The sequence below is a fragment of the Ectopseudomonas guguanensis genome, from assembly GCF_900104265.1.
GTDB lineage: Bacteria > Pseudomonadota > Gammaproteobacteria > Pseudomonadales > Pseudomonadaceae > Aquipseudomonas > Aquipseudomonas guguanensis.
Map to the genome: position 1 here is coordinate 1 of NZ_FNJJ01000015.1, position 111,938 is coordinate 111,938.

Here is a 111,938-nt window from a genome sequence, read left to right on the forward strand (position 1 = left end):
CAGGTGTCTTTCAAAGGGCTCAACGTCTTCGTCAGTGGCGGTTTGTATGGAGAGAATGTCGCTATCCGCCCCACCGCCGAAGATGGTGTCTACGATGTGGTCTTCATCCGCAAAACGCTACGCCAGATAGACTTGAGGCAACGGGCAACATGATCATCAACCCGTTACCCATGTCTCCCGACAGGTGTTTACCATGTCCCCCGGCTGAACACCGTGCGCACCAGCGTCCTCTGATGCTAACGGTCAACCATCGCGGCTCGCTGTTTCCAGGTGCGCATGGCGCACCCTACCCGGCCCCGTGCCCCTACCGGCTCATGATGCCTTCACAGGCCTCGATCAACGCCGCCGCCAATTCGCGCGCGTAACCGGGCAACTGGTTGCGCGCGTGCAGCGCCACCTCCACCGGCGCTACCGGTGCGAAGCCTTCGGCCTCGCCCAGTTCACGGTGTGCAGCCGTGATCAACCGGCGCGGCAGCAGAGTCAGCCCCAGGCCGCCCTCGGCTGCGGCGCTGACGCCGGGCAGGCTGCTGCTGACATAGGCGATGCGCCAGGGTTTGCCCATGGCGTCCAGGGCATGGGTCATTTCCAGGCGATACAGGCCGTTGGGCGGGAACACCGCCAGCGGCACCGGGTTGCGCGCCAGCACCGGCCGCGCGCGGCTGTCGAGCCAGGCCAGCGGTTCGGCCCAGCTGGCCAGGCCCTTGGCGCTACCGGCGCGCTGCTTGATCAGCGCCAGGTCCAGCTCACCGGCATTGAACGCGCGCCACACGTCATGACTGAGGCCGCTGGTGATCTCCAGGCGCACGCCCGGATGGGCGTCGGCGAAATCGGCCAGATAAGGCGTCAGGCTGTTGGCGGCGAAATCGTCCGGCACGCCAAGGCGCACCTCGCCTTGCACCGCGCTCTGCCCCAGCGCCAGCATGGCTTCGTCCATCAGCGCGACGATGCGGTTGGCGTAGCCGAGCAGGCGTTCGCCCTCGGTGGTGGTCACCACGTAGCGGCCGCTGCGGTCGAGCAGCTCGGCGCCAAGCTGCTCCTCCAGGCGCCGCACCTGCTGGCTGACGGTGGACTGGGTCAGATGCAGGCTGGCCGCAGCGCGGGTAAAGCCGCCGGTCTGCACCACGGCGAGAAAACTGCGTAACAGCACCGGATCGAGCATGTCGCCACCCATCATGAAAGCCACTGGCAAACATTCTACTATTTAATTTCCGAATCCAGCTGCGAATTCCTATAGTGCAGGGGAGCCTGTTTTCCGCACGGGGACAGTTCCCTGCGCCATCCACCCGCCGAGGCACTCTCTCGATGAGCAAATCGCCCTACTACTACGCCCCGCATGGCGGCCATCCCGGTCAGGAACAACTGCTGACCGACCGCGCCATGTTCACCGAAGCCTACGCCGTGATCCCCAAGGGCGTGATGCGTGACATCGTCACCAGTCACCTGCCGTTCTGGGACAACATGCGCATGTGGGTCATCGCCCGCCCGCTGACCGGCTTTGCCGAAACCTTCTCGCAGTACATCGTCGAAGTCGGCCCGAACGGTGGCAGCAACAAGCCGGAGCTGGACCCGAGCGCCGAAGGCGTGATCTTCGTCGTCGAAGGCGAATTCAGCCTGACCCTCAACGGAACCCAGCACGCCATGCGTCCGGGCAGCTACGCCTTCATCCCGCCGCAGAGCGATTGGTCGCTGCGCAACAACGGCAGCCAGGCCGTGCGCTTCCACTGGCTGCGCAAGGCCTACCAGCCGGTCGAGGGCGTGCCCTATCCGGAAGCCTTCGTCACCAACGAGCAGGACATCGAGCCGATCGTCATGCCCGGCACCGAAGGCCGCTGGAGCACCACGCGCTTCGTCGAGATCAGCGACATGCGCCATGACATGCACGTCAACATCGTCAACTTCGAGCCGGGCGGCGTGATCCCCTTCGCCGAAACCCACGTCATGGAACACGGCCTGTACGTGCTCGAAGGCAAGGCGGTGTATCGCCTGAACCAGGACTGGGTCGAGGTCGAGGCCGGCGACTTCATGTGGCTGCGCGCGTTCTGCCCGCAAGCCTGCTACGCCGGCGGCCCGGGCCGCTTCCGCTACTTGCTGTACAAGGATGTGAACCGTCAGATGCCGCTGACCCTGGGCGGCCTGAAGCGCTGAGTGATACCCCACTCGTAGGGTGCGCCGTGCGCACCAGCAGAACCGAGGCATCGGTGCGCGCAGCGCAGCGCAGCGCACCCTACGCCGGGAGCTCGCTACCGCATCAGCCGACAAAACGAAAAGGCCACCCCGAGGGGTGGCCTTTTTGCTTCTACCGCAACCGATCAGCTGTGGCGGATCAGGTGGTCGAAGGCGCTCAGCGATGCCTTCGAACCTTCGCCCATGGCGATGACGATCTGCTTGTACGGCACGGTGGTCACGTCACCGGCAGCGAATACGCCGGGGATGTTGGTCGCGCCCTTGGCATCGACGACGATCTCGCCGAAGCGGCTGAGTTCGACGGTGCCCTCGAGCCAGTCGCTGTTGGGCAGCAGACCGATCTGCACGAAGATGCCTTCCAGCTCGACGCGATGCAGTTCCTCGGTGGTGCGATCCTTGTACACCAGGCCGTTGACCTTCTGACCGTCGCCAGTGACCTCGGTGGTCTGCGCGCTCTTGATCACGGTCACGTTGGGCAGGCTGAACAGCTTCTTCTGCAGCACGGCATCGGCGCGCAGGGTGTCGGCGAACTCCAGCAGGGTGACGTGGGCAACGAGGCCGGCCAGGTCGATGGCCGCCTCGACGCCGGAGTTACCGCCGCCGATCACCGCCACGCGCTTGCCCTTGAACAGCGGGCCGTCGCAGTGCGGGCAGAAGCACACGCCCTTGGCCTTGTATTCCTGCTCGCCGGGCACGCCCATTTCACGCCAGCGCGCGCCGGTGGAGAGGATCACGGTCTTGGCCTTGAGCGAGGCGCCGTTCTCGAACTTCACTTCGTGCAGGCCGCCTTCGCTGTTGGCCGGCACCAGGGCCGAAGCACGCTGCAGGTTCATCACGTCGACTTCGTATTCCTTGACGTGTTCTTCCAGCGCGCGCACCAGTTTCGGGCCTTCGGTCTCCTTGACCGAGATGAAGTTCTCGATGGCCATGGTGTCCAGCACCTGACCACCGAAGCGCTCGGCGGCGATCGCGGTGCGGATGCCCTTACGTGCGGCGTAGATGGCCGCCGCAGCACCGGCCGGGCCACCGCCGACCACCAGCACGTCGAAGGCTTCCTTGGCGCTCATCTTCTCGGCATCGCGGTTGGCGGCGCCGGTGTCGATCTTGGCGAGGATTTCCTTCACGTCCATGCGGCCGGAAGCGAACACCTCACCGTTCAGGTAGATGCTCGGCACGGCCATGATCTGGCGACGCTCGACTTCTTCCTGGAACAGCGCACCGTCGATGGAGACGTTGCGGATATTGGGGTTGAGCACAGCCATCAGGTTCAGCGCCTGAACCACGTCCGGGCAGTTCTGGCAGGACAGCGAGAAGTAGGTCTCGAACTCGAACCTGCCTTCGATGCTCTTGATCTGCGCGATGGTGTCGGCGTCCAGCTTGGACGGATGGCCACCGACCTGCAGCAGCGCCAGCACCAGCGAGGTGAACTCGTGGCCCATCGGGATACCGGCGAAGGTCAGGCCGATATCCGCGCCGGGGCGCACCAGCGAGAACGACGGACGGCGAGCATCGCTGCCATCGGTCTTCAGGGTGATCTTGTCGGTCAGGCCGACGATGTCTTGCAGCAGGCCCAGCAGCTCCTGAGATTTCGCGCTGTCATCGAGGGACGCGACGATCTCGAACGGCAGGGTGACCTTCTCCAGGTAGGTCTTCAACTGGGCTTTAAGATTGGCGTCCAACATGGCGGAAATTCCTCAAATACGAAAAATTCGGGCAATAAAATGCCCGGACGGATCGCGCCCGGGCATCGGGCGCCACAAGGGCCGGTAATGGCCCTGACAGCGCAGAGTGGGTCCTTTCCGACCTGAGACAGGCCGGAAAGGAAGCCGGCAGATTTAGATCTTGCCAACCAGGTCCAGCGAGGGAGCCAGAGTGGCTTCGCCTTCTTTCCACTTGGCCGGGCAAACCTGACCCGGGTTGGCGGCGGTGTACTGAGCGGCCTTCAGCTTGCGCAGGGTCTCGGACACGTCACGGGCGATCTCGTTGGAGTGGATTTCCAGGGTCTTGATCTGGCCTTCCGGGTTGATGATGAAGGTGCCGCGCAGCGCCAGGCCTTCTTCCGGAATGTGCACGCCGAAAGCGTTGGTCAGCTGGTGGGTGGGGTCGCCGATCAGCGGGAACTGAGCCTTGCCAACGGCCGGCGAAGTTTCGTGCCATACCTTGTGCGAGAAGTGGGTGTCGGTGGTCACGATGTAGACCTCGGCACCGGCCTTCTGGAACTCGGCGTAGTTATTGGCGGCGTCTTCGATTTCGGTCGGGCAGTTGAAGGTGAAGGCAGCCGGCATGAAGATCAGCACGGACCACTTACCCTTCAGGGACTGCTCGGTGACTTCGATGAACTCGCCAGCGTGGAAAGCGTTGACCTTGAACGGCTGGATCTGAGTATTGATGAGGGACATCTCTGACTCCTTCTGAGGTTTCTGTGAGGGTTGAAAAATCTACGGTCGCTATATTAGCTACCTAACGGAAAAAAGCTTATTGATTACGGCCATGATATCGATTGAATGCACCAATCGATATTCCAACCCACGCCATGCGCGGGCTGCAGCCCGGTTCAGAGCAGGCTTGGCTCGATCAGCAGCGCGAGTTTACCCGCGACCTGGTTACCAGCGAGTGTCTCGAATGCCGCCTCACTGTCTTTGATCGCAAAACTGCGCTCCAGTTGCGGCTTTAATCGTCCCTCGGCGAACAGCGGCCAGACCTGCTGCTGCAGATCGCGCAGCAGGTCCGCCTTGAACTGGTCGTCGCGATTGCGCAGGGTCGAACCGATCAGCTGGATGCGCTTGCCCAGCACCTGTGCCAGGTCGAGCCTGGCTTCGCGCCCGCCCATCAGGCCGATGTTGATCCAGCGCCCGTCACGCGCCAGCAGCTCCAGGTTCAGCGCGGCGTAATCTCCGCCAACCGGGTCGAGAATCACGTCGAATGGCCCGAAATCACGCAGAGCCTGCAGATCCTCACCACGCAGCGCGCCGCCCTGAGCGCCCAGCGCCTCGCAGTAGGCCAGTCGCTCGGGCGAACCGACGCTGACCCAGCACGGGTTGCCGAATGCCTTGCACAGCTGGATGGCCGCCGAGCCGACGCCGCTGGCGCCGGCATGCAGCAAGACTTTCTCACCGGGACGCAAAGCGCCGAGCTGGAACAGGTTGAGCAAGGCGGTGGCGTACACCTCCGGCACCACCGCCGCCTCGACCAGGCTCAGCCCCTCCGGCACCGGCAGGGCGTGGCGGGCGTCGAGCACCACCTCTTCGGCCATACCGCCACCGGCAAGCAAACAGCAAACGCGATCACCCACCTGCCAGGCGCTGCCGGCACCGACTTCGACGATCACCCCGGAGCACTCCAGGCCCAGCGCCTGGCTGGCGCCAGGAGGCGGCGGATAGAGACCGGCACGCTGCAACAGATCGGCCCGGTTGAGTCCAGCGGCCGCCACCTTCACGCGAATCTGTCCCGCGTCACAGGCCTGTGCCGGTTGCTCGAGCCACTGCGCCTGCCCCTCGACGCCTTGCAATGCCTTCATGCTGCCTCCATAGTGCAAGTGAACCGAGCCCAGCGCCGACCGCCGGGCTTTCGCCTAGCGCCAACGGAACCTGGCGCCCTCAAATACGGCCTAATATGCGTTATCACCTGCCACTACGTCGAATCAGCATGAAGCGCTCCCTTGCAAGCACCGCCCTCGCCCTCGTTCTCGGCTTCAGTGCCCTGCCGCTGGCGGCCAAGACCACCCCAGCGACCAGTTGGGACTACCTGCAGCCGGATCGCGACCAGGTGATCGCCAGCCTCAACGTAGTGGAGCTGCTGCGCCGTCATCACTACAACAAGCCGCCGCTGAACGACGAGCGCTCGATTCAGATCTACGACAACTACCTGAAGTTGCTCGATCCATCGCGCAGCTATTTCACGGCGGCCGACATCGCCGAATTCAACCAGTGGCGCACCAAGTTCGATGACCTGCTCAAGAGCGGCGACCTGGAGCCGGGCTTCACCATCTACCGCCGCCACCTGACCCGCCTGGAAGAGCGCCTGAACTTCGCGCTGGACGAACTGGACAAGGGCGTCGACAAGATCGATTTCACCATCGATGAAGAGCTGCAGGTCGACCGCGAGAAGGCGCCCTGGGCCAAGGATCGTGCCGAGCTCGACGAACTGTGGCGCAAGCGCGTCAAGGACGAAGTGCTGCGCCTGAAGATCGCCGGCAAGGAAACCAAGGACATCCAGGAACTGCTGACCAAGCGCTACAAGAACCAGCTGGCGCGCCTCAAGCAGACCCGCGGCGAAGACGTGTTCCAGGCCTACATCAACGCCTTCGCCACCACCTACGACCCGCACACCACCTACCTGTCGCCGGATAACGCGGAGAACTTCGACATCAACATGAGCCTGTCGCTGGAAGGCATCGGTGCGGTGCTGCAGAGCGACAACGAGCACGTCAAGGTGGTGCGTCTGGTACCGGCCGGCCCGGCCGAGAAGAGCAAGCAGATCGCACCGGCCGACAAGATCGTCGGCGTCGCCCAGGGCAACGATGAAATGGTCGACGTGATCGGCTGGCGCCTGGACGAAGTGGTCAAGCTGATCCGCGGTCCGAAAGGCTCCACCGTGCGCCTGGAAGTGATCCCGGCCAGCAACCCGCCCAGCGACCAGACCAGCAAGGTGGTCACCATCACCCGTGAAGCGGTCAAGCTGGAAGAGCAGGCCGCGAAGAAAAAGATCCTGGAGCTCAAGCATGACGGCCGCGACTACAAGCTCGGCGTGATCGAGCTGCCGGCCTTCTACCTCGACTTCAAGGCCTTCCGCGCCGGCGACCCCAACTACAAGAGCACCACCCGCGACGTCAAACGCCTGCTCGACGAGCTGCAGGCCGAGAAGGTCGACGGCGTGGTCATCGATCTGCGCAACAACGGCGGTGGCTCGCTGCAGGAAGCCACCGAGCTGACCAGCCTGTTCATCGAACAGGGCCCCACCGTGCTGGTGCGCAACGCCGACGGCCGCGTCGACGTACTGGCCGACGAGAACAAGGGCGTCTACTACAGCGGCCCGCTGGCCGTGCTGGTCAACCGCCTGTCCGCCTCGGCTTCGGAGATCTTCGCCGGCGCCATGCAGGATTATCACCGCGCGCTGATTCTCGGCGGCCAGACCTTCGGCAAGGGCACCGTGCAGACCATCCAGCCGCTCAACCACGGCGAGCTGAAACTGACCCTGGCCAAGTTCTACCGCGTTTCCGGGCAGAGCACCCAGCACCAGGGCGTGATCCCCGACATCCTCTATCCGGACGTGATGGACACCAAGGACATCGGCGAAAGCGCCCTGCCTGCCGCCCTGCCCTGGGACAGCATCCGCCCGGCGATCACCCCCGAGCTGGACCCGATCAAGCCGTTCCTGACCGAACTCAGGGCGCGTCATGACCAGCGCACGGCCAAGGACCCGGATTTCGTCTTCACTCGCGACCGCCTGAGCCTGGCCAAGAAGTTGATGGAGGAAAAAACCGTCAGCCTCAACGAGCAGACCCGCCGCGCCCGTCAGGCCGAGATCGAGGCCAAGCAGCTGGCCCTGGAAAACAACCGTCGCCAGGCCAAGGGCGAAGAGCCGCTCAAGGAACTGGCCAAGGAAGATGAAGATGCCCTGCCCCTGGCCGACGAGAAGAGCACCCCGGAAGAGGATGCCTACCTCGCGGAAAGTGGACGTATCCTGCTCGACTACCTGGGGCTGAATCCGTCGCTGGCGCTGCATTGAGGCGATTCAACGATCGTCATCAAATCGTCATCGAACTGTCGTGAAATGCAGGAGCCGGCCAAAAGCCGGCTCCTTCGTTTCCGGCAAATCGAGAACACCATGACCGTCACCGAGCAGTTGAGCGCACTGGGCAACATCCTCGCTCACGGCGACATCAGCAGCCTGTTCCAGCCCATCGTCTCGCTGTCCGAACAGCGCATCCTTGGCTACGAGGCCCTGACCCGAGGCCCCTCCAACAGCCCCTTGCATTCGCCCCTGACACTGTTCGCCGTGGCCCGCCACGCCGGCCGCCTGAGCGAGCTGGAAATGGCCTGCCGCAAGAGTGCCTGCAAGGCGTTCAGCGCCCTGGGCCTGCAAGGCAAGCTGTTTCTCAACGTCTCGCCCGAGTCGCTGCTCGATCCCAGCCACCAGCCGGGACGCACCCTGAAACTGCTGCAGGCCTTCGGCATCCCGCCCAGCCAGGTGGTGATCGAGCTCACCGAGCAGTCGCCCACCGAAGACTTCGCCCTGCTCGATACCGCGCTGCATCACTATCGCGCCATGGGCTTTTCCATTGCCCTGGACGATCTGGGCGCCGGCTATTCCAGCCTGCGCCTGTGGTCGGAACTGCGGCCGGATTACGTGAAGATCGACCGGCATTTCATCGACGGCATCCATCAGGACGCAGTGAAGCGCGAGTTCGTCGGCTCCATTCTGAAGATGGCCGAAGCCTCGCGCGCGCAGGTGATCGCCGAGGGCATCGAGCTGCCCGAGGAGCTGACGGTACTGGCCGAAATGGGCGTGGATCTGGTGCAGGGATACCTGCTCAGCAGACCCCAGGAAAAGCCCCCGCGCGAAGCACGCCAGTTGCTGCCTCAGATTCGGGCCAACCAGGCCAGTCTCAGCGAAGACAGCCACGATCTCGGCGACCTGCTCAACGAACAGCTGGCGGTCGACCAGCACACGCCCATCGCCGAGGTGCTGGAGATCTTTCGCGCCCAGGCCAACCTCAACTCCCTGGCGGTACTGGACGCCCAGCATCAGCCGGTCGGCATCGTCCACCGGCATTCGCTGTCCGAGGCACTGCTCAAGCCCTTCGCCACCGATCTGTTCGCGCGCAAGCCCATCAGCCGCCTGATGAGCCAGGACTTTCTCGCCGTGGAGCTGACCCAGTCCCTGCAGAAGGTCAGCCGCCTGCTCACCAGTCGCGCACGCCAGCGCATCGAGGAAGATTTCATCATCATCCAGAACGGCCGCTACCTGGGCCTGGGACGGGTGATCGACGTGCTCAGGCTGATCACCGAGCAGAAGCTGCAGCAGGCGCGGCATGCCAACCCGCTGACCCTGCTGCCGGGCAACGTGCCCATCCAGCAATGCCTGGCTCGCCTGCTGCAGCAGGGCCGCGAAGCCGCGGTCTGCTATGTCGACATCGACAGCTTCAAGCCCTTCAACGACCTGTACGGCTACGCCAAGGGCGACGAGGTGCTGTTATGTCTGGCGCAGTGCCTGAACGAGCGGGTCGATCCGGCACGCGATTTCGTCGGCCACATTGGCGGCGATGACTTCATGCTGGTGCTCGGCTCGACCGACTGGCGCGACAAGCTCGGCAAACTGATCGAGGACTTCCAGAACCAGTGCCGACGCTTCTACCGTGAAGAGCACCTGCAGGCCGGCTGTTTCATCGCCCACAATCGCCACGGCCAGCGTCAGGAATATGCACTGCTGTCCTTGTCGATCGGCGTGGTACATGTCAGATCGGCAGACTGCGCGCAGCTCGATGCCTCGCGCCTGGCCGAACTGGCCTCCGATGCCAAGCGCCAGGCCAAGGCCGTGCCTGGCTACAGCCTGCACATCCTGGACGGTTCAGCGGCCTGAGCGACCGCTCCCGTCCGCCATGGCGGCGTAGCGCTCGGCAGCCTGTGGGTCAGCTGGCAAACCCGGAGCACCCTCACGATAGAGCCGGCTCAGCCGGCCAGCCGCCAGCGGGTGGCCGGCTGCCAACGCCATTTCCCACCAGCGTACCGCCTGCGCTGCATCCGGCGCTTGCCGGCTATCGCCCTGCAGCGCCTGCACGCCCAACTGGTAAGCGGCCTTGCCATCGCCGCCATCGGCGGCCAGACGCAACAGCCTCAGCCCTTCCTCGCGCGCACCGAGACCTTGGCCGCGAAACAGCAGGATATGACCGTAGAAGCTCTGCGCAGCAGTATCGCCCAGATTGGCCATGCGTCCGTACTGCCCTTGCATCCATTGCCACAGACGCGGCTGGCGCAGTGCCGCAGGCCAATGGAACAGGCGCCGGGCCAGCCAGTAGCCCAGGCGCGCGCGCAGCTGCCACAGCCACCTAGACATCGGCGGGGTAATCGAATTCGAACACTCGCACCACCTCCGCCGCATGCCAGGATGCCGCCGCCACGCCGTCGGAAGCGCCGCTGAAGCGCCCCAGGCGCGTCACGCAATCGAAGAAGCCGGTGCGCGGTAGGCGACTGGCACCCTGACTGATGACCAGAGCGCTACGTAGCGGGCGCTCGGCGCGGGCATCCAGCGCGGCCAGGTGCTCGAGGGCGGCAGTCAGGGTCTGCATGGCCGGCGTTGGCAGGTCGAGGCGCTCGATCAGCGCCCGATAGGTAAGCAAATGGCGCTGACGGCGGGCATCGTCCAGCTCGCTCAGCAATGCCTGCCATTGCTGGCGACTGATGCGCACGCTCAAGACCAGCCCTCCAGCCCCAGTTCCCAGGCCAGCGAACGCAGGATGGCCGCATCGGGTTGACGCTCGCCGCTTTCGATCAGGGCCAGATAATGCGGGCTGATGCCGACGCTGCGGGCCAGCGTTTGCGGGCTCAGGCCCTTGGCTTCGCGTAGCGCGCGCAGCTCGCCGAGGGGGGCGCGATTGGCTGCGTCAGCCGGCGTGGGCGCAACGGCCGCGGCAGGCTGCTGACGGCCCGCGGCCTGCAGCAGGGCCTGATAATCGGCCCAGGGCAGCACCGCGTATTCCGGTTCACCGTCGCGGGCAATGATTTGCACAGTCATGAATCTCTCCGTTGGAAAGCAGGGCCGGCGATCTCGACCCCTTCCTTGCAAGCCGCCATCTTAACAGGCGTCTGCCGCGTGGGGCGTGCTCATGCGGCCAAGGTATCAAGACGTTGAGAATGCGGCGGCTTTGCGAACGGAACGACTGCCTGCATCAGGCCGGCCCGCAGTGCCATGGGAGCCCGGCGCTTCGGCCTGGAGGCAGCGACCGGGCGAGGATCAGGAATGCAGCGGATCGACCCGCTCCGCCGCCGGCAGCTGTTCGATAAGCGCCATGCGCTCGGGGTTCTGCCGCTCACGCCAGGCCCGGAAGGCCTCCAGCTCGCCATGCCAGGTGCGCATCACCCAGGCCAGCACGGCCAGGTCGTCGACCAAACCGACGCCCAGCAGCCAGTCGGGAATGGCATCGAGCGGCGTGATGAAGTACAGCAGCGCCGCCACGACCATTAGCAGGGCCTGGCTGCTGATCTGCCGGTACTCGCCCTTGAACCAGGCCAGGCTGAGCGCACGCAGCAGGTGCACGTCCTCCTTGAACGCGGCGAAGCGCTGCCCCTGCGGTGTGCGCTTGTCGCCCAGCGCACGCACCAGTTCGGGCAACCTGCCCTCACGGAGAAAACGGGCAGCCAGTGGCAGGTAACGCGTCAGTCTCCAGGGAATTTTCATGCGGCCTCCTCGGCAAGCCAGGCTCTCTACGGGCTTGCCTCGCTTATCCACCGAAGCTGTGGATAAATCTGTGCAAAGTCTTTCGACAAGCTTATCAAAGCCCCGTGGCATGGGGCCTCGGCTTAGATCGGATATTTTTTATACAGCATATAAAACCCATGAAAATCAACAAGTTGCCGATTGACATCAAGGCTGGGCAGCTGTAGCGCCAGCTTGTCGGGAATGTTTCCCAGAATGTGCATAAGCGTAACACTGCACACCCTGGCAACCTTTTTTTTGCCCCGCAAAAACGACAACGCCCCGTCAAGACGGGGCGTCGTACGCAAGTACCAGGTGTTACTCTTCGGTCGGCTCGGCGGCCTGATCCTTGATGCCGATCAGCTCCAGGTCGAACACCAGCACCGAATTGGCCGGAATCGCCGGGGACGGGCTCTGCTCGCCATAAGCCAGCTCGCTGGGGATGTACAGCTTGTACTTCTCGCCGACATGCATCAGCTGCAGACCTTCGACCCAACCCGGGATCACGCCACCGACCGGCAGGTCGATGGGGCTGCCGCGGGCGACAGAGCTGTCGAACACGCTGCCATCGGTCAGCTTGCCTTCGTAGTGAACGGTGACCACGTCGCTTTCCTTCGGCTGCGCGCCGTCGGTCTTCTTGATCACTTCGTATTGCAGGCCGGAAGCGGTGGTGACCACGCCTTCACGCTTGCCGTTCTCTTCGAGGAATTTCTTGCCGGCTTCGGCGGCTTCCTTGTTCAGCGCAGTCATGCGCTCTTCGGCACGGTTCTGCAGGAAGGAGAAGGCCTCGATCATGTCTTCATCCTTGATGCGCGGCTCCTTCTTCGCCAGCGCGTCTTCGATGCCCTGAGCGACGGCCTTGGAGTCCAGATCGTCCATGCCCTCTTCGGACAGGCTTCGACCCATGTTCAGGCCGATGCCGTAGGAGGCTTTCTGCGCCGGGCTCTTGAGTTCGACTTCGCTGGTTTGCGAATCGCAACCGGCGAGCACCAGGCCTACCAGGGCAACTGCCGCCGCCAAACGATGCTGTTTCATGCTTGTTCCTTGTAGATGCGCCCGAAGGCCGTCGTGTGAAAACGCGAGCTTAGCAGTACGCCGCGATCACTGGCTACGGCATAGGAGCCGAGCAACGCACATAAGTTCAAGCAAGCAAAGGATTTTTTCGGATTTTTCGGCGAATGCCGAAGCGTTGTCACAGGAGGGGATGAAGCGAGGAGAAGAATGGCGCAGCGGACGGGACTCGAACCCGCGACCCCCGGCGTGACAGGCCGGTATTCTAACCGACTGAACTACCGCTGCGCGTAACTGCGAGATTGGTGGGTGGTGACGGGATCGAACCGCCGACCCTCTGCTTGTAAGGCAGATGCTCTCCCGGCTGAGCTAACCACCCATTCACTCTCGAAGTGGGGCGCATTCTAGAGAGCGTTCAGGACCTTGGCAAGCCCTCTTCGCAAAAAAATTTATCGTCGCAGCAAGAACTTAGGCGACACCGGCGAATTTCCTCAACGGTTCGTTGTCAGGGTTGGCCTGAGCACGCCAGCGGAGAATAATGCGCGCTCTGTGCCGGCGGACCGATCAGCTTCGCGTTGCTCGCCCGCCACCCCATCCGTCGCTGCGCGCCGGCTTTGCCAAGATCAAAGCCCATCGATGGCGCCACCCCGCGACTTCATCATTAATGGAGAGTCACCCGCTCATGTGGTTTCGTAACCTGCTGGTCTACCGCCTCACTCAGGACATCCCCTTCGACGCCGAAGCGCTGGAGACCGCACTGGCCAGCAAACCGGCCCGTCCCTGCGCCAGCCAGGAACTGACCACCTATGGTTTCACCGCTCCCTTCGGCAAGGGCGGCGATGCGCCGCTGGTGCATGTCAGCGGCGACTTCCTGCTGATCGGCGCACGCAAGGAAGAGCGCATCCTGCCCGGCTCGGTGGTGCGTGACGCGCTGAAGGAGAAGGTCGACGAGATCGAAAACACGCAGATGCGCAAGGTGTACAAGAAGGAGCGCGACCAGATCAAGGATGAGATCGTCCAGGCCTTCCTGCCGCGCGCCTTTATCCGCAAATCCGGCACCTTCGCCGCCATCGCGCCGAAACAGGGCCTGATCCTGGTCGACAGTGCCAGCGCCAAGAAGGCCGAAGACCTGCTCTCCACCCTGCGCGAAGCCATCGGCTCGCTGCCGGTGCGCCCGCTGTCGGTGAAGATCGCACCGACCGCCACCCTCACCGACTGGCTGAAAACGCAGAAGGCCGCCGAAGGCTTCTACGTGCTCGACGAGTGCGAGCTGCGTGACACCCATGAGGACGGCGGCGTGGTGCGCTGCAAGCGCCAGGACCTGACCAGTGAGGAAATCCAGTTGCACCTGTCCACCGGCAAGCAGGTCACCCAACTGTCGCTGGCCTGGCAGGACAAGCTGTCCTTCGTGCTCGACGACAAGCTGACCATCAAGCGTCTGCGCTTCGAGGACGTGCTGCAGGAGCAGGCCGAGCAGGACGGCGGCGATGACGCCCTGGCTCAGCAGGACGCCAGCTTCATCCTGATGATGATGACCCTGGTGGAATTCCTGCCGGAGCTGTTCACCGCGCTGGGCGGCGAAGAGATTCCACAGGGTATCTGATCCGTAGGGTGGATCGGGGCGCGCAGCTGACGCTTTGTTCATCCACCATTCGGACAGGAGGTGGACAAGCTTCGCGTTGTCCACCCTACCCTTCATACCAGCGAGTAGCCCGGATGCAATCCGGGGCCATTGCACCAGCGATTCCCGGATTTCATCCGGGCTACTGGCGCCTGCTTCAGACCAGCGATTCGAGGCTCTCGGTAAAGGCACTGGCGCCCTGCTCCGCCGTGCTGAAGTTGTGACGCATGAAAGCGAACAACTCGCGCCCGCAGCCCATTGCCGGGGCCGGCCTGGCCGCCGTCTCGCGCGCGGCGAATTCGGCCTCGTCGGCAAGCAGCAGCAATTCGCCACTCCGACCATCGACACGAATCAGGTCGCCGTCGCGCACCCGCGCCAGCGGCCCGCCATCGAAGGCCTCCGGACAGACGTGAATGGCCGCCGGGATCTTGCCCGAGGCACCCGACATGCGCCCGTCGGTGACCAGCGCAACCTTGAAACCGCGATCCTGCAATACCCCCAGATAAGGCGTCATCTTGTGCAGTTCAGGCATGCCGTTGCTGCGCGGCCCCTGGAAACGCACCACGGCAACGAAATCGCGCTCCAGATTGCCGGCCTTGAACGCCTCGACCAGCTCCAGCTGATCCTCGAATACCAGCGCCGGCGCTTCAACTACCTGATGCTCAGGCGCCACCGCGGACACCTTCATCACGCCACGACCGAGATTGCCCTGCATCAGGCGCAGTCCGCCTTCTGCCGAGAACGGCTGCGCTATCGGACGCAGCACGCTTTCCTCCAGGCTCTCGGTCGGTCCATCGCGCCAGACCAGCTTGCCATCCTCGAGGAAGGGCTCGCGGGTATAACGCGACAGGCCTCGCCCAGCCACTGTATTGACCTCTTCGTGCAACAGCCCGGCTTCGAGCAACTGGCGGATCAGGAAGGCCATGCCGCCAGCGGCCTGGAAGTGGTTGATGTCGGCCTTGCCGTTGGGATAGACGTGGGCCAGGGTCGGCACCACCTCGGACAGATCGGCCATGTCCTGCCAGGTCAGCAGGATGCCGGCAGCGCGGGCAATGGCCGGCATGTGCAGGGTGTGATTGGTGGAGCCGCCGGTGGCATGCAGGGCGACGATGGAGTTGACCAGGCAGCGCTCGTCGACGATCTCGCCGATGGGCATGAAATTTCCGCTCTGCTTGGTCAGGCGGGTGACCTGCTGCGCCGCCTCGCGGGTCAGCGCCTCGCGCAGCGGCGTGCCCGGATTGATGAAGGAAGCGCCCGGCAAGTGCAGCCCCATCACCTCCATCAGCAACTGGTTGGTGTTGGCGGTGCCATAGAAGGTGCAGGTGCCCGGCCCGTGGTAGGCCGCCATTTCCGCCGCCAGCAGCTCGTCGCGGGTCGCCTTGCCCTCGGCGTAGCGCTGACGCACGTCGGCTTTTTCCTTGTTGGACAGCCCCGAGGTCATGGGACCTGCCGGCACGAACAGCGAGGGCAGATGGCCAAAGCGCAGCGCGCCCATCACCAGGCCCGGCACGATCTTGTCGCAAACGCCCAGGTACAACGCGGCGTCGAACATGTTGTGCGACAGCGCCACGGCGGTGGACATGGCGATCACCTCGCGGCTGGCGATGCCCAGCTCCATGCCCGGCTCACCCTGGGTGACGCCGTCGCACATGGCCGGCACGCCACCAGCGAACTGCCCGACCGACCCCAGTTCGCGCAGGGCCTGCTTGATCTGCTCGGGAAAGGCCTCGTAAGGCTGGTGCGCCGACAACATGTCGTTGTAGGCGGAAACGATGGCCACATTGGATGCGTCCATCAGGCGCAGGGTCTGCTTGTCGTGACCAGTGCAGCCGGCCACGCCATGCGCGAAGTTGGCACATTGCAGCTTGCCCCGCTGCGGGCCTTCACTGGCAGCCGCGCGGATCATCTCCAGGTAGCGCTGGCGCGTGGCGCGACTGCGCTCGACAAGACGTTCGGTAACTTCGACAACGCGGGGGTGCATGGGCATCTCCAGGCTAGCAACTAGCTTCTGTTTGTATTTACAACAAAATATTGCCACTCAATGAGCTTGATTTCCATAGAAATGAGAATAATCTTGTAATTAAAACAACAAATTGACGAGACCTTCACCATGACCCTACGAATCGCCATCAATGGTTTCGGCCGTATCGGCCGCAACGTGCTACGTGCACTCTATACCCAGAATTATCGCCAACACCTGCAGGTCGTGGCGATCAACGATCTGGGCGACAGCACCATCAACGCTCACCTCCTGCAATATGACAGCGTCCATGGCCATTTCCCCGAAGAAGTGAAGGTCGACGGCGAAAGCCTGTGGATCAAGGGCGATCGCATCGCCGTCAGTGCCATTCGCAACCCCGCCGAGCTGCCATGGAAAACCCATCAGGTCGATGTGGTGCTCGAATGCACCGGGTTGTTCACCGAACGTGACAAGGCCGCCGCGCATCTCACAGCCGGCGCACGCAAGGTCTTGATATCAGCGCCTGCCAAGGGCGCTGACGCTACGGTGGTGTACGGCGTCAACGAACAGGTGCTGACGCCGGACATGCAGATCATCTCCAACGCCTCCTGCACCACCAACTGCCTGGCGCCGGTGGCGCAGGTACTGCAGCGCGAGCTGGGCATCGAACAGGGGCTGATGACCACCATCCACGCCTACACCAATGACCAGAACCTGTCCGACGTGTACCACAGCGACCTGTATCGCGCGCGCTCGGCGACCCAATCGATGATCCCGACCAAGACCGGCGCCGCCGAAGCGGTGGGTCTGGTGCTGCCGGAACTGGCCGGCAAGCTCACCGGCATGGCCGTGCGCGTACCAGTGATCAACGTGTCGCTGGTCGACCTGACCGTGCAGGTCAAGCGCGAAACCACTGCAGAGGAGGTCAACGCCCTGCTCAAGGCGGCCAGCGAGCAATCCCCGGTTCTCGGTTACAACGCGCTGCCGCTTGTGTCCTGCGACTTCAACCACAACCCGCTGTCATCGATCTTCGACGCCAACCACACCAAGGTCAGCGGCAAGCTGCTCAAGGTCATGGCCTGGTATGACAACGAATGGGGCTTCTCCAACCGCATGCTGGACAACTGCCTGGTGCTGGCCCGCTTGAACTGAACAGGAGGCTCGATGAGCCGTATCAGCTTTACCCGTGCCCAGCTGCCGGCGCGCAAGCGTATCGCCCTGGTGGCGCACGATCACTGCAAGGGCTTCCTGCTCGACTGGTGCGAACGCCAACGCGACAAGCTGGCGCGCCATGAGCTGGTGGCCACCGGCACCACCGGCCTGCTTCTGAGCAAACGCCTGGAGCTGCCGGTGGAGAGCATGATCAGCGGCCCGCTGGGCGGCGACCAGCAGATTGGCGCACGCATCGCCGAACAGCGCGTGGACATGTTGGTGTTCTTCTGGGACCCGTTCGAACCGCAGCCACACGATCCCGATATCAAGGCGCTGCTGCGCGTGGCTGCGGTGTGGAACATCCCTGTGGCCTGCAACGAAAGCAGCGCCGACTACCTGCTCAGCAGCAGCCTGCTGGAACAGCAGCACGAGTATCGCATTCCGGACTACCAGGCCTATCTGGCGGCCCGCGGGTAGGGTGTCGCGAGGCCGTCTAGGCTTTGCGCCCCGCGAGATTCAGGTGCGCACGGCGCACCCTACGTGAAGCCGCTATCTTCTGCGGCATTTGACTGCTGACGGGCCACTAGAAGTCCACCTTGCCCCGCCCCGCCTTGATCGCCCCGCGCTTGCTCTTGCCGTCCAGGCGGCGCTTCTTCGAGCCCAGGGTCGGTTTGGTCGGGCGGCGTTTCTTTTCCACCTTGCCGGCGCTGCGGATCAGCTCGGCAAGACGTTCGAGAGCGTCGGCGCGGTTCTGCTCCTGGGTGCGGTACTGCTGCGCCTTGATGATCACCACACCGCCAGCCGTGATGCGGCTGTCGGCAAGCGCCAGCAGACGCTCCTTGTAGAACGGCGGCAAGGACGAGGCCTGGCTGTCGAAGCGCAGGTGCACGGCGCTGGACACCTTGTTGACGTTCTGCCCGCCCGCGCCCTGGGCACGAATGGCGGTCAGTTCGATTTCATCATCGGGCAGGTGAACGCTATTGGAGACGATCAGCATGAACAGGACTTATTGAGGCTCATGCTCATCAGGATACTCCGCCGAAGCTGTAATCTTTGCTTGAAATTTCCCCACGGCATTTGCCGGGCGCCTCGGCTAACGTAGCGGCCTGTTTTCCTTTGGAAGCACGCGATGGACTCCATAACCCAGGCGGTACTCGGCGCCAGCATTCAGGGCGCGCTGCTCGGTCGCTGGCAGGGGCGCAAGGCGCTGCTGTATGGCGCCACGCTCGCCACCCTTCCCGATCTGGACGTGATCATGGACTACGGCGATGCCGTGGCCAACATGACCTACCACCGCGGCTTCAGCCACTCCCTGTTCGTTCTCAGCGGTTTCGCCCTGCTGCTGACCTGGCTGATCAGGCGCTTTCGCCGACATCCGGGCTACTCGACCAACCGCCTGCTCCTGACGCTCTGGCTGGTGCTGATCACCCACCCGCTGCTGGATGCCTTCACCAGTTACGGCACCCAGCTGTTCTGGCCGCTGATGCCGACGCCCACGGCCTGGTCCAGCCTGTTCATCATCGACCCGCTGTACACCGTACCGCTGATCGCCGCGGTGGTGATCAGCCTGTTCACCGGGCTGCGCGAACAGAGCTGGCGCGTACCGGCCGTGGCGCTGGCGGTTTCGACGCTGTATATCGGCTTCAGCCTGGCCGGCAAGTTCATGGTCGAGCAGCGCGTGGAGCGTGAGCTGGCCCGCCAGGGCATCCAGGCCGAACAGCTGTTCATCACGCCGACACCATTCAATACCCTGCTGTGGCGCGCCATCGTGCTGGATGGCGAGGACTATCACGAAGCCCTGATCGGCTGGTTCGATGACGAGCCGCCGCAACTGCAGCGCCTGCCGCGCGGCACCCACCTGCGCGAACGGCTGGCGGACTCGCCCATGCACCAGCGCCTGGAGTGGTTCACCGGCGGCGTATTGCGCTACGACCAGGTCGGTGATCGCCTGATCGTCACCGACCTGCGCCTGGGCATGACCGGTTTTCACCCCTTCCGCTTCGACTTCGCCCAGTTGCACGATGGCCAGTGGCAGGTGCATGACCGTATCGATCGCCTGCCCTTCAGTCGCGGCGAGGCCGAACATCTGGCCCTGCTGTTCAAGCGCATCTGGCAGCCCGAACTGCAGGTGCCACTGCTGGCCTGGGCCAGCGGGTTGCAGAAGCCGATTTTGACTGAGACTCGCTCGCACTGAGAGGTTACTATCGGCGTTCTCTCCTCTGGGCAGGACGCCTGCAATGCTGTTTCGCCGTTTCGAATCCCTGATCGACGTCTTCAAACCCAGCCCCGACGTCGCCCCGCCAGCCGGCATGCTGCGCTTCTACGGCCACTACCTGAAACAGGTGTGGCCGCTGATGCTGGCCGTGCTGATCATCGGTTTCTTCGCCGCCCTGATCGAGGTGGCGCTATTCAGCTTCCTCGGCCAGCTGATCGACATGGCCCAGGCCAGCACCGATGCCAGCACCTTCTTCCACGAGCACCAGAGCGAGTTGCTGTGGATGCTGCTGGTGGCGCTGGTCGTCCGCCCCCTGGTGTTCGGCCTGCACAACCTGCTCACGCATCAGGCGGTTAATCCCGGCCTGACCAACCTGATTCGCTGGCAGAACCACCGCTACGTGCTCAAGCAGAGCCTGAGCTTCTTCCAGAACGACTTCGCCGGCCGCGTTGCCCAGCGCGTGATGCAGACCGGCCCGTCGCTGCGCGACTCGGCCATGCAGGTGATCGACGCGTTGTGGCACGTGGTGGTGTATGCCGGCAGCGCGCTGTATCTGTTCGCCGCAGCCGATCTGCGCCTGGTGGTGCCGCTAGCCTTGTGGATCGTCGGCTACAGCGCGGCGCTGTGGTACTTCGTGCCGCGCATCAAGGCACGATCGGCCGCCGCCTCCTCGGCGCGCTCGAAGGTCATGGGCCGGGTGGTGGATGGTTACAGCAACATCGCCACGCTCAAGCTGTTCGCCCACTCGCAGGAAGAGGAAAGCTACGCCCGCGAAGCCATGCAGGACCTGCTCGACAAGTTCCGCCTGCAGTCGCGCACCATCACCGCGCTGGACTTTCTCATCACCTGCCTGAACGGCGTGCTGATCGTCGGCACCGGAGCCCTGGCCCTGTGGCTGTGGAGCCAATCACTGATCACCACCGGCGCCATCGCCCTGTCCCTCGGGCTGGTGATTCGCATCAACAACATGGCCGAGTGGATCATGTGGGTGGTCAACGGCATCTTCGAGAATGTCGGCACCGTGCAGGACGGCATGCAGACCATCGTCCAGCCGCGCCAGGTCCTTGACCGCGCCGATGCCCAGCCGCTGCAGGTGACGCACGGCGCTGTGCGTTTCGAGGACATCCACTTTCACTATGGCAAGCGCGGCGGCGTGATCGCGGGCCTCAGCATCGATATTCGTCCCGGCGAGAAGATTGGCCTGGTCGGGCCATCCGGTGCCGGCAAGTCGACCCTGGTCAACCTGCTGCTGCGCCTGTATGACCTGGAGAGCGGCCGCATTCTGATCGACGATCAGGACATCGCCACGGTGACCCAGGAGAGCCTGCGCGCCAACATCGGCGTGGTGACCCAGGACACTGCCCTGCTGCACCGTTCGATCCGCGACAACCTGCGCTACGGCAAGCCGGATGCCAGCGAGCAGCAGCTCTGGGAGGCCGTACGCAAGGCGCGCGCCGACACCTTCATCCCGACCCTCGATGACAGCCAGGGCGGTCGCGGCATGGATGCCCAAGTCGGCGAGCGTGGGGTCAAGCTGTCCGGCGGCCAGCGCCAGCGCATCGCCATCGCCCGCGTGCTGCTCAAGGATGCGCCGATCCTGGTGCTGGACGAAGCCACCTCGGCGCTGGACTCGGAAGTCGAAGCAGCCATTCAGGAAAGCCTGGACAGCCTGATGGAAGGCAAGACGGTGATCGCCATTGCCCACCGCCTGTCGACCATCGCGCGGATGGATCGCCTGGTGGTGATCGACAAGGGCCAGGTCATCGAAACCGGCACCCACGCCGAACTGATCGCCCACGGCGGCCTGTACGCGCGCCTGTGGCAGCACCAGACCGGCGGTTTCGTCGGGGTGGAGTGAAAACCATGTAGGGTGCGCCGTGCGCACCGAGAGATCAGCCCTGGCCCCGCAGGCGTAATCCAGGTAACAGGAGGGCATGCGCACCCAGCCGCCAAAGGATCTGGTGCGCATGGCGCACCCTAGGGTTCCGGCTACAGATCACTCCGCCGCCGGCTTCTTGCGCTTGAGCGGCGCGCTACCGTCGGCGCTGACCAGCGCCGAGGGTTTGCCAGCCGGACGCGGGCCGGTCTTGCGCTTGGGCGCAGCGGCCTTCTTCGGGTCCTTCTTCTCGGTCTTTTTCTTCTTGCTGCCTGCGGCCTTGCCGGAAGCCTTGAGGTTCTTCGGCCCCTGGTAGACGCCCTTGAGCTCCTTGATGGTGCGCCGCTCGAAACGCTGCTTGAGGTAACGCTCGATGCTCGACATCAGGTTCCAGTCGGTGTGGCAGATCAGCGATACGGCCAGGCCTTCACCACCGGCGCGGCCGGTCCGGCCGATGCGGTGCACGTATTCGTCGCCCGAACGCGGCATGTCGAAGTTGATCACCAGATCCAGCCCTTCGACATCCAGGCCGCGCGCGGCCACGTCGGTGGCGACCAGCACGCGAACCGCACCCTGGCGCAGGCGCTCGATGGCCAGCTTGCGGTCCTTCTGATCCTTCTCGCCGTGCAGCACGAAGGCCTTGACCCCGGCCGCGACCAGCTTGCCGTAGAGGCGGTCGGCCTGCACACGGGTGTTGGTGAAGACGATGGCCTTATCGTAGGTCTCGTTGGCCAGCAGCCAGTCGACGAGCTGTTCCTTGTGATGGTTATGGTCGGCCGTGATGATCTGCTGACGGGTGCCCTCGTTCAATTGGCTGACGCTGTTGAGCATCAGGTGCTGCGGCTCCTTGAGCACCTTGGCGACCATCTCGCGCAGGCCATTGCCGCCGGTGGTGGCGGAGAACAGCAGGGTCTGGTGCGGGCCGCAGGCTTCGGCCAGGCGCTGGGCGTCCTCGGCGAAGCCCATGTCGAGCATGCGGTCGGCCTCGTCGAACACCAGCACCTCGACATCGCCCAGCGGCAGGTTGCCGGCATTGGCGTGCTCGATCAGACGCCCCGGTGTGCCGATCAGGATGTCGATCTTGCGCATCAGCGCCGCCTGCACCTTGAAGTCCTCGCCGCCAGTGACCAGCCCGGCCTTGAGGAAGGTGAACTGGGCGAAGCGCTCGACTTCCTTGAGCGTCTGCTGCGCCAGCTCGCGGGTCGGCAGCAGGATCAGCGCACGGATGCTCAGGCGCTGCCTGGAGTTGCCATCACCGAGCAGACGATTGAGCAGCGGCAGGACGAAGGCGGCGGTCTTGCCACTGCCGGTCTGGGCGATCACTCGCAGGTCCTTGCCCTGAAGCGCAGGCGGAATCGCTGCCGCCTGCACTGGCGTCGGCTCGACGAAGTTAAGCTCGGCCACGGCTTTGAGCAGGCGTTCATGCAGGGCGAATTGGGCAAACACGGGGGCACTACCTCGAAAGATCGACAAAACGGTGCATAGCCTAACGGTTTCCGGCGTCGGGGCCGAATTTCTTTGCATGAACACCGCGCGCATGCGCCGACATACGGCCGCCTGGGGGTACCATCCGGCATGGGCGAACGGGAACCGAAACGGCTCGGGCGCCATCCAAACGACATCACCGACCAGGAGTGCCGAGCCATGCTCACCAGACTGCAGACAACCCTCAGCATCGGCCTGTGCGCCGTGCTGGCCGCCTCGCCTGTGCTGGCCAACCCGCCGCCCGGCAAGGGCAAGCCGGGTCACCAGAATGATGGCGTGCAGATCGACCTGCGCGGTCCGAGCGTGGATATCGGCAAGGTGCGCATCATCCTTGGCGAGAATCGCCAGCTGATCGCCCCCACCTCCTCACTGCCACCGGGCATCGCCAAGAACCTCGCGCGCGGCAAGCCGCTGCCTCCCGGCATCGCCAAGAACTTCGACAGCCGCCTGATCTCGCGCCTGCCCCACTACGAGGGCTACGAATGGAAGCAGATCGGCCGCGACGTGGTGCTGGTCGCCATCGCCACGGGCATCGTCTACGAGATTCTGCGCAACGTGCTGGACTGAGCGCCTGCCGACAAGCGGTACGGCGCGCGACGAACTTGTCTCGGCGGCGCCACTCGAATATTCAGATGGCCCGCCGAGGTGCATGATGAATCCGTCCCTGATCTACCACGTCACGTCCAGTCTCGATGGCTACATCGCACGTCCCGATGGCCGTCTCGACTGGTTCGATTCGTTGCGTCAGGCTGACGAGGAGTACAGCTTCCAGTACTTCTACTCCGGCATCGATGCCCTGCTGATGGGCCGTGTCACCTACGAAGCGCTGCTGCAGCGTGGCGGCCCCTGGCCCTATCCCGGCAAGCCCTGCGTGGTGCTGACGCGTCTGGCCCTGCCGCGTGCGACGGACGAAATCCAGCTGACGCACTGCACGCCGGCCCAGGCGGTGGCAGCCTTGAACGAAGCCGGTTTTCAACGCATCTGGCTGGTCGGCGGCAGCCTGCTGGCCGGCAACTGCTACACCGCCGGGCTGATCGACGAGGTAGTGATCAATCTGGTGCCACACCTGCTGGGTGCCGGTGTTCCGCTCCTGGCGACCGGCATGGAGCGTAGCCTGACCCTGAGCGATCAGCGCCGTTTCAACAGTGGCACCCTGCAGCTGCACTACCAGGTGCAGAAGCAGGCCGGCGCGTCTGCGCCAATCCCCGCGCCGCGCATCAGCGCGGCTTGAGGTTCTCGCGCTGCTGCTTGTGCAGCAACCGTGCGCTGTCCCAACCGACCAGCAGCACTGCCGCCCAGATCGGCAGATAGGTCAGCCATTGTCCGGCATCGAAACGCTCGCCGAGTACCAGCAGGGCGACACCGAACAGCAGCACCGGCTCGACATAGCTGAGAATGCCGAACAACCCCAGCGGCAGCAGCCGGCTCGAGGCCATGTAGGCGGCGAACGCCAGGGTGCCGATCAGCGCCATCACCGGCACCAGCAGCCACAGCTGCGGACGATCGGCAAATGCGCCGACGGGACCGTACGCCACGATCAGCCAGATCGCCAGGGGCGCCAGCATCAGCATTTCCAGCACGAAGCCGGACAGCGCGTCCAGGCGCATCCAGCGGCGCAGCATGAAGTAAGGCGGATAACCCAGCGCGGTGACCAGCGTCAGCCAGGAGAACGCCTGGGTGCGCCAGAGCTCGTGCAACACGCCGAGCATGGCGCAGGCCACCGCCAGTTGTTGCAGCGGGCGCAGGCGCTCGCCGTAGAACAGTCGCCCGGTCAGCACCATGGCCAACGGCAGCAGGAAGTAGCCCATGGATACCTCCAGCATGTGTCCGGCCAGCGGCGCCCAGAGAAACAGCCCCCACTGTATGCCGATCAGCGCCGCTGCCAACGGGCAGGCAGCGAGCAGCAGCGGCTCGCGGCGCAGGCGAGCGAAGGTCTCGCGCAGCGAGGCGGTCTGCCGCGCCAATACCACCAGCAGCAGAACCAGCGGAAGCGACCAGAGCACGCGCTGGGCAAATACCTGCACGCCATCGAGCGGGGTCAGCCACTGCACATAGCCCGGCAGCAGGGCGAACAGCATCGAGGCGGCAATCGACAGTGCAACACCACGTCCGGACAGTTGCATCAGTGCACCTCGGCAGGGGCGCGGCGCGCGCGGCCCAGGTTGACCAGAGGCAGCGAAGCCGCGATCACCGCGCCGCCGAGGGCCAGACGCAGCAGATCGGCGTCGTGATTCCAGATCAGCAGGTTGACCAGCAGGCCGGCTGGCACCAGCGCGTTGTTCATCACCGCCAGGGTGCCGCCATCGACCAGGCTGGCACCCTTGTTCCACCAGTACAGGCCCAGGCCGGATGCCGCCACGCCGAGCCACACCAGCACGCCCCATTGCAGTGCCGTACTCGGCAGGCGCTCGCCATTGCCCAGCAGCAGGAAGGCCGGCAGGGCAATCAGCAGCGCGCCCAGGTAGAAGAAACCGAAGCGCTTGTACTGCGGCTCGTTCGAGGGGTGCTTGAGCAGCAGATGCTTGTACAGCACCTGCCCGGCGGCGAAGGTGAAGTTGGCCACCTGCAGCAGCAGGAAACCGAGCAGAAAGCCGCTGCTGATGCCGTCGTAGCGGATGATCCCGGCACCCAGCACCGCCACCAGCGCAGCCAGCAGTGCCCAGGGGTTGAACCTGCGGTTCAGCGCATCCTCGATCAACGTCACGTGCAGCGGCGTGAGGATGGTGAACAGCAACACTTCCGGCACCGTCAGCACCGAGAAGCTCAGGTAGAGGCAGACGTAGGTGATGCCGAACTGCAGCGCACCGATCAGCAGCATGCCGCGCACGAAGGCCGGGGCGTGACCGCGCCAGCGGGTCAGCGGCACGAACAGCAGACCAGCGATGACGATGCGCGTCAGCACCGCGAAATAGCTGTCGACTCGACCAGCCAGGTACTCACCGATCAGGCTGAAGGAAAAGGCCCACAGCAGGGTCACTATCAGCAGGTAACGCATCGCGCGCTCCGGGTTGGACTGGGGCCGGCACCATAGCCCAGCCACGCGGCAACGACCAGATCAGTGTCGCTGCGTCTCAAGCTCGTGTCGCAACTGATCGCCCATCAGGCTGCGCAGTTGCTCGGCCTGATCCTCATCGCTGGCGCTCTGGTCGATGATGATCTCCACGCGCCGGTTCAGGGCGCGCTGCTGCGCCGAATCGTTGGCCACTCGCGGCCGGGTATCGGCCAAACCCTTGACCTCCAGCCGCTGCGGCTCGAGCGCAGGATTGACCAGCAGCGCGTTGGCCACCGCCGAAGCGCGTGCGGCGGACAGGTCCCAGTTGGAGCGAAAGCGCGCGGTGCTGATCGGCACTTCGTCGGTATGCCCCTCGATGGTCAGGGTGCCGGGTATTTGCACCAGCAGCTCGCTCATGCCCAGCAGCATGTCCTCGAATGCCGGCGTCAGCTCGGCCGAGCCGGAGGCGAAGGAACCACGCTCCTCCACCCGCAGGATGATCCGCCGCCGTTCCTCGAGCAGTTGCAGGCGCCCCTCGCTCAACTCGCCCTCCAGCAACTGCTGCAGAGCGGCGACGTTCTCGCGCATCTGCTGATCGACCTGGGCCTCGGCACGCGCCAGCAACTCGGACTCGGCGTCGCCGCGCAGGGTGTCGAGATGCGGGTCCTGGGTGGTGGTCTGCTGGCGAATGTCCTGCACCTCGGTGGGTTCCGGCTTGCCGGGGGAGAACTTGTCGAATACCGGGCTGGTACCCAGCGGCACCTCCAGCGCCGGCACCTCGCGCTGCACACCGAAGGCCTTGGCCAGCTCGCCGGCGATCTGCTTGAAACGCTGCGCATCGATCTCGGAAAACGACAGCAGCAGGACGAAGAAGCACATCAGCAGCGACATCAGGTCGGCGAAGGTCATGACCCAGGCCGGCATCGCCCGGGCTTCCTCTTCAGGCAACTCCATGGCTCTCTCCTACCCCGATTTATCGGCCTGCAGTTCGCGTTTCGAAGGCGGCAGGTAGCTCTTGAGCATCTGCTCGATGATGCGCGGGTTGACGCCGTCCTGGATGGCCAGCAGGGCATCTATCCACAGCGCCTGCATGCGCGCCTCCTCGCTGCTGCGCAGGCTCAGCTTGTCGGCCAGCGGCAGGCAGATCATGGTCGCCATCATCGCGCCATAGAGGGTGGTCAGCAGCGCCACGGCCATGGCCGGGCCGATGGACTTGGGGTCTTCCATGTTCGACAGCATCTGCACAAGGCCCACCAGGGTGCCGATCATGCCCATGGCCGGGCCGACGTCGCCCATGGCGGAAAACACCTTGGCCCCCTCGCGGTTGCGTTCGAGGGTCAGCACCCGCTCCTTTTCCAGAAAGGCGCGAATGGTGTCCTGCCCCTGGCCGTCAATCATCAGTTGCACACCGGCCGACAGGAAGGGCGAGCTGAAGTCACGCCCCTCCAGCGCCAGCACGCCTTCCTTGCGCGCCACCTGGGCGATCTCGACCATCTCGCCGATGCAGCTTTCCACGGACGGCAGGCGGAACCGAAAGGCCCTGGCCACCACCTTGAAGGCGCCGAGAAACTGCCCGAAGCTGAACTTCACCAGCACCACGAACAGGCTGCCGACCACCACGATCAGCAGTGACGGCACGTTGAAGAACACCTCGCTGGATGCTCCGAGAACAATCGCCGCGCCGATCACCACCAAAGCACCCACCAGACCGATCAGCGTCGCCAGATCCACCGTTTTTCCCCCAAGGCCCCGCACAGGCTGTCGCGGCAGCGCCCCACGCAGCGACCGCCTACAGATTGATGACTGGACGAGTATCGGCCAGCACGGCGTTTTATGAAGACGCAGAAACAATCTAGCGCAATACGCTACGGATGCTCCGTAACCGCACGGCCGATGCGCAAGGAAAACGACGAGGCAGCGCGCCCGCACGGGGCACGCTGCATGGGGGAAGGGAATGAGGCGGCGGGTGTCAGGCCACTTCGGCCAGCTTGGCCTTGGCCTGGGCCAGGCCTTTCTCGCTGAACTCGGCGCCCATGTTCAGGCCTTCGGCGTGGATGAACTGCACGTCGTGGATACCGATGAAGGCCAGCGCCTGACGCAGGTAGGGCTCCTGATGGTCCAGGCCGCTACCGGCGTAGATGCCGCCGCGAGCGGTCAGCACGAAAGCGCGCTTGCCGGTCAGCAGGCCCTGCGGGCCGGTTTCGGTGTACTTGAAGGTCACGCCGGCGCGCAGCACGTGGTCCAGCCAGGCCTTGAGCGTGCTCGGAATGGCGAAGTTGTACATTGGCGCGGCCAGCACCAGCACGTCGGCGCCGAGCAGTTCATCGGTCAGTTGATTGGAACGGGCCAGCGCGGCTTTTTCCGCCTCGCTCTGCTGTTCGCTCGGGGTCATCCAGCCACCGAGCAGCGTGGCATCGAGGTGCGGCACCGGCTCGAGCGCCAGGTCGCGAACCTGAATCTGGTCAGCGGGGTGCGCTGCCTGCCAGTTGGCAATGAACTGCTGGGTCAGCTCGCGGGAAACCGAACCTTGCTGGCGGGCGCTGCTTTCGATTACTAGAACACGGGACATGTCTGAGACTCCATCGAGGTAGGGGAAAGTCGATGGAGCGAAGATAGAACCGCCTCAGCCGATTAAAAAGCGCAAATATCCGCTTACATATATCGACAAAGTTGATTTATCAGGTACTCACGTCTAGGCTTCGCCTACTTGAGGCCGCAGGTCAGGCTGACACGCAGGCGAATCACGCTTCGGGTGAACTTGACCGTCATGTTGCTGCTGGCGCCCGGCGCCAGCACGGTGCGCCGGGTACGCGGCGCCTCGGGGCCATTGCGGAACACCGCGCTGCACTCGGCCTCGCTCTGGCCATAGTTGTAGAGCAACAGCGCCGCCATGTTGTGGTCGATTTCCTGGGTGGTGGCCGAGACCTCGGCGCCGTTGAGCTGTTTTTCCACTTCGATGGGATAGGCATGGGCTGCCAGCGGCAGGAAGGCGAACAACAGGCAGATTGTTTTTTTCATCGGCGCTCTCCAACGTGGGAGGGCCAGTGTAACAGGCCGACTCAAGCAGGATGATGTGATGAAAGCTCCTCGCGTAACCCTGGATCAATGGCGCACGCTGCAGGCCGTGGTGGATCAGGGCGGCTTCGCCCAGGCCGCCGAGGTGCTGCACCGCTCGCAGTCCTCGGTCAGCTATACCGTGGCGCGCATGCAGGAACAACTCGGCGTACCGCTGCTGCGCATCGACGGACGCAAGGCCGTGCTGACCGAAGCCGGCGACGTGCTGCTGCGCCGCTCGCGGCAACTGGTCAAGCAGGCCAGCCAGCTGGAAGACCTGGCGCACCACATGGAGCAGGGCTGGGAAGCCGAAGTGCGCCTGGTGGTCGATGCCGCCTACCCCACCGCCAACCTCGTCCGCGCCCTGACCGCCTTCATGCCGCAGAGCCGCGGCTGCCGCGTGCGCCTGCGCGAGGAAGTGCTGTCCGGGGTCGAGGAAGTGCTGCTCGAGGGCACCGCCGATCTGGCCATCAGTGCGCTGAACATCACCGGTCATCTGGGTATCGAGCTGGGCGAAGTGGAGTTCGTCGCCGTCGCCAACCCGGAACACCCCCTGCACCGTCTGCAACGCGAGCTGAGCTTTCAGGATCTGGAAGGCCAGATGCAGGTGGTCACCCGCGACAGCGGCCGCCTGCAACCGCGTGATGCCGGCTGGCTGGGCGCGGAGCAGCGCTGGACGGTGGGCAGCCTGCCCACTGCGCGCACCTTCGTCAGCAGCGGCCTGGGCTTCGCCTGGCTGCCCCGCCACCTGATCACCCGGGAACTGCAGGAGGGCCTGCTCAAACCCCTGCCACTGGCCCAGGGCGGTGTCCGCAAGCCACGTTTCTTCCTCTACAGCAACAAGGAGCGCGTGCTCGGCCCGGCCACACAGATTCTCATCGAACTGATCAAGAACTTCGATGCGGCCCCGCTGGAGGCCGCCTTCGCCGCCCCGCAGTCGAACCACTGAGAGCCCTTCCATGCCCTACTTCGACCACGATGGCTGTCAGCTGCACTACGAGGACTATGGCCATGGCGCACCGCTGCTGCTGGTGCACGGCCTGGGTTCGAGCACGCGCGACTGGGAATACCAGATTCCCGTGCTGGCCCAGCATTACCGGGTGATCGCACTCGACGTGCGCGGCCACGGTCGCTCGGACAAGCCACACGAGGCCTACCGCATCGCCGACTTCGCCGACGACGTGGCCGCGCTGATCGAATACCTGCAACTGCCACCGGTGCATCTGGTGGGCATCTCCATGGGCGGCATGATCGGCTTTCAGCTCGGCGTCGACCACCCGGAACTACTGCGCAGCCTGACCATCGTCAACAGCGGTCCCGAGGTCAAGGCGAAAAGCCCGCGTGACTGGCTGGAAATCGCCAAGCGCTGGACGCTGTCGCGCCTGCTCAGCCTGGACACCATCGCCAAGGCGCTGGCCAAGCTGCTGTTCCCCAACCCCGAACAGGCCGAACTGCGGCGCAAGGTCGAGGAACGCTGGCCACAGAATGACAAGCGCGCCTATCTCGCCAGCCTCGATGCCATCATCGGCTGGGGCGTGCGGGAACGGCTGCAGCGCATCACCTGTCCTACCCTGGTGATCAGCGCCGACCGCGACTACACGCCCGATGAACGCAAGCGCGAATACGTGGCAGAAATGCCCAACGCGCGCCTGCTGGTGATCGAAAATTCGCGCCACGCCACACCACTGGATCAACCCGAACGCTTTAATAGCGCCCTGCTCGCCTTCCTCGGCGAGACTGCCAACAAGGAAAACTGACCATCATGCTCAAGCAACTCGTTCTCGCCACCGGCGCCCTGCTGCTGTCGTCCAGCCTGCTGGCCGCGGAAAACCCCAAGGTGCTGCTGACCACCAGCCTGGGTGAAATCGAAGTCGAACTAGCGGCCGACAAGGCGCCGGTCAGCACGCAGAACTTCCTCAAGTACGTCGACAGCGGCTTCTACAACGGCACCCAGTTCCACCGCGTGATCCCGGGCTTCATGGTCCAGGGCGGCGGCTTCGATGCCGACATGCGCCAGAAGGACACCGACGCGCCGATCAAGAACGAGGCCGACAATGGCCTGCACAACGTGCGCGGCACCCTGGCCATGGCCCGTACCCAGGTACGCGACTCGGCCACCAGCCAGTTCTTCATCAACCACAAGGACAACGCCTTCCTCGACCACGGCTCGCGCGACTTCGGCTACGCCGTGTTCGGCAAGGTGACCCGCGGCATGGAGGTGGTCGACAAGATCGCCCAGGTCCCTACCGGCAACCGCGGCATGCACCAGAACGTACCGCGCGAGCCGGTGCTGATCATCGACGCCAAGCGTCTGTAAGACACTGATGTAGCCCGGATGAAATCCGGGGATTGCAACACACCCACCCCGGATTGCATCCGGGCTACGGTGCGTGAATTGCCTGAAACGACAAAGCCGCCCATTGGGCGGCTTTGTCGTTTAACGCAGCGCTTATTTCTCGACGAAGGCGCGCTCGATCAGGTAATCCCCCGGTTCGCGCATGCGCGGGGAAATCTTCAGGCCGAAGCTGTCGAGCACTTCGCTGGTTTCGTCGAGCATGCTCGGGCTGCCGCAGATCATGGCGCGGTCGTCCTGCGGGTTGATCGGCGGCAGGCCGATGTCGGCGAACAGCTTGCCGCTGCGCATCAGGTCGGTCAGGCGGCCCTGATTCTCGAACGGTTCGCGGGTCACGGTCGGGTAGTAGATCAGCTTCTCCTTCAGCGCATCGCCGAAGAATTCGTTGCGCGGCAGGTGCTCGGTGATGAACTCGCGGTAGGCGACCTCGTTCACGTAGCGCACGCCGTGGACCAGGATCACCTTCTCGAAGCGCTCGTAGGTTTCCGGGTCCTGGATCACGCTCATGAACGGCGCCAGGCCGGTACCGGTGGAGAGCAGGTACAGGTGCTTGCCGGGGTTGAGGTCATCGAGCACCAGGGTGCCGGTGGGCTTCTTGCTGATGATGATCTCGTCGCCTTCCTTGAGGTGCTGCAGCTGCGAGGTCAACGGGCCGTCCGGCACTTTGATGCTGAAGAACTCCAGATGCTCCTCCCAGTTCGGGCTGGCGATGGAGTAGGCACGCATCAGCGGACGGCCATTTTCCTGCTGCAGGCCGATCATCACGAACTGGCCATTCTCGAAGCGCAGCCCCGGATCACGGGTGCACTTGAAGCTGAACAGCGTATCGTTCCAGTGGTGGACGCTGAGCACGCGCTCGACGTTCATATTGCTCATGATGATTTCCTCGAAGAACTGCAGCGCCAAGGGCGCGATTGCGCGGCATTTTATTCGCGGCAACAATATCTGTTAAGTGGATTATCAAGATATAGGTTATCGGTTATATCGATATGCGATTTACCCTCAGACAACTTCAGGTATTCGTCGCCGTGGCGCAGCATGAGAGCGTCTCGCGCGCCGCGCAATCGCTCGCATTGTCGCAGTCGGCCACCAGTACCTCGCTGACCGAACTGGAGCGCCAATCCGATTGCCAGCTGTTCGATCGCGCCGGCAAGCGCCTGGCGCTCAACGCGCTGGGCCGCCAGCTGCTGCCCGAGGCAGTGGCGCTGCTCGACCAGGCGCGCGAGATCGAACGCCTGCTGGGCGGCAAGAGCGGTTATGGCTCGCTGAACGTCGGCGCCACCCTGACCGTGGGCAACTACCTGGCCACCCTGCTGATCGGCAGCTTCATGCAGCAGCACCCCGAATGCCGGGTGAAGCTGCAGGTGCACAACACCGCCCATGTGGTGCAACAGATCGCGCATTACGAGCTGGACCTGGGCTTGATCGAAGGCGACTGCCAGCACCCGGATATCGAGGTGCAGCCCTGGGTCGAGGATGAACTGGTGGTGTTCTGCGCGCCGCAGCATCCGCTGGCCAGGCGCGGCAGCGCCAGCCTGGAAGAGCTGACGCACGAAGCCTGGATCCTGCGCGAACAGGGCTCGGGCACCCGCCTGACCTTCGATCAGGCCATGCGTCATCACCCGCGCAACCTCAATATTCGTCTGGAGCTGGAGCACACCGAGGCGATCAAACGCGCCGTGGAATCCGGCCTGGGCATCGGCTGCATCTCACGCCTGGCGCTGCGCGACGCCTTTCGCCGCGGCAGCCTGATGCCGGTGGAAACCCCGCAGCTGGACCTGCGTCGGCAGTTCTACTTCATCTGGCACAGGCAGAAGTACCAGACGGCAGCGATGCGCGAGTTTCTCGAGCAGTGTCGCGCGCTGACCGCCGGGGTCAGCCGCAGCGACCAGATCGTCCTGCCGTCGATCGTCTGAGCGGCTTGGCCGAACAGAATGTCTGCCCAGACCGGCGCACAGCAGGTCGCAGATAGGTTCACTGCGCGGGGATCGACTCCATCTGCTGCAACAGCAACGCCGCCTGGGTACGGGTACGCACCCCCAGCTTGCGGAAAATCGCCGTCACATGCGCCTTGACCGTCGCCTCGGAGACGCTCAGCTCGTAGGCGATCTGCTTGTTCAGCAGGCCTTCGCAAACCATGGTCAGCACGCGGAACTGCTGCGGCGTCAGGCTGGCGAGGCCGGCACCGGCAGCCTTGGCCTCGTCGGACACCGGCACGCCTTCCTCGGCCAGCGGCGGCCACCAGGTATCGCCGTCGAGCACCTGACGCACGGCTTGCTGGATGGTTTCCAGGGGGCTGGACTTGGGAATGAAACCGCTGGCGCCGAACTCGCGCGAGCGGTTGACCACGGACGCCTCCTCCTGGGCGGAGATCATCACCACGGGAATCTGCGGATACTGCCCGCGCAGCAGCACCAGGCCGGAAAAACCGTAGGCCCCCGGCATGTTCAGGTCGAGCAGAACCAGGTCCCAGTCACTCTTGGCGGCCAGATGGCCCTCCAGCTCGGCGATGCTGGCGGCCTCGACCAGGCGCACCTCAGGCCCCAGCCCCAGGGTCAGCGCCTGCTGCAGTGCACTGCGAAACAATGGGTGATCGTCGGCAATCAGGATTTCGTAGGCGGCCATCGGCAGATCCTGTTCTTGTTATGAGTGGCACTGAGTATGGCAGTGCTTTGGCCTGCCGACCCGCTCAAGCCTGCGCATTCAAGCGATGCAGGCTCCCCACTCGGACCGACGGCGGGGCTCAGCATGCCGAGCTGTGACGGGGTGGTCAAGCTTCGCGCTTTGCGGCAGCATGCGCTGCTTTTCCCGCCGAGATACTTCCATGCGAAGCCAAGCCCTGCGCGCCGACCTGTTGATGCTGATTACCGCGATGATCTGGGGCAGCGCCTTCGTCGCCCAGCGCCTGGGCATGGACAGCATCGGCCCCTTCCTTTACACCGGCCTGCGCTTCGCCCTCGCCTGCCTGGCGCTGCTGCCGGTGCTGGCTTTACTGCAACGTCGCCAGCAGCGTCCTGCCGCACCGTTGAACCGCAACCTGCTGGCCGGCGGCGTGGTCATGGGTCTGGCACTGTCGCTGGGGATCAATCTGCAGCAGGTCGGCCTGCTGTTCACCACGGTGACCAACTCCGGCTTCATCACCGGGCTGTACGTGATCGTGGTGCCGATTCTCGGCCTGCTGATCGGCCAGCGCAGCAGCGCCGGCATCTGGCTGGGCGCCAGCCTGGCGGTGATCGGCATGTTCCTGCTCAGCGTCGGCGAAGGCTTTACCGTGGCCTCGGGCGACTGGCTGCAACTGGCCGGCGCCTTCGTCTGGGGTATTCACGTGTTGCTGGTGGGGTTCTTCGCCAGCCGTCACGACCCGCTGCGCCTGGCCTTCATCCAGTTCGCCACCTGCGCGGTGATCAGCCTGCTGCTGGCAGGCATTTTCGAAACCGCGACGCTGGATGGCATTCTCCAGGCCGCACCGGCCATTCTCTACGGCGGCCTGTTCGGCGTAGCGGTCGGCTTCACCCTGCAGGTGGTGGCGCAGCAGCACGCCATCGCCTCGCACGCTGCAATCATCCTCTCGCTGGAGGCGGTATTCGCCGCCATCGCTGGCGCCCTGCTGCTGGGCGAAGTGCTGGCGCTGCGCGGTTACCTGGGCTGCGCGCTGATGTTCGGCGGCATGCTGCTGGCTCAGTTGTGGCCCAAGCCCTTGCCAGGCCAGCTCAGCGGTACGATTGCAAACGCTGATGCAGGGCGTCGTTGAGATCCAGCGGCAGACGCCGCTTGGCAGCCAGGTAGTGCTGGCTGAACGCGTCGAGATAATCGTCCAGCGCCTCACCGGCGCGCAGGTCGCCCGCCAGTTCCAGGCACATGGCAGCCACTTCGGCGGTGCACAGGTGCTCGCCACGGGTGGAGCGACGCAGGCGATAGCGTGACAGCTGCGCAGGCGTCAGGCTGAGCACCGGCAGCGCGTCCAGATAGGGGCTCTTGCGAAACATCTTGCGCGCCTCGGTCCAGGTCGCATCGAGCAGCACGAACAGCGGCCGCTTGCCGGGCGCGAGCCGCACCTCCTCCACCACGCGCTGCGGCGCCACATATTCGCCGGGAAAGACCAGATAGGGCTGCCACTGCGAGTCGGCCAGCAGCGCCAGCAGCGCCGGGTCGACCGCAGTGCGTGTCCAGCCGAAGGCGTGGGTTTCAGGCACCACGTCGGCGATCAGCCAGCCGGTGTTGCTCGGCTTCAACGCCTCGATGTCATGCATCACCAGGCACATGCCGGCATTGGCCTGGACCTGTGGGCGCCAGGCGCACAGGCAATGCGTCGGCTGCACGCGGCAGTGAGGGCAGCGCTCGGCGCGCGAGCCACGGGCGATGAAGGGTTTGACGCTGCGCGCCAGGCGTTCTGCGCGCAGGCGGGCGACGGCATGTGGGGCTGGATGGGTCATGGCGGGAGCAACTGCGAACGGGGGCGGGATTCTACCACCCCGTTCGCCACTCAGCGGCTCAGAAGCTGTGGTTCAACGCCAGGCCGATGAAGTGGATGTGGGTGTTGTACTCGCCGGTGTAGTTGCCGCCGTTGCCGGTGCAGCGCACGCCGCTGTCCTGGTACAGACCGCCGGCGCCCGGCACCCAGCCGGCCGGCGAGCAGCCGTCCTGGTAGTCCATCTTGCCGCTGGAGAACTGCACGTAGCTGTAGGCGAAGTCCAGCGAGGTATCGCGGGTCACCCTGTAGTTGGCGCCGAACGACAACCAGTAGCGATCGGCATCGGGAAACGCCGGATGACGCAACTGGGTCGAATTGACGGGCGACTTGTCGTACGCCACCCCGGTGCGCAACAGAAGATCGTCGCTGTACTGGTAGTTCATGCCCAGGGAGATCTTGTAGGTATCCTTCCAGTCCTGCTTGACGCTCAGGTCGCCCTCGGTGACGCCGTTGAAATAGGGATAGCCTGCCACCTGGTCGATACCGATACGCACCTCGTCGAGCCGCGAGTGGCGGGTGAAGGTCAGATCCGCCATCAACGCCACCTTGTCGTTGAACTGGTGGAAGGCATTGAAGGACAGCATCTCCGGGGTGTCGATGGCGGTCCTGGCCTTGGAGTTGGGGTGCAGGCGGGTGGCGGCGAACTCGCCGGGATTGTCCCAGTTGCCTTCGTCGAACAGTTCGCGCAGGGCATCGGCCGGAGGTACGTAGATACCGAGGATGGGAATGGTGAAACCGCCCTCGAGCGAGGTATCCGGGGAAGGAACGCCGCCTTGCACACCGGCGAAACTCCATTTGGTTTCCCCTTCCAGGGTATGGCGAATGTTGGAGCGATAGGCCACGCCGAAGCGTGTCGACTCGGTCGGCTCCCACATGTAGCCGATGTTCCAGCCGAAGCCCCAGTCGTCACCCTCGACCCGGAAGTAGCCGTCACCCTCAACGTTGTCGGCGAAATTGCCCGCGACGCAGTCGACGAAGCCGTCTCTATCGGCGACGCCGCGGCAGGAGGTGATTTCCTCCGGCACCGGTACCCCGGCGATGATCCCGACTATAGGCCCCAGGATGGGACTCGCCGCATTGCGGGTACTCTCGTAGTTCGCATCGACGAACTGCCCGGCCAGTTGCCGCGAAGCCCCTTTGACGTCCGCCGCCCCACGCTGCACCGACTTGATGTACTGCGCCGACACACCGAAGCCGATGCTGTGGTGCTCGTTGAAGCGGTAGGAAATGCTCGGGTTGAAGGTCACCGTCTCCAGGCTGGCCGACTGGATGCCGTAGCGCCCGGCCCAGTCCTCCTTGTAGTCGAGCTTGGCGCCGAAGGGGGTGAAGATGCCCAGGCCGACCGTGACCCGCTCGTTGATCTCGTGCGAAAGATAGAAATTGGGCGCAGCGGCGGCATCGGGCAGGAAATCGCCGGCATCCCCCGAGACGGGGTTGCCGAACACGTCACGGCTGCCCTTGTCCTGATAATCGCCGTCCGGCAGCAGAATGGTCAGGCCAGAGGTGAGCTGGGTGCCCTTGAGCCGGGCCAGCCCGGCGGGGTTGTAGAAGATGGTCGAGGCATCGGCCGCCTCGGCACCGTTGGCATGCGCCGTACCCTGCGCCGCCACCGATTGCGAACCAAAGTGATAACCGGATGCCTGCACCTGCGCGACGGGCAAAACCAGTAAACTGCCGACCATCACACGCGATGGCCAGCGCCGAGAGAGGATTGTCATTGTTATTCTCCTGCACGCTGCTTGAACGCCGTGCAGTCTTTCCAACACCCGCGACAGACTTCAGGCAGGTCTGTGCTGGCAACGTCCGACTGCAGCGGCTCAACTCTGTGACGTGCAGGTTTGGCCGACGATCCCCGGCCTTTGGTCGTGGTGACCGAGGGCGGCCAGAGGCCAGCATGTCCCCATCGGTAACACCTTGTTTCAAGCAGGCAAAAGGCCATTGCCGCGAACATTCTTCCCGAGGCCCGGTCCAACCCTCGTCCACGCTTTCAGGAGTCATACCCCATGCTGCGTCACATCCTTCCCGCTCTCGCGCTCAGCCTGATGCTTCCCACTGCCCAGGCAGCTTCGCTGAAGGAGATGGAGCTGACCCGCACGCTGGAGCAGGTCGCCCGGCAAAGCAGCGAGGGCACGCCGCGGGCGATCAACGAGGACATTCTCGATCAGGGCTATACCGTGGAAGGACACACGCTGATCAACCATCTCAGCGTGCGTGAAGCGCATGCCGCGCAGATGCGCGGTAACCCCGATACGGTGCGCAGCCAGCTGGCAGCCAGCGTCTGCCGCAACCCGGGCTATCGCAGCCTGCTGGCGCAGGGCGCGCAGCTGCGCTATCAGTTCAGCGAGTACCGCAGCAACCGCCCGGTCACCGTCGAAGTATTCGACAAGAGCGACTGCGGCCTCTGAAGCAGGCGAAAACTCAGCCTCTTCCCGCTCGCCGCTGCGCCTCATCGGCGCGCAGTTCGGCGAGCAACGCCTCCATGTAGCGTGAGCGCCTCCCGCCGCTCTCCAGCCGGCGCAGGCACTCGTCCTCGATACTCGAGTGGTTGGTACGCGCAGCCTGTTGCAGCATACGGTACAGATCCGTGTTTATCTCCAGCGTCAACCTGGGCATACCTGCCCCTCCCTTCCCGTTGCTCCACTTGGCGGGCTCAACGCAGACAGCGAGGGTACCCCCTGCCTGCCAGAGCCGCGCGTTCCTCGGCGCTCAACCAGCCATCGGGCGATACGCCCAGCACTTCGGCCACGCCTTGCAGCACATGCGCCCAACTGCAGCCATTGGCGAGCAGCATGCCGGCCTCGTCGAAGGTGCCACCGCGGTTGCGGTAGCCCAACGCCCGACAGCTGGCGACATCGCCCAGCAGCGGCCAAAGATGGCCCATGGCGACCTCCGGGCGCATGTGCGTCAGCAGCACGCGCCGGCGGCACGCCGCCGGGAACAGCGCTTCACGCTGCTCGGCGCTGGCCACACTGGCAGCCTCCCAGGCATCGCGCGGCGCCCGAAAACGCCCCGGTTCCTGCAAGTAAATCAGACGCCAGGCCACGCCCTGCTCGCTCAGACGAACGGCGGCGCGGCGCATCTCGCTGAGCTGATAGCTGCCACTGGCGATCAGCAGCACGGGCTCGCCATCGCCACCTTCAGCGACCTGCAGGGCACCGTCACGCGCCAGCTGCTGTGCCTGTTCGACCGTGAAGAAACAGGGTCGTTCACGCTTGGCAGCCACCAGGCAGGCCAGCCGACCACGCGTCTGGTAGATCTCCGGTAGCAGGGCCAGCAGCGAATTGTGGTCGGCGGGCAGCAACACGCGCATGACGTCGTGCATCTCGCCCAGCAGCGCCTCGCAGAAGGTGGTGTCCTGGTGCGATTGCTGGTTCTTGCCGTTCTCCCAGGTGTGCGAGGTGGCCACCAGCGGCCAGCCCAACCAGCCGGCCGGACGCCCTGCCTCCTTCTGCTGGCGGGCGAAGATCAGACTCTGACGAACGGCGCCGAGCATCTTCACGCAGAAGGCTTCGTAGCTGGCCACCAGATTGAGCCCACCCTGGTTGGCCAGACAGGCGGATACCACCGCCTCCTCGTTGAGCGCGGTGATCACCGCGCCGTGCACCGACTCCAGCTCGCTCTCCGGCTGGCTGACGCGATGCCTGAGCGCCGCCAGTACGCCACCCAGGCGGTTGCTGGCCAATTCGTCCGGGTTGCCCACCCGCGGCCGCAGTTGCGGGTTGGCGCGCACCAGGTCGACGAAATAGCGATCCAGGGCGCTCATCGGCGAGCAGGCATGATCGTGAAACTGCAGCGGCGGCTGCACGGGCTGCGGCGGCTGACGCAAGGCCAGCGGGTTGTCCCGCTCCAGCGCGCGCCCCTTGCGGCTGGCGAACAGATTGCAGGCAGCGGACAACTTCTGCGGCTCCACCCACAAGGCCGCCGCATGCTGGTTGAACAGCTCGCGCGCCTGCTCGTCGCGCGCCGGGCTGGCCGGCAGCGGCAGGTTGTGCGCGGCGTTGCTGCCGGCGCCGAAAAAGCCATAGCCCTTGCTGGTTTCGGCGATGCCGTAGGGCATCGGCAAGGGATAGGCAAGCACCTTGTCGCTCAGTTCGCCGACACGGTGCGCCAGGCGTTGCTCCATCTCCCAAAGGGCGCAGACGAAGGCCGCCGGGTCGCGCCCATCGAAACTCAGCGGATCGAAGCCGCACAGGCGCAGGTGCTGACGAAAGCCTTCGAGGCCCTCATGCGTGCCCAGTTCGGTGCGCTGCTCGATACGCCGGCCATTGGCGATCATCACCGGCAGCGCCACGCCACAATCCTCGGCGCGCCACCAGCGCGGCATCCAGTCGCTGCCGCGCTGCTCCTCGGCAGCGCCGTCGGAGAGAAAGGCCACCAGCTTCTCCCCCGGCAATGGCAGATGCGCGTACTGCAGCTCGGCAAAGCCCAGGTAGCCGCCCTCGGCGATGCCGCCGGCGGTATGCGGGTTGACGTGACTGCCCAGCGGCACGCCTGGGCGGCCGTCAGCTGCCTGGGCGTAGCTGTAGAAATCCGCCGCCAGGCGGCTCATGCCCGCCTCGTCGCGAGCGTAGCGGGCTGCCTGCTCGGGATGCTGGTTGCCGGTCAGCAGGTTCAACGCCTCGATCGCCGCCACGCAATGGCCCTGCCCCATCAGCCAGCCACGCGTCTCGGCGGTCAGGGCATTGAGGGCCAGGTAACCGGCGTAGGCCGGCACCATGTTCAGCGCGCCGCCGGTATGCCCCTCGGGCACCTCCTTGAAGTCGGCGGCCTGCAGCGGCTGGCCATCGAGCCTCACGCGCTGCGCGTAGGTCATGTGCACCACCAGCCAGAGGCCGGCGGCCGTCAGCGAATCGAGGGCGCACAACAGACGATAGACGCTTGGCAGGTCGGGCTGCAGGCCGCTCTGCACCAGTTGATGAGCGAGGCGAAAGACTGCGGCGCAGGTCTGCGGGCTATGCTGGACAGGTCCGTGGCCGGCTTGCCAGCGGGCGAAGTCGGGATATTGCTGAGCGTGCTGGTGCAAGGCGGCGGCGTCGGGCAATAGCTGGGTCATGGCTGCTCTCCTGAATGTTTGTCTGCAGTCTAGGCAGCGGGAAAAAGGCCCCGGCTGACCTGCATCAACAAGCGCGGCGATGCGAACCGGCAGACTCGCCTCATCATCACAACAAGGAAAGAACCATGGCCCTGCTCACTTTTCTCGGTGCGATTCAACAGGTCACCGGCTCCTGCTACCTGGTGGAAAGCCGCGACGGCGCCAGGGTCCTGCTCGAGTGCGGCATGCATCAGGGACGCCGCGAAGAGGAGGATCAGAACCGCAGCGCCTTCCCCTTCGATCCGCGCAGCCTGGATGCGGTGGTGATCTCCCACGCCCATCTCGATCACAGCGGGCTGCTGCCGCGTCTGATCGCCGAAGGCTATCGCGGCCCGATCCACGCTACCGAGGCCAGTTGCGAACTGCTCGAGCTGATGCTGCTGGACTCGGCCTTCCTCCAGGAGAAGGACGCCGAATGGGAAAATCGCTGGCGCGCCCGCCAGGGCAAGCCGGCGATCAAGCCGCTGTATACGGTCGCCAACGCGGAGCAGGCCCTCAGCCAGCGCCGCTCCCATGCCTATGGCGTAGCGATCGAGGTGGCCAAGGGCGTGCAGGTGACCTTCCACAACGCCGGCCATATCCTCGGCTCGGCCATCGTCGAGATGCTGGTGGAAGACCATCACCTGCACCGCCATCTGGTGTTCTCGGGCGACCTGGGCAACACCTGCTCGCCTCTGATGCAGGCCCCGACGCTGTTGAACAAGGCGGACGTGCTGCTGATGGAGTCCACCTACGGCGACCGCGACCACCGCGACAGCGAAGCCACCCTGGAGGAGCTGGCCGACATCCTGCAGCAGGCCCATCGTGATGGCGGCAATGTGCTGATTCCCTCCTTCGCCGTCGGTCGCACCCAGGATCTGATCTACTACCTCGGCCGCTTCTACCAGGAGGGCCGTCTGCCCCAGCAGGCGGTGTTCCTCGACAGCCCCATGGCGATCCGCGCCAACGCCATCTACAGCCGCTTTCACGATCAGTTCGCCGCCGAGGACCGCGCCGCCCTGGCCGCCAAGGGCGTGAAGCGGGTCGCGGACTGGCTGCCGATCCTGCGCTGCACCGCGACGGCCGAAGAGTCGATGGCCATCAACCGGATCAAGAGCGGGGCGATCATCATCGCCGGCGCCGGCATGTGCAACGGCGGGCGTATCGTCCATCACTTCAAGCACAACCTCTGGCGCGAGAACTGCCACCTGGTGTTCCCCGGCTTCCAGGCCAAGGGCACGCTGGGCCGCCTGATCGTAGACGACGCCGAAACGGTCAAGGTGCTGCACCAGCGCATCGCGGTGAAGGCCAGGGTGCATACCCTGGGCGGTTTCTCCGCACATGCCGGACAGTCGCAGCTGCTGCACTGGGCCAGCCAGTTCGAGCATCATCCCGAGCTGTATCTGGTCCACGGCGAGCTGGAAAAGATGCAGGCGCTGCAACAGGCCCTGCGCGACCAGCTGAACTGGATCGCCAACATTCCCGAACCCGGCGAGCAGATCGCCCTGTAACCCGCACTTACGAAAAGCCTGCAGCCAGGCTGCAACCTGGCTGTGGCAACCTTCGCCAGGCTCCATAATCAGGGAACCGGCACAGGCGCGAGCGCGATCCACGCTTGCCTGGCCCAGAAAAGGAAAGTTTCCATGGCTTACGAAGCGGACGATTATCTGTCACGCCACGTGCAGACCAGCGAGGTCGACCTGAGCAGCAAGGTGGACGAGCTGGTGGCGCTGGCTGCCCCGAGCAACAGCCCCAACCTGGCCCTGTACCGCGAGATGCTCAGCACCGTGATCCATATGGCCCAGGCTGATCGCAATCGCTGGGACGCCAAGATCATGATGCAGACCCTGCGCGAGATGGAGCATGCCTTCGGTGTGCTGGAGCAGCTCAAGCGCCGACGCAAGGTCACGGTGTTCGGTTCGGCACGCACACCAGTGGATCATCCGCTGTACCGGCAGGCTCGCGAACTCGGCGCACTACTGGCGCACCGCGACCTGATGGTGATCACGGGTGCCGGCGGCGGCATCATGGCGGCGGCTCATGAAGGCGCCGGCATGGAAAACAGCCTGGGCTTCAATATCACCCTGCCCTTCGAGCAGGCCGCCAACGCCACGATGCGCGGCAGCCATCACTTGCTGTCCTTTCACTTCTTCTTCCTGCGCAAGCTGTTCTTCGTCAAGGAAGCCGATGGCCTGGTGCTATGCCCCGGCGGTTTCGGCACCCTCGATGAAGCCCTGGAAGTGCTGACCCTGATCCAGACCGGCAAGAGCCCGCTGGTGCCGGTGCTACTGCTCGACCAGCCGGGCGGCAGCTACTGGGAAGACGCGCTGGGTTTCATCCGCCGGCAGCTCGGCGACAACGGCTATATCCTGCCCACCGACCTCAACCTGCTACACCTGGTCTACAGCGCCGAAGAGGCGGTGGATGAAATCGCCCGGTTCTATCGCAACTTCCACTCCAGCCGCTGGCTCAAGGATCGCTTCGTGATTCGCCTGAATCACCCGCTCAGCGATGTGGCCCTGGCGCAGCTGACCCGCGAGTTCGCCGGCCTGTGCAAGGAAGGCGGCTTCACCCAGCAGGCCTCGTGCGAGCAGGAGCGCGACGAGCCGGAACTCAAGCACCTGACCCGCCTGGCCTTCGCCTTCAACGGGCGCGACTATGGCCGCCTGCGTGCCCTGCTCAATGCGGTCAACGAACCGGAGAACTGGGCGAGCTGAGCTGACGAGTTGGCGTAGCCCGGATGCAATCCGGGGGTATTGGCCTCTCGCCATTCCCGGATTGCATCCGGGCTACGCAAAGCAGGAAGCCCAGCATTGGCTGGGCTTCTTTTTACTGCATGCCTATCAAGCGTTGCCGGCGACCTTCATCCGCGCCGCCTGGGTGAAATCGAGCATGCGCTTGAGCGGCTTGATCGCCTTGGGAATCAGCGCCGGGTCGACATGAATCTCACCGGAGCCCTGACGCAGGCCGGTCAGCACACGTTCCAGGGTGTTCATCGCCATCCACGGGCAGTGCGCGCAGCTGCGGCATGCCGCGCCGTTGCCGGCCGTCGGCGCCTCGATGAAGGTCTTGTCCGGGCACAGCTGCTGCATCTTGTAGAAGATGCCGCGGTCGGTGGCGACGATGAAAGTGGAATTCGGCAGGGTCTGCGCCGCCTTGATCAGCTGGCTGGTGGAGCCCACCGCGTCGGCCAGCTCGACCACGTTCTGCGGCGATTCCGGGTGCACCAGAATGGCGGCGTCGGGGTACAGCGCCTTCATGTCCAGCAGCTGCTTGGACTTGAATTCCTCGTGGACGATGCAGGCGCCGTCCCACAACAGCATGTCGGCACCGGTCTCGCGCTGGATGTAGTTGCCCAGATGCTTGTCCGGCGCCCAGATGATGGTCTCGCCGTTGTCCATCAGGCTCTCGACGATCTCCAGCGCGCAGCTGGAGGTCACCACCCAGTCGGCACGCGCCTTCACCGCCGCCGAGGTGTTGGCATACACCACCACGGTGCGCTCGGGATGCTGATCGCAGAAGGCCGAGAACTCGTCCACCGGGCAACCCAGATCCAGCGAGCAGGTCGCCTCCAGCGTCGGCATCAGCACGCGCTTTTCCGGGTTGAGGATCTTCGCCGTCTCGCCCATGAACTTGACCCCGGCCACCACCACGGTCTGCGCCGGGTGCTGGTTGCCGAAACGGGCCATTTCCAGAGAGTCGGAAACGCAGCCGCCGGTTTCCTCGGCCAGCGCCTGGATGACCGGATCGCAGTAATAGTGCGCCACCAGCACCGCGTTCTGCTTCTTCAGCTCGGCGGCGATTTCGCGGCGATAAAAAGATTCTTCCTCGGCGGTCAGCGGCTTGGGCTGCTTGGCGTCGAGGTGGGCCTGAACCAGAAGGCGTTCGGAAATCTGCGTCATGTCGTCGAACCTGGGGCGCTCTTGGGCGAGCGGCGAGTATACCCCCTGGCCGCCCATCGCCACAGGCAGTGCAGCATCGGCCAGAGGGCTTTTCCGAGAGCAAAAAAAAGCCAGTCTCACGACTGGCTTTTGCGATCTGGTGGGTCGTGTAGGATTCGAACCTACGACCAATTGGTTAAAAGCCAACTGCTCTACCAACTGAGCTAACGACCCAACGCGAGGCGCATGATACTGATTTAATTCAGGAAATCAACACTTCGCGAAAACTTTTTCAGAAATAGCGAGTGGCATCGGGCACGCCAGCGGCAGTGAAACCGGCGGCGCGCAGGCGGCAGCTGTCGCACTTGCCACAGGCGCGGCCGTCTTCGTCGGCCTGGTAGCAGGAGACGGTCAGCGCATAGTCCACGCCCAGGCGCATACCGGCCTGGATGATCTCGCCCTTGCTCATCTGCTGCAGCGGCGCACGGATGGCAAAACCCTGACCCTCCACACCGGCCTTGGTCGCCAGGTTGGCCATGCGCTCGAAAGCCTCGACGAACTCCGGGCGGCAATCGGGATAGCCTGAGTAGTCCACCGCATTGACGCCGATGAAGATATCGCGCGCCCCCAGCACCTCGGCCCAGCCCAGCGCCAGGGACAGAAACACCGTGTTGCGCGCCGGCACGTAGGTCACCGGGATGCCTTCGCCCAGGGTTTCCGGAACCGCGATGCTGCTGTCTGTCAGTGCCGAGCCACCGATGCCGTTGAGATTCAGGCCGATCACCTTGTGCTCGACCACGCCCAGTTGCCGGGCAACGCGTTCGGCCGCCTGCAGCTCGGCGCGATGACGCTGCCCGTAATCGAAGCTCATGCTGTAGCAGGCGTAGCCCTCGGCCCTGGCCATGGCCACCACGGTGGCTGAATCCAGGCCGCCGGAAAGGAGGATGACCGCTTTCTTGTCGCTCATGATCAGTGTCCCGGCTCGTCGTTCCAGAGAATCTTGTGCAGTTGCAGTTGCAGGCGCACCGGCAGGTTGTCCGCCACTATCCAGTCGGCCAGCGCCCGCGCATCGACCTGCTTGTGACTGGGCGAGAACAGCACCTCGCCGGCTCGGGCCGCCAGGTCGTACTGGATCAGCCTGGACACTGCCCAATCGTAGTCCTCGCGCGAACAGATGACGAACTTGACCTGGTCATTGGCGGTCAGCCACTCGATGTTCTCGTAACGGTTGCGCTGCACTTCAGCCGAACCGGGCGTCTTCAGATCCAGCACCTTGCTGACCCGCGGGTCGACGGCCGAGACGTCGAGTGCACCGCTGGTCTCCAGCGACACCTCGTAACCGGCGTCGCACAGACGCGTGAGCAAGGGGATGCAGTTGGGCTGGGCCAGCGGCTCGCCGCCTGTGACGCAAACGTAACGCGGCCGATAGGCGGCCACCTGATCGAGGATGCTGTCCAGCGTGACGATTTCGCCGCCGCTGAAGGCGTAGGCGGTGTCACAGTACTGACAGCGCAGGGGGCAGCCGGTCAGGCGCACGAATACCGTTGGCAAGCCGGCGGTACGCGTCTCCCCCTGCAGCGAGTAGAAAATCTCGGTGATGCGCAGGGTTTCTTGCATGGTAGCCACGGGCGTGATGACGAAACAGGTCATCCGCCTCCGTTGCGTGGAAAGACAGGAACGTCGGCCGCGGCCGGAGTTCGACGAGGCATGGCGACAAGGACATCAGCCGAGCTGAAACCCCGTGGGCCAAGCGAGCGCGCATTCTAATGGATCACGCGAGACCGGATAAGAAAAACCCGCGGCAGGCGCGGGTTTTTATTCATCGAATATCGATTTACAGCCGTTGCAAATCGCGCTGGGCCAGCTGCGCGGCCGAACTGCCCGGATACTGGGCGATCACCTGCTGCAGAATGCCGCGCGCCTTGTCGTTGTTGCCCAGGCGACGCTCGACGTCGGCCAGCTTGAACAGCGAATCCGGCACCTTGGCGTGGCTCGGATAGGCCTGGCTGACCTTGGCAAAGGCCTGGCCGGCTGCCTGCAGATCGCCCTTGGCCAGGTTCACTTCGCCCAGCCAGTACTGCGCGTTGCCGGCGTACTGACTGTTGGGATAACGATTGAGAAAGGCGGCGAATGCCTGCGACGCCTTGTCGAAATCCTTGGCCTTGATCAGGTCGAAGGCGGCGTCGTAATAGAGTTTTTCCTTGGCCGGATCGCCCGGCTCGGCGCTGGCCTGCTGCTGAGCGGCAGGTGGCGTCGGGGTGCCATTGGCGTTGATCGCGCCGTTGGCGGAATTCTGTGCGGAAGCTCCACCGGCAGCAGCGCCGGAGGAAATGCGTTGATCCAGATCCTGGTAACGCTCCAGGCCTTCCTGCTTGAGGCGCTGGATTTCATTCTGCTGTTCTTCGAGCATGCCGCGCAGTTGGGCAATTTCCTGCTGCATCTGCTCGAGCTGATTGAACAGCATGCCCTGCGCCGAAGCGGGCGCTTGCGCACCCGCTCCGGCGTAGGCGCCGGCCGTACCATAACCCGCCGGTGGATAGCTGCTGCCTTGTTGCATGGAGCTGCTTTCCAGAACGGGAACCTCAGCAATCGCCGCAAGCGGCATGGCGAGTGTCAGAAGGGTCAGGATACGACGGCAATCACGCATGGCAGCTTACTTACGCAGCTCTACGCGACGGTTCTGGGCCCAGGACTGCTCGTCGTTGCCAGTGGCAACCGGACGCTCTTCGCCGTAGGAAACCAGTTCCAGCTGAGCCGGGGAAACGCCCTGCAGAACCAGGTAGCGCTGAACGGCCTTGGCACGACGCTCGCCCAGAGCCATGTTGTACTCACGGGTACCGCGCTCGTCAGCGTGGCCTTCCAGAACGACGCGAGCGCCGTTGCCTTTCAGGTCCTTGGCGTGTACGTCCAGAGCGCGCATGGCTTCGGCTTTCAGGTCGGAGCTGTCGTACTCGAAGTAGAAGGTGGTGATAGCGCGCAGAGCAGCTTCTTCGCTCAGGCTGCCATCGACAGCGCCAGTGTTGGCACCGTAGCCAGCGTTCGGGTCGACAGCGCCTTCGCCAGCAGCGTCGCCGCCTTTGGAGGAGCAACCTACGGCAACGGCGAGAGCCAGGGACAGTGCAGCGAACTTACCGAATTTCAGCATTTCCATCATGTAACTCCTAATGAACCCCAGTTGTGTTAAGCAAAAAGGTGTAGCACCGCATCAGTTCAGGTAAGGGGACCAAGAAGGCTCTCGAACTTCGCCTTGAGCGGTAGGAAGAGGGAGCCTCACGCGTCCATTGGTGGACGCCAACATCAAGACTCCCCGGCCCTGCTGGCGGGTGGCGTAGATTAGCATGGTGCCATTGGGCGCAACAGTGGGCGACTCATCCAAACTTGTGTCTGAAAGTATGCGCAAACGGTTGGTTTCCAGGTCCTGCGCAGCCACCTTGAACACGGTGAAACCGTCCTGGCGATGGATCATCACCAGGGTCTTTTCATCAGCCGACAATTTCGGGTTGGCGTTGTAGTTACCGACGAAGGTCACTCGCTCCACTGCCCCGCTATTGATGTTGGTCTTGTAGATCTGCGGACGGCCCGCGCGATCCGAGGTGAAGTAAAGGGTCTGACCATCCTTGCCCCAGAAGGGTTCGGTATCGATGGCGTAATGGTTGGTGATGCGGCGCATCTGCCGGCTGCCCATGTCCATCACGTAGATTTCCGGGTTGCCGTCGCGCGACAGCACGAAGGCCAAACGATTGCCGTCCGGCGACCAGGCCGGTGCACCGTTGAGGCCTTCGAAATTGGTGATCTGCTCGCGGCGGCCGGTATCGATGTGCTGCACGAAGATGCGCGGGCGACGCTGCTCGAACGACACGTATGCGATACGGCGGCCATCCGGCGCGAACGACGGCGAGAGGATCGGCTCGCGCGATTGCAGCAAGGTCACCGCACGGGCACCGTCGTAGTCGGAGCGCTGCAGGGTGTAACGGGTGTTGTTGGCGCCCATGCGCTCGGCCGTGACGTACAGCAGGCGCGTGGAGAACGCGCCCTTGACGCCGGTGAGCTTCTCGAACGACTGGTCGGCGATATGGTGGGCCATGTCGCGCAGCTGGTCGGTACCGCCGCCGACGTTGCCGGTCATCACCTGCTGTTCGGTACTGACGTTGAACAGCGCGTACTGCACCTGCAGGCGGCCGCCGTTGGGCACGATGTTGCCGACCAGCACGTACTGCGCACCGAGGGCTTTCCAGTCGCGATAGATGACTTCGCTGGCCTGGGTCGGCAGGCTGATCATGTTCTGCCGCGGGATGGGTTCGAAGTAGCCGGAGTTGCGCAGGTCGTTGCCGATGATCTGCGACATGTCCTCGGGCAGCACCGAGCCGCCCTGCCAGCCGAAGGGCACCACGGCGATCGGGGTGGCGCGGTCGGCGCCTTGGGAGATCACCAGCGGATCGGCCGCCTGGACGCTACCGACCAGCATGACCAGCCCCAGCAGGGCGATACGAATCAGGTTGTTCACAGAGCTCAATCCTCCGGTTTGAAAATGACGCGGCGCTGCCTGTACATGCGGTCGAAGGTAGCGCGATCCAATTGTTGCATCTCGGGAATACGCCCGACGTTACGTACAGCGGCGACGGCCGAGTTGTCGAACGGCGCATCGCCACTGGAGCGCGATACGCTGGCGTTGGTCACGGTGCCATCGGGCAGCATCTGGATCAGCAGCTCGACGCTCATGCCGCGGCGCGCCGACATCGGTCGCTGCCAGTTCTCGGTGATCAGCTTGATGATCAGATCATCGAGGTTGCCGGCCACCTTGTCGCCATGGGTTTCAGCCAGCGCCTGCTGGTTCTGCACGTTGTCCGAGAGCAACTCGGCCAGCGCCGCCGCCTTCTGATCCTCAGCTGCCTTGCGCCGGGCCTCTTCGGCCTTGCGCTTGGCGTCTTCGGCCGCCTTCTTCTTCGCTGCCTCGGCAGCTGCCGCCTTTTTCTTCGCCTCTTCTGCAGCGGCCTTTTTCCTGGCCTCTTCAGCGGCTTTCTTCTTCGCCTCTTCCTCGGCGCGCTTCTTGGCGATATCGGCCTGACGCTTCTGCTCGGCGGCCTTTTCGGCTTCGGCCTTCTTCGCAGCTTCGGCTTTGGCCTGTTCGGCCTTTCGAGCCTCTTCCGCCTGCTTTTGTTCCTCGGCCTTCTTGGCCGCGGCCTGTCGCTGTGCCTCGGCCTGGGCCTGCTTCTGTTCCTCTGCCTTCTTCTGTTCCAGTCGTTCGGTCTCGAACTGCGGTGCCGAGGTCTTCTGCGCCTCGCCCGCGACCTTCTGCGTGGTCTGGGTGGTGGCCTGGCTCTGCGACTGCAGCTGATACAGCGTAGCCTGAACCACCGGACGCGCCGGCGGCAGCTCCGGCGTGAAGGCGAAGCTGACGAACAGCATGGCGAACATCAGGACATGCAGACCCACGGCCCAGACCACGGGCCAGAAGTAGCTTTCCGACTGCGAACGCTCGGTCTGCTGCATCAGGGCGCCTCGGTAATCAATCCGACGTTGCCCACGTCGGCCTGTTGCAGGCCACCCATGGCCGCCATCACGGTGCCGTAGTCGACGCTGCGATCACCGCGCACGAACACCTGCACCTGCTTACCCTGGCGACGGTTCTCGGCAATGATCGCCGACACGGCCTGAGTCATCTGCTCGAGGGTGGAGGCGCGCTCCTGCTCGGTGTCGACGTCGACCTCGCTGCCCATGTTCCAGTAGTAGGTCTTGTCGGCCTTGATGGAAATGGTCAGCACCTGGGCGTCGTTGTCCTGCGGCAGCGCTTCGCTGCTGACCTTGGGCAGGTCGACCTTGACGCCCTGGTTGAGCATCGGCGCGGTGACCATGAAGATGACCAGCAGCACCAGCATCACGTCGATGTAGGGCACCACGTTCATCTCGGCGACCGGTTTGCGTCTGTTGCGAATTCTCGCCATGGCTAGAACCTATCCTGTGCGCGCGTCTTAGTCTTCCGAGGTGTGCACCTTGCGGTGCAGGATGGCCTGGAACTCGTCGGCGAAGGTGTAGTAACGGCCGATCAGCATTTCGCCGCGGGCAGAGAAGCGGTTGTAGGCGATGACCGCCGGAATCGCGGCGAACAGGCCGATGGCGGTGGCGATCAGCGCTTCGGCGATACCCGGGGCGACGGTGGCCAGGGTGGCCTGCTGCACCTGGGCCAGACCGCGGAAGGAGTTCATGATGCCCCATACGGTACCGAACAGGCCGATGTACGGGCTGGTGGAACCCACGGTGGCGAGGAACGGCAGCGCGGTTTCCAGCTTTTCCTCCTCGCGGGAGATGGCCACGCGCATGGCGCGCGCCACGCCGTCCATCACCGCATCCGGATCGACGCCCTGCTGCTGACGCAGGCGGGAGAACTCCTTGAAGCCGGCACGGAAGATCTGCTCCAGACCGGAATCCGGATCAGGATTGCTGCCAGCCTGGCGATACAGCTTGGACAGGTCGATACCGGACCAGAAACGATCCTCGAAGTTGTCCAGCGCGCGTTTGGCGGCACGCAGCGCATTGCTGCGCTGGAAGATCATCACCCAGGAAATGACCGATGCGCCCACCAGGGTCAGCATTACCAGCTGAACCAACAGACTGGCGTTACTGATCAGACTCCACATCGACATATGGTCAACGGCGTTAGCTTCCACGCTTACTCTCCTGCTGCAATTGGACCCGGCGCCTGCGTCCCGGCGAACGCGTGTCGCAGGGATTCGGGGATAGCCCGGGGTTTCAAGTTGTCGGCGCGCACACAGGCCACCAGAAACTGCCCTTCGCAGAGCAGCGCATCATCCGCAGCCCGCCTGACCTGTTGACGAAAACGCAGGCTGGCACGGTTCAATTCGATCACATCGGCGCTGATCACCAGTTCGTCATCCAGACGCGCCGGCGCGTGGTAACGCGCCTCGGCCGAATGCACGACGAACAACAGGCCCTCACCGGCAAGCGTCGACTGGGCATAGCCCAGCTCACGCAGGCGCTCGGTGCGAGCCCGCTCCATGAATTTGAGGTAGTTGACGTAGTAGACGATGCCGCCCGCATCGGTGTCTTCGTAGTAGACCCGGCAATGGTGGCTGAACGGCTGGACTCCGTTTTGCGCGCGCATACTCTAGTCCCCGGCCTGCTGCTTGCCAATCCGGCCTGGTAACAATTTTTTCGTCATTCGTCACCCGCATTGAAAAGGTCGCCAACAGGCAAATCACCTGAACGCTTGGGGATGTTCAGCCCGAAGTGCAGGTAGGCGTGCCGGGTAACCACGCGCCCGCGCGGGGTGCGCATCATGTAACCCTGCTGAATCAGATAAGGCTCGAGCACGTCTTCGATGGTATGGCGCTCCTCGCCGATGGCCGCAGCCAGGCTGTCCAGGCCCACCGGCCCGCCGTCGAACTTCTCGATCATGGCCAGCAGCAGACGGCGGTCGGAATGGTCGAAGCCGCGCTCGTCGACATCCAGCAGGTTCAGCGCCTGATCGGCGATTGCCTGGGAGATATGGCCGGTACCACGCACCTCGGCAAAATCGCGCACGCGGCGCAGCAGGCGGTTGGCGATACGCGGCGTGCCCCGCGCGCGACGAGCGATCTCGTAGGCGCCCCTGGCCTCGATGGGCAGCCCGAGAATCCCGGCCGAACGCGAGACGATGGTGGCGAGATCCTCGATACCGTAGAACTCCAGGCGCTGGACAATGCCGAAACGATCACGCAACGGATTGGTCAGCATACCGGCACGGGTGGTGGCACCGACCAGGGTGAAGGGCGGCAGATCCAGCTTGATCGAGCGCGCCGCAGGGCCTTCGCCGATCATGATGTCGAGCTGAAAATCCTCCATGGCTGGGTACAACACTTCCTCGACCACAGGAGAAAGTCGATGAATCTCGTCGATGAACAGCACGTCGCCGCTTTCCAGGTTGGTCAGCAGCGCCGCCAGATCCCCCGGACGCTCGAGCACCGGGCCGGAGGTGCTCTTGATCGAGCTGCCCATCTCCTCGGCGATGATATTGGCCAGGGTGGTCTTGCCCAGCCCCGGCGGGCCGAATATCAGCGTGTGGTCGAGCGCTTCGGCCCTGCCCCGCGCGGCCTGGATGAACAGCGCCATCTGCTCACGCACTACGGGCTGGCCGATATAGTCGGCTAGGCGCAACGGGCGGATGGCACGATCCTGCTGCTCTTCGCGCTCACGTGGACTGGCGGTAATCAGGCGATCGGCTTCGATCATCGCAATACTTCCATCGACAAGGTGTTGAAGTACGTCAGCGAGGCAGCCGAGGCTAGGCAAAAACAGGCGAGAAAGCGGAGTTTACGAGTGTAAATGAGCATTTTGAGCCTGTTTTTAACAACGCATCGGCAACGCAGGTAGTTATTCAACACCTTGTCACGCCATGCCGCGCAACGCGCGACGAATCAAATCTTCACTGCTCATACCATCCTCCTTGATGGCGGCAACTGCCCGGCTGGCCTCCTGCGGCTTGTAGCCGAGGGAGATCAACGCGCTGACGGCGTCGTTCTCCGCGCTTGAGACTGCCTGCGCCAGTTGAGGTTCAACCACCAGAGGCGCGATGGACGGTATCGATTCCCAGGCCTTGAAGCGATCCTTGAGCTCCACCAGCAGACGCTCGGCGGTTTTCTTGCCGACACCCGGCACCTTGACCAGGGCGGCCGTGTCCTGCGCCTGCACGCAACGCACCAGCTCATCGACCTCGAGCCCGGACATCAAGGCCAGCGCCAGTTTCGGGCCGACGCCATTGAGGCGGATCAGCTCGCGAAACAGCTCTCGCTCGCGCTTCTCGAAAAAGCCGTAGAGCAGATGCGCATCTTCACGCACCACCAGATGAGTGTGCAGGGTTACCGGCTCACCCACCGCAGGCAGACGATATAGGGTCGTCATCGGCACTTCCAGCTCATAACCGACGCCATTCACATCCAGAAGCAAATGCGGCGGCTGCTTCTCCGCCAGGGTGCCGCGCAAACGTCCGATCACCGCTGTTTTCCTTTGATTCGATTACAAACGAAGACGGCCGCCGCGGCGCTTGGCGCCGGCCAGCCCATGGGGAATGAGACTCTGCCGATGATGGGCATGGCACAGGGCGATACCCAGGGCGTCGGAGGCATCGATCTGCGGCTTCTGCACCAGCTTCAGCAGGTGCATGACCATCATCTGCACCTGCTGCTTGTCCGCCGCTCCGGTGCCGACCACCGCCTGCTTGACCTGGGTCGCGGTGTATTCGCACACCTCAAGCCCTGCCTCCACCGCGGCGACGATGGCTGCGCCACGCGCCTGCCCCAGCTTGAGCGCCGAATCGGCATTGCGCGCCATGAAAACCTGCTCGATCCCCATGGTCACCGGGCCATGGGTGCGAATCACCTCGCTGACGCCGCGAAAGACGATCTGCAGACGCTCGGCCAAGGGACCGTTGCCGGTACGAATGCAGCCCGAGGCCACGTACTCGCAGCCACGCCCGGTATCGCGTACCACGCCATAGCCGGTGATGCGCGAACCGGGATCGATTCCTAGGATGAGGGTCATGTCGGCAACTGTCTATTTATCCAGTTGGCGAGTATACGGGGGTCCTCATGCGCCGTCACTCGCGACGCGCCCGAGGAACCAGAGAAAACCGCAGGCACGCACGGCGGGCGTAGGGTTGTAGGGTGGCCGTAGGGTGGGCTTCAGCCCACCAGTGTTTGCCAAGGTGGGCTAAGGCGAATCGCCGCCCGCCCCACCCTAAGCATCCGTGCTACAACCTCAGCCGAGCTGCTCCATGATCTCGTCGGCGACTTCGGCGTTGTGATAGACGTTCTGCACGTCATCCAGATCTTCGAGCATGTCGATCAGCTTGAAGACCTTCTGCGCGGTTTCCAGATCGGCAATCGGCGCGCTGATCGAGGGGATCATGGCGATTTCCGCCTCCTCGGCCTTGAAACCGGCAGCGCCCAGCGCCTCGTTGACGGCATGGAACTCGGTGAAGCTGGTCGATACCAGGGCCGAGCCGTCCTCGCCCATCTCCACGTCATCGGCACCGGCCTCCAGCGCGGCTTCCATGAGGGCATCCTCATCGACACCCGGCGCGAAACTGATCTGCCCCTTGCGATCGAACATATAGGCAACCGAACCATCGGTGCCGAGATTGCCGCCGCACTTGGTAAAGGCATGACGCACTTCGGCGGCGGTGCGGTTGCGGTTGTCGGTCATCACCTCGACGATGATGGCCACACCACTCGGCGCATAGCCTTCGTAGCTGAATTCGACGACGTTGTCGGCTTCGTTGTTACCCGCACCACGGGCGATGGCGCGGTCGATCACCTCGCGCGACATGTTGTTGGTCAGCGCCTTGTCCACTGCCAGGCGCAGACGCGGGTTGTCCGCCGGAATCGGGCCGCCATGCTTGGCAGCAACCGTCAGCTCACGGATCAGCTTGGTGAAGATCTTGCCGCGCTTGGCGTCCTGACGCCCCTTGCGATGCTTGATATTGGCCCATTTGGAATGACCAGCCATAACTCACTCCATCTATTAGGTTTTCACAATTGCCGGGGCTGGAGAGTTCGAGTCTCTCCGCCCCATAACGAAGAAGCCTGGAAATCCAGGCTTCTCGTGCAGGCTTATTCGGCCTTGGCTTGCTCGCGCAGGCGGATATGCAGCTCGCGCAGCGACTTGGCATCCACCACGCCCGGCGCCTGGGTCATGACACAGGCCGCGCTCTGGGTTTTCGGGAAGGCAATCACTTCGCGGATCGAGCTGGCGCCGGTCATCAGCATCACCAGGCGATCCAGACCGAAGGCCAGACCACCGTGGGGCGGCGCACCGTACTTGAGCGCATCGAGCAGGAAGCCGAACTTCTCCTGCTGCTCGTCTTCGCTGATGCCGAGCACACGGAACACGGTCTGCTGCATGGCCTTGTCGTGGATACGGATCGAGCCGCCACCCAGCTCGGTGCCGTTGAGCACCATGTCGTAGGCACGCGACAGCGCAGCCGCCGGGTTGGCCTCCAGCTCCTCGGGGGTGCACTTGGGCGAAGTGAAGGGGTGGTGCATGGCGGTCAGGCTGCCGTCGTCGTTCTCCTCGAACATCGGGAAATCGACGACCCACAGCGGCGCCCACTCGCAGGTGAACAGGTTCAGGTCATGACCCAGCTTGATGCGCAGCGCGCCCAGAGCCTCGCTGACGATCTTGGCCTTGTCGGCACCGAAGAACACGATATCGCCATCGACCGCACCAACGCGGTCGAGGATGACATTGATGTTGTCCAGCGGGATGTTCTTGACGATCGGCGACTGCAGACCGTCAACGCCGGCCGCACGTTCGTTGACCTTGATATAGGCCAGGCCCTTGGCGCCGTAGATGCCGACGAACTTGGTGTAGTCGTCGATCTGCTTGCGCGGCATGCTCGCCCCGCCCGGTACGCGCAGCGCGGTAACGCGGCATTTGGGGTCGTTGGCCGGACCTGCGAAGACCTTGAATTCGACGTCCTTGAGCTGGTCCTCGACGTCCACCAGCTCCAGCGGGATGCGCAAGTCCGGCTTGTCCGAACCGAAGCGGCGCATGGCTTCGGCCAGCGGCATGTGCGGCAGCTCGCCGAACTCGACGCCCAGCACTTCCTTGAACAGGTTGCGCACCATGGTCTCGGTGATGTCCATGATGTCCTTTTCATCGAGGAAGCTGGTCTCGATGTCGATCTGGGTAAATTCCGGCTGACGGTCAGCGCGCAGGTCCTCGTCGCGGAAGCACTTGGCGATCTGGTAGTAGCGGTCGAAGCCGGCCACCATCAGCAGTTGCTTGAACAGCTGCGGCGACTGCGGCAGGGCGAAGAAGCTGCCGGCGTGGGTGCGGCTCGGCACCAGGTAATCGCGGGCACCTTCCGGGGTGGCGCGGGTCAGGATCGGCGTCTCGACGTCGAGGAAGCCGTTGTCGTCCAGGTAGCGGCGGATGCTCGAGGTGATGCGCGAACGCAGCTTGAGCTTCTCGGCCATTTCCGGGCGACGCAGGTCGATGAAGCGGTAGCGCAGGCGGGTTTCCTCGCCGACGTCGGTGTATTCGTTGAGCGGGAACGGCGGAGTCTCCGCCTCGTTGAGCACGTCCAGCTCGTAACCCAGCACTTCGATGGCGCCGGAAGCCATGTTCGGGTTGACCGCACCGGCCGGACGCAGGCGCACCTTGCCGGTGATCTTCACCACGTACTCGCTGCGCACGCGGTCGGCCTTGGCGAAGGTCTCGGCGCGATCCGGGTCGAACACCACCTGGGCCAGGCCTTCACGATCACGAATATCGAGGAAGATCACCCCGCCATGGTCGCGGCGACGGTGTACCCAGCCGCAAAGGGTGATTTCCTGGCCATCCAGGCTCTCGTTCAACTGGCCGCAATAGTGGCTGCGCATCATGATCGTGTTTCGCTTCTCTAAGGTCTTGGATAGGTCAGGCAGCCCCCAGCACCCTGGGCAGGAGCCACGCCGCGGCAAACGTCCAACCGTACGCCGCGCTTCGATAAAGCGCCGGATTATATAGCGTAAATCGTCGTGACGCAGCCGCCCGGCAGATGGCCTCTATAATGAAGAGCGCCTCCTGCCTGGAGAACGACCATGGCCCTACCCGATCGCAGCGACCTGTCCGACGACCTGCTGGAAGACTTTCGCCTCGACGCAGCCGAGCAGTTTCCCCGCTGCGAACAATTGCTGATCGAACTGGAGCACGCGCCAAGGAGCAGCGAGCGGCTGCGTGAGCTGTTCCGCCTGATCCATACGCTCAAGGGCAACCTCGGCTATGTCGACCTCAACGAGCTGATGCCGTTGCCACAAGCCATGGAAGATGTACTCGACGCGCTGCGCTCGGGCCGCCTGGCATTCGACAGCCTGCTCGGGGACATCCTGCTGCTGAGCCTCGACCACCTGCGCGCCCTGGTGCATCAGGCACTGGGCGGCACCGATTCAGCCCTGAGCGACAGCCAGGTGACCCAGCTCTGCAACGCCCTGCAGGCCCTGGCCGTGGCGCCAGCCGAGCAGCAGACCGAAGCCCGCATCGCGCTGCTGCAGCAGATGGATCCCAGTACCCGCCTGCAGTCAGCTGACGAGGCGCAACCAGACCGCGCCGAAGCCTTGCTGGCACGCCATGGAATCGCGCCCCAGGCCGATCTGCAGTTCTTCTGCGCGCTGGCCGAGGCCGCCGAACAGCGTTCGCCCTACTGGCGCGGGCGCAACCTGCGCCTGCTGGAACTGGCGCTGAGCATCAATGCAACCGGTGGACATGCCGAAAAGCCGGAGCAACTGGCGGCCGCCGTCTGCCTGCATGACCTTGGCATGGCCTTCCTGCCCCTGGAACTGCTGCACAAGCAAAGCCATTTGAGCCGCGAAGAGCGACGCATGATGCAGAGCCACCCACGCCTGGCCAGCGACCTGCTCAGACGCATGCCGGAGTGGGCAGGCGCGATGGAAATCATCCTTCAGCATCAGGAACACGCCGACGGCAGCGGTTACCCCAAGGGCCTGCGTGAAAGCGAGATCGCCCCCGGCGCACTGATCCTGCACATCGTCGACACCTTCGACGCAAGAACCCATGAACGCGCGCACCAGACACTGAGCAAACGCCCCCTGCTACGCGCGATCCTCGAGATCAACAACCTCGCCGGCCAGCAATTCAGCCCACAGTGGGTGGACGCATTCAACCGCACGCTGCAGCAGAAGCCCGAGCTGGCGCATGGCTGAAAGCCAGGCGCATGAATGACCATAGCGCGACCTCGCGCCGGCAGGTTTGTGCCCGAAAATGAACCGCGCGTTATCAATAGCCTCTAAACATCGCTTTCATTGATATAAGCCAAGATCATCCCGACGCCCTGCGTGTTAGGCTCCGGCCAACACTGCGGATAGAACCCTGGGCTCACCTGAAAGGAGAAAAACCATGGAAATCAATATCGGAATCGCCGAACAGGATCGCGCCGCAATCGCCGAAGGCCTTTCGCGCCTGCTGGCCGACACCTATACCCTGTACCTGAAGACCCACAACTTCCACTGGAACGTTACCGGGCCGATGTTCAACACCCTGCACCTGATGTTCGAGGGTCAGTACACCGAACTGGCCCTGGCAGTCGATGCAATCGCCGAGCGCATTCGCGCACTGGGCTTCCCGGCTCCCGGCACCTATGCGGCCTATGCCCGCCTGTCCTCGATCAAGGAAGAGGAAGGCGTACCCAGCGCCGAGGAAATGATCAAACAGCTGGTACAGGGCCAGGAGGCCGTCGTACGCACCGCTCGCGGCATCTTCCCGCTGCTGGACAAGGTCAGCGACGAGCCCACCGCCGACCTTCTGACCCAGCGCATGCAGGTGCACGAGAAAACCGCCTGGATGCTACGCAGTCTGCTAGCTGCTTGAGATGCTCGAAGGCCCGGTTATCCGGGCCTTTTCATTAGGCACGAGACACCGCTCTGATCTATGCTCTGGCCATTCGCCATCGAGTTTCCAAGTCCATGAGTCAATCCAGCAAACCGCCCAGCATCATCGAACTGTATCCGGAGGAAACCCGCGAGGCGGCCGAGCTCCTGAAGCAGGCCGTACCGCTGATGATGCGCCATGACATTCCGCCCAATCCCGTGCACTACGCGCTGTGGTACACCTACAGCCGAGGCAGCGAGCCGGAACTGAACCGCCGCCTGGACAAGGTGGTCGAGGACTTCGACGTATTTCCCGCAGAAACCGCCAGCCGGCTGTTTCGCGACTACATCATCCGCGGCGAACTGGATGAGGCACGCGCCGGCCAGCAACAGGTCATCGAACTGGTCGATGACATCGAAGGCGACGTCTCGCGTAGCGTGATCGGCAGCCAGCACTACCAGCAGAGCCTGAGCCAGGGCCTCAGCGCGCTGCAGGAGCCGATCATCGACGACCTGCCCAGCGTGCTCAGCGACCTGCAGGAAAGCACCCAGCTGATGCAGGATCAGCAGGAAAAATTCCTCTACCGCCTGCGCGCCGCGCAAGAGGAAATCACCCACCTGCGCAGCCAGCTGGAGCGCGCCCACCTCGCGGCGACGCTCGACAGCCTGACCCGCGTGTTCAACCGCCACGCCTTCACCCGCCTGCTGGAGCGCGCCCTGGCCGAGTCGCAGCAGGGACTGGCGCTGGTGATTCTGGATATCGACCACTTCAAACAGTTCAACGACCAGTACGGCCATCCGCTCGGCGACCGCGTACTGCAACACGTCGGCCAGCTGCTGCGCGATCTGCTGCCACCGGAAGCCTTTGCCGCACGCTATGGCGGCGAAGAGTTTTGCGTGGTGCTACGCAAGTGCATGGGTATCAACGAAGTTCTCGACTTCGCCGAAAGACTGCGTCACAAGATCCAGTCCCTGAGGGTCAAGGTCAGGCGAACCGATCAGGTTCTCGACAGCATCACCGCTTCCTTCGGCTGCGCCATGGCCGAACCCGGCGACACCTTCGAATCACTGCTGACCCGCGCCGATGACGCGCTCTATCAGGCCAAACGCGCAGGCCGCAACCAGGTGCACCCCATCATCGGCGAAAAGATGCTAACTGCTTGATTTGAGAAGCCCCCCGCCTTTGCTGTTAAATAGGTCCGCGCGTCGCGTTACCATCCTGCGGCGCCGCCAACCTTGTATACCGGCGCGCGCCATGGCCGTTCAGCTTGCCATAAGCAAAGTGCGCTCCCTCCGCGACACCTTGAGTCATCATTCAATCAGTGAGTTCGTCAAAGATGTTGAAGATTGCCCATCTCGTGACAGGGTTTGCCGCCCTGCTGCTGTCCGCCGTACCCGGCTTTTCCACTTCGTTCCTGACCACCCCGGATGCCGTCTACCTGGCCCTGACCGGCCTGCTCAACCTGCTTGCGGCAGCGCAACAACCGAACCTGCCAGGCGTACGCCAACAGCTGCTGGGCCTGTCCTCTGCCCTGCTGATCCTGGCTGCCGTGGTCCAGAGCCTGATCCTGCTGGCACCGCTGCCGAACATCGGCGGCCAACCTGCCATCTGGCTGCCGCTACTGACCGTGGTCGTGGCCGTAGTGCTGAGCCTGGCGGCGCAGCTCAACGCCCAGCCTCGCAGCCGGGAACACCATGCATCCCAGCCGGCCAGTTCCGGCACGCCTCAGGAAGACCGCGAGACCGGGACGGTCAAGTGGTTCAATACCTCCAAGGGGTTCGGCTTCATCTCCCGCGACTCGGGCGAAGACATCTTCGTGCACTTTCGCGCCATTCGTGGCGAGGGCCATCGCGTGCTGGTCGAGGGCCAGCGCGTGGAGTTCTCGGTCATGCAGCGTGACAAGGGCCTGCAGGCCGAAGACGTGATCGCGGCGGCCCCTTCGCGGCGCTGACGGCACACAGAGAAAAGCCCGGGAAACCGGGCTTTTTCGTATCAGTAGTGCGGCGGCGGCGCTTCGTCTTCGGCGATACCGGCGAGCCCATTCAACTCTTCCTGACGGCGGGCCAGAGCGGCCAATTGCAGCTGCATGCGCTCGATGCGGCGATTCTGCTCGACCAGCTCATCGCTCAAGGCCTGAATGGTGTCATCCTGAAAGGCCAGGCGGCTTTCCAGCTCCATGATCCGCGACTCGAGGCTCATGCGGATTCTCCGGCGAACTGGAAGTCCTCGGTCAGCACCAGGCGCAGCTTGTCGACGATCCGCGCCACCTGCTGCCCGGAGTAAGGCTGCGCCGGATGCCGCCCCCAGACCGGCGCAGGCCAGGCGACGTCATCGCGGCGGCGCACGATCACATGCATGTGCAACTGGCTGACCACGTTGCCAAGCGTGGCCACGTTCATCTTGTCGGCGGCGAAGGTGTCCTTGAGAACTTCGGCCAGCAAGGTGGTTTCATGCCAGAGCTGGCGCTGATCAGCAGCATCGAGCTGAAACAGCTCGCTGACCTCTTCGCGGCGCGGCACGAGGATGAACCAGGGGTAGTTGCAATCGTTCATCAACAGCAGGTGGCAGAGGGGAAAGTCCCCGACCAGCAGGCAATCCTGCTGCAGACGTGTATCCAGGGTGAACATCAGGCTCTCCTCCTTAACAGATCGATCAAGCGTAGCGCCAGGATGGGCGCGCAGCATACGCGGGCGCGATGGACAATTCATCCGGGGCGCCGCGCACCAACGCAATGCAGCATGGGCATGCGCGCACCGCAGACGTGCACCATTTTGTTTCCTACCGTAATAGGCAATGCCAAACGTTACCGGCGATACGCCAGACGACGAGCCGGCGCCGCCCCGTCCGAGACCGAGCATGAGGGCAGCCGGCCCCTCGGCAAACCGCCTGAAAGCAGCGTCCGCGCCCTCGGCCAAGAGGATGCACACCTTAAAATCAAGGTTTTAGCGCGAACGACGGGTTTTGAGCATGACTTTTGCTAACAGTGAGAGCAATGCTCGGCAAGCCGTGCAGTCGACCAATAACAGCGGCCCAGACACCCAGAGCCGCGATGGCGTTGGTGCAACGAAACGCAAGTACAGAGCTATAGATTTGCGACATTCTTCAATGCACGATGCGACACCGGCATGAACGAAGACGCATTGAATAGACTGCAACTATCGCCAACATTGGCTGCGTGCTATAAGTTAGCGCCGACACAAAAAGAAAGAGCCGCCCATATAACAAAACAGTGGGCAGCGCAACTCTTCTAAACCCAAGGAGCAATCACGATGCAAGTGATGAAGTGGAGCGTAATCGCCCTGGCAGTAGCCGCGGGCACCAGCCAACTGGCTTTCGCCAGCGCGCAATCCGAGTCCAACGGCTTTGTCGAAGACAGCAGCCTGAACGTACTGAACCGCAACCTGTACTTCTACCGCGACTTCCGCAATGCAGGTCCAGATCGCAATGATGACCCGCAAGAATGGGGCCATGGCATCATTGGTACCTTCGAGTCTGGCTTCACTCAGGGCACCATCGGTTTCGGCGTTGACGCCATCGGTCTGCTGGGCATCAAACTTGACAGTGGCAAAGGTCGCGCTGGCTCTGGTTTGTTCCCCACCGGCAGCGACGGCCGCTCGCAGGACGATTACTCTGAAGCCGGTGGCGCGGTCAAACTGCGTCTGTCCAATACTGTTCTGAAGTATGGTGACCAGTTCACCGCTCTGCCTGTATTCAGCACCGATGATAGCCGCCTGCTGCCGGAAGTAGCTGAAGGCTTCCTGGTCACCAGCAATGAAATTGAAGGCCTGGAACTGCACGCTGGCCACTTCACTGCTATCAATGCCCAAGATCAGACCTACCACGACAGCATCGGCCTCAAGAGCGCAGATGTACTCGGTGGTAGCTATAGCTTCAATGACGATCTGTCGGCCTCGCTGTACTACTCCGACGTAGAAGATGCCTTCAAGAAATACTACGGTAACGTCAATTACACCATCGGCCTGGGCGAAGCTCAGTCGCTGAATTTCGACTTCAACATCTATCGCACCAAGTACGACAAAGAGTACACCGATACCGGTTCGAGCGAGAAAAACACCATCTGGAGTCTCGCTGCGGCCTACAACATCAGCGCTCATACATTCACTCTTGCCTACCAAAAATCCCACGGCGGCTTTGACGGCATCGGCTACGACTACGGTGTAGACGGCGGTGGCACCATCTGGTTGGCCAACTCCATTCAGCGCTCTGACTTCAACGCTGAAGATGAGAAATCCTGGCAAGTTCGCTATGACCTGGACTTCGCCGAGTTCGGTGTACCGGGCCTGAAGTTCATGACTCGCTATGTACGTGGTACCGACGCTGATGTAGGCGACACCACCAACGGCAAAGAGTGGGAACGCGACATTCAGGTTGGCTATACCGTTCAGAATGGCCCGGCCAAAGACCTCAACATGCGCGTTCGTCAAGCCACCTATCGCAGCAGCGACGGTGTCTACTACGGTTCTCCGTCGATCGACGAAGTTCGCGTAATCCTCGAGTACCCGCTGAGCATCCTGTAATTTCAGGACTCTGTTAGCGCTCGAATAAGAAAGGCCCGGGAAACCGGGCCTTTCTTTTTATTCAAGATTTACAATGGAAGAGCATAAGTCCCCGTTACATGCGCGACCAACTCGTCCTCGTTACCAGCCGAATACAACGAAACTTCGCAAACTGCCTGGCGCCGGCTCAAGCGCAGTATCCGCGCTGCAGCCAGCAGGTCGACCGGCTTGGGTCTGACCAGAAAGTTGATATTGAGATTGGAGGTCACGGCCATCTCCACCCGGCCCAGACGCCCCAGTACCACCGCATACATCGCCGCGTCTCCCAGCGCCATGATGGTGGGGCCGGAAAGCGTGCCGCCCGGGCGCACCAATTTGGCATGGAAGGGCACCCGCGCCAGCACGCCCTCCTCGTCCAGCCGGTCGATCCGCAGGTCGATGTCCTCTGCCATCGGCAGCCCAGAGCGAATCAGCGTTTGCACCTCAAGCGCAGTCAATCCCACTCTCTACTCCTCCCGTGAAGGCTGCAGCGCCCTCGCGCCTGCGCCCGTCCTGTACGCCACTGTATAGGCACCGTACAATGCCGGCCTACTTCAAGCCCTAGCAACCGACAGAACGGCCAAACATGCGTACCAGTCAGTTCCTGCTCTCGACCCTCAAAGAAACCCCTTCCGATGCCGTGGTGATCAGCCACCAGCTGATGCTGCGTGCCGGCATGATCCGCAAGCTGGCCTCCGGCCTCTACACCTGGCTGCCGATGGGCCTGCGCGTGTTGCGCAAGGTCGAGAACGTGGTGCGTGAGGAAATGAATGCCGCCGGTGCTCTGGAAGTGCTGATGCCCGCCATTCAACCGGCCGAGCTGTGGCAGGAGTCTGGTCGCTGGGTCCAGTACGGCCCCGAGTTGCTGCGCATCAAGGATCGCCATGACCGCGAATTCTGCGTCGGCCCGACCCACGAGGAAGTGATCACCGAACTGGCCCGCAACGAGCTGAACAGCTACAAGCAGTTGCCGATCAACTTCTACCAGATCCAGACCAAGTTCCGTGACGAGATCCGTCCGCGCTTCGGCCTGATGCGCGGCCGCGAGTTCATCATGAAGGACGCCTACTCCTTCCATGCCGACCAGGCGTCCCTGCAGGAAACCTACGACCGCATGCACCAGGCGTACTGCAACGTGTTCACCCGCCTGGGTCTGAACTTCCGCCCGGTACAGGCCGATACCGGCTCGATCGGCGGCACCGGTTCCCACGAGTTCCATGTGCTGGCCGACTCGGGCGAAGACGATATCGCCTTCAGTGACACGTCCGACTACGCCGCCAATATCGAGAAGGCCGAGGCCATCCCGCGCGAGAAAGAGCGCGGTGCTGCGACCGAAGCGATGCGCCTGGTCGACACCCCCGAGACCAAGACCATCGACGCGCTGGTGCAGGGTTTTGGCCTGGCCATCGAAAAAACCATCAAGACCCTGGTGGTACACGCCGCCGAGGAAGGCAAGCTGATTGCCCTGATCGTGCGCGGCGACCACGAGCTGAACGAGATCAAGGCCGCCAACCTGGAGCAGGTGGCAAGCCCGCTGCAGATGGCCAGCGAAGCGGAGATTCGCGCCGCCATCGGTGCCGGCCCCGGTTCCCTGGGCCCGGTCAACCTGCCGATCCCCTGCATCGTCGATCGCAGCGTGGCGCTGATGAGCGACTTCGCCGCCGGTGCCAACATCGAAGACAAGCACTATTTCGGCGTCAACTGGGAGCGCGATCTGCCGCTGCCGACCGTGGCCGACCTGCGCAACGTCGTCGAAGGCGACCCCAGCCCGGATGGCCAGGGCACCCTGGTGATCAAGCGCGGCATCGAAGTCGGTCATATCTTCCAGCTCGGCACCAAGTACAGCGAGGCGATGAACTGCCAGGTACTGGGCGAGAACGGCAAGCCGGTCACCCTGACCATGGGCTGCTACGGCATCGGCGTTTCTCGCGTGGTGGCAGCAGCCATCGAGCAGAATTTCGATGAGCGCGGCATCCGCTGGAACGACGCCCTGGCGCCCTTCCAGATCGCCCTGGTGCCGCTGCGCTACGAAACCGAGCAGGTACGCGAGGCCACCGACAAGCTGTACGCCGAGCTCACCGCCGCCGGCTTCGAAGTGCTGCTGGACGACCGCGACAAGAAGACCAGCCCCGGCATCAAGTTCGCCGACATGGAGCTGATCGGCATTCCGCATCGCGTGGTGGTCAGCGACCGCGGCCTGGCCGAGGGCAACCTCGAGTACAAGAGCCGCGCCGAAACCGAAGCGCAAGCCGTGCCGCTGGCCGAGATCCTGTCCTTCCTGCAAGCCCGTATCAGCCGCTGATCACGCCTTACCGAGACATCATGTACACGAGCAGCAACCTTCGCCTCATCGGCGCCGCCCTGTGCGGCGCCCTCTTCCTCAGCGGCTGTGCCAACCAGCTGCCGCAACGTAGCGAGCATGAGGAGCGCGTCGAACGCAAACTGCTGGATCACCAGCTGCAGATCGATGCCGGCGAACCCAAGGTGCTGGAGCTGCCGCAACGCCGCGTGCGTGTGCATGACCAGAAAAGCTACGAGGTCACGGCTTTCGAGGTGACGCGTCGTTACGACCGTTACACCCCCTACCAGGCCTGGCGCGAGATCTATGAAGTGCCGATGGGCGCGGTCGCGGTGGTTGCCGGGGTCGGCGCCAACATCCTCAACGTCGTGCTGCTCGGCAGCCTGCCGGAAACCGCGACCCGCGACTGGATCAGTTACGGCATGGCCGGCCTCAACCCGTTCATGAACGTGGAATCCAATGGCCGCGCCGAACAGAACCTGGCCAGCATCAACGAGGTGCAGCGTGACCGCCGCATGGAGTACATCAACCTGCCCTGGTCCGAACGTCCGGTTCAGGTCAAGGCCGGTGGTCAGGAGTTCGAGTTGCTCACCGACAGCACCGGGGTCCTGCGCCTCAACCTGCTGGACAGCCCCTTCACCGAGCAGGATATCGCCCGCCTGAACATGCTGCAGCTGAGCGTGGAGGATCGCCTCGGCGATGATATCGCGCGCGCCGAAGCGACTCTCATGGTCAGCCATACCCTGCGCGGCAAACTGCGTGAGGCGCATGACCTGATCTTCGACGACCTCGAAGGAGACGACGTGGCCCAGTGGGTGCACCGGGTCAAGCGCCTGTCCGATCTGGGTCTGGAAGAGGAAGCCAGCGAGCTGGAACAGAGCCTGATCGAGCTGACGCGCAACGATCCCGAATTGCAGGATGCCTTCCTCAAGGCCCTGCTCAAGGACGCCGGACGCCTGGCGGCCGATCCTGCCAACTGAGTGCGCCGCTCCGGTTCCTTGGGGTGGCGCGGGGAGTACTCCGAACATTCCGGCAGACTCGGTGCGCGCGGCGCACCCTACCGAGTGGCAATGCGCGCTATACCATCTGCAGGGTCTGCTTGCGGCGCGGCGGCGGGAAGGCCGCGTCGAGCAGTGCCAGATCATCCTTCTGCAGCGTTATCGATGCCGCGGCGGCGTTATCGCGCAGGTGCAGGCTGCTCACGGCCTTGGGAATGGCGATCACGCCGTCCTGCCTGATGGTCCAGGCCAGCGCCACCTGAGCCGGCGTCACGCCGTGGCGCTCGGCGACCTCGCGCAACGCAGGCGCGTGCAGCAGGTCGCCAGCCTGGCTCAGCGGACAGTAGGCCATCAGCGGCATGCCCACGCACTGTTGCCAGGGCAACAGGTCGTACTCGATGCCTCGCGCCTGCAGGTTATACAGCACCTGATTGCTCCGACAGGCCGGCCGATCCAGCTCCAGCAGATCGTCCAGATCGAAGTTGGAAACACCCCAGGCGCCGATCTTGCCCTGCTCGCGCAGCCGCTCGAAACCCTCGACGGTCTCGGCCAGCGGATAGCGGCCGCGCCAGTGCAACAGGTACAGGTCGATATGCTCACAACCCAGGCGTTTCAGGCTGCGCTCACAGGCCGCCTGGACCCCACCCAGGCTGGCGTTGTGTGGATACACCTTGCTGACCAGGAACACCTCGTCGCGGCGCCCGGCGATGGCCTCGCCCACCACCTGCTCCGCGCCGCCCTCGCCATACATCTCGGCGGTGTCGATCAGACTCAGCCCCAGGTCCAGCCCCTCACGCAGCGCGGCGACCTCTCGAGAGCGCAGGCGTTCGTCCTCGCCCATACGCCAGGTACCCTGGCCGATCACCGGCACTTGCCTACCAGCCAATTCAATTCTGCGCATCGATTTCTCCCCCATGGGTTGTGACCAGGTCATATCCCTTGCCACGCCATTGCAACAGGCACAGCCCGTGACCAAAGGGATCACTCAGTGTGGCCAGGCGCCCCCAGTCATATTCATGGATTTCACCTTCCTGCTGCGCGCCCGAGCCAAGTGCGCGAGCCAACGCCAAATCGAGGTCTGCAACGACCAGGTCCAGGTGCAGCGGCATCCAGTGCCGGCTGTAGTCGCGCAGCACGCCGGTCTCTGGGCAGGGGCGAGTGGCGGCGGCCTTTTGCAGCAGGTAAAGCGGTACGCCTGCACCGAGCATCTCGACGACAGTGCCGTCGAACAGTTCACGCCCAACCGTCAGCCCAAATGCCTGCTGATAGAAGGCCACCGCGGCTGGCAGATCGGGAACATCGAGGTTGAGCAGCAATTGCATGATCAGAGCGGTTTGAGCAGCAATAGCAGGGACACCGGCTGCACGCTCTCGGGATGCAGCGGCTCCTGCAGCCACTCCAGGCGCCAGCCGGTTTCGCCGATCAGGGTCAGCCAGGACTGCAGGGTGCGGAAGAACCAGGGCATCGGCGCCTGAAAGCCTTCGCCGAAGCCGACGAAATCCTCGACCCGCCAGCCGTCCTGATAGGGCTCGCCATGGCTGGCGCGCCAGGGATGCAGGGTCTGGATCAGCAGGCTGCCGCCGGGCGCCAGCAAACCGTGCAGGCTGCGCAGAATCGGCTGCAAGGGTTCCTCGAGCAGGGCGAAATTGCACACCAGCACCTCGAAACGCCCGAGCTGCTCGGCATGCGCGTCCAGCTCGGCATAGCCACAGACACGATACTGGCTTCGCCCGTCGCAGGCTGCGCGGGCCGCCTCGATCAGCGGCGCGGACGCATCCACCCCGACCGGCTCGATGCCGTGCTCGGCCAGTCCCCGGCACAGCCAGCCTTCGCCGCAACCGATATCCAGCACCCGCCTGGGCTGCAGCGCCAGCACGGCCTGGATGATCGCGGCATCGGTGACCAGCCGCCGGCTTTCGATACGCTGCTCGCGCACCGCTGCGGCCCAGGCATCGGCATTGGCCTGCCAGCTTTGCTGAAGCTGCTCTCGGTGGTCGCGCTGCATGATGATTCCCTGCACCTGTGCGTTGCAGCGAGTCTAGCAGGCCTGCCCAGCCTCGAGGTACGGACTGCCCGGATGCAAAAACCGCCAGCCAGACGGCGCGACAGCGTCTAGTCTGATAGTGAGAGCAGCGAGACGAGCGGCGGTCCGACCCGCAGTCGACATCCGGTAAGCGCCGATCTCGCGGTTCATATGATGCTGACAGACCAGGCCGGTGACTTATGGGCGCATCATGGCAAATGAATCCGCAGCAGCGTCACCTGGCCCACGCGGCAGGTGTGCAGGGTCAGCGAAAGCCGACCTCGACAAGGCGCCATTGGCGTCTTGGTCTGTATCTGCTGCTGGTACTGCTGCTACTGGCGGCCACCGCACTGCTGGTATTCGAATCACGCAGCGCGCATTTTCAGTCGCGCGAGCTGAGCCGCTATGCCGCCAGCCTCACCTACCGCGTCGAACCCGGGCCCAGTGACCGCATCATCTACCCGACCGACGGCCCCTTCGACAAACGCCAGGGCTACGCCTACCTGCCGCTGATGCTGGAGCGCCTGCAGCAACGCGATTATCAGGTTACCGAGCAGTCGCGTTTCTCCGACGAACTGCTGGCCTACAGCCGCCGCGGCCTGTTCCCGCCCTTTACCGAGAAGAGCCAGAGCGGCCTGAGCATCAGCGACTGCCGCGGCACGCCCTTCTACGAATTTCTCTACCCACAGCAGGGCTACGCCGACTTCGCCAGCATTCCGCCGCTGGTGGTCGACAGCCTGCTGTTCATCGAGAACCGGAACCTGCTCGACCCGTCGCAACCGCTGGCCAACCCGGCGGTGGACTGGCCACGCTTCGCCATGGCGGCGCTGTCGCAGCTGGGCAAGATGCTCGACATGCAGGACCAGTCCGCCGGCGGCAGCACCCTGGCCACTCAGCTGGAAAAGTATCGCCACTCACCGGACGGGCTGACGCTCTCGGCCGGGGAAAAACTGCGCCAGATGATGTCCGCCAGCGTGCGCGCCTACCAGCAAGGGCCACAGACGCTGGAGGCGCGCCAGCGTATCGTGCGCGACTACCTCAACAGCGTGCCGCTGTCCGCCGCGCCCGGCCACGGCGAGGTGCATGGTCTGGCGGACGGCCTGCGCATCTGGTATGGCGCCGACTTCGAGCGCAGCAACGCCCTGCTCGACCCACGCCGCTCGCCCGACGCCAGCCTGGCCGAGCGCGGCCTGGCCCTGCGCCAGGTGCTGTCGCTGATGATCGCCCAGCGCCGCCCCTCCTATTACCTTGCACAAGGTCGGCGCGACATGGAGGCGCTGACCGAAAGCCACATTCGCCTGCTCGCCAACGGCGGGCTGATCGACGCCGATCTGCGCGACGCCGCTCTCGCCCAGCGACTGCAATATCGCGACTGGCAGCAGGAACCCAACCTGCGTGCGGTGGAGAGCGACAAAGGCATCAGCGTGGCACGCTCGCGCCTGTCCAACCTGCTGGGCATGCCGCTTTACGATCTGGACCGCCTCGATCTGGCCGCGCGCAGCACGCTGCAGCGCGACCTGCAGCAGCAGGCCAGCGCCTACCTGCAGAACCTGGCCGACCCTGCGTTCGCCGGCAAGATCGGCCTGTTCGGCGAACGCCTGCTGTCGCCGGAGAAGACCGCAGAGGTGCGCTACAGCTTCACCCTGTTCGAACGCACCCCGACCGGCAGCCGGGTGCGGGTGCAGACCGACAGCACCGACCAGCCCTTCGATATCAACGAGGGCAGCAAGCTGGAACTCGGCTCCACTGCCAAGTTGCGCGTACTGACCACCTACCTGGAAATCATCGCCGAACTGCATCAACGCCACGTCGGCAAGAGCCCGGCCGAGCTGCGCCAGGTGGAGATCGCCGAGCAGGACCACCTCAGCCGCTGGGCCGTGGACTACCTGCTGACCAACCCCGGGGCGGACCTGGCCGGCATGCTGGAAGCGGCGCTGGAGCGGCGCTATTCGGCAAGTCCGCAGGAGCGTTTCTTCACCGGCGGCGGGCTGCACACCTTCGGCAACTTCCGCCGCGAGGACAATGGCCGCAACCCGACCCTGCGCGAGTCGCTGCGCGAATCGATCAACCTGCCCTTCGTGCGCCTGATGCGCGACCTGGTGCGCTACAGCACCTACCAGAACAGCGCCGAGCTGCTCAAGGACGACAAGGACCCGCGCCGCCAGCAATACCTGCAACGCTTCGCCGACCAGGAGGGGCGCACCTTCCTGCTGCGTTTCTGGCGCAAATACCAGGGCCAGCCGGAACAACAGCGTCTGGAGACCTTCCTCAGCGGCCTGCGCCAGACCTCGGTACGCCTGAGTGCCGTGCACCGCTACCTGCTGCCGCACGCCGACGAAGCGACCTTCGCCGCATTCCTGCGAGCGCAGCTGCCGCAGGAAAACCTCAGTGACCAGCGCATCGCCCGCCTGTACAAGGACTACGGCCCCGGCGCCTACAGCCTGCCGGATCAGGGCTATATCGCGCGCGTACACCCGCTGGAACTGTGGCTGCTGGGCTACCTGATCGACAATCCGCAAGCCAGCTTCAGCGACGCCGTGGCCGCCAGCGTCGACGAGCGCCAGGAAGTCTACGGCTGGCTGCTGCGCACCCGACACAAGAGCGCACGCGACAGCCGCATCCGCATCATGCTGGAGGTCGAGGCCTTTTCCGACATCCACCGCCGCTGGAAAAACCTCGGCTACCCCTTCCAGCATCTGGTTCCGTCACTGGCCACCGCGCTGGGCAGCTCCGGTGACCGGCCGGCGGCACTGGCCGAGCTGATGGGCATCATCCAGAACGACGGTATCCGCCAGCCGGTGCTGCGCATCGACGAGTTGCACTTCGCCGCCGGCACGCCCTATGAAACGCGGGTCGAGAGCGATCTCCATGGCGGCAGGCGGGTGATGCAGTCCGAAGTCGCGGCAGCGCTGCGCAATGCCCTCTCCCAGGTGGTCGAGGGCGGTACCGCGCGGCGCCTGCAGGGCACCTTCCAGCTGCCGGATGGCCGCAACCTGACGCTCGGTGGCAAGACCGGCACCGGCGACAACCGCATCGAGAGCGTCGGCGCGGGCGGCCGGGTGATCAGTTCGCGGGCGATGAACCGCACGGCCACCTTCGTGTTCTTCCTCGGCCCGCGGCACTACGGCACCCTCACCGCGTTCGTGCCGGGGCGCGAAGCCGAACGCTTCACCTTCACCTCGGCATTGCCGGTCCAGGTGCTCAAGGGCATGGCGCCGATTCTCACGCCCTATCTCGAGCCTGGCAGCGCCACGCTCTGCGACGCGCCGCTGAATGCAGCGCAGATCCGCCTGCGGTAATACCTGGTAACCACAGCGGCCGCCGCTGGGCGAAACCCGGCACCGCCTGTGCAGTCCATGGCAGCATCATCCGTGTCGTTCGTGAGCCCCATCCATGCCTTCGTCCTGGTTCGCCCTGCTGCGCCGCCGTCGTCTGAGCCTGACCGTGCTGGCCTGCCTGCTGTTGTTGCTGCCGATCGGCTGCGCCAAGCTGGAACAGACCGAGCGCGAACTGGTGTTTCGCATCGAGCCTGGCACGGCCCACTGGTTCCGCGGCCTGCCCGCCGGCATCGAGGACGTGCAGCTGCAATCACCGGAACTGGGCGCCGATGAGAGCCTGCACGCCTGGTGGTGGCCGGCAGCGCGCCAGGATGCCCCGGCACTGCTCTATCTGCATGGCTCGCGCTGGAACCTGACCGGCCAGCTGTTTCGAATCGAACAGCTGCACGCCATGGGCTTTGCCGTCCTGGCGGTGGACTACCGTGGCTTTGGCCAGAGTCGGGGCGCCTTGCCCTCCGAGCGCAGCGTCTATCAGGATGCCCTGATCGCCTGGCAGCACCTGACGCGCCTGCAACCCGAGGCGGACAAGCGCTTTATCTACGGCCATTCGCTCGGCGGCGCGGTGGCCGTCCATCTGGCGCACGAACTGGCCGGCGAGGACGAGGCGGCGCAAGCCGCGGGCCTGATAGTCGAGTCCAGCTTCACCAATCTGGGCGATGTGGCGGCAGCGGTGACCAATACCTCACTGCCGGTGCGCTGGTTGCTGTCGCAGGAGTTCGACTCGCTGAGCAAGATCGCCGACGTGGGCATTCCGGTGCTGATCGCCCACGGGCGTGACGACCGCTATGTGCCCTCACGCTTCAGCGAAGCGCTGTTCGAGGCGGCCAGCGAACCCAAGCAACTGCTGCTGATCGAGGGCGCCAACCACAACAACGGCCTGCGCATGGCCGGCAACAGTTACCGACAGGCCCTGCAGGCGCTGGGGCTGGAGATCAACTGAAGGGTCAGGGCTTGCAGTGCTGCAGGTAGAGCTGCTCGACCTTGGCCCGTGCCCAGGGCGTCTTGCGCAGAAAGGTCAGGCTCGACTTGATGCTCGGCTCATGCTTGAAACAGCGCACGTCGACCTGACGGGCCAGCCCCTCCCAGCCGATGCGCTCCACCAGAGCGGTGAGTATCGCCTGCAGGGTCAGGCCGTGGAGCGGGTCATTGCTGGTCATGGGAGCATCCGTCGAAAAAGGTGTGCCTATCTTAGGCCCGGAAACGAAAAAGGCGATGGCTGCCGAGCAGTCATCGCCTTTGGGTCAGGCCGGCAAGGTTACACCGACTTGTATTCGCTCTCGGCCTTGTCGAAGCGCTCGAGCATCGACTGGCTGGGCGCCTTGCCGATACGGCTGAAGATGACGATGGCCAGGGTGGCGAGGATGAAGCCCGGGATGATCTCGTACAGGCCCAGACCGATCCAGTTCTTCCATACGATCACGGTGGCAGCACCGACCAGCATGCCGGCCAGGGCGCCGTTGCGGGTCATGCCCTTCCACAGCAGCGACAGGATCACCACCGGACCGAACGCAGCCCCGAAACCGGCCCAGGCGTAGGACACCAGGCCCAGTACGCGGTTTTCCGGATTGGCGGCCAGGGCGATGGCGACCAGCGCCACCAGCAGCACCATGGCGCGGCCGACCCAGACCAGTTCGGTCTGCGAGGCACCCTTGCGCAGGAAGGCCTTGTAGAAGTCCTCGGTCAGCGCACTGGAGCACACCAGCAACTGGCAGCTCAGGGTGCTCATCACCGCCGCCAGGATGGCGGACAGCAGAATGCCGGCGATCCAGGGATTGAACAGCAGCTTGGCCAGTTCGATGAACACGCGCTCAGGGTTCTCGCCGACCGGGCCGGCCACTTCCGGGTGCGCCGAGAAGTAGGCGATGCCGAAGAAGCCCACGGCCACGGCGCCAGCCAGGGTCAGGATCATCCAGGTCATGGAGATGCGGCGAGCAGCCGGGATCGACTTGACCGAATCGGCGGCCATGAAGCGCGCCAGGATGTGCGGCTGGCCGAAGTAGCCCAGGCCCCAGGCCATCAGCGAGATCACGCCGACGAAGGTGGCGCCCTTGAGCATGTCGAAGTTGGTGGCGTCGACCGCCTCGATGGCGACCATGGCCGGATCGAAACCGCCGGTTGCGATCATCACCACGATCGGGGTGAGGATCAGCGCGAAGATCATCAGCGTGGCCTGCACGGTGTCGGTCCAGCTCACCGCCAGGAAGCCACCGATGAAGGTGTAGGCGATGGTCGCCGCGGCGCCGGCCCACAGCGCGGTCTCGTAGGACATGCCGAAGGTGCTCTCGAACAGGCGGGCACCGGCCACCACGCCGGAAGCGCAGTAGATGGTGAAGAACACCAGGATCACCAGCGCCGAGAAGATGCGCAGGATGCGGCTGTTGTCCTCGAAGCGGTTGGTGAAGTAGTCGGGCAGGGTCAGGGCGTTGCCATTGTGCTCGGTCTGCACGCGCAGACGACCGGCGACGAACAGCCAGTTGAGGTAGGCGCCGATCACCAGACCGATGGCGATCCAGCTTTCGGAGATGCCGGCAACGAAGATGGCGCCCGGCAGGCCCATCAGCAGCCAGCCACTCATGTCGGAAGCGCCGGCGGACAGCGCGGTGACGAAGCTACCGAGGCTGCGGCCACCGAGGATGTAGTCGGAAAGGTTCTTGGTGCGCAGATAGGCGATCAGGCCGATTAGCACCATGGCTGCGATGTACACCACGAAGGTGACGAGCATTGGAGTACTAGCTGTCATTTGGGGGGCTCCCCTCTCGTTTGTTGTTCTCGGGCACCGTGCCCTGATTGGCAAAGTGCACCCGCTTTTGCGGATGCGGGGCTCCGGTCTCTTTTCCTCGTCACACCGATGCCTGGCGAGCACGATCAGGGGCAGATAACCGGTGCAGTGAAACCTCCACCGCTTCGTCACTGCATCGGCAAGTGCCTGAGCACTTTCCCTGACCTCCCTGGCTTGCGCCTGCGGCCACCGAATCGCGTTACCACCACGCCTGGGCTGCTGTAACCGCTGTTATCGGTCTAGCCCAGCGAAGCTGGTCTGACCAATCGGCGCAGACAAAAACGGTCGTAACGAAAGTGAAGGGCGGAATTTAGTGGCAGATGTGAACAGGCTTCTTGCTGAAAGCTCTGGAGTTTTTGCAGAAATCTCCGACGCGGGGAACTTCCGGCAAACAGCTGTTTCGGCCCTGCGCCGCCGAACTGATCGCCCGATCAGCCGCCGGCGGCCTGGCGAAACGGCAGATAGCTGCGCGCCTGTTCGGCGTAAACCCGCACGCCAGAGCGCTCCTGCTCGAGGAACTCGGCAACCGCGGCATGCAGCCCCGGGTGGCGCAGATAATGCCACGAGTGGGTAAGCACCGGCTCGAAACCACGAATCAGCTTGTGCTCGCCCTGCGCACCGGCGTCGAAACGTTCGAGCCCCTCGGCAATGGCCCGCTCCATACCCTGATAGAAACAGGTTTCGAAGTGCAGCCGGTCGAACTCGGCCAGGCAGCCCCAGTAGCGACCGTAGAAGGTGTCGCCATCGACCAGGCTGAAGGCCATGGCCAGCGGACGGCCGTGCTGCCTGGCGAACACCACGCGAATCGCCTCCGGCATGCGCTCGGCCAGCAGGCTGAAGAACGTCCGCGTCAGGTAGGGCGCCTGGCCGCGCACATGGTAGGTGTTGGCGTAGCACTGGTAGACGAAGTCCCAGTCCACCTCGCTCAGCTCGTGGCCGCCCCGCCAGTCGAAATCGATACCCTGCCCTGCGACCTGCTCACGCTCCTTGCGCATCTGCTTGCGTTTGCGCGAGGCGAGCACGTCGAGAAAGTCATGAAAATCGCGATAACCGCGGTTGTGCCAGTGGAACTGGCAGCCGAGACGTTCCAGCCAGCCCTGCCGCTGCAGCATCAGCGCATCGCAGGCCGGGCTGGTGAAATTGATATGCAGGCTCGACAAGCCCTGGTCGTCCAGTTCGTCCGCCAGCTCGTCGAGCAGCTGCGCGGCGGCGTGCGCGTCACCGAGCAGACGCGCCCCGCTCACCGGAGAGAACGGCACCGCGCCCAGCAGCTTGGGATAGTAGGCGATGCCGGCACGCCGGCAGGCATCGGCCCAGGCGTGATCGAACACGTATTCGCCATAGGAGTGCTGCTTGATGTAAGCCGGCAGCGCCGCCTGCACCTGGCCCTGCGCATCGCACCAGAGCCGGTGCGCCGGCAGCCAGCCGGTGCGGCCGCCAACGCTGCCACTGTCCTCCAGCGAGGAAAGGAAGGCGTGGCGCAGGAACGGCTGCGAAGTCGGCAGCAGGGCATCCCAGCTGGCGGCCGGTAGTTGGGACAGTTGGGTCAGGGTGTGCAGAGGCATGGCGCCAGTCTGGCGAAAGCGGCGGACGAAAAAAAGCCCCGCCAAAGGCGGGGCTCAATTCAGGAGCAGAATCAGCGATGCATCAGAACGCGTACTGCAGGCGCATCACGAAGGCGTCACCGTCGTCGTCGCCAGCGGTGTTGGTGATGCCGTCAGTTTTGGCCTTGACGTAGTTGGCAGCGACCTTGACCACGTCGTTGACGTACCAGTTCACGCCGACGGTGTGCAGCTTGGCCTTGGTATCACCCACTTCGCGAGTGGCGGTAGCTACGGTGACGTTGTCGTCTTCGATCTTGATGTTGTCGTAACGGTAGAAGACTTCCCAGGCGCCCAGTTGCTTGTCGGACGGCTTGATCGCATCGAAGCGTGCACCATCCAGACGGTAGCCGCGGGATTCGCCGGTCAGGGTGTAGGCCAGTTGCGCGTAGTAACCATTGGCCTTGATGTCTTCGATGCCAGCGCGGTCAGCCTTCAGCTTGCGCGCCAGGTACTCGGCCTGAGCAGAGAACGGGCCCATGGCGTAAGCCAGTTCGGCGCCCCAGGCGGAGTCGTTGTCGAAGTCACCAGCCACGCCCTGGAAGCCGCCGAAGACGGCACGGTTGCCGTTGGTGCCGGCGTCGTTACCACCGTTGGTGGATACACCGCGGACGGTCAGACGCGGACGGATACGAGCATCGGCGGCGACGTCGTCGAGGCCGCGATTGGCGTAGTTCAGGCCCAGGTGCAGGACGTTGCCCGGCTCAGCCATGGGGGCGAACACGCCGCGCAGGTTGAACTGCTTGACGCTCTCGCCATCGGTATCGTTGGTGTCCTTGGCGCTGACGCCACCGGACATGAAGGCCATGTTGCCGATGACCGAGCTGGCCTGTACGCCCATACCGTTCTCGTGGCCGTTGACCCAATCGGCGATTTCATAGATGGCGGAACGCTCGATGGCGGTGATCCACTTGGAGCTGGTGGCCTTCTCCAGACCGAAGTCCGGGTCGAAGCGGCCGACACGAATGTTGACCGGGTTGAAGCCGGTGTAGGTCACCGAAGCTTCGTCGAAGTAACCGTCATCGCTGCTGCCGGCGTTGTGAGCCAGGTCGTAGCTGAGAACGTATTTCCAATCCTTGTAGACGGTACCGGACAGTTCCAGGAACGCACGGCGGAAGTAGGCAGCGTCGGCCTTGTCACCGTCGCGGGTGTAGAAGCCATCGAAGGTGCCATAGTCGGCCTGCAGACGGCCGCCCAGCTTGAAGCTGAACTCTTTGTCGGTGGTGGCGACTTCGAGGCCGCCCTTGGTCTTGATCACGATATCGGCGCCGTCAGTGGTGACGGTACCGGCGAAAGCCTGGGCGGAGACGGCCAGAGCCAGGGCGCTGGCTGCGAAACCGGCGAAGTGCTTACGGATCATCGAGAAATTCCCCTGTTGACTTTTAGTGTTGAAAACACCCGAGTTGTTGACTCGTTCGTGCTGGGGGGAATCTTGGCGAGGGGTTATTTCAGCTCAGTTGCCGATATATAAAGATTTGATGACAGCGGAACTTTTTACTTCTGCTACTTATAAGCAGATTCAGGAGGAATGCAACCGCGGGCCCAGCAGGATGATCAGAGCGCCGGCCAGGCACAAGGCCGCGCCCAGCCAGTCGCTGAACATCGGCCGGGTCCTTTCGATCAAGGCCAGCCAGACCAGCGAAGTGACGATGTAGACACCGCCATACGCGGCATAGGCACGTCCGGCGAAGGAGGCCTCGACGCGGGTCAGAATCAGCGCGAACAACGCCAGGCTGAGCAGCCCCGGCGCCACCCACCAGATGCTGCGATCGAGTCGCAGCCACATCCAGAAGGCGTAGCAACCGGCGATCTCAAACAGCGCCGCCAGCAGAAACCACAGATAGTTGCTCATCCAGCCATCCTAGCCGCGCAGGGCTCCTTCACGCTCCCAGGCGCAGCGCACCCGCAGCGCGCCCTCCTGCGGGCTGTGAAAACCGTTGTCGGACTCCCAGCGGAAGGTATGCATGCCATTGAGCTCGGTTTCCAGGTGCACCACGGCACTGGCCCAGTACAGGCGCTTGAGCAAGGCCTCGAAGGCTTCGATCCACAGGTTCCATTCATACTCCACCGCGCCGTAGCTGGCACCGAAGTGGATCACCTGGGTCTGGTAGAGGCCCGCCCCCGGCAGCTCGCAGAAGGAGAACATCTCACGACCGAGAAACGGCCAAAGCTCGCCAGACGGCAATTCGGCCAGCACGCCATGGTTGGTTTCACGGCGCAGGCGACGCAGCTCGGGATCATCCGAAGGCCAGTCGCGGATACAGCCATAGACGATGGATTCGGACTCCACACCGGCACTCCTGAAAAAGCAGAACGCCTTCTAACACAGCACGCCTGGGCAAGAAAGGAACTGCTGCCAATTCTTCACCGGCGCTGCCGGCGGTTTCGCCCCAGCAGCCAGGCCACCAGCGTCATCACCAGCGCCAGGGCTGTGAGTACGGCGAACGGCAGCCGGTAGCTGCCGGACAGGTCGCGGGCCAGGCCGGTCAGAATCGGCGTCAGGCAGCCGAGGCTGTAACCGGTGAACAGCATCATCGCCGTCCAGCGGCTGACCGCCAGCGGCGAGCCGGCTTCGTACAGCGGCAGTACCAGCGACAGGGCGAAGGAGCCGCCCAGGGAAAAGCCCATGATCACCGCCCAGAGCTCCGGAACGAAACGCGGCATGAAGGTGACCATCGCCAGGCAACTGCAGGTGACCGCCCCGCAAGCCAGCAGCAGCGGGTAACGGGCGTTGTAGCGCTGCGCCAGCCAGGGCAGCAGGAACGAGCTGGGCAGCCCCATGAGCATGGCCAGGCTGAGCAGCGAGTTGCTGCGCAGCATGCTCAGCCCGGCTTCGTGGTAGCGCGCCACGACCCAGGTGGCGATGGCGTAGAACAGCCCTGCCTGGATGGCGAAGAAGCAGCTGATCAGCCAGGCGCGCGGCTGCCGCCAGGGCAGGCCGCCGCTTTCCTGCTGCTCGGCCGCTACGGCCTGGTTGGGCAGCCACAGCCAGAGCAGGACCCCGAGCAACGCCGGCATGGCCCATATCGCCAGCCCCAGATGCCAGGCATCGCCGAACAGCGCCGTGACCGGCGCCGTGAACACCGCACCGCCCGCACCGCCGATGGCCATGCCCAGCGAATACCAGCCCACCACGCGGCCCATCTGGCTGGCGAAATAGCGTTTGATGAAGCCCGAGAGCAGAGGCCCGGCCACCGCAATCGCAGCGCCCAGCGCGATGGCACTGCCGATCAGCACCGCACTCTGGTGCGCGGCCAGACGCGCCAGCAGCGCCAAGCCGATCAGCCCGAGGCAGAGCACGATGGTGCGTTCGAGCCCCCAGCGCATCGCCAGGCGCGGCGCCAATGGCGCCAGCAGGCCCATGCACAGCACCGGCAAGGCGGTAGTCAGGCTGATGAAACTGCGGCTCAGCGACAGCTCCGCAGCGATGCGCTCGATCAGTGGTGCGAGGGAGGTGATGCCGGGGCGCAAATTGATCGCCGCCAGCACCAGGGCCACCAGCAGCAGGGCCCGAGGGACTGGTTTCACAGGTATTCCATGGTCGTGACGGCAGGCAGGCCGGGGCGGCCACCCTACCCCTGCAGGCCGCGCCAGGCAAGCCTGCAGGCACGAATAACTGACCTTTCGGTCAGCCGGCGGACTTGGCCTTGCCGCGCATCTTCTCGGCCATGCTGGCCATCTCGTCGTACAGCGCCTGCGGGTTCTTCTGCTTCACCGCCCAGGCCATGCGACCCATTTCGTGAGGCAGGATCATGAAGCTGCCCTTGGCCATTTCAGCGTGGATGTAATCGGCGATGTCCGCAGCGGTGATCGGCGAACTCTCCAGCAATTTGCCCACCTGTGCCTTCATCGCCGGGGTCGGGCCGCGGAAGGAGTCCAGCAGGTTGGTCTGGAAGAAGGACGGGCAGACCACATGCACGCCGATCTCCAGCTGGCGCAGCTCCACCAGCAGGCTTTCCGACAGGGCCACCACACCGGCCTTGGCCACGTTGTAGTTGCTCATGCCCGGGCCCTGCATCAGCGCGGCCATGGAGGCGATATTGACGATCTTGCCCTTGCTCCTTTCCAGCAGCGGCAGGAATGCCTTGCAGCCTTTGACCACACCCATCAGGTTGATCGAGATCTGCCAGTCCCAGTCCTCCAGCGACAGCTCGCTGAAGAAACCACCGGAGGCGACACCGGCGTTGTTGACGATGACATCGATACCGCCGAACTGCTCTTCGCAGGCCTGCGCCAGGGCGGTCAGCTGGCTGTAGTCGCGCACGTCGCAACGGCGGGTGAAGCCGTCACCACCGGCCTCGCGCACGAGTTTCAGGGTTTCAGCCAGGCCGGCTTCGTTGACATCGGCCAGCGCCAGGCGCCAGCCCTCGCGTGCCCAACGCAGGGCAATTTCGCGTCCCAGGCCAGAGCCCGCGCCAGTGATCATCATGCGGTTTTGCATAGCAGCCCCTGCCTTTCAGTGTTTTGGTTGCATTGGCTGCCAGTGTAGCGAAGTAGATAAAGCCCCCGCGCCTTCATCAGATTCATGAATAGGCAGCGCTAATCGTGCGCGCGCCAGCGCCGGACCAGCCAGGCATAGACGGCCAGATTGACCAGCACGACGAGGGCGCCGAGCCAGAGCTGGAGCTGGGGCGTGAGCCCGGCCGGATAGATCAGCGGTATCAGGTAGTGCTCGATGAAACCGCCGTCATAGCCCGCCTGCCCGGCCAGCCGACGCAGCTGATTCTCCCAGGGCGTCAGCGGGCATCCCAGGTGCAGGCATTCCACCAGGATGCCCCAGGCCACCGCGGGCAGGTGCAGCCAGATCAGCCGCGGCCAGCGCAGCAGCAGCAGGCTGCCGAGCAGCACGAACAGAATGAAGCCCAGGTGCACCAGCACCAGGGCATCGGCAGCCGTACGCCAAATCATTTATGTCTTTCCCGAACAAAAATAGAAAAAAGCTTACATAAAAATAGATTTAATTAGACATACCTATCAAAGCCATGCAAACGGCGCATTTCCCGACTCGCATGATCCGCACTAGCCTCTTCAGCATGACGAAATGATTCTCAACGAGGTGCATCATGCTCAAGACACTGACCTTTACCATCATGCACTTCTGCATCGCCTTCGGCGTCACCTACGCCCTGACCGGCAGCGTTGCGGCCAGCGGCTTGGTGGCGGCGATCGAGCCGCTGTGCAACTCGGTGGGTTTCTACTTCCACGAGAAGATCTGGCAGCGTTTCGAACGCAATCGCCAGCCTGCCCCGGAGCGTCCCAAGCACGCCTGGCTGCACCATCAGGCCTGACTGAACGAGCCGGCCCCCCGGCTTAATGCTGTCAAATAAGAAGCGGTCGAACGCGATCAGTCCCCTCGCCCCTCCGGGAGAGGGTTAGGACGGGCCGCGTTCAGAGAGGGGGAATAGCAGTTCTGCGGTGTTTTCGGCCCTCTCCCCCAACCCCTCTCCCATAAATGGGAGAGGGGAGCCCAGCGCGAGCACCTTAAGCGCCCTGGCTGACGTGCTTGCCCATAACGCCCCGCTACGCAAGTTCCTCCGTAATAAGGCAGGATAGTCTGGCACTTTGCCCTGCTTGCTGCTGTCATAAGCCAGCTGTTCAATCCAGACGTTCTCTCAGCCAAAGGGACTTCGCACATGCCCAGCCTTGCCCGACTCGCCGCCCTGTTCGCTGGCCTGGTCTTCTGTGCCTCGGCGATGGCCGCCGATGTGGACGCCGAAAGCTATGGCTTTCCGCTGGCCAATCCGTTCGAGGCCACCATCGCCACCACGCCGCCGGAGCTGCGCCCGGAGCTGCCGGCCGACGGCGACATCCGGCAACGCGACTACTCGATTCGCCTGCGCCCTGACCGCGAATTCGAGCTGCTGGACAATTTCTGGCCAGTGACCAGGCTGCACTACCGCCTGGCCGAGCAGAAAGGCCGTGCGCCGCTGATCTTCATCATCGCCGGCACGGGTGCGCACTACGCCAGCGGCATCAACGAATACCTGAAGAAGCTGTTCTACGGCGCCGGTTTCCATGTCGTGCAGCTGTCCTCGCCGACCAGCTATGACTTCATGGCTGCCGCCTCGCGCTTCGCCACGCCCGGCTACAGCCCGGAGGATGCCGACGACCTGTACCGCGCCATGCAGGCCGTACGCGCCCAGCATCCGAAGCTGGAGGTCAGCGAATTCCTGCTCACCGGTTACAGTCTCGGCGCCCTGCATGCCGCCTTCGTCAGCCAGATCGACGAAACCCGCCGCGCCTTCGACTTCAAGCGCGTGCTGCTGCTCAACCCGCCGGTCAACCTCTACACCTCGATCACCAACCTGGACAAGCTGGTGCAGACCCGCGTGCAGGGCATCGACAACAGCACCAACTTCTATGACCTGGTGCTGGGCAAGCTGACCCGCTACTTCAACGACAAGGGCTATCTGGATATCAACGAGGCCATGCTCTACGACTTCCAGCAGTCCACCGAGCGCCTGTCGGACGAGCAGATGGCCATGCTCATCGGCACCTCGTTCCGCTTCTCCTCCGCCGATATCGTGTTCACCTCGGACCTGCTCAACCGCCGCGGCCTGATCACCCCGCGCGACTACCGCATCACCGAGAGCACCAGCCTCACGCCCTTCTTCCAGATGGCCCTGCGCTGCGACTTCGATTGCTACATCGCCGAGCAGCTGATGCCCATGTGGCGCGCCCGCTACGATGGCGGCAGCCTCAACCAGCTGATCGAAAAGAGCAGCCTGTACGCCCTGGAGGACTACCTCAAAGGCAGCGACAAGATCGCGGTGATGCACAACGCCGACGACCTGATTCTCGGCCAGGGCGACATCGGCTTCCTGCGCCGCACCTTTGGCGACCGCCTGACCCTTTACCCGCGCGGCGGGCACTGCGGCAACCTCAACTATCGCGTCAATGCCGACGCCATGCTGGAGTTCTTCCGTGGTTAAGCACAGCACTCTGATCATCGCCCTGCTGCTGGTCAGCGGGCAGGCACTGGCCGAGAACCAGGTCGACCCTGACGGCTTCACCAACCCGCTGCAGAACCTGAAATTCAACCCGGGGCTGGATCAGCAGGAGTTCGAGCGCGCCTCCAGTGATGCCCTGCAGGTCTATGACCCGCTGGAGTCGTGGAACCGCCGCGTCTACCACTTCAACTACCGTTTCGATCAGTGGGTGTTCCTGCCCGTGGTCGACGGCTACCGCTACGTCACGCCGGACCTGGTGCAGACCGGCGTGCACAACTTCTTCAATAACCTTGGTGAAATCCCTACGCTGGCCAACAGCGTGCTGCAGTTCAAGGGCAAGCGGGCGATGAACACCACCGCGCGCTTGCTGTTCAACACCATTCTCGGTGTCGGTGGTATCTGGGACCCGGCGACGAAAATGGGCCTGCCGAGATTCAACGAAGACTTCGGCCAGACAATGGGCTACTACGGCGTGCCTGCCGGCCCCTACCTGATGCTGCCGCTGCTCGGTCCATCGAACCTGCGCGACACCGGCGGGCTGGTGGCCGATTACAGCCTGGCCAATGCGGTCAACTACCTCGACGTGGCCGACGCCAGCCGCAGCAATCCCGGCATCACCGTCCTGAACATCGTCGACACCCGCGCCAATACCAACTTCCGCTACGGCCAGCTCAACTCGCCGTTCGAGTACGAGAAGCTGCGCTACTTCTACAGTGAGTCGCGCAAGCTGCGGATCGCCGACTGAGGGCAGGTAATGGATCGAATAATTCGATTCATTACGTGAGAATTTTCCACCCAAATATCGATTCGATGCGACTAGCATGGCGTCATTCCTCGCTAACCAGGAGCCCGTCATGACTTCACATCGCCGCGTCATCAGCATCCAGCCTGGCCAACCGGCCTCCGACGGCGCCGGCGTGCGCCTCAACCGCGTGATCGGCGGGCCGGGCCTGGAGCGTTTCGACCCCTTCCTGATGCTCGACGAGTTTTCCACCGACAACCCCGACGACTACATCGCCGGCTTCCCCCCGCACCCGCACCGCGGCTTCGAGACCATCACCTACATGCTCGAAGGGCGCATGCGGCACGAGGATCACCTGGGCAACGTCGGCCTGCTTGGCAGCGGCGGCGTGCAGTGGATGACCGCCGCGCGCGGCATCATCCACAGCGAGATGCCCGAGCAGGAGTCCGGTGCCATGCGCGGCTTCCAGCTCTGGCTCAACCTGCCGGCCAAGGACAAGCTGGGCGAAGCGGGTTATCGCGACATTCCCGCTACGGAGATTCCACGCGTCCACACGGCGTCCGGCGTCGAGGTGGTGGTGATCGCCGGCGAGTTCGACGATGGCGAGATACGTCAGGCCGGCGCGGTGCAGCGCCCGCACACCGAGCCGCAACTGTTCGACCTGCATCTGCCCGCCGGTGCCCGGATCGCGCCGCGCCTGGCCGATGGTCAGCGGGTCATGCTCTACGTCTACCAAGGCCTGCTCGAACTGCCCGCGGCCGACGCGCAAGCGGTCAGTGCCGGGCGCCTGGTACGGCTATCGGATCAAGGCGAACTGCAGCTGGCCAGTACGCATGGCGCGCGGGTGCTGTTGATCGCCGGCACCCCGCTGAACGAGCCCATCGTGCAGTACGGACCGTTCGTGATGAACAGCCGCGAGGAAATCGAGCAGGCCCTGCGCGACTTCCGTGACGGCGTGCTGGCCTGAAACACAAGAGCCGGATTGGTTGCAGGGCGCGCCATGCGCGCCAGGGAACGGCGCGCAGCCAACCCGCTACAGACGATAGGGCTCAGGCAGGCTGCGCCACTTCGGCCAGACCGAGAAAACGGCAGAGGTCGGCCTTGCGCGTCATCGCATCCTGGTACCCCAGCTCGATCAGCTCGCTGCAGTAGCCGGGCTCGAACAGCAGATAACTGAGCACACCGGCGCCACCGGCCTTGGTCGCCCCCGGGCCACGCAGGAACAGGCGCAGTGCCTTGGGCAGCTCACGCTGATGGCGCGCGGCGATCTGATCCAGCGGCCGGCTCGGCGCAATCACCAGCACCTCCACCGGATTGAGACCCAGCCCGCGCGGACGGCGCTCTGGCGGCACCAGCGCGCTCATCTGATTGAGCCGCTCGAGCAGTTCGATGTCGGTTTCCAGATTGTCGATGAAGGTGCTGTTGAGCATGTGCCCGCCGATCTGCGCCAGGCTCGGCGGCCGCGTGCTCGCCACCCGCGGCAGTGCAGCATTGGGCTCGAGCTGGGCATTGCCGCTGACACCGATCACCAGCACGCGGCTGGCGCCCAGGTGCAGCGCCGGGCTGATCGGCGCTGCCTGGCGCACGGCGCCGTCACCGAAGTATTCGCGGTTGATCTTCACCGGCGGGAAGATCAGCGGGATCGACGCGCTGGCGAGCAGGTGGTGCAGTTGCAGGCGGGTCGGCACGCCCACGCGGCGATGGCGGAACCAGGGATCGATGGTGGCGCGGCCCTGGTAGAAGGTCACCGCCTGGCCGCTCTCGTAGCCGAAGGCCGTGACCGCCACCGCGCGCAGTTGACGGTGGCGCACCGCCGCCGCGATGCCGGAAAAGTCCAGCTCGCGCTGCAGCAGTTCACGCAGCGGTGAGCTGTCGAGCAGTGCCACCGGAACGTCACGCCCCAGGCCGAGCAGGCTGTGCCCGATGAAGCGCGCCGCCTGACGCAGCACACCCGGCCAATCACTGCGGTACACCATATGGGTGTGAAAGCCCTGCCAGACCGTGGTCAGACGGCGCACCGCCTCGCCGAACTGCAGCGCGCCACAGGCCAGGCCAACGGCATTGATCGCCCCGGCCGAGGTGCCCACTATTACCGGAAAGGGGTTGTGCGAGGTGTCCGGCAGCAGATCGGCGATGGCCGCCAGCACCCCGACCTGATAGGCCGCCCGCGCCCCGCCACCGGAGAGAATCAGGCCGGTGACGGGCTCAGGGGAATGGGCAACTGCGGTCATCGGGCGATCCTGACTTTCTCTTGAGTATAGGTGCGCTAACGACGCTTACCGTACAGCTTCGGCTCGCCCTCGGGGCGCGTCTTGAAGCGGCGATGCGCCCACAGGTACTGCTCCGGGCAGGCACTGACCACCTGCTCGATCCACTGGTTGATGCGCAGGCAATCGGCCTCTTCGCTCTCGCCGGGGAAGCCTTCGAGCGGCGCATGGATCACCAGCCGATAACCGCTGCCATCGGCCAGGCGCTGCTGGGTGAAGGGCACCACACGCGCCTTGCCCAGGCGGGCGAACTTGGTGGTGGCGGTGACCGTTGCCGCCTGGATGCCGAACAGCGGCACGAAGATGCTCTGCTTGCGCCCGTAGTCCTGGTCCGGCGCGTACCAGATGGCGCGGCCGGCGCGCAGCACCTTGAGCATGGCGCGAATGTCCTCGCGCTCGATGGCGGTGGCATCTAGGTTGTGGCGCTCGCGGCCACGGCGCTGGATGAAATCGAATAGCGGGTTCTTGTGCTCGCGGTACATGCCGTCGATGGTGTGCAGCTGGCCGAGCAGCGCCGCGCCGATCTCCAGGGTGGTGAAGTGCACCGCCATGAGGATCACGCCCTGCCCTGCGGCCTGCGCCTGCTGCAGATGCTCGAGACCTTCGACATGGGCCAGCTTTGCCAGGCGCGACCTGGGCCACCACCAGCTCATGGCCATCTCGAAGAAGGCGATACCGGTGGAGGCAAAATTCTCCCTGAGCAGGCGCTCGCGCTCGGCGGCGCTCTTGGCCGGGAAGCACAGCTCGAGATTGCGCGCGGCGATGCGCCGGCGCGAGCCGGCCGTGCGATACATCAGCCAGCCCAGCGCCCGCCCCAGCTTCAGCTGCAGGCCGTAGGGCAACTGCACCACCAGCCACAGCAGCCCAAGGCCCAGCCACAGCGGCCAGAAGCGCGGGTGAAGAAAATAGGCGCGAAAGCGGGGGCGATCCATGAGGCGTTTCCGATCACATACAAAGTCGCGCATTCTAACCCAGTTTTCCCGAGCGCCCCGGTGACGTCGCTGCCGACAAAAGCGAATCACGACAGCCATCATCCTCGCCCCGCCCCACCTCGCTGACGCGCGCGGCTTGCGGCATGCAGCTCGAATCGCTATAAGTCCGGCATCTTTCGACTCGCCACAAGGCCCATCGCACCACCATGAGCCAAGCCGACCTCCTCGCCCAGGCCCCCGTATTCCAGCTCAAGGGCAGCATGCTTGCCATCACCGTGATGGAACTGGCGCACAACGATCTCGAACGCCTCGACGCGCAACTGACGGAAAAGGTCGCCCAGGCCCCGGCCTTCTTCAGCAACACCCCGCTGGTGCTGGCGCTGGACAAGCTACCGCAAGGCGAAGGCGAGCTGGACCTGGCCGAGCTGATGGCCGTGTGCCGCCGCCATGGCCTGCGGACCCTGGCCATCCGCGCCTCGCGTGAAAGCGACGTGGCTGCCGCCGAAGCCATGGATCTGCCCGTGCTGCCGCCCTCCGGCGCCCGCGAACGGCCCATCGACCCGGCACCGAAGAAGGTCGAGGAAAAGCCGGCAGAGCCCGAGCACAAACCCAGCCGCATCGTCACCACCCCGGTACGCGGCGGCCAGCAGGTCTACGCTCAGGGCGGCGATCTGATCGTCCTGGCCCCCGTCAGTGCCGGGGCGGAACTTCTCGCCGATGGCAACATCCATGTTTACGCGCCCATGCGTGGCCGCGCCCTCGCCGGCATCAAGGGCAACACCAAGGCGCGGATTTTCTGTCAGCAAATGGGCGCCGAAATGCTGTCGATCGCCGGCCATTACAAGGTCGCCGAAGATCTGCGCCGCGACCCGCTCTGGGGTGATGCGGTACACGTCAGCCTGTCGGGTGACGTGTTGAACATCACCCGCCTTTAACGGATACTTCCGCCACTTTTCAGGGACACAAAAGGGCATCTGGAAGCCTTGAATGGCCTACGGATTCCCGCGTTTATCTTCATTTTTTGGGGTGAATCACCTTGGCCAAGATCCTCGTAGTCACTTCCGGCAAGGGTGGCGTCGGTAAAACCACCACCAGCGCTGCCATCGGTACCGGTCTCGCCCTGCGCGGCCACAAGACCGTCATCGTCGACTTCGACGTCGGCCTGCGTAACCTCGACCTGATCATGGGCTGCGAACGCCGCGTGGTGTACGACTTCGTCAACGTGGTCAACGGCGAAGCCACCCTGACCCAGGCCCTGATCAAGGACAAGCGCCTCGAAAACCTCTACGTGCTGGCCGCCAGCCAGACCCGTGACAAGGACGCGCTGACCCAGGAAGGCGTGGAGAAGGTGATCAGCGAGCTGTCGGAAAACTTCGAGTTCGTGGTCTGCGATTCGCCGGCCGGTATCGAGAAAGGTGCCCACCTGGCGATGTACTTCGCCGACGAGGCCATCGTCGTGACCAACCCGGAAGTCTCCTCGGTGCGCGACTCCGACCGCATGCTCGGCCTGCTGGCGAGCAAATCGCGCCGCGCCGAGAAAGGCGAGGAGCCGATCAAGGAACACCTGCTGCTGACCCGCTACAACCCCGAGCGCGTTACCAAGGGCGAGATGCTCGGCGTCGAAGACGTCGAGGAAATCCTCGCCATCCGCCTGCTCGGCGTGATCCCCGAATCCCAGGCCGTGCTCAAGGCTTCCAACCAGGGTATCCCGGTCATCCTCGATGACCAGAGCGACGCTGGCCAGGCCTACAGCGACGCAGTCGATCGCCTGCTCGGCAAGGACGTGCCGCACCGCTTCCTGGACGTGAAGAAGCAGGGCTTCCTGCAGCGCCTGTTTGGAGGTCGAGAATGAATATTTTTGACTTCTTGCGTTCGCGCAAGAAGGAAACCACAGCATCAATCGCCAAGGAGCGCCTGCAGATCATCGTTGCCCACGAACGTGGCCAGCGCAGCCAGCCGGACTACCTGCCTGCCCTGCAGCAGGAGCTGGTCGAGGTGATCCGCAAGTACGTCAACATCGAATCGGACCAGGTACAGGTCGCGCTGGAAAACCAGGGCAGCTGCTCGATCCTGGAGCTGAACATTACCCTGCCGGATCGCTGATCGATCCTGGCCATGCGCACGGCGGCTTCGGCCGCCGTGTTCGTTTGTAGCAACGCGCCCCTGTAGGAGCGGATTCATCCGCGAAGCTTCTACAGGCCAAAAGCATCGCGGATGAATCCGCTCCTACACCAGCCCACACATCATGCCGCTAAGCCAGATCGAAATTCTCCACCAGGACGCCGCCCTGCTGGTGATCAACAAGCCCACCCTGCTACTGTCGGTGCCCGGCCGCGCCGATGACAACAAGGATTGCCTGGTCACCCGCCTGCAGGAAAACGGCTACCCCGAGGCGCGCATCGTGCATCGGCTGGACTGGGAAACCTCCGGCATCATCGTCCTGGCCCGCGATGCCGACAGCCACCGCGAGCTGTCGCGCCAGTTCCATGACCGTGAAACCGAGAAGGCCTACACCGCGCTGTGCTGGGGCCAGCCGCAGGCCGACAGCGGCAGCATCGACCTGCCGCTGCGCTACGACCCACCGACCAAGCCGCGCCACGTGGTCGATCACGAACTGGGCAAACACGCCCTGACCCACTGGCGCATCATCGAGCGCTGCGGCGACTGGTGCCGGGTCGAGCTCACCCCCATCACCGGGCGCTCGCACCAGCTGCGCGTGCATATGCTGTCCATCGGCCATCCGCTGCTGGGCGACCGTCTGTACGCCCACGAACAGGCCCTGGCCGCTCACGAGCGCCTGTGCCTGCACGCCAGCATGCTCGCCCTCACCCACCCGCAAACAGGCGAACGCATGCGCTTCGAGTGTCCGGCACCGTTCTGATCACTCCGGCCCGCGTGACAACCCGTAGGGTGCGCCGTGCGCACCAGCAAAGGCGGCGGCGCAGTCTCAGCCAGCGAACGCGAAGCGGTGCGCGCGGCGCACCCTACCCGCTGATAGACGCCAACTATCGCCCCAAACGAGTGCACGGCCGGCACAGGGCGATGCAAATTGGTTACACTCGCGCCATCGTTGCCCGGAGTCCCTATGCGCGAAGAACTGATCCAAGGCCTGCTCGATTTTCTCAACGCCTCGCCGACCCCTTTCCATGCTACCACCAGCCTGGCCATGCGCCTGGAAGCCGCCGGTTATCGTCACCTCGACGAACGCGCGCCCTGGCACCTTGAGGCCGGTGGTCGCTACTACGTGACCCGCAACGACTCCTCGATCATCGCCTTCAAGCTGGGTAACCGCCCAGCCGTGGACGGCGGCATTCGCCTGGTCGGCGCGCATACCGACAGCCCCTGCCTGCGCGTCAAACCCAGCCCGGAACTGCAGCGCCAGGGCTATTTCCAGCTCGGCGTGGAAGTCTATGGCGGCGCCCTGCTCGCGCCCTGGTTCGACCGTGACCTGTCGCTGGCCGGCCGCGTGACCTACCGCCGCGACGGCAAGGTCGAGAGCCAGCTGATCGACTTCTACCAGCCCATCGCCGTGATCCCCAGCCTGGCCATTCACCTCAACCGCGAGGCCAATCAGGGCTGGGCGATCAACCCGCAGAACGAACTGCCGCCGATCCTCGCCCAGCTCGCCAGTAGCGAAACCGCCGACTTCCGCGCCCTGCTCGCCGAACAGTTGGCCATGGAGCACGACTTCAACCCGGACGCGGTACTGGATTACGAGCTGAGCTTCTACGACACCCAGAGCGCCGCCATCGTTGGCCTCAATCAGGACTTCATCGCCAGCGCGCGCCTGGATAATCTGCTGTCCTGCTACGCCGGCCTGCAGGCGCTGATCGACTCGGACGACGAGGAAACCTGCGTGCTGGTCTGCACCGACCACGAAGAAGTCGGCTCCTGCTCGGCCTGCGGTGCCGACGGGCCCTTCCTCGAGCAGGTGCTGCGCCGCGCGCTGCCGGGTGGCGACGATTTCGTCCGCATCATCCAGCGCTCGTTGCTGGTCTCGGCCGACAACGCCCACGGCGTGCACCCCAACTATGCCGACAAGCACGACGGCAACCACGGTCCCAAGCTCAACGCCGGCCCGGTGATCAAGATCAACAGCAACCAGCGCTACGCCACCAACAGTGAGACCGCCGGCTTCTTCCGCCACCTGTGCCTGGAGAACGAAGTGCCGGTGCAGAGCTTCGTGGTGCGCAGCGACATGGCCTGCGGCTCCACCATCGGCCCCATCACCGCCAGCCAACTGGGCGTGCGCACCGTCGACATCGGCCTGCCCACCTTCGCCATGCACTCGATCCGCGAACTGGCCGGCAGCCATGACGTCGATCACCTGGTGAAAGTACTGACGGCCTTCTATTCCAGCCCTGAACTCCCCTGAGAACCTATTTAAAGTCTGCTGCGCTTCGGCCCTGCTGCGTTAAAAACTGGCTCGAAATGCTCATTTACAACTCGTAAACTCCGCTTTCTCGCCAGTTTTTGCCTTGCATGGCTCTAGCTCGCGAAACTTTAAAAGAGGTTCTAAGACCTACGATGATCGAACATATCCGCAACAGCCTGCAGGAAGCCCAGCGCGCGCTGGAGGCCTTCCTCGCCAACGAACAGACCCTGGGCAATATCCAGAAAGCGGCCGAACTGCTGATCGCCAGCTTCGAGAACAAGGGCAAGGCGTTCTCCTGCGGCAACGGCGGCTCGATGTGCGATGCCATGCACTTCGCCGAGGAGCTGACCGGGCGCTACCGCAACAACCGCCCCGGCATCGCCGCGGTGTCGATCAGCGACCCCAGCCACATCAGCTGCGTGGCCAACGACTTCGGCTACGACTTCATCTTCTCGCGCTATATCGAGTCCCACGGCCACGAAGGTGACGTGCTGATCGCCATCAGTACCAGCGGCAAGAGCCCCAACGTGGTCAAGGCCGCCGAAGCCGCCAAGGCGCTGGGGGTGAAGGTGATCGCCCTGACCGGCAAGCCCGGCTCGCTGCTGGAGAGCCTGGCCGATGTGTGCATCTGCGCCCCCGGCGGCGATTACGCCGACCGCGTGCAGGAGCTGCACATCAAGACGCTGCACATCCTCATCGAGCTGATCGAGCGCAAGCTCAGCCCGCAGAACTACGCCTGAGCGCAGCGCTAACGGTCGATCACCTGCCCGCGCATCGGCGCCAGGCGCGCCAGCAGGCGGTTCTGCGCCGGCGTCGGCACGCCCTCGGCCTCCATGGCGTCCTGCAGGTGCTCGACCAGGGCGTTGAAGTCGCTGGGGGTCAGGCGCAGGCCCTTGTGGCTCTCCTCCATGCTGTCGCCGGTGTAGACGCAGGGGCCGCCGCTCTCGAAGCACAGCTGCTCGATCAGCTTCTCGCGCAGGCGCTCGATGTCGATGCCGCGAAAGTGCCGGGCGATGCGCGGATCGCGTGCGGAGCCCAGCAGCATGCCTTCGACGATCCGCACGATACCGGGCTCCTCGCCCAGGGCGTGGTAAAGACCGTCGTCGCGCGGCGCCTGCTGGGCGCAGGCGGCCAGCAGCAGCGGCAGGCAGAGCACGGCCAGGCGCATGTTCAGAAACTCCCCTGCACGGACAGGTAGACACCGTCCTGGTTGTCCAGCGTGGCGATCTCGCCGAGCCGCGCGTAGGCCAACACCACGGCCAGGTTCTTGTTGGGGAAGTAGCCGACGAACAGATCGGCCCAGTCGCTCTCGCCGGCAAAGCTCAGGTTGTCGGGTTTTTCCCGATACTCGATGCCCACTGCCCAGTGCCGATCCAGCAGCACCGCCACCGAGCCTTCCTTGAGCCAGGAATGGCGGTCGCGGCGGTCGCCACCGAAGCCCAGCAGGCCCAGTTCGTTGGCCCGGCTATAGCGCAGGTTGGCGTTGAGCAGCAGGTTGTAGCCGAAAGCACCGCCGAGGATCAGCCGGCTGGCCGCCAGGTAGCCTTCGCTGTCCTCGCGGCGCTGCGCGCCGACCAGGCTGGGCACGAGGAAGTCGCGCTGACGCTTGTGCTGCAGGCCGAGGGAAATCTGCGGCAGGCGGTCGTAGATCAGGTCGCCGGCCAGGCGCAGCTTGAGGCCGAGCACGTCCTGGCTGAGGCTGTTGTCCGGCAGGCGCAGGTCGCGCGCCAGGGTGCCGAGGTCGAAGCGCTGGCGCGCGTAGGAAAGCTCGATGCGGTTGCCGTAGGCCGCCGCCACGCCGGCCACGTCGAGGCGGTAGTCGCCGGTTTCGACGCGGGTGGCGAACACGTCCGCGCCCCATTCGCCGCGCTCGCCGTAACCGGCCAGCACCGCCCAGGGCATGATGCCGCCACCGGCGGCGCCCTCCAGGCTGGTGGCTCCGCCGGTGGCCAGCAAGCGACCCTCGCCGGCGCTAGCCAGCCCGGCGCACAGGTATAGTCCCAACAGGCAGGCGAGTCGCATGCTTCAGTGCACCTTGGCCAGGGGGGGACGATAGGGCTGCGCCAGCCAGGCCTCGAAGGCCTCGGCGGCCAACGGCCGACTGATCAGGTAGCCCTGGGCGGTGTCGCAATGCCAGCGCTGCAAAAGATTCAGGCTGGACGCCAGCTCCACACCCTCGGCGACCACCTTGAGTCCCAGGCTGTGGCTCATTTCGATGGTCGAGCGCACGATCACCGAGTCCTCGCGGTGGTCGTCCAGCTCGCGGATGAAACTCTGGTCGATCTTCAGCTCCTGCACCGGCATGCGCTTGAGCTGCGCCAGCGAGGAATAGCCGGTGCCGAAATCGTCCACCGACAGGCCGATGCGGTAGTCGCGCAAGCCGTGCAGCACCTGCAACGCGCGCTCGGGATCGAGCATCACGCCGCTCTCGGTGATCTCGAAGATCAACTGCTCCGGTGCCACCCGGTAGCGCGCCAGCAGCGCGCCGACCCGCGCCGGCAAGCCGGCGTCCAGCAGGTCCTCGGTGGAGATGTTCAGCGATACCTGCACCCAGACGCCGCGCCCGTCCCACTCCTGCAACTGGCGCATGACCTCCTCGATGACCCAGGCGGTGAGCAGCTGGATGCTGCCGGTGCGTTCTGCCAGCGGGATGAATTCGCCGGGCGAGACCATGCCCAGCTGCGGATGCTGCCAGCGCAGCAGCGCCTCGGCCTGGCGCACGCGGCCCTCGCGAATATCCAGCTTGGGCTGGTAGTGCAGCAGCAGCTGGCCCTGTGCGGCGGCGTGGCGCAGGTCGCGAATCAGCTGGACCTGGCGCTGCTGGGCGGCGTCGCGGCCCTGCTGGTAGAGCTGCAGGCGACCGGGGTGGCGGGCGGCATCCTGCATGGCGATGCGCGCACGGCGCAGCAGATCGTCCGGGGTGTCGCCATCGGCCGGATAGGCAGCGATGCCGATGCGGCACTCCAGGGCGACGTCCAGCGTGCCGATGCGCAGCGGCTTGAGCAGCAACTGATGCAGGCGGTCGGCGCTGGCCACCGCGCTGCCGCCGTCGCACTCCTGCAGCAGCAGGAGGAATTCGTCGCCCAGCAGGCGCGCCAGGCTGTCGCCGGGGCGCAGGGTCGCCTGCAGGCGCCGGGCCAGCTGCTGCAGGGCCAGGTCACCGCCGCCCTGGCCGCAGCTCTCGTTGATCGCAGCGAAGTTGCCCACGCCCAGGTAAAGCAGGGCGGTGGGGCGCCCGGCGGTGATCGCGCTGCCGAGCCGCTCCAACGCCAGGGTGCGGTTGGGCAGACCGGTCAGCGCGTCGTGCAAGGCGCTGTGCGCCAGCTGCCGCTCGCGCTCGGCGATGCCGCGCTGCATGTCGTTGACCGCCAGCGCCAGCAGGCCCAGCTCGTCGCTGCGCGCCAGGGCCACCGCCTGCTGGTAGTCGCCGCGGCCGATGCGCTGGGCGGCGGCTGCCAGCGCGCGCACCGGCCGCGACACGCTGCGTGCCAGCAGCAAGGCGCCGATCAGCGAGGCGAGCATGGCTCCCAGACTGATCAGCAGTATGCGTCGATCCAGCGGTGCGAACGCCGCCTCGGCCTCGCCGAGGGACTTGTGCAACAACGCCTCGACCCGATAGCCGGGGCCGCTGGCCAGCTGCAGATGCTGGCCGAAGTAGTGCTCGATGCCGTCGCCGAAGCGTTGCGGCATCGCGCCGTCCCCCTGGATCTTCGCCTCCAGCAGGGCCTGAGCCCGGGTCGGCAGGGTGCTGATCCAGGTCGGCGCCGCGCCATCACGACTGGCCACCAGGCTCAGCTCCAGATGGGTCAGCTCGCGCAGCTGCAGGGCGAACTCGCGATCCACGGCGAAGCCCACCAGCACACGGGCGATCGGCAGCGGTGCGCTCACCGTGGCATCCACCAGCAGGTAGATCTGCCTGCCGATCGGCAGCAGGGACAGGTGCGCGCCGTCGCGCCGCGGCAGCGACTGAGCACCGAGGCGAGCCAGCGCCTCGGCGTCGATGTCCGGGTCGGTGCTCACCTGCAGGCTGCCGTCCAGGCCCAGCAGGAACACCGCGTCGGCGTTGATCCGCGCGCCCTGGTTGGCCAGCGCCGAGCGAATGGTCGGGGTATCGCCACTGATCACTGCATCCTTGAAGCCGAAGTCGGCCGCCAGCACCTGAGCGGCCTGCCGCAGCTGGTCGCTGCGCAGCGCCAGCAGTTGCTCGAAAACCCGACTGCCGACGTTCAGCTGCTCCTGCGCCTGAGCGCGCACGGCGGCATCGGTGGCGGCCTTGACCGCGACATAGAGGGCACCGATCACCACCAGCAGCAGCAGGACGAGGACGCCGCCGATGCGCGCCTGAAAGCTATTGCGCAGCATCTTCGACCGCCTTCCTGAAGGCCTCGCCAAATGCGCTCGGCGCGGGCGGCGCCGGCGGTTCGACGGGGCCGCTGCTGGCCAGGGTGAAACGCTGGCTCAGCGTCTGCGTCTGCACCTGCAGCTCGCCGGCAGTCTGCGGCAGCAATTGCGGATTGCCCGGATGCCAGAGCGTGACGACGTAGCGACCGGCCGGCAACCCGGCAATGGCCGCCCTGCCCTGCTCGTCGCTGACGGCGAACCAGGGATCGTCGGTGACGTAGATATAGCCGAGCATCCAGTCGTGGATATTGCAGCCCAGCACCACCAGCCCGGGCTGGTCGAACAGCACCGGCTCGCTCGGCGTGCCCTGGTAAAGGCGCAGCTCGAAACGCTTGGCCGGCGAGAAGGAATAGACATGGTGGCGAATGTCGTCGCTGTTGGGGAAGGACACCAGGGTGCCGGTACGCACCGCCAGCACATGGGGCCGGAACTGCTTGTCACGCTGATCCATGCGCGCCGGCGGTGGCGCCTCGGGCGCCTCCAGCGGGCCGCGCAGCGTGATCACCGCATCGGCCAGGGGCTGGCCGGAGGCATCCGTCAACTCGGCATGCAGCGCTGCCGCGGGCGCCAGGCCAGGCAGGGCCAGAGCGGTAAACAGGAGGAAGGGAAGCAGGCGGGAATTGCGAACAGTCATGCGCGAGCCTTGGCCCGAGCCAGCGGCCGGGCGTTCACAGGATTTCATGCCGTCTTGGCAACCGGGTTTGGCGTACTGAATGGACAGCCTAGCTGGCCGGAGGCGAACCGGCCAATATCGGCCGGCCGGGGCGCTACTCGCTGCGCAGGCGCTTGGGCGTAAGGCCGAGGTAGCGACGCATGGAGGTGGTCAGCGCGCTCTGGCTGGAGAAACCGCATTCCTCGGCGATGCGCACCAGCGGCAGGTTGCTCTCGCGCAGCATGCGTGCAGCGCGGTCGAGGCGGGTCTTGAGCAGGTATTGATGCGGGGTGAGGCCGACGCTGTCCTTGAACTGAGCGTGGAAGTGACTGGGGCTCAGGCACATCACGTGCGCCAGCTCGGCGACGCTGATGCGCCGCGCCAGATGCTCGCCGATGTAGTCGTCCAGACGCTGCAGATCCAGCGGCCCTTGCGGCTGCCGGCGCTGCTCGCCAAACAGACGCAGGTGCAGGGCGCGCAACAGCACGCCACCGAGAGAACGCGCGAGGATGGAATCGCTGCCGTAACGCTCGAGCTCGGCGCCGGCGTAGGTCAGCAGGTGCTGGAAATCGACATCGAGGGCCGGATAGCGCGGCGTCTCGAACAGACGATGGAGCAGCTCCAGGTCTTCGCTGGGTGTGTCGTGCTCGTCCAGGTCGAGAATCAGCATGCGGTTGTCGCCCATGCCGGCGAACTGGTGAGCGGCGTCGCCTGGCACCAGGCAGGCGCGCATGCGGCAGACCTCACCGCCGCGTCCGCCGACCTCGAATTCGGCGCGACCGACCAGGGACATCACCAGTTGATGATGGTCATGGGCATGTTCATGGGCCTGTTCATCCAGGCGAATCACACGGGCTTGCAGCATCGCAAAAGACTGGCGGCACGAAACAAGGGGTTGCACTTTACTCCTTTCCACGGAAAAACGCCGCAACCACCTATCAGCGAAACGGTTGCACTTATAGCAACCAGACACACCCGAGCAGTCTGACCTCAAGCGAGTCGCTTACCTGGCCTGATGAAACGATGCGCCTATGACCCATGCCTGGCGTGAACCGTTGAAAAAATCCCGAGGTCGCCCCATGTAGCATTCAACGTCCACGCAAAGGTGCTCCATGAACGATCAGGACAACACCCCGGAAGCCGTCGAAGTTCACGTCCAGGCCAGCAGCACTGGCCTGGTACTGCCCGCGCAGCAGTTGCCGGACAAGCTCTACATCATCCCCATCCACAACCGCCCGTTCTTCCCGGCGCAGGTGTTGCCGGTGATCGTCAACCAGCAGCCCTGGGGCCGCACCCTGACGCGCGTCGGCAACACCGAGCACAAGTGCATGGCGGTATTCTTCGTCGACACCCCGCCGGACGAGCACGGCGAGTTCGATCTCGACAGCCTGCCCGAGCACGGCACCCTGGTGCGCGTGCACCATGTCAGCGAGGAAGGCGGCAAGCTGCAGTTCGTCGCTCAGGGCCTGACCCGCGTGCGCATCCGCGGCTGGCTCAGCCGCCGTGGCCCGTACCTGGCCGAAGTGGACTACCCACAGCCGCCTGCCGACCCGCGTGACGAGGTCAAGGCCTACGGCATGGCGCTGATCAATGCGATCAAGGAGCTGCTGCCGCTCAACCCGCTGTACAGCGAGGAGCTGAAGAACTACCTCAATCGCTTCAGCCCCAACGACCCGTCGCCACTTACAGACTTTGCCGCCGCGCTGACCACCGCCTCCGGCCATGAGCTGCAGGAAGTGCTGGACACCGTGCCCATGCTCAAGCGCATGGAGAAGGTGCTGCCGCTGCTGCGCAAGGAGGTCGAAGTCGGCCGCCTGCAGAAGGAGCTGTCGGCCGAGGTGAACAAGCAGATCGGCGAGCGTCAGCGCGAATTCTTCCTCAAGGAGCAGCTCAAGCTGATCCAGCAGGAGCTGGGCATCAGCAAGGACGACAAGAGCGCCGACCGCGAGGAATTCCTCGCCCGCCTCGAGGGCAAGACCCTGCCCGCGCCTGCGCAGAAGCGCATCGACGAGGAGCTGAACAAGCTGTCGATCCTCGAGACCGGCTCGCCGGAGTACGCCGTCACCCGTAACTACCTGGACTGGGCGACCGCCCTGCCCTGGGGCATCCACGGCCAGGACAAGCTCGACCTCGGTCGCGCGCGCAAGGTGCTGGACAAGCACCACGCCGGCATGGACGACATCAAGCAGCGCATCACCGAGTTTCTCGCGGTCGGCGCCTTCAAGGGCGAGATCGCCGGCTCCATCGTGCTGCTGGTGGGTCCACCTGGCGTGGGCAAGACCAGTATCGGCAAGTCCATCGCCGAATCCCTCGGCCGGCCGTTCTATCGCTTCTCGGTAGGCGGCATGCGTGACGAGGCGGAAATCAAGGGCCATCGCCGCACCTACATTGGCGCCATGCCCGGCAAGCTGGTGCAGGCGCTGAAGGAAGCCGAGGTGATGAACCCGGTGATCATGCTCGACGAGATCGACAAGATGGGCACCAGCTACCAGGGCGACCCCGCCTCGGCGCTGCTGGAAACCCTCGATCCGGAGCAGAACGTCGAGTTCCTCGACCACTACCTGGATCTGCGCCTGGACCTGTCCAAGGTGCTGTTCGTGTGCACCGCCAACACGCTCGACTCGATTCCCGGGCCGCTGCTCGACCGCATGGAGGTGATCCGCCTGTCCGGCTACATCACCGAGGAAAAGCTCGCCATCGCCAAGCGCCACCTGTGGCCCAAGCAGCTGGAAAAGGCCGGCGTACCGAAGGCGCGCCTGTCCATCAGCGACGCGGCGCTGCGCGCGGTGATCGAAGGCTATGCCCGCGAGGCCGGCGTACGCCAGCTGGAGAAGCAGCTGGGCAAGCTGGTGCGCAAGTCGGTGGTCAAATTGCTGGAAGATCCCGAAGCGAAAATCCGCATCGGCACCAAGGATCTGGAAGACACTCTGGGCATGCCGGTGTTCCGCAACGAGCGGGTGCTGGCCGGCGTCGGCGTGATCACCGGCCTGGCCTGGACCAGCATGGGCGGCGCCACCCTGCCGATCGAGGCGACGCGCATCCACACGCTCAACCGCGGCTTCAAGCTCACCGGCCAGCTCGGCGAGGTGATGAAGGAGTCGGCGGAGATCGCCTACAGCTACGTCAGCTCGCATCTGAAGCAGTTCGGCGGCGACCCGAGCTTCTTCGACCAGGCCTTCGTCCACCTGCACGTACCGGAAGGCGCCACGCCCAAGGACGGCCCCAGCGCCGGCATCACCATGGCCAGCGCCCTGCTCTCCCTGGCGCGCAACCAGGCGCCGAAAAAGGGCGTGGCCATGACCGGCGAGCTGACCCTCACCGGCCAGGTGCTGCCCATCGGCGGCGTACGCGAGAAGGTGATCGCGGCGCGCCGGCAGAAGATCAATGAGCTGATCCTGCCGGAGGCCAACCGTGGCAGTTACGAGGAGTTGCCGGACTATCTCAAGGAAGGCCTGACGGTGCATTTCGCCAGGCGTTATGGGGATGTGGCCAAGATACTGTTCGACTAAAGAGGCCCAATGTAGGAGCGAGCTCTGCTCGCGAATGTCGGCGAACCTGAAAGCTTCGCGAGCAAAGCTCGCTCCTACAGCAAACCACGCATCTCCAAGGTCGCCACCGACAGGTCTATGCCGCTATGCTGGGCCAGGTTTCGTCGACTGGAGTTCGTCATGCACGCCACCTTGCGCCTGCTTACCCTGCCCGCCCTGGCCCTGCTCAGCGCCTGCGCGCATCAATCCGGCACGCTGGAGCTGAAGAAGGATCGGCAGTGCCCGCTGACGCTGAACAAGGGCCAGCAGCTGATTCTCAGCCTGCCCAGCAACCCCACCACCGGTTTTCGCTGGGAGGTCCGTGATGGCGCGGCGAACGTACTGCAGAGCCTCGGCCCGGAGGTCTACAGCAATCCGGAAGACGCCGGGCTGGTGGGCGCTGGCGGCATCTCCACCTGGCGCTTCACCGCTCGCGAAGCCGGCGAGGGCCGCCTGCTGCTGACCTACCAGCAGCCCTGGGAGCCAAACGTGCCGCCGGCGCAAACCTTCGAGTGCGAGCTGCGGGTGAAGTGAAATAGTCGCGCATGGTACGGCTTCTGTGGGAGGGGCTTTAGCCGCCACGGCTCGAAGCGAATCGCCGCTAAAGCGCCTCCCACCGACCGTAGGGCGGGTGCAACCCGCCACTCCCTCATGGCGGGTTTCACCCGCCCAAGCTGAAATTGACAAGGGGCGCAGATGCGCCCCCCTTCGTTTCCAGCGTTTCGCGGCTGAAGCCGCTCCTACAGTCAGAGGCTTACGCGATCTGGGTAGGAGCGGCTTCAGCCGCGAATGCCGCTATCCAGAGGCTCAGCTCTTGAGCCGGTAACCGGTCTTGAAGATCCAGCCCACCAGGAGGATGCACAGCGCTAGAAAGCCCAGCACCATGGCCAGGCTGACGCCGACATTGACGTCGGACACGCCGTAGAAGCTCCAGCGGAAGGCGCTGATCAGGTACACCACCGGGTTGAACAGGGTCACCGTCTGCCAGGCCGGCGGCAGCATGCTGATCGAATAGAAAGCACCGCCGAGGAAGGTCAGTGGCGTGACGATCAGCGCCGGGACGATCTGCAGCTTCTCCCAGCCATCGGCCCACACGCCGATGATGAAGCCGAACAAGCTGAAGGTCAGCGCCGTCAGCACCAGGAACGCCGCCATCCACAGCGGATGCTGTATCTCGAAATCGACGAACAGCCTGGCGGTGAGCAGGATGATCAGACCGAGGATCACCGACTTGGTCGCTGCTGCGCCGACATAGCCGATCAGAATCTCCAGGTACGACACCGGCGCCGAAAGAATCTCGTAGATGCTCCCCGAGTACTTGGGCATGTAGATGCCGAACGAGGCGTTGGAAATGCTCTCGGTCAGCAGCGCCAGCATGATCAGGCCAGGGATGATGAAGGCGCCGTAGCTCACGCCCTGCACCTGGGTCATGCTCGAACCGATGGCCGAGCCGAATACCACGAAGTACAGCGAGGTGCTGATCACCGGGGTGGCGATGCTCTGCAACAGGGTGCGCCAGGTGCGCGCCAGCTCGAACAGGTAGATGGCCTTGATGGCGTACAGGTTCATGCGCGCGACTCCTTGATCAGGCCGACGAAGATTTCTTCCAGGGAACTCTGGCTCGACTGCAGATCCTTGAAGTCGATGCCGTGCTGGGTCAGATCGCGCAGCAGTTCGGCGATACCGGTGTTCTCGTGCTGGGCGTCGAAGGTGAACACCAGGGCATGGCCCTGATCGGCCAGCTCCAGGCCATAGCGCGCCAGCTCGGCCGGCACGCAGGACAAAGGCTGCTGCAGGTGCAGAGTGAGCCGCTTCTTGCCCAGCTTGTGCATCAGTACCTGCTTGTCCTCCACCAGGATGATCCGCCCCTTGCTGATCACCCCGATGCGGTCGGCCATTTCCTCGGCCTCCTCGATGTAGTGGGTGGTGAGGATGATGGTCACGCCGCGCTCGCGCAGGCGCCGCACCATGTTCCACATGTCGCGGCGCAGCTCGACGTCGACGCCGGCGGTAGGCTCGTCGAGAAAGAGAATCTGCGGCTCGTGCGACAGCGCCTTGGCGATCATCACTCGGCGCTTCATGCCGCCGGACAGCTCCATGATCTTGGCGTCCCGCTTGTCCCACAGCGACAGGTCCTTGAGCAACTGCTCGAGATAGGCCGGATCGGGCTTCTTGCCGAACAGGCCGCGGCTGAACTTGACCGTCGCCCAGACGGTTTCGAACACGTCGCTGACCAGCTCCTGCGGCACCAGGCCGATCTGCGAGCGGGCCGCGCGGTAGTCGCGGACGATGTCCTTGCCGCCGACCAGTACCCTGCCCTCGCCCGGATTGACGATGCCGCAGATGATGCTGATCAGCGTGGTCTTGCCGGCGCCGTTGGGCCCGAGCAAGGCAAATATCTCGCCCTGGCGAATGTCCAGGTCGATGCCTTGCAGCGCCGGATGCCCGGACGCATAGGTCTTGTTCAGTTGCGAAATGGAGATGACCGACTGCACGGTGGATGGCCCCTTGCCTGCGGAAAACGCCACAGTTTACAGGGCATGAGGCACCGACATCAGCGCAGAGGAGAAAAAACGGCGCACTTGTGGTGCGCCGGGGATGCTGCAGGTGAGGTAGAGAACGATTACAGCGCTTGTGGCGATGTAACGATAGGCCAGGCGGCAGCGCTGCCCGGCATATTCGCTGGCGAGCGGGATCAGAGCGGCGTCAGCAGCTTGCCGGTGGCGATGAAGGCGCGCAGGTTGTCCAGCACCAGATCGGCCATCTGCTGGCGCGTCTCGACGCTGCCGCTGCCGACGTGCGGCAGCAGCACCACGTTGTCCAGTTCGCGCAGCGCCGCCGGCACCTGGGGTTCGCGCTCGAAGACGTCCAGCCCGGCGCCGCCAATCACCTTCTGTTGCAACGCCGTGATCAGCGCGGCCTCATCGACCACCGAGCCACGTGCCACGTTGATCAGAAAACCATCCGGGCCGAGTGCTTCGAGCACCTCGGCGTTGATCAGATGATGGGTGGCCTTGCCGCCGGGGCAAGTCAGCACCAGGAAATCCGCCCAGCGCGCCAGCGCCAGCAGATCCGGCTCGTGCTGGTAAGGACTGCCCTCGACCGCACGGCGATTGTGGTAACGCACCGGCATGGAGAAACCCGAGGCGCGCAGGGCCACTGCCTCGCCGATGCGCCCGAGACCAACGATACCCAGGCGCTTGCCGCTGACCCGACGCGCCAACGGGAAACCCGTGGTGCTGTTCCAGGCGCCGCTGCGCACGAAGCGATCGGCCTCGGACAGACGTCGCGCGCTGTCGATCATCAGGCCCATGGCCAGGTCGGCCACGCAGTCGTTGAGCACGTCCGGCGTGGTGCTGAGCACGATGCCACGATCGCGCAGCAGCTCCAGCGGATAGGGGTCGTAGCCGACACCGAAGCTGCAGATGGCGCGCAGATTCGGCAGCAGCGCCAGCTGATCAACTGTGCAGCCGAAACGTGCCGAGGACACCATGTAGATGAACTGCTCGCCATGCTCGCGCAGGAACGCCAGCGGCTCGGCCTGTTGCCACAGCGCGCTGACCTCGTATTGCTCGGCCAGCTCGCGGTTGAAACGCTCGCTCAGCGGGCCGACCTGCAACACCTTGGGTTTGCTCATGGAACCTCCTGTCTCAAACATGCGATTTACAGCAATTTGCCCGGATTCATCAGTCCGGCCGGATCCAGCGCCTGCTTGACGCGGGTCATCAACTCCAGCTCCAGTGGCGCCTTGTAATGCTGCGCGGCCAGGCGCTTGGACTGGCCGAGGCCATGTTCAGCGCTGATGCTGCCGGCATAGCGCAGGGTCTGGTCGTAGATCACGCGCATGATCGCTTCGGCCTGCGCCTTGAACGCCCCATCCTCGGCGCCGGCTGGCTTGCTGATGTTGTAATGCAGGTTGCCGTCGCCAACGTGGCCGTAGGTGACGATGCGCACACCGGGGAAGGCTTGCTGCAGTGCGGCATCGGTACGTTCGATGAAGTCGGGGATACGGCTGACCGGCACGCTGATGTCGTGCTTGAGGCTCGGCCCCTCATGGTTCTGCGCCTCCGAGATGCCTTCGCGCAGCGCCCACAAGGCGCGCACCTGCGCGTCGCTGGCGGCGACCACGGCATCCAGCGCCACGCCCTGCTCCAAGGCGGCGCCGAGGCCCTGCTCGAGCAGTTCGTTCAGGGGCGCATTGGGCTGGGTGTCGCTCAGCTCGATTAGCACGTACCAGGGATGCGTTTCGGCGAACGGATCACTGACACCGGCGACATGGCGCAGGACGAACTCGACGCTTTGCCGCGACATCAGCTCGAAGCCTGTCAGGCGGTCGCCGCACAGTCCGCGCATCTGCCCGATCAGCTCGACGGCCGCCTGCGGGCTGGGCAGCGCCACCCAGGCAGTGGTCAGGCTGCGCACGGCAGGAAACAACTTGAGCACGGCGGCGGTGATGATGCCCAGGGTGCCTTCGCTGCCGATGAACAGGTGCTTGAGGTCGTAACCGGTATTGTCCTTGCGCAACCCGCGCAAGCCGTCCCAGACGCGCCCGTCGGGCAGCACCACTTCCAGCCCCAGCGTCAGGTCGCGCATGTTGCCGTAGCGCAGCACCGCGGTGCCGCCGGCATTGGTCGCCAGGTTGCCACCGACCGTACAGCTGCCCTCGGCGCCCAGCGACAGCGGGAACAACCGGCCGACTTCGGCGGCGGCCTCCTGCAGTTGCTGCAGGATCATCCCGGCCTCGACGGTGATGGTGGCATTGGCCACGTCCACTGCGCGGATACGCTTCATGCGTGTCAGCGACAGGACGATCTGCGCCCCGGAATCATCCGGAATCGAGCCGCCGCACAGGCCGGTATTGCCGCCTTGTGGCACCAGGGCGACGCCGGCCTGCGCGCACAGACGCACCACGGCGGCAACTTCCTCGGTCGAAGCCGGGCGCAGCACGGCAGCCGCCTGGCCGCGGTAGGCACCACGCCAGTCGCTCAGGTAACTCTGCATACGCTCGGCGTCAGTGATCAGGCCAGCCTCGCCGACCGCCTCGCGCAATGCCTGCAGCAGAGCATCGGACAGGCCACTCATCTCAGGTCACCGGCGCCGGGTTGAACAGCACCAGATCGTTGTGCAGGCGCAGCTGCTCGGCGCAGGTCTGCTTGCGACCGCTGGCCACGTCCAGATAGAGCTGGAAGATGTGCCAGCCCATTTCCTCCAGCGTCATGCGCCCGGAGACGATCTGCCCGGCGTCGACATCGATCAGATCGGGCCAGCGTTCGGCCAGTTGGGTGCGCGTGGCCACCTTGATCACCGGCACCATGGACAGGCCATAGGGCGTGCCACGACCGGTGGTGAAGATGTGCAGGTTCATGCCCGCTGCCAGTTGCAGGGTGCCGCAGATGAAGTCGCTGGCCGGCGTGGCGCAAAACCACAGGCCCTTGCCACGAATCCGCTCGCCCGGCGCGACCACACCGGCGATGGTGCCGTTGCCGGACTTGGCGATGGAGCCCATGGCCTTCTCGACGATGTTGTTCAACCCGCCCTTCTTGTTGCCCGGCGTGGTGTTGGCGCTGCGATCGGCCATGCCGCGCGCAAGGTAGCGGTCGTACCAGTCCATCTCGCGGATCAGCGCATCGGCCACCTCGACGCTGGCGGCACGCGGCGTGAGCAGGTGGATGCCGTCACGCACTTCGGTGTTCTCACTGAACATCACAGTGGCACCAGCGCGCACCAGCAGGTCGGCGGCCACACCCAAAGCCGGGTTGGCGGTGATGCCGGAGAAGGCGTCGCTGCCGCCGCACTGCATGCCGACCACCAGCTCGGAGGCCGGCACGGTCTCGCGGCGACGCTGGTCGAGTACCTTCAGGCGCTCCTCGATCATGGCCATGATCTGCTCGACCATGCCGGCGAATCCGCTGCCGGAATCCTGCAGACGGAACAGCCAGTCTTCCTCGTCCATGCCGTTGGTGAGCTGGTCGCCATCCATCAACTGGTTGGCCTGCAGTTTCTCGCAGCCGAGGCTGATCACCAGCGCCTGGCCACCCAAGTTGGGGTTGCGGCTGATGTTGTACAGCGTGCGGATCGGCACCACGGCGTCCGGCGCATTGATCGCCACGCCGCAACCGTAGCTGTGCGACAGCGCCACCACGTCGTCGACGTTGGGGTATTTGGGCAGGACTTCCTTGCGCACGCGCTCGACCACGTGACCGAGCACGCCGACCACGCACTGCACCGTGGTGGTCACACCCAGGATATTGCGCGTGCCGACGCTGCCGTCCGGGTTGCGGAAGCCTTCGAAGGTGTAGCCCTCCAGCGGCTCGCCAGGTGCGGTCTTGAGGGTCGCCTTGGGCAGGTTGTCCAGCAGCGGTGGCTCGGGCATGCGCAACACCTGCTCGGTGACCCAACTGCCGGCGGCGATGGGCTTGAGCGCATAGCCGATGACCTCGCCATAACGCACCACCTCGTGCCCTTCGGCGATATCCACCAGCGCCACCTTGTGGCTCTGCGGGATGCCTTCGACAGCCGTCAGGCCATCGTCGAATTGGCCGCCCGCGGCAACGCCCTGGTCATTGACCACCACGCCGACATTGTCGGTCGGGTGCAGGCGGATATAGCGGGGCGAATCCTGATGGGGAATCAACTGCATGACGCTTGCTCCTGTTGTGCGTTCAGGATGCCGAGCCAGACGCAGCGTCCAGCTCGACCCTGTGAATACGGCCGACGATCAGGCCGAAGCTCACGACCGCCAGCAGGGCATTGAGGCCGACATAGACCAATGCCCCATCGAAAGAACCGCTATGACTGACCAGGTAACCGATAACGATGGGTGTGGTGATCGCCGCCAGGTTGCCGAAGGTGTTGAACAGCCCGCCGGACAGGCCAAGGATCTGCCGGGGCGAGGTGTCGGCCACCAGCGTCCAGCCCAGCGAGCCGAGGCCCTTGCCGAAGAACGCCAGGGCCATCAGTGCCACCACGGTGGCATCGCTGTCGACGTAAATGCACAGCACCACCGCGCTCGACAGCAGCAGACCAAGCACCATCGGCAGCTTGCGCGCCAGGGTCAGCGAATGACCACGGCGCAGCATGCCGTCGGACAGCAGCCCGCCGAGCACGCCACCGACGCAACCACTGATGGCCGGCAAGGCGGCGGCGAAACCGGCGCCGAGAATGCTCATGCCGCGCGCCTGCACCAGGTAAACGGGGAACCAGGTGAGAAAGAAGTAGGTAATGGCGTTGTTGCAGTACTGACCGAGGTAGATGCCGATCATCGTGCGCTGGCGCAGCAGCAGGCCCAGGTAGCGCCACTGCGAACCGCCACTGCCGCCACGCTGCCCTTCCAGATCGATCAACGCCCCGCCCTGTTCCAGGTGGGCCAGTTCAGCCGTCCCGATACGCGGATGCTGACGCGGGCCGTGCAGCTGTTTGAGCCAGACGAACGACAGCGCCAGACCGAGACAACCGAGCACGATGAACACCGATTGCCACCCCATGGTTTGCACCACCCAGCCCATCAACGGCGCGAACAGCGCAGTGGCGGCGTACTGCGCCGAACTGGAGATGGCCGTGGCGGTAGCGCGCTCGGCTGTGGGAAACCAGGAGGCGGTGATACGCGCATTACCGGGAAAGCACGGCGCACTGGCGAAGCCCACCAGCAGCCGCAGCAGGAACATCGAGGTCACCGCCCAGGTGCTGGGCAGCCAGCCGACGAAGCCCTGCAGCAGGGTCAGTACCGACCAGATGAACAACGCCAGGGTGTACACCGGCTTGGTGCCGAAGCGATCGAACAGCCAACCACCGGGAATCTGCCCGATCACGTAGGCCCAGCCGAACGCCGAGAAGATGTAGCCGAGCGTCACCGCGTCGATGCCGAGGCCAGCCTGCATCGCCGAACCGGCGACCGACAGACTGGAGCGATCGGCGAAGGTGATGGTGGTGACCAGAAACAGCATCAGCAGGATGCTGTAGCGCACACGACCCGGTTTGGCATCTGGCATCGGCAAGGCTCGTGAGACAGAAGGAAAGGCTGTGCCCGTATTGCGGACCGAACACCCCGTAGGGTGGGCTTCAGCCCACCGATTGTAGTCACGGTGGGCTGCATTATTGGTGGGCTAAAGCCCACCCTACGGGACTGAGGCCCACCCTACGGAAGTCAACCCTATAGGACTGCGAGTTCGGCTCAACGCACCAGGCAGGGCTTCTTGTTATTGAAGGTCCAGCCCGGAATCAGGTACTGCATGGCCACCGCGTCGTCACGCGCGCCGAGGCCCTTGGCCTGGTACAGCTCGTGCGCCTTGGCCAACGCATCCCAATCCAGCTCGACGCCGAGGCCCGGCGTTTTCGGCACCTGCACCAGGCCACCCTCGATGCGCAGCGGGTTGCGCGTCAGGTACTGGCCGTCCTGCCAGATCCAGTGGGTGTCGATGGCGGTCACGCGCCCCGGAGCCGCAGCGGCGACGTGGGTGAACATGGCCAGAGAGATGTCGAAGTGGTTGTTCGAATGCGAACCCCAGGTCAGGCCCCAGTCGTTGCACATCTGCGCCACGCGCACGGAGCCGGCCATGGTCCAGAAGTGCGGGTCAGCCAGCGGGATGTCCACCGACTGCAGGGAGATGGTGTGGCCCATCTGCCGCCAGTCGGTAGCGATCATGTTGGTCGCAGTGGGCAAACCGGTAGCGCGGCGGAACTCGGCCATCACCTCACGACCGGAGTAGCCATTCTCGGCGCCGCACGGGTCTTCGGCATAGGCCAGCACGCCATGCAGATCGCGGCACAGGGCAATAGCCTGATCCAGCGACCAGCCGCCATTGGGGTCGAGCGTCACACGGGCATTCGGGAAGCGCGCGGCCAGGGCACGAATCGCCTCGACTTCGGCCTCGCCATGCAGCACGCCGCCCTTGAGCTTGAAGTCGTTGAAGCCGTAACGCGCATGCGCAGCCTCGGCCTGGCGTACGATGGCCTCGGGGGTCAGCGCGGCCTGGTTGCGCACGCGCTCCCAGGCATCGTCGGAGTCACGCTCGTCGCGGTAGCCAAGATCGGTCTTGTCCTTGTCGGCGATGAAGAACAGGTAGCCGAGCATCTCCACCGCATCGCGCTGCTGGCCTTCGCCGAGCAGGGCGGCCACCGGCACGCCCAGGTGCTGGCCGAGCAGGTCGAGCAGCGCCGACTCCAGCGCGGTAACGGCATGGATGGTGATGCGCAGGTCGAAGGTCTGCAGGCCGCGACCGCCGGCATCGCGATCAGCGAAGGCGCGGCGCACCTGATTGAGCAATGCGTTGTAGTTGCCGACCGGCTGGCCGACAAGGATCGCGCGGGCGTCTTCGAGGGTCTTGCGGATGCCCTCGCCGCCGGGGACTTCGCCAACACCGACATGGCCGGCGCTGTCCTTGAGAATGAGGATATTGCGGGTGAAGTAAGGGCCGTGGGCTCCGCTCAGATTGAGCAGCATGCTGTCGTAACCTGCGACCGGTACGACTTGCAGCTCGGTGATCAGCGGAGTGCCGACAGCGGCAGAAATCTGTGAAGTCATGAGCGTTACCCTGTTGTTCTTGTGCGGGTTCGACAATGGTTCAGCGTCGTCGCGCCCGGCCTGCCAGGGCGCGACTGGGCCGCTCGCAGGCGCGAGCGGCCACCTGCGGTGTTACTGCGCGCCTTGCGCTTCGATCAGTTTGGCCAGGGCTTCGTACTCCTCCGGCAGCAGATCGGTCAGCGGCGCACGTACCGGGCCGGCATCGTAACCGACGATCTTGGCACCGGCCTTGACGATGCTCACGGCATAGCCGGCCTTGCGGTTGCGGATGTCCAGGTACGGCAGGAAGAAATCGTCGATCAGCTTGCCGACGGTAGCGTGATCTTCGGCAGCGATAGCCTTGTAGAACGCCATGGCGGTTTTCGGAATGAAGTTGAACACAGCCGAGGAATACACCGGTACGCCCAGCGCCTTGTAGGCCGCGGCGTAGACTTCAGCGGTCGGCAGGCCGCCGAGGTAGGTCAGGCGCTCGCCCAGGCGACGACGAATCGACACCATCAGCTCGATGTCACCCAGACCATCCTTGTAGCCGATCAGGTTCGGGCAACGCTCGGCCAACTGCTCCAGCAGATTGGCGTTGAGGCGGCAGACGTTGCGGTTGTAGATCACCACGCCGATCTTCACCGACTTGCACACCTGCTCGACGTGAGCGGCAACGCCGTCCTGCGAGGCTTCGGTGAGATAGTGCGGCAGCAGCAGCAGGCCCTTGGCGCCCAGGCGCTCGGCTTCCTGCGCCATCTGGATGGCCACGCGGGTCGGGCCGCCGACGCCGGCCAGGATAGGCACGGACTTCTCGCAGGTGTCCACGGCGGTCTTGATCACGGCGCTGTATTCATCAGGCGCCAGGGAGAAGAACTCACCCGTGCCGCCGGCAGCGAACAGCGCGGAAGCGCCGTAAGGCGCCAGCCATTCGAGGCGGCGTACATAGCCGGCCTGGTTGAAATCACCGGCGGCATCGAAATCGGTTACCGGAAAGGACAGCAGACCGGAGGAGAGGATGGACTTGAGTTCTTGTGGATTCATTATGCGAACACCCTGTAAAGCGAATTGTGAGGAACAGCGTCAGCCGAAGCCGTAGAGATACGTTATCGTACAACAACAAAAAAAACACCAGTTTTTCGCATCCTCCGTTCGTCGCATCTTCCCGAGCCCTGCCCGCTTCGCTCGCAACGCCACTCCGCAAGCGGTAAAGCTCAGCCTAGAGCAGGCTGCAGCATGACGCCAGGGAAGATGCCAGCGCAATCATCATTCACCAGCAGCAGCGTTGACAGGCCAGGAACAGGCTGGTACTAATCTCACCAAGTCATACGACAACCTATGACATTCCAATAAAAACAAGCGAGGCCCAGGTCATGTCACAGACCTTCACTGCCGCCCTGCCCTGCCATCATGCTGGCCATTGCACCGCTGCCAGCTGCACGAACAGTGCAACCCGTGCGGGTTTCGTGGCCGTCTTTACCCAGGCTTTCACTGGCTGCAGCGAGGATCGTCTGCTGATCCCGGTGCACGACTGAACCGTCCCTTCGCCATTGCGGCCAAGGGCCGCGCCATGTTCGGAGCCCCAGCCAAGATGTACGAAGCCACTCGCAGCAGCACACCCCGAATAGTCGAGATGCAGGTCATTCCGGTCGCCGGTCATGACAGCATGCTGCTCAACCTGTGCGGCGCCCATGCCCCCTACTTCACCCGCAACCTGGTGCTGCTCAAGGACAATGCCGGGCACGTCGGCTGTGGCGAAGTGCCCGGTGGCGAAGGCATCCGCCAGGCGCTGGAGCGTTGCCGCGATCGGGTGATCGGGCAATCGGTCGGACGCTATAACCGCATTCTCAATAGCCTGCGCCAGGCCATCGCCGGGCCGGCCAAGGGGCCGCAGACCA

The 111,938-nt window shown here is 64.3% G+C and carries 109 protein-coding genes and 3 tRNA genes (1 of these 112 running past the window's edge); 40 read left to right on the plus strand and 72 right to left on the minus strand.

The window, feature by feature from the left end; all coding sequences use genetic code 11:
* Nucleotides 1-304 precede the first annotated feature (304 nt).
* The gene (locus tag BLS61_RS19765) at nt 305-1,159 is read right to left on the minus strand and encodes a LysR substrate-binding domain-containing protein (RefSeq protein WP_090434021.1); all 855 of its coding nucleotides are present in this window, start codon (nt 1,157-1,159) and stop codon (nt 305-307) included.
* Nucleotides 1,160-1,302: 143 nt separating this feature from the next.
* Between BLS61_RS19765 and BLS61_RS19770 the strand changes: the two genes are divergently transcribed.
* A complete protein-coding gene (locus tag BLS61_RS19770) occupies nt 1,303-2,145 on the plus strand; it encodes a bifunctional allantoicase/(S)-ureidoglycine aminohydrolase (protein WP_003241781.1) in 843 nt (280 codons plus the stop codon).
* A gap of 164 nt (nt 2,146-2,309) precedes the next feature.
* Here the strand turns inward: BLS61_RS19770 and ahpF are convergent, their stop codons facing one another.
* The 3 genes from ahpF to BLS61_RS19785 all read right to left on the minus strand — a co-directional run bounded on the left by ahpF (nt 2,310) and on the right by BLS61_RS19785 (nt 5,701).
* Complete coding sequence (ahpF, locus tag BLS61_RS19775; RefSeq protein WP_090433741.1) at nt 2,310-3,866, minus strand: alkyl hydroperoxide reductase subunit F; 1,557 nt, start codon at nt 3,864-3,866, stop codon at nt 2,310-2,312.
* A gap of 153 nt (nt 3,867-4,019) precedes the next feature.
* Entirely contained in the window at nt 4,020-4,583 is a 564-nt protein-coding gene (gene ahpC, locus BLS61_RS19780) for an alkyl hydroperoxide reductase subunit C (protein WP_003241777.1), read from the minus strand.
* Nucleotides 4,584-4,738: 155 nt separating this feature from the next.
* The gene (locus BLS61_RS19785; protein ID WP_090433742.1) at nt 4,739-5,701 is read right to left on the minus strand and encodes a zinc-binding dehydrogenase; all 963 of its coding nucleotides are present in this window, start codon (nt 5,699-5,701) and stop codon (nt 4,739-4,741) included.
* Between the two features lie 128 nt (nt 5,702-5,829).
* Between BLS61_RS19785 and BLS61_RS19790 the strand changes: the two genes are divergently transcribed.
* On the plus strand, nt 5,830-7,911 hold the full coding sequence (locus BLS61_RS19790) for a carboxy terminal-processing peptidase (RefSeq protein WP_167358759.1): 2,082 nt from the start codon (nt 5,830-5,832) through the stop codon (nt 7,909-7,911).
* A gap of 99 nt (nt 7,912-8,010) precedes the next feature.
* On the plus strand, nt 8,011-9,765 hold the full coding sequence (locus tag BLS61_RS19795; protein ID WP_090434023.1) for a bifunctional diguanylate cyclase/phosphodiesterase: 1,755 nt from the start codon (nt 8,011-8,013) through the stop codon (nt 9,763-9,765).
* On the opposite strand, the gene BLS61_RS19800 is transcribed toward BLS61_RS19795, so the two are convergent.
* From BLS61_RS19800 to BLS61_RS19830, 7 genes are all read right to left on the minus strand, one after another.
* A complete protein-coding gene (locus BLS61_RS19800) occupies nt 9,754-10,239 on the minus strand; it encodes an SEL1-like repeat protein (RefSeq protein ID WP_090433746.1) in 486 nt (161 codons plus the stop codon). The genes BLS61_RS19795 and BLS61_RS19800 overlap by 12 nt on opposite strands.
* A complete protein-coding gene (locus BLS61_RS19805) occupies nt 10,232-10,597 on the minus strand; it encodes a hypothetical protein (RefSeq protein WP_090433749.1) in 366 nt (121 codons plus the stop codon). Before BLS61_RS19805 ends, BLS61_RS19800 begins: the two co-directional genes overlap by 8 nt.
* Nucleotides 10,594-10,917, minus strand: a complete 324-nt coding sequence (locus BLS61_RS19810; protein ID WP_090433751.1) for a helix-turn-helix domain-containing protein — start codon at nt 10,915-10,917, stop codon at nt 10,594-10,596. The genes BLS61_RS19805 and BLS61_RS19810 overlap by 4 nt, the downstream gene beginning before the upstream one ends.
* 219 nt (nt 10,918-11,136) lie before the next feature.
* On the minus strand, nt 11,137-11,580 hold the full coding sequence (locus tag BLS61_RS19815) for a YkvA family protein (protein ID WP_090433753.1): 444 nt from the start codon (nt 11,578-11,580) through the stop codon (nt 11,137-11,139).
* A 336-nt stretch (nt 11,581-11,916) separates the two neighbouring features.
* On the minus strand, nt 11,917-12,633 hold the full coding sequence (gene bamJ / locus BLS61_RS19820; RefSeq protein ID WP_013714481.1) for a BamJ family beta-barrel-assembly machinery protein: 717 nt from the start codon (nt 12,631-12,633) through the stop codon (nt 11,917-11,919).
* Between the two features lie 187 nt (nt 12,634-12,820).
* Nucleotides 12,821-12,897 (minus strand) — tRNA-Asp (locus tag BLS61_RS19825).
* A 15-nt stretch (nt 12,898-12,912) separates the two neighbouring features.
* Nucleotides 12,913-12,988, minus strand: a tRNA-Val gene (locus BLS61_RS19830).
* A gap of 303 nt (nt 12,989-13,291) precedes the next feature.
* Between BLS61_RS19830 and rdgC the strand changes: the two genes are divergently transcribed.
* Nucleotides 13,292-14,212 (plus strand): recombination-associated protein RdgC, encoded by a 921-nt coding sequence (rdgC, locus tag BLS61_RS19835; protein ID WP_090433755.1) that lies wholly within the window; start codon nt 13,292-13,294, stop codon nt 14,210-14,212.
* A gap of 175 nt (nt 14,213-14,387) precedes the next feature.
* On the opposite strand, the gene edd is transcribed toward rdgC, so the two are convergent.
* Nucleotides 14,388-16,211, minus strand: a complete 1,824-nt coding sequence (gene edd / locus BLS61_RS19840) for a phosphogluconate dehydratase (protein ID WP_090433757.1) — start codon at nt 16,209-16,211, stop codon at nt 14,388-14,390.
* A 129-nt stretch (nt 16,212-16,340) separates the two neighbouring features.
* Between edd and gap the strand changes: the two genes are divergently transcribed.
* Complete coding sequence (gene gap / locus BLS61_RS19845) at nt 16,341-17,342, plus strand: type I glyceraldehyde-3-phosphate dehydrogenase (RefSeq protein ID WP_090433759.1); 1,002 nt, start codon at nt 16,341-16,343, stop codon at nt 17,340-17,342.
* 12 nt (nt 17,343-17,354) lie between these two features.
* Entirely contained in the window at nt 17,355-17,819 is a 465-nt protein-coding gene (locus BLS61_RS19850) for a methylglyoxal synthase (protein WP_090433761.1), read from the plus strand.
* Between the two features lie 106 nt (nt 17,820-17,925).
* Here the strand turns inward: BLS61_RS19850 and arfB are convergent, their stop codons facing one another.
* Entirely contained in the window at nt 17,926-18,339 is a 414-nt protein-coding gene (arfB, locus tag BLS61_RS19855; protein ID WP_090433763.1) for an alternative ribosome rescue aminoacyl-tRNA hydrolase ArfB, read from the minus strand.
* 132 nt (nt 18,340-18,471) lie between these two features.
* On the opposite strand from arfB, the gene BLS61_RS19860 reads away from it, so the two are divergent.
* Both BLS61_RS19860 and BLS61_RS19865 read left to right on the plus strand, forming a co-directional pair.
* Nucleotides 18,472-19,536 carry a metal-dependent hydrolase gene (locus BLS61_RS19860; protein ID WP_090433765.1) on the plus strand — a complete coding sequence of 355 codons (1,065 nt, stop codon included), beginning with the start codon at nt 18,472-18,474 and terminating at the stop codon, nt 19,534-19,536.
* A 43-nt stretch (nt 19,537-19,579) separates the two neighbouring features.
* Complete coding sequence (locus tag BLS61_RS19865; RefSeq protein ID WP_090433767.1) at nt 19,580-21,415, plus strand: ABC transporter ATP-binding protein; 1,836 nt, start codon at nt 19,580-19,582, stop codon at nt 21,413-21,415.
* A gap of 138 nt (nt 21,416-21,553) precedes the next feature.
* Here the strand turns inward: BLS61_RS19865 and BLS61_RS19870 are convergent, their stop codons facing one another.
* A complete protein-coding gene (locus BLS61_RS19870; RefSeq protein ID WP_090433770.1) occupies nt 21,554-22,879 on the minus strand; it encodes a DEAD/DEAH box helicase in 1,326 nt (441 codons plus the stop codon).
* A 198-nt stretch (nt 22,880-23,077) separates the two neighbouring features.
* Here BLS61_RS19870 and BLS61_RS19875 point away from each other — a divergent pair, with 198 nt between their 5' ends.
* Both BLS61_RS19875 and BLS61_RS19880 read left to right on the plus strand, forming a co-directional pair.
* Nucleotides 23,078-23,485: an anti-virulence regulator CigR family protein gene (locus tag BLS61_RS19875; protein WP_090433772.1), complete on the plus strand. Its 408-nt coding sequence runs from the start codon at nt 23,078-23,080 to the stop codon at nt 23,483-23,485.
* A gap of 85 nt (nt 23,486-23,570) precedes the next feature.
* Complete coding sequence (locus BLS61_RS19880; RefSeq protein ID WP_090433774.1) at nt 23,571-24,149, plus strand: dihydrofolate reductase family protein; 579 nt, start codon at nt 23,571-23,573, stop codon at nt 24,147-24,149.
* Here the strand turns inward: BLS61_RS19880 and rarD are convergent.
* The 6 genes from rarD to BLS61_RS19910 form a co-directional block, all read right to left on the minus strand.
* Nucleotides 24,136-25,041, minus strand: coding sequence for an EamA family transporter RarD (rarD, locus tag BLS61_RS19885; RefSeq protein ID WP_090433776.1), 906 nt, complete (start codon nt 25,039-25,041; stop codon nt 24,136-24,138). The two genes, BLS61_RS19880 and rarD, sit on opposite strands and share 14 nt — an antisense overlap.
* Nucleotides 25,041-25,913 carry a carboxylate/amino acid/amine transporter gene (locus tag BLS61_RS19890; RefSeq protein WP_090433778.1) on the minus strand — a complete coding sequence of 291 codons (873 nt, stop codon included), beginning with the start codon at nt 25,911-25,913 and terminating at the stop codon, nt 25,041-25,043. The genes rarD and BLS61_RS19890 overlap by 1 nt, the downstream gene beginning before the upstream one ends.
* Before the next feature lie 60 nt (nt 25,914-25,973).
* Complete coding sequence (locus BLS61_RS19895) at nt 25,974-26,864, minus strand: flagellar motor protein MotB (protein ID WP_090433780.1); 891 nt, start codon at nt 26,862-26,864, stop codon at nt 25,974-25,976.
* Nucleotides 26,865-26,873: 9 nt separating this feature from the next.
* Nucleotides 26,874-27,641, minus strand: coding sequence for a flagellar motor protein PomA (pomA, locus tag BLS61_RS19900; RefSeq protein ID WP_090433782.1), 768 nt, complete (start codon nt 27,639-27,641; stop codon nt 26,874-26,876).
* 238 nt (nt 27,642-27,879) lie between these two features.
* Nucleotides 27,880-28,479: an FMN-dependent NADH-azoreductase gene (locus tag BLS61_RS19905; protein ID WP_090433784.1), complete on the minus strand. Its 600-nt coding sequence runs from the start codon at nt 28,477-28,479 to the stop codon at nt 27,880-27,882.
* Between the two features lie 134 nt (nt 28,480-28,613).
* Nucleotides 28,614-28,928, minus strand: coding sequence for a 3-phosphoglycerate kinase (locus tag BLS61_RS19910; protein ID WP_090433786.1), 315 nt, complete (start codon nt 28,926-28,928; stop codon nt 28,614-28,616).
* Nucleotides 28,929-28,986: 58 nt separating this feature from the next.
* On the opposite strand from BLS61_RS19910, the gene BLS61_RS19915 reads away from it, so the two are divergent.
* Genes BLS61_RS19915 through BLS61_RS19925 form a run of 3 tightly spaced genes read left to right on the plus strand, consistent with a single transcriptional unit; the run spans nt 28,987 to nt 31,281 of the window.
* Entirely contained in the window at nt 28,987-29,913 is a 927-nt protein-coding gene (locus BLS61_RS19915) for a PA3225 family LysR-type transcriptional regulator (RefSeq protein ID WP_090433788.1), read from the plus strand.
* A gap of 10 nt (nt 29,914-29,923) precedes the next feature.
* Nucleotides 29,924-30,721: an alpha/beta fold hydrolase gene (locus BLS61_RS19920; RefSeq protein ID WP_090433790.1), complete on the plus strand. Its 798-nt coding sequence runs from the start codon at nt 29,924-29,926 to the stop codon at nt 30,719-30,721.
* A 5-nt stretch (nt 30,722-30,726) separates the two neighbouring features.
* Complete coding sequence (locus BLS61_RS19925; protein ID WP_090433792.1) at nt 30,727-31,281, plus strand: peptidylprolyl isomerase; 555 nt, start codon at nt 30,727-30,729, stop codon at nt 31,279-31,281.
* Between the two features lie 132 nt (nt 31,282-31,413).
* Here BLS61_RS19925 and fpr read toward each other — a convergent pair whose 3' ends face one another.
* A complete protein-coding gene (gene fpr, locus BLS61_RS19930) occupies nt 31,414-32,193 on the minus strand; it encodes a ferredoxin-NADP reductase (RefSeq protein WP_090434024.1) in 780 nt (259 codons plus the stop codon).
* A 113-nt stretch (nt 32,194-32,306) separates the two neighbouring features.
* On the opposite strand from fpr, the gene BLS61_RS19935 reads away from it, so the two are divergent.
* Complete coding sequence (locus BLS61_RS19935; protein ID WP_090433794.1) at nt 32,307-33,233, plus strand: LysR family transcriptional regulator; 927 nt, start codon at nt 32,307-32,309, stop codon at nt 33,231-33,233.
* A 58-nt stretch (nt 33,234-33,291) separates the two neighbouring features.
* Here the strand turns inward: BLS61_RS19935 and erdR are convergent, their stop codons facing one another.
* Nucleotides 33,292-33,942, minus strand: coding sequence for a response regulator transcription factor ErdR (gene erdR / locus BLS61_RS19940; RefSeq protein ID WP_090433796.1), 651 nt, complete (start codon nt 33,940-33,942; stop codon nt 33,292-33,294).
* A 199-nt stretch (nt 33,943-34,141) separates the two neighbouring features.
* On the opposite strand from erdR, the gene BLS61_RS19945 reads away from it, so the two are divergent.
* A complete protein-coding gene (locus BLS61_RS19945) occupies nt 34,142-35,068 on the plus strand; it encodes a DMT family transporter (RefSeq protein WP_090433798.1) in 927 nt (308 codons plus the stop codon).
* On the opposite strand, the gene BLS61_RS19950 is transcribed toward BLS61_RS19945, so the two are convergent.
* The gene (locus BLS61_RS19950; protein ID WP_090433800.1) at nt 35,028-35,750 is read right to left on the minus strand and encodes a tRNA-uridine aminocarboxypropyltransferase; all 723 of its coding nucleotides are present in this window, start codon (nt 35,748-35,750) and stop codon (nt 35,028-35,030) included. The genes BLS61_RS19945 and BLS61_RS19950 overlap by 41 nt on opposite strands.
* Nucleotides 35,751-35,808: 58 nt before the next feature.
* Entirely contained in the window at nt 35,809-37,506 is a 1,698-nt protein-coding gene (locus BLS61_RS19955) for an OmpP1/FadL family transporter (RefSeq protein WP_090433801.1), read from the minus strand.
* Between the two features lie 285 nt (nt 37,507-37,791).
* Here BLS61_RS19955 and BLS61_RS19960 point away from each other — a divergent pair, with 285 nt between their 5' ends.
* Nucleotides 37,792-38,193, plus strand: a complete 402-nt coding sequence (locus BLS61_RS19960) for a quorum-sensing-regulated virulence factor family protein (protein ID WP_090433803.1) — start codon at nt 37,792-37,794, stop codon at nt 38,191-38,193.
* Nucleotides 38,194-38,206: 13 nt separating this feature from the next.
* Here the strand turns inward: BLS61_RS19960 and BLS61_RS19965 are convergent, their stop codons facing one another.
* Together BLS61_RS19965 and BLS61_RS19970 are read right to left on the minus strand one after the other, a co-directional pair.
* Nucleotides 38,207-38,401 carry a hypothetical protein gene (locus tag BLS61_RS19965; RefSeq protein WP_090433805.1) on the minus strand — a complete coding sequence of 65 codons (195 nt, stop codon included), beginning with the start codon at nt 38,399-38,401 and terminating at the stop codon, nt 38,207-38,209.
* Nucleotides 38,402-38,438: 37 nt separating this feature from the next.
* Nucleotides 38,439-40,841 carry a phosphoketolase family protein gene (locus BLS61_RS19970; RefSeq protein WP_090433806.1) on the minus strand — a complete coding sequence of 801 codons (2,403 nt, stop codon included), beginning with the start codon at nt 40,839-40,841 and terminating at the stop codon, nt 38,439-38,441.
* A gap of 125 nt (nt 40,842-40,966) precedes the next feature.
* Between BLS61_RS19970 and BLS61_RS19975 the strand changes: the two genes are divergently transcribed.
* Nucleotides 40,967-42,370, plus strand: a complete 1,404-nt coding sequence (locus BLS61_RS19975) for an MBL fold metallo-hydrolase RNA specificity domain-containing protein (RefSeq protein WP_090433808.1) — start codon at nt 40,967-40,969, stop codon at nt 42,368-42,370.
* 132 nt (nt 42,371-42,502) lie between these two features.
* Nucleotides 42,503-43,576 (plus strand): LOG family protein, encoded by a 1,074-nt coding sequence (locus tag BLS61_RS19980; protein WP_090433810.1) that lies wholly within the window; start codon nt 42,503-42,505, stop codon nt 43,574-43,576.
* A 126-nt stretch (nt 43,577-43,702) separates the two neighbouring features.
* Here the strand turns inward: BLS61_RS19980 and nadA are convergent, their stop codons facing one another.
* From nadA to aspS, 16 genes are all read right to left on the minus strand, one after another.
* The gene (gene nadA, locus BLS61_RS19985; RefSeq protein WP_074860280.1) at nt 43,703-44,761 is read right to left on the minus strand and encodes a quinolinate synthase NadA; all 1,059 of its coding nucleotides are present in this window, start codon (nt 44,759-44,761) and stop codon (nt 43,703-43,705) included.
* A 137-nt stretch (nt 44,762-44,898) separates the two neighbouring features.
* A tRNA-Lys gene (locus BLS61_RS19990) sits at nt 44,899-44,974 on the minus strand.
* 58 nt (nt 44,975-45,032) lie between these two features.
* Nucleotides 45,033-45,707, minus strand: coding sequence for a 7-cyano-7-deazaguanine synthase QueC (queC, locus tag BLS61_RS19995; RefSeq protein ID WP_090433814.1), 675 nt, complete (start codon nt 45,705-45,707; stop codon nt 45,033-45,035).
* Nucleotides 45,708-45,709: 2 nt separating this feature from the next.
* Entirely contained in the window at nt 45,710-46,357 is a 648-nt protein-coding gene (queE, locus tag BLS61_RS20000; protein WP_090434026.1) for a 7-carboxy-7-deazaguanine synthase QueE, read from the minus strand.
* A 217-nt stretch (nt 46,358-46,574) separates the two neighbouring features.
* Nucleotides 46,575-47,387, minus strand: a complete 813-nt coding sequence (gene ybgF / locus BLS61_RS20005) for a tol-pal system protein YbgF (protein ID WP_090433816.1) — start codon at nt 47,385-47,387, stop codon at nt 46,575-46,577.
* Between the two features lie 6 nt (nt 47,388-47,393).
* Nucleotides 47,394-47,891 (minus strand): peptidoglycan-associated lipoprotein Pal, encoded by a 498-nt coding sequence (gene pal / locus BLS61_RS20010; RefSeq protein WP_003241687.1) that lies wholly within the window; start codon nt 47,889-47,891, stop codon nt 47,394-47,396.
* Nucleotides 47,892-47,945: 54 nt separating this feature from the next.
* Nucleotides 47,946-49,244 carry a Tol-Pal system beta propeller repeat protein TolB gene (gene tolB, locus BLS61_RS20015; protein WP_090433818.1) on the minus strand — a complete coding sequence of 433 codons (1,299 nt, stop codon included), beginning with the start codon at nt 49,242-49,244 and terminating at the stop codon, nt 47,946-47,948.
* A 5-nt stretch (nt 49,245-49,249) separates the two neighbouring features.
* Entirely contained in the window at nt 49,250-50,230 is a 981-nt protein-coding gene (gene tolA, locus BLS61_RS20020; protein ID WP_090433820.1) for a cell envelope integrity protein TolA, read from the minus strand.
* A complete protein-coding gene (gene tolR / locus BLS61_RS20025) occupies nt 50,230-50,682 on the minus strand; it encodes a protein TolR (protein WP_090433822.1) in 453 nt (150 codons plus the stop codon). The genes tolA and tolR overlap by 1 nt, the downstream gene beginning before the upstream one ends.
* Nucleotides 50,683-50,709: 27 nt before the next feature.
* Nucleotides 50,710-51,405: a protein TolQ gene (tolQ, locus tag BLS61_RS20030; RefSeq protein ID WP_090433823.1), complete on the minus strand. Its 696-nt coding sequence runs from the start codon at nt 51,403-51,405 to the stop codon at nt 50,710-50,712.
* Between the two features lie 2 nt (nt 51,406-51,407).
* The gene (gene ybgC, locus BLS61_RS20035; protein WP_090433825.1) at nt 51,408-51,860 is read right to left on the minus strand and encodes a tol-pal system-associated acyl-CoA thioesterase; all 453 of its coding nucleotides are present in this window, start codon (nt 51,858-51,860) and stop codon (nt 51,408-51,410) included.
* Nucleotides 51,861-51,913: 53 nt separating this feature from the next.
* Nucleotides 51,914-52,966, minus strand: a complete 1,053-nt coding sequence (gene ruvB / locus BLS61_RS20040) for a Holliday junction branch migration DNA helicase RuvB (RefSeq protein WP_090433826.1) — start codon at nt 52,964-52,966, stop codon at nt 51,914-51,916.
* Nucleotides 52,967-53,122: 156 nt separating this feature from the next.
* Entirely contained in the window at nt 53,123-53,728 is a 606-nt protein-coding gene (ruvA, locus tag BLS61_RS20045) for a Holliday junction branch migration protein RuvA (RefSeq protein ID WP_090433829.1), read from the minus strand.
* Between the two features lie 21 nt (nt 53,729-53,749).
* Nucleotides 53,750-54,274 carry a crossover junction endodeoxyribonuclease RuvC gene (gene ruvC, locus BLS61_RS20050; RefSeq protein ID WP_090433830.1) on the minus strand — a complete coding sequence of 175 codons (525 nt, stop codon included), beginning with the start codon at nt 54,272-54,274 and terminating at the stop codon, nt 53,750-53,752.
* Between the two features lie 216 nt (nt 54,275-54,490).
* On the minus strand, nt 54,491-55,240 hold the full coding sequence (locus BLS61_RS20055) for a YebC/PmpR family DNA-binding transcriptional regulator (RefSeq protein ID WP_090433832.1): 750 nt from the start codon (nt 55,238-55,240) through the stop codon (nt 54,491-54,493).
* A gap of 104 nt (nt 55,241-55,344) precedes the next feature.
* A complete protein-coding gene (gene aspS, locus BLS61_RS20060) occupies nt 55,345-57,120 on the minus strand; it encodes an aspartate--tRNA ligase (protein ID WP_090433834.1) in 1,776 nt (591 codons plus the stop codon).
* A 198-nt stretch (nt 57,121-57,318) separates the two neighbouring features.
* Here aspS and BLS61_RS20065 point away from each other — a divergent pair, with 198 nt between their 5' ends.
* The 4 genes from BLS61_RS20065 to BLS61_RS24125 all read left to right on the plus strand — a co-directional run bounded on the left by BLS61_RS20065 (nt 57,319) and on the right by BLS61_RS24125 (nt 61,052).
* On the plus strand, nt 57,319-58,437 hold the full coding sequence (locus BLS61_RS20065) for an HD domain-containing phosphohydrolase (RefSeq protein WP_090433836.1): 1,119 nt from the start codon (nt 57,319-57,321) through the stop codon (nt 58,435-58,437).
* A gap of 193 nt (nt 58,438-58,630) precedes the next feature.
* Complete coding sequence (locus BLS61_RS20070; protein ID WP_090433838.1) at nt 58,631-59,101, plus strand: Dps family protein; 471 nt, start codon at nt 58,631-58,633, stop codon at nt 59,099-59,101.
* Nucleotides 59,102-59,196: 95 nt separating this feature from the next.
* A complete protein-coding gene (locus BLS61_RS20075) occupies nt 59,197-60,264 on the plus strand; it encodes a GGDEF domain-containing protein (RefSeq protein WP_090433840.1) in 1,068 nt (355 codons plus the stop codon).
* Between the two features lie 173 nt (nt 60,265-60,437).
* Complete coding sequence (locus BLS61_RS24125; protein ID WP_090433842.1) at nt 60,438-61,052, plus strand: cold-shock protein; 615 nt, start codon at nt 60,438-60,440, stop codon at nt 61,050-61,052.
* Between the two features lie 41 nt (nt 61,053-61,093).
* On the opposite strand, the gene BLS61_RS20085 is transcribed toward BLS61_RS24125, so the two are convergent.
* On the minus strand, nt 61,094-61,300 hold the full coding sequence (locus BLS61_RS20085) for a SlyX family protein (RefSeq protein WP_090433843.1): 207 nt from the start codon (nt 61,298-61,300) through the stop codon (nt 61,094-61,096).
* Entirely contained in the window at nt 61,297-61,728 is a 432-nt protein-coding gene (locus tag BLS61_RS20090) for an HIT family protein (RefSeq protein WP_090433845.1), read from the minus strand. The genes BLS61_RS20085 and BLS61_RS20090 overlap by 4 nt, the downstream gene beginning before the upstream one ends.
* Before the next feature lie 642 nt (nt 61,729-62,370).
* Between BLS61_RS20090 and BLS61_RS20095 the strand changes: the two genes are divergently transcribed.
* A complete protein-coding gene (locus BLS61_RS20095; protein ID WP_090433848.1) occupies nt 62,371-63,639 on the plus strand; it encodes an OprD family porin in 1,269 nt (422 codons plus the stop codon).
* A gap of 68 nt (nt 63,640-63,707) precedes the next feature.
* Here BLS61_RS20095 and BLS61_RS20100 read toward each other — a convergent pair whose 3' ends face one another.
* Entirely contained in the window at nt 63,708-64,115 is a 408-nt protein-coding gene (locus tag BLS61_RS20100; protein WP_090434028.1) for a PaaI family thioesterase, read from the minus strand.
* A 128-nt stretch (nt 64,116-64,243) separates the two neighbouring features.
* On the opposite strand from BLS61_RS20100, the gene BLS61_RS20105 reads away from it, so the two are divergent.
* Together BLS61_RS20105 and BLS61_RS20110 are read left to right on the plus strand one after the other, a co-directional pair.
* Complete coding sequence (locus BLS61_RS20105) at nt 64,244-65,959, plus strand: proline--tRNA ligase (RefSeq protein ID WP_090433850.1); 1,716 nt, start codon at nt 64,244-64,246, stop codon at nt 65,957-65,959.
* A gap of 20 nt (nt 65,960-65,979) precedes the next feature.
* Nucleotides 65,980-66,936 carry a hypothetical protein gene (locus BLS61_RS20110; protein ID WP_090433852.1) on the plus strand — a complete coding sequence of 319 codons (957 nt, stop codon included), beginning with the start codon at nt 65,980-65,982 and terminating at the stop codon, nt 66,934-66,936.
* 97 nt (nt 66,937-67,033) lie between these two features.
* Here the strand turns inward: BLS61_RS20110 and BLS61_RS20115 are convergent, their stop codons facing one another.
* The 3 genes from BLS61_RS20115 to BLS61_RS20125 are packed head-to-tail and all read right to left on the minus strand — an operon-like array spanning nt 67,034 to nt 68,959.
* Nucleotides 67,034-67,855 (minus strand): aldo/keto reductase, encoded by an 822-nt coding sequence (locus tag BLS61_RS20115; protein WP_090433854.1) that lies wholly within the window; start codon nt 67,853-67,855, stop codon nt 67,034-67,036.
* Nucleotides 67,842-68,276, minus strand: a complete 435-nt coding sequence (locus tag BLS61_RS20120; protein WP_090433855.1) for a VOC family protein — start codon at nt 68,274-68,276, stop codon at nt 67,842-67,844. The genes BLS61_RS20115 and BLS61_RS20120 overlap by 14 nt, the downstream gene beginning before the upstream one ends.
* Nucleotides 68,277-68,278: 2 nt before the next feature.
* Nucleotides 68,279-68,959, minus strand: a complete 681-nt coding sequence (locus BLS61_RS20125) for a class I SAM-dependent methyltransferase (RefSeq protein ID WP_090433857.1) — start codon at nt 68,957-68,959, stop codon at nt 68,279-68,281.
* A gap of 218 nt (nt 68,960-69,177) precedes the next feature.
* Here BLS61_RS20125 and BLS61_RS20130 point away from each other — a divergent pair, with 218 nt between their 5' ends.
* Entirely contained in the window at nt 69,178-72,276 is a 3,099-nt protein-coding gene (locus BLS61_RS20130; protein ID WP_090433859.1) for a transglycosylase domain-containing protein, read from the plus strand.
* A 94-nt stretch (nt 72,277-72,370) separates the two neighbouring features.
* Nucleotides 72,371-73,255, plus strand: coding sequence for an alpha/beta hydrolase (locus BLS61_RS20135; protein WP_090433861.1), 885 nt, complete (start codon nt 72,371-72,373; stop codon nt 73,253-73,255).
* Nucleotides 73,256-73,259: 4 nt separating this feature from the next.
* Here BLS61_RS20135 and BLS61_RS20140 read toward each other — a convergent pair whose 3' ends face one another.
* The 9 genes from BLS61_RS20140 to BLS61_RS20180 form a co-directional block, all read right to left on the minus strand.
* Nucleotides 73,260-73,472 (minus strand): VF530 family protein, encoded by a 213-nt coding sequence (locus tag BLS61_RS20140; protein ID WP_090433863.1) that lies wholly within the window; start codon nt 73,470-73,472, stop codon nt 73,260-73,262.
* 98 nt (nt 73,473-73,570) lie between these two features.
* The gene (gene putP / locus BLS61_RS20145; protein ID WP_090433865.1) at nt 73,571-75,055 is read right to left on the minus strand and encodes a sodium/proline symporter PutP; all 1,485 of its coding nucleotides are present in this window, start codon (nt 75,053-75,055) and stop codon (nt 73,571-73,573) included.
* A gap of 470 nt (nt 75,056-75,525) precedes the next feature.
* Nucleotides 75,526-76,659, minus strand: a complete 1,134-nt coding sequence (locus BLS61_RS20150; RefSeq protein WP_090434030.1) for a GNAT family N-acetyltransferase — start codon at nt 76,657-76,659, stop codon at nt 75,526-75,528.
* Nucleotides 76,660-76,741: 82 nt separating this feature from the next.
* Nucleotides 76,742-78,055 carry an OprO/OprP family phosphate-selective porin gene (locus BLS61_RS20155; protein WP_090433867.1) on the minus strand — a complete coding sequence of 438 codons (1,314 nt, stop codon included), beginning with the start codon at nt 78,053-78,055 and terminating at the stop codon, nt 76,742-76,744.
* A gap of 159 nt (nt 78,056-78,214) precedes the next feature.
* On the minus strand, nt 78,215-78,547 hold the full coding sequence (locus tag BLS61_RS20160; protein WP_090433869.1) for a YnfA family protein: 333 nt from the start codon (nt 78,545-78,547) through the stop codon (nt 78,215-78,217).
* Between the two features lie 9 nt (nt 78,548-78,556).
* Nucleotides 78,557-78,985: a hypothetical protein gene (locus tag BLS61_RS20165; protein ID WP_090433871.1), complete on the minus strand. Its 429-nt coding sequence runs from the start codon at nt 78,983-78,985 to the stop codon at nt 78,557-78,559.
* A 74-nt stretch (nt 78,986-79,059) separates the two neighbouring features.
* A complete protein-coding gene (locus BLS61_RS20170) occupies nt 79,060-80,223 on the minus strand; it encodes an MFS transporter (RefSeq protein ID WP_090433873.1) in 1,164 nt (387 codons plus the stop codon).
* 100 nt (nt 80,224-80,323) lie between these two features.
* Nucleotides 80,324-81,136, minus strand: a complete 813-nt coding sequence (locus BLS61_RS20175) for an SDR family oxidoreductase (protein ID WP_090433874.1) — start codon at nt 81,134-81,136, stop codon at nt 80,324-80,326.
* 98 nt (nt 81,137-81,234) lie between these two features.
* On the minus strand, nt 81,235-81,603 hold the full coding sequence (locus BLS61_RS20180) for a DUF2784 domain-containing protein (RefSeq protein WP_090433876.1): 369 nt from the start codon (nt 81,601-81,603) through the stop codon (nt 81,235-81,237).
* A 155-nt stretch (nt 81,604-81,758) separates the two neighbouring features.
* Between BLS61_RS20180 and BLS61_RS20185 the strand changes: the two genes are divergently transcribed.
* From BLS61_RS20185 to BLS61_RS20200, 4 genes are all read left to right on the plus strand, one after another.
* Nucleotides 81,759-81,983, plus strand: a complete 225-nt coding sequence (locus BLS61_RS20185) for a DUF2061 domain-containing protein (RefSeq protein ID WP_090433878.1) — start codon at nt 81,759-81,761, stop codon at nt 81,981-81,983.
* A 345-nt stretch (nt 81,984-82,328) separates the two neighbouring features.
* Nucleotides 82,329-83,627, plus strand: coding sequence for a serine/threonine protein kinase (locus BLS61_RS20190; RefSeq protein WP_090433880.1), 1,299 nt, complete (start codon nt 82,329-82,331; stop codon nt 83,625-83,627).
* A complete protein-coding gene (locus BLS61_RS20195; RefSeq protein ID WP_090433882.1) occupies nt 83,620-84,390 on the plus strand; it encodes an MlaA family lipoprotein in 771 nt (256 codons plus the stop codon). Before BLS61_RS20190 ends, BLS61_RS20195 begins: the two co-directional genes overlap by 8 nt.
* Nucleotides 84,391-84,499: 109 nt before the next feature.
* Nucleotides 84,500-85,354, plus strand: coding sequence for a pirin family protein (locus tag BLS61_RS20200; RefSeq protein ID WP_090433885.1), 855 nt, complete (start codon nt 84,500-84,502; stop codon nt 85,352-85,354).
* An 82-nt stretch (nt 85,355-85,436) separates the two neighbouring features.
* On the opposite strand, the gene BLS61_RS20205 is transcribed toward BLS61_RS20200, so the two are convergent.
* Together BLS61_RS20205 and BLS61_RS20210 are read right to left on the minus strand one after the other, a co-directional pair.
* Nucleotides 85,437-86,618 carry a patatin-like phospholipase family protein gene (locus BLS61_RS20205; protein ID WP_090433887.1) on the minus strand — a complete coding sequence of 394 codons (1,182 nt, stop codon included), beginning with the start codon at nt 86,616-86,618 and terminating at the stop codon, nt 85,437-85,439.
* A gap of 35 nt (nt 86,619-86,653) precedes the next feature.
* Complete coding sequence (locus BLS61_RS20210) at nt 86,654-87,586, minus strand: lipid A biosynthesis lauroyl acyltransferase (RefSeq protein ID WP_090433889.1); 933 nt, start codon at nt 87,584-87,586, stop codon at nt 86,654-86,656.
* Between the two features lie 206 nt (nt 87,587-87,792).
* Here BLS61_RS20210 and minC point away from each other — a divergent pair, with 206 nt between their 5' ends.
* From minC to lpcA, 6 genes are all read left to right on the plus strand, one after another.
* Nucleotides 87,793-88,521, plus strand: coding sequence for a septum site-determining protein MinC (gene minC, locus BLS61_RS20215; protein ID WP_090433891.1), 729 nt, complete (start codon nt 87,793-87,795; stop codon nt 88,519-88,521).
* Between the two features lie 101 nt (nt 88,522-88,622).
* A complete protein-coding gene (gene minD, locus BLS61_RS20220) occupies nt 88,623-89,438 on the plus strand; it encodes a septum site-determining protein MinD (protein ID WP_090433894.1) in 816 nt (271 codons plus the stop codon).
* Nucleotides 89,435-89,689 (plus strand): cell division topological specificity factor MinE, encoded by a 255-nt coding sequence (gene minE / locus BLS61_RS20225; protein ID WP_003241592.1) that lies wholly within the window; start codon nt 89,435-89,437, stop codon nt 89,687-89,689. The genes minD and minE overlap by 4 nt, the downstream gene beginning before the upstream one ends.
* A gap of 142 nt (nt 89,690-89,831) precedes the next feature.
* Nucleotides 89,832-90,467 carry an RluA family pseudouridine synthase gene (locus BLS61_RS20230; RefSeq protein WP_059390669.1) on the plus strand — a complete coding sequence of 212 codons (636 nt, stop codon included), beginning with the start codon at nt 89,832-89,834 and terminating at the stop codon, nt 90,465-90,467.
* Between the two features lie 204 nt (nt 90,468-90,671).
* Nucleotides 90,672-91,961, plus strand: a complete 1,290-nt coding sequence (locus BLS61_RS20235; protein WP_090433896.1) for a M18 family aminopeptidase — start codon at nt 90,672-90,674, stop codon at nt 91,959-91,961.
* 152 nt (nt 91,962-92,113) lie between these two features.
* Nucleotides 92,114-92,701, plus strand: a complete 588-nt coding sequence (gene lpcA, locus BLS61_RS20240; protein ID WP_090433897.1) for a D-sedoheptulose 7-phosphate isomerase — start codon at nt 92,114-92,116, stop codon at nt 92,699-92,701.
* A gap of 8 nt (nt 92,702-92,709) precedes the next feature.
* Here the strand turns inward: lpcA and BLS61_RS20245 are convergent, their stop codons facing one another.
* The 5 genes from BLS61_RS20245 to BLS61_RS20265 form a co-directional block, all read right to left on the minus strand.
* Nucleotides 92,710-93,129: a group I truncated hemoglobin gene (locus BLS61_RS20245; protein ID WP_090433899.1), complete on the minus strand. Its 420-nt coding sequence runs from the start codon at nt 93,127-93,129 to the stop codon at nt 92,710-92,712.
* Between the two features lie 2 nt (nt 93,130-93,131).
* Nucleotides 93,132-93,983 (minus strand): DUF3034 family protein, encoded by an 852-nt coding sequence (locus BLS61_RS20250; RefSeq protein WP_090433901.1) that lies wholly within the window; start codon nt 93,981-93,983, stop codon nt 93,132-93,134.
* A 3-nt stretch (nt 93,984-93,986) separates the two neighbouring features.
* A complete protein-coding gene (locus BLS61_RS20255) occupies nt 93,987-96,323 on the minus strand; it encodes a putative bifunctional diguanylate cyclase/phosphodiesterase (protein WP_090433903.1) in 2,337 nt (778 codons plus the stop codon).
* The gene (locus BLS61_RS20260) at nt 96,310-96,996 is read right to left on the minus strand and encodes a hypothetical protein (RefSeq protein WP_090433905.1); all 687 of its coding nucleotides are present in this window, start codon (nt 96,994-96,996) and stop codon (nt 96,310-96,312) included. The genes BLS61_RS20255 and BLS61_RS20260 overlap by 14 nt, the downstream gene beginning before the upstream one ends.
* Before the next feature lie 133 nt (nt 96,997-97,129).
* Nucleotides 97,130-97,879 carry a helix-turn-helix domain-containing protein gene (locus BLS61_RS20265; RefSeq protein ID WP_090433907.1) on the minus strand — a complete coding sequence of 250 codons (750 nt, stop codon included), beginning with the start codon at nt 97,877-97,879 and terminating at the stop codon, nt 97,130-97,132.
* Nucleotides 97,880-98,126: 247 nt separating this feature from the next.
* Between BLS61_RS20265 and lon the strand changes: the two genes are divergently transcribed.
* Both lon and BLS61_RS20275 read left to right on the plus strand, forming a co-directional pair.
* Nucleotides 98,127-100,523 carry an endopeptidase La gene (lon, locus tag BLS61_RS20270; protein ID WP_090433909.1) on the plus strand — a complete coding sequence of 799 codons (2,397 nt, stop codon included), beginning with the start codon at nt 98,127-98,129 and terminating at the stop codon, nt 100,521-100,523.
* A gap of 159 nt (nt 100,524-100,682) precedes the next feature.
* Nucleotides 100,683-101,075: a protease inhibitor I42 family protein gene (locus BLS61_RS20275; protein ID WP_090433911.1), complete on the plus strand. Its 393-nt coding sequence runs from the start codon at nt 100,683-100,685 to the stop codon at nt 101,073-101,075.
* 273 nt (nt 101,076-101,348) lie between these two features.
* On the opposite strand, the gene BLS61_RS20280 is transcribed toward BLS61_RS20275, so the two are convergent.
* From BLS61_RS20280 to kdgD, 8 genes are all read right to left on the minus strand, one after another.
* Nucleotides 101,349-102,110: an ABC transporter permease gene (locus BLS61_RS20280; protein ID WP_090433913.1), complete on the minus strand. Its 762-nt coding sequence runs from the start codon at nt 102,108-102,110 to the stop codon at nt 101,349-101,351.
* Nucleotides 102,107-103,036 carry an ABC transporter ATP-binding protein gene (locus BLS61_RS20285; protein ID WP_090433915.1) on the minus strand — a complete coding sequence of 310 codons (930 nt, stop codon included), beginning with the start codon at nt 103,034-103,036 and terminating at the stop codon, nt 102,107-102,109. The genes BLS61_RS20280 and BLS61_RS20285 overlap by 4 nt, the downstream gene beginning before the upstream one ends.
* A gap of 200 nt (nt 103,037-103,236) precedes the next feature.
* Complete coding sequence (locus BLS61_RS20290) at nt 103,237-104,178, minus strand: 2-hydroxyacid dehydrogenase (RefSeq protein ID WP_090433917.1); 942 nt, start codon at nt 104,176-104,178, stop codon at nt 103,237-103,239.
* A gap of 26 nt (nt 104,179-104,204) precedes the next feature.
* The gene (locus BLS61_RS20295) at nt 104,205-105,623 is read right to left on the minus strand and encodes an FAD-binding oxidoreductase (RefSeq protein WP_090433919.1); all 1,419 of its coding nucleotides are present in this window, start codon (nt 105,621-105,623) and stop codon (nt 104,205-104,207) included.
* 1 nt (nt 105,624) lies between these two features.
* Complete coding sequence (gene garD, locus BLS61_RS20300; protein ID WP_090433921.1) at nt 105,625-107,181, minus strand: galactarate dehydratase; 1,557 nt, start codon at nt 107,179-107,181, stop codon at nt 105,625-105,627.
* A 22-nt stretch (nt 107,182-107,203) separates the two neighbouring features.
* Nucleotides 107,204-108,529 carry an MFS transporter gene (locus BLS61_RS20305; protein ID WP_090433932.1) on the minus strand — a complete coding sequence of 442 codons (1,326 nt, stop codon included), beginning with the start codon at nt 108,527-108,529 and terminating at the stop codon, nt 107,204-107,206.
* A gap of 182 nt (nt 108,530-108,711) precedes the next feature.
* Nucleotides 108,712-110,061 carry a glucarate dehydratase gene (gudD, locus tag BLS61_RS20310; protein WP_090433934.1) on the minus strand — a complete coding sequence of 450 codons (1,350 nt, stop codon included), beginning with the start codon at nt 110,059-110,061 and terminating at the stop codon, nt 108,712-108,714.
* Nucleotides 110,062-110,172: 111 nt separating this feature from the next.
* Entirely contained in the window at nt 110,173-111,084 is a 912-nt protein-coding gene (kdgD, locus tag BLS61_RS20315) for a 5-dehydro-4-deoxyglucarate dehydratase (protein ID WP_090433936.1), read from the minus strand.
* 547 nt (nt 111,085-111,631) lie between these two features.
* Here kdgD and BLS61_RS20320 point away from each other — a divergent pair.
* Nucleotides 111,632-111,938, plus strand: partial view of an enolase C-terminal domain-like protein gene (locus tag BLS61_RS20320; protein WP_090433938.1) — the start only. 1,088 nt of this gene lie beyond the right edge of the window; the window shows 307 of its 1,395 coding nt (coding positions 1-307); the start codon lies at nt 111,632-111,634; the stop codon falls past the right edge of the window.

What these genes read in the sequence shown, in the direction of transcription:
- BLS61_RS19765 (WP_090434021.1), bottom strand. Translation starts at nt 1,159, where the DNA reads ATGCTCGATCCGGTGCTGTTACGCAGTTTTCTCGCCGTGGTGCAGACC.
- BLS61_RS19770 (WP_003241781.1), top strand. Translation starts at nt 1,303, where the DNA reads ATGAGCAAATCGCCCTACTACTACGCCCCGCATGGCGGCCATCCCGGT.
- ahpF (WP_090433741.1), bottom strand. Translation starts at nt 3,866, where the DNA reads ATGTTGGACGCCAATCTTAAAGCCCAGTTGAAGACCTACCTGGAGAAG.
- ahpC (WP_003241777.1), bottom strand. Translation starts at nt 4,583, where the DNA reads ATGTCCCTCATCAATACTCAGATCCAGCCGTTCAAGGTCAACGCTTTC.
- BLS61_RS19785 (WP_090433742.1), bottom strand. Translation starts at nt 5,701, where the DNA reads ATGAAGGCATTGCAAGGCGTCGAGGGGCAGGCGCAGTGGCTCGAGCAA.
- BLS61_RS19790 (WP_167358759.1), top strand. Translation starts at nt 5,830, where the DNA reads ATGAAGCGCTCCCTTGCAAGCACCGCCCTCGCCCTCGTTCTCGGCTTC.
- BLS61_RS19795 (WP_090434023.1), top strand. Translation starts at nt 8,011, where the DNA reads ATGACCGTCACCGAGCAGTTGAGCGCACTGGGCAACATCCTCGCTCAC.
- BLS61_RS19800 (WP_090433746.1), bottom strand. Translation starts at nt 10,239, where the DNA reads ATGTCTAGGTGGCTGTGGCAGCTGCGCGCGCGCCTGGGCTACTGGCTG.
- BLS61_RS19810 (WP_090433751.1), bottom strand. Translation starts at nt 10,917, where the DNA reads ATGACTGTGCAAATCATTGCCCGCGACGGTGAACCGGAATACGCGGTG.
- BLS61_RS19815 (WP_090433753.1), bottom strand. Translation starts at nt 11,580, where the DNA reads ATGAAAATTCCCTGGAGACTGACGCGTTACCTGCCACTGGCTGCCCGT.
- bamJ (WP_013714481.1), bottom strand. Translation starts at nt 12,633, where the DNA reads ATGAAACAGCATCGTTTGGCGGCGGCAGTTGCCCTGGTAGGCCTGGTG.
- rdgC (WP_090433755.1), top strand. Translation starts at nt 13,292, where the DNA reads ATGTGGTTTCGTAACCTGCTGGTCTACCGCCTCACTCAGGACATCCCC.
- edd (WP_090433757.1), bottom strand. Translation starts at nt 16,211, where the DNA reads ATGCACCCCCGCGTTGTCGAAGTTACCGAACGTCTTGTCGAGCGCAGT.
- gap (WP_090433759.1), top strand. Translation starts at nt 16,341, where the DNA reads ATGACCCTACGAATCGCCATCAATGGTTTCGGCCGTATCGGCCGCAAC.
- BLS61_RS19850 (WP_090433761.1), top strand. Translation starts at nt 17,355, where the DNA reads ATGAGCCGTATCAGCTTTACCCGTGCCCAGCTGCCGGCGCGCAAGCGT.
- arfB (WP_090433763.1), bottom strand. Translation starts at nt 18,339, where the DNA reads ATGCTGATCGTCTCCAATAGCGTTCACCTGCCCGATGATGAAATCGAA.
- BLS61_RS19860 (WP_090433765.1), top strand. Translation starts at nt 18,472, where the DNA reads ATGGACTCCATAACCCAGGCGGTACTCGGCGCCAGCATTCAGGGCGCG.
- BLS61_RS19865 (WP_090433767.1), top strand. Translation starts at nt 19,580, where the DNA reads ATGCTGTTTCGCCGTTTCGAATCCCTGATCGACGTCTTCAAACCCAGC.
- BLS61_RS19875 (WP_090433772.1), top strand. Translation starts at nt 23,078, where the DNA reads ATGCTCACCAGACTGCAGACAACCCTCAGCATCGGCCTGTGCGCCGTG.
- BLS61_RS19880 (WP_090433774.1), top strand. Translation starts at nt 23,571, where the DNA reads ATGAATCCGTCCCTGATCTACCACGTCACGTCCAGTCTCGATGGCTAC.
- rarD (WP_090433776.1), bottom strand. Translation starts at nt 25,041, where the DNA reads ATGCAACTGTCCGGACGTGGTGTTGCACTGTCGATTGCCGCCTCGATG.
- BLS61_RS19890 (WP_090433778.1), bottom strand. Translation starts at nt 25,913, where the DNA reads ATGCGTTACCTGCTGATAGTGACCCTGCTGTGGGCCTTTTCCTTCAGC.
- BLS61_RS19895 (WP_090433780.1), bottom strand. Translation starts at nt 26,864, where the DNA reads ATGGAGTTGCCTGAAGAGGAAGCCCGGGCGATGCCGGCCTGGGTCATG.
- BLS61_RS19905 (WP_090433784.1), bottom strand. Translation starts at nt 28,479, where the DNA reads ATGTCCCGTGTTCTAGTAATCGAAAGCAGCGCCCGCCAGCAAGGTTCG.
- BLS61_RS19910 (WP_090433786.1), bottom strand. Translation starts at nt 28,928, where the DNA reads ATGAAAAAAACAATCTGCCTGTTGTTCGCCTTCCTGCCGCTGGCAGCC.
- BLS61_RS19915 (WP_090433788.1), top strand. Translation starts at nt 28,987, where the DNA reads ATGAAAGCTCCTCGCGTAACCCTGGATCAATGGCGCACGCTGCAGGCC.
- BLS61_RS19920 (WP_090433790.1), top strand. Translation starts at nt 29,924, where the DNA reads ATGCCCTACTTCGACCACGATGGCTGTCAGCTGCACTACGAGGACTAT.
- BLS61_RS19925 (WP_090433792.1), top strand. Translation starts at nt 30,727, where the DNA reads ATGCTCAAGCAACTCGTTCTCGCCACCGGCGCCCTGCTGCTGTCGTCC.
- fpr (WP_090434024.1), bottom strand. Translation starts at nt 32,193, where the DNA reads ATGAGCAATATGAACGTCGAGCGCGTGCTCAGCGTCCACCACTGGAAC.
- BLS61_RS19935 (WP_090433794.1), top strand. Translation starts at nt 32,307, where the DNA reads ATGCGATTTACCCTCAGACAACTTCAGGTATTCGTCGCCGTGGCGCAG.
- erdR (WP_090433796.1), bottom strand. Translation starts at nt 33,942, where the DNA reads ATGGCCGCCTACGAAATCCTGATTGCCGACGATCACCCATTGTTTCGC.
- BLS61_RS19945 (WP_090433798.1), top strand. Translation starts at nt 34,142, where the DNA reads ATGCGAAGCCAAGCCCTGCGCGCCGACCTGTTGATGCTGATTACCGCG.
- BLS61_RS19950 (WP_090433800.1), bottom strand. Translation starts at nt 35,750, where the DNA reads ATGACCCATCCAGCCCCACATGCCGTCGCCCGCCTGCGCGCAGAACGC.
- BLS61_RS19955 (WP_090433801.1), bottom strand. Translation starts at nt 37,506, where the DNA reads ATGACAATCCTCTCTCGGCGCTGGCCATCGCGTGTGATGGTCGGCAGT.
- BLS61_RS19960 (WP_090433803.1), top strand. Translation starts at nt 37,792, where the DNA reads ATGCTGCGTCACATCCTTCCCGCTCTCGCGCTCAGCCTGATGCTTCCC.
- BLS61_RS19965 (WP_090433805.1), bottom strand. Translation starts at nt 38,401, where the DNA reads ATGCCCAGGTTGACGCTGGAGATAAACACGGATCTGTACCGTATGCTG.
- BLS61_RS19970 (WP_090433806.1), bottom strand. Translation starts at nt 40,841, where the DNA reads ATGACCCAGCTATTGCCCGACGCCGCCGCCTTGCACCAGCACGCTCAG.
- BLS61_RS19975 (WP_090433808.1), top strand. Translation starts at nt 40,967, where the DNA reads ATGGCCCTGCTCACTTTTCTCGGTGCGATTCAACAGGTCACCGGCTCC.
- BLS61_RS19980 (WP_090433810.1), top strand. Translation starts at nt 42,503, where the DNA reads ATGGCTTACGAAGCGGACGATTATCTGTCACGCCACGTGCAGACCAGC.
- nadA (WP_074860280.1), bottom strand. Translation starts at nt 44,761, where the DNA reads ATGACGCAGATTTCCGAACGCCTTCTGGTTCAGGCCCACCTCGACGCC.
- queC (WP_090433814.1), bottom strand. Translation starts at nt 45,707, where the DNA reads ATGAGCGACAAGAAAGCGGTCATCCTCCTTTCCGGCGGCCTGGATTCA.
- queE (WP_090434026.1), bottom strand. Translation starts at nt 46,357, where the DNA reads ATGCAAGAAACCCTGCGCATCACCGAGATTTTCTACTCGCTGCAGGGG.
- ybgF (WP_090433816.1), bottom strand. Translation starts at nt 47,387, where the DNA reads ATGCGTGATTGCCGTCGTATCCTGACCCTTCTGACACTCGCCATGCCG.
- pal (WP_003241687.1), bottom strand. Translation starts at nt 47,891, where the DNA reads ATGGAAATGCTGAAATTCGGTAAGTTCGCTGCACTGTCCCTGGCTCTC.
- tolA (WP_090433820.1), bottom strand. Translation starts at nt 50,230, where the DNA reads ATGCAGCAGACCGAGCGTTCGCAGTCGGAAAGCTACTTCTGGCCCGTG.
- tolR (WP_090433822.1), bottom strand. Translation starts at nt 50,682, where the DNA reads ATGGCGAGAATTCGCAACAGACGCAAACCGGTCGCCGAGATGAACGTG.
- ybgC (WP_090433825.1), bottom strand. Translation starts at nt 51,860, where the DNA reads ATGCGCGCGCAAAACGGAGTCCAGCCGTTCAGCCACCATTGCCGGGTC.
- ruvB (WP_090433826.1), bottom strand. Translation starts at nt 52,966, where the DNA reads ATGATCGAAGCCGATCGCCTGATTACCGCCAGTCCACGTGAGCGCGAA.
- ruvC (WP_090433830.1), bottom strand. Translation starts at nt 54,274, where the DNA reads ATGACCCTCATCCTAGGAATCGATCCCGGTTCGCGCATCACCGGCTAT.
- BLS61_RS20055 (WP_090433832.1), bottom strand. Translation starts at nt 55,240, where the DNA reads ATGGCTGGTCATTCCAAATGGGCCAATATCAAGCATCGCAAGGGGCGT.
- aspS (WP_090433834.1), bottom strand. Translation starts at nt 57,120, where the DNA reads ATGATGCGCAGCCACTATTGCGGCCAGTTGAACGAGAGCCTGGATGGC.
- BLS61_RS20065 (WP_090433836.1), top strand. Translation starts at nt 57,319, where the DNA reads ATGGCCCTACCCGATCGCAGCGACCTGTCCGACGACCTGCTGGAAGAC.
- BLS61_RS20070 (WP_090433838.1), top strand. Translation starts at nt 58,631, where the DNA reads ATGGAAATCAATATCGGAATCGCCGAACAGGATCGCGCCGCAATCGCC.
- BLS61_RS20075 (WP_090433840.1), top strand. Translation starts at nt 59,197, where the DNA reads ATGAGTCAATCCAGCAAACCGCCCAGCATCATCGAACTGTATCCGGAG.
- BLS61_RS24125 (WP_090433842.1), top strand. Translation starts at nt 60,438, where the DNA reads ATGTTGAAGATTGCCCATCTCGTGACAGGGTTTGCCGCCCTGCTGCTG.
- BLS61_RS20085 (WP_090433843.1), bottom strand. Translation starts at nt 61,300, where the DNA reads ATGAGCCTCGAGTCGCGGATCATGGAGCTGGAAAGCCGCCTGGCCTTT.
- BLS61_RS20090 (WP_090433845.1), bottom strand. Translation starts at nt 61,728, where the DNA reads ATGTTCACCCTGGATACACGTCTGCAGCAGGATTGCCTGCTGGTCGGG.
- BLS61_RS20095 (WP_090433848.1), top strand. Translation starts at nt 62,371, where the DNA reads ATGCAAGTGATGAAGTGGAGCGTAATCGCCCTGGCAGTAGCCGCGGGC.
- BLS61_RS20105 (WP_090433850.1), top strand. Translation starts at nt 64,244, where the DNA reads ATGCGTACCAGTCAGTTCCTGCTCTCGACCCTCAAAGAAACCCCTTCC.
- BLS61_RS20110 (WP_090433852.1), top strand. Translation starts at nt 65,980, where the DNA reads ATGTACACGAGCAGCAACCTTCGCCTCATCGGCGCCGCCCTGTGCGGC.
- BLS61_RS20115 (WP_090433854.1), bottom strand. Translation starts at nt 67,855, where the DNA reads ATGCGCAGAATTGAATTGGCTGGTAGGCAAGTGCCGGTGATCGGCCAG.
- BLS61_RS20120 (WP_090433855.1), bottom strand. Translation starts at nt 68,276, where the DNA reads ATGCAATTGCTGCTCAACCTCGATGTTCCCGATCTGCCAGCCGCGGTG.
- BLS61_RS20125 (WP_090433857.1), bottom strand. Translation starts at nt 68,959, where the DNA reads ATGCAGCGCGACCACCGAGAGCAGCTTCAGCAAAGCTGGCAGGCCAAT.
- BLS61_RS20130 (WP_090433859.1), top strand. Translation starts at nt 69,178, where the DNA reads ATGGGCGCATCATGGCAAATGAATCCGCAGCAGCGTCACCTGGCCCAC.
- BLS61_RS20135 (WP_090433861.1), top strand. Translation starts at nt 72,371, where the DNA reads ATGCCTTCGTCCTGGTTCGCCCTGCTGCGCCGCCGTCGTCTGAGCCTG.
- BLS61_RS20140 (WP_090433863.1), bottom strand. Translation starts at nt 73,472, where the DNA reads ATGACCAGCAATGACCCGCTCCACGGCCTGACCCTGCAGGCGATACTC.
- putP (WP_090433865.1), bottom strand. Translation starts at nt 75,055, where the DNA reads ATGACAGCTAGTACTCCAATGCTCGTCACCTTCGTGGTGTACATCGCA.
- BLS61_RS20150 (WP_090434030.1), bottom strand. Translation starts at nt 76,659, where the DNA reads ATGCCTCTGCACACCCTGACCCAACTGTCCCAACTACCGGCCGCCAGC.
- BLS61_RS20155 (WP_090433867.1), bottom strand. Translation starts at nt 78,055, where the DNA reads ATGATCCGTAAGCACTTCGCCGGTTTCGCAGCCAGCGCCCTGGCTCTG.
- BLS61_RS20160 (WP_090433869.1), bottom strand. Translation starts at nt 78,547, where the DNA reads ATGAGCAACTATCTGTGGTTTCTGCTGGCGGCGCTGTTTGAGATCGCC.
- BLS61_RS20175 (WP_090433874.1), bottom strand. Translation starts at nt 81,136, where the DNA reads ATGCAAAACCGCATGATGATCACTGGCGCGGGCTCTGGCCTGGGACGC.
- BLS61_RS20180 (WP_090433876.1), bottom strand. Translation starts at nt 81,603, where the DNA reads ATGATTTGGCGTACGGCTGCCGATGCCCTGGTGCTGGTGCACCTGGGC.
- BLS61_RS20185 (WP_090433878.1), top strand. Translation starts at nt 81,759, where the DNA reads ATGCTCAAGACACTGACCTTTACCATCATGCACTTCTGCATCGCCTTC.
- BLS61_RS20190 (WP_090433880.1), top strand. Translation starts at nt 82,329, where the DNA reads ATGCCCAGCCTTGCCCGACTCGCCGCCCTGTTCGCTGGCCTGGTCTTC.
- BLS61_RS20200 (WP_090433885.1), top strand. Translation starts at nt 84,500, where the DNA reads ATGACTTCACATCGCCGCGTCATCAGCATCCAGCCTGGCCAACCGGCC.
- BLS61_RS20205 (WP_090433887.1), bottom strand. Translation starts at nt 86,618, where the DNA reads ATGACCGCAGTTGCCCATTCCCCTGAGCCCGTCACCGGCCTGATTCTC.
- BLS61_RS20210 (WP_090433889.1), bottom strand. Translation starts at nt 87,586, where the DNA reads ATGGATCGCCCCCGCTTTCGCGCCTATTTTCTTCACCCGCGCTTCTGG.
- minC (WP_090433891.1), top strand. Translation starts at nt 87,793, where the DNA reads ATGAGCCAAGCCGACCTCCTCGCCCAGGCCCCCGTATTCCAGCTCAAG.
- minE (WP_003241592.1), top strand. Translation starts at nt 89,435, where the DNA reads ATGAATATTTTTGACTTCTTGCGTTCGCGCAAGAAGGAAACCACAGCA.
- BLS61_RS20230 (WP_059390669.1), top strand. Translation starts at nt 89,832, where the DNA reads ATGCCGCTAAGCCAGATCGAAATTCTCCACCAGGACGCCGCCCTGCTG.
- BLS61_RS20235 (WP_090433896.1), top strand. Translation starts at nt 90,672, where the DNA reads ATGCGCGAAGAACTGATCCAAGGCCTGCTCGATTTTCTCAACGCCTCG.
- lpcA (WP_090433897.1), top strand. Translation starts at nt 92,114, where the DNA reads ATGATCGAACATATCCGCAACAGCCTGCAGGAAGCCCAGCGCGCGCTG.
- BLS61_RS20245 (WP_090433899.1), bottom strand. Translation starts at nt 93,129, where the DNA reads ATGCGCCTGGCCGTGCTCTGCCTGCCGCTGCTGCTGGCCGCCTGCGCC.
- BLS61_RS20250 (WP_090433901.1), bottom strand. Translation starts at nt 93,983, where the DNA reads ATGCGACTCGCCTGCCTGTTGGGACTATACCTGTGCGCCGGGCTGGCT.
- BLS61_RS20255 (WP_090433903.1), bottom strand. Translation starts at nt 96,323, where the DNA reads ATGCTGCGCAATAGCTTTCAGGCGCGCATCGGCGGCGTCCTCGTCCTG.
- BLS61_RS20260 (WP_090433905.1), bottom strand. Translation starts at nt 96,996, where the DNA reads ATGACTGTTCGCAATTCCCGCCTGCTTCCCTTCCTCCTGTTTACCGCT.
- BLS61_RS20265 (WP_090433907.1), bottom strand. Translation starts at nt 97,879, where the DNA reads ATGCTGCAAGCCCGTGTGATTCGCCTGGATGAACAGGCCCATGAACAT.
- lon (WP_090433909.1), top strand. Translation starts at nt 98,127, where the DNA reads ATGAACGATCAGGACAACACCCCGGAAGCCGTCGAAGTTCACGTCCAG.
- BLS61_RS20275 (WP_090433911.1), top strand. Translation starts at nt 100,683, where the DNA reads ATGCACGCCACCTTGCGCCTGCTTACCCTGCCCGCCCTGGCCCTGCTC.
- BLS61_RS20280 (WP_090433913.1), bottom strand. Translation starts at nt 102,110, where the DNA reads ATGAACCTGTACGCCATCAAGGCCATCTACCTGTTCGAGCTGGCGCGC.
- BLS61_RS20290 (WP_090433917.1), bottom strand. Translation starts at nt 104,178, where the DNA reads ATGAGCAAACCCAAGGTGTTGCAGGTCGGCCCGCTGAGCGAGCGTTTC.
- BLS61_RS20295 (WP_090433919.1), bottom strand. Translation starts at nt 105,623, where the DNA reads ATGAGTGGCCTGTCCGATGCTCTGCTGCAGGCATTGCGCGAGGCGGTC.
- garD (WP_090433921.1), bottom strand. Translation starts at nt 107,181, where the DNA reads ATGCAGTTGATTCCCCATCAGGATTCGCCCCGCTATATCCGCCTGCAC.
- BLS61_RS20305 (WP_090433932.1), bottom strand. Translation starts at nt 108,529, where the DNA reads ATGCCAGATGCCAAACCGGGTCGTGTGCGCTACAGCATCCTGCTGATG.
- gudD (WP_090433934.1), bottom strand. Translation starts at nt 110,061, where the DNA reads ATGACTTCACAGATTTCTGCCGCTGTCGGCACTCCGCTGATCACCGAG.
- kdgD (WP_090433936.1), bottom strand. Translation starts at nt 111,084, where the DNA reads ATGAATCCACAAGAACTCAAGTCCATCCTCTCCTCCGGTCTGCTGTCC.